Below are 115,343 nucleotides of genomic sequence, written 5' to 3'. Positions count from 1 at the left end.
GATGCACAGGCCATGGGGGCAGCGACCCATCCGCTATGGCGTGACTTGTTGACGTTGTGCAAATGGCGAGTGGTCATGGTGATGCTGGTATGCGCCCTGGTGGGGATGTTGCTGGCGATCCCTGGTGCGATATCGCCAGCTGCGCTTAACGCCATGGTGTGCGGGCTTATCGGGATTGCACTGGCCGCCGCCGGGGCGGCGGCGATCAACCACGTGGTGGATCGCAAGCTGGATGCGCGGATGCATCGCACCTCGCGGCGCCCGCTGGCGTCCGGTCGCTTGTCGACGCCACTGGCGCTGGCCTGGGCGCTGTCATTGTCCACCTCGGGGGTGGCGCTGCTGGCGCTGACCGTCAATCCGTTGACCGCTTGGCTTACGCTGTTGTCGCTGGTCGGTTATGCGTTGATCTACACGGTGTTTCTGAAACGGGCCACGCCGCAGAATATCGTCATCGGTGGAGTCGCCGGTGCCGCGCCGCCACTGTTGGGCTGGACCAGTGTGACCGGGACAGTGGGAGCCGAGCCGCTGCTGCTCATGTTGATCATCTTTGCCTGGACGCCGCCGCACTTCTGGGCGCTGGCGATCTACAAGCGCGATGAATACGCCGAGGCAGGGGTACCGATGCTGCCCGTGACCCATGGCCTCGCCTTTGCCAGACTGCAGGTCTGGCTATATGGCTGGTTGACGGTGGCCGCCACCTTGCTGCCGTTCACCATCGGCATGAGTGGCTGGCTCTATCTGGTCAGCGTCTGTGTGCTCAATCTACGCTTCATGCAGTGGAATCTCAGGGTCTGGCGTGGACACGACGAACAGGCGCCCTTGCAGGCCTTCTGGTTTTCCATTCGCTATCTGCTCGGCGTCTTTCTGGCCTTGTTGCTGGATCACTATCTGAGCATCGCCTTGAGTCCGTGAGGGCCGACTACCTTCGTTCAACGGTCCGGTGTCACGGGAGTGTCATCGGCAGGTGGCAACAATGCAGGCGGCAGTCACCGGTCTTTCTCGCGATGAATGGTTCAGCCTCTCTGGTAGATGTGTAGAATGCCCCCTTTGACCATCGCACAGGGGGCTGCATGTCCACGACGCTCGCTTATGCCTTGCTCGGGCTTGGCATTGTCATCATTGCCGCGTTGGCGTGGTACGCCTGGTCGTTGAAGAATGAGGTGCGGCGCCGAGAGGGAGTGATTCGGGACGAGGAACGTCGTGCCAGGGAAAATGGCCTGGAAAACCTCGGTCTGGTTGCGTCGGCGCTATTGCAGCGTCAGGTCGATGTGACCGAAGGCTGCTGGCGGTTGAAAGTATTGTTCGAGATCATCGATCCGGCACTGCTTGAGCGGCGCGAGTTCAGAGTCTTTGCCGAGGTCTACGAACAGACCCGTCATCTGCACACACATCAGGCTCGTCAAGAGCTTACGCCCAAGGAGCGGTTCGCTGAAGACAAGCAGCGACTGGCCGTGGAAGAAGCGAATCGCGACGATGTGCTGGCTGCGGCACAGGCTGCGCTGGATTTTCAAGCCCGTTACCCCGACTCTCTCAATTGAGCGATCTCGAACACTGTTCGATGAAGTGAATGACGGGCGGGTATCGCCTGTGCTAGTTTGATTGTACAGAAGCGATACGTCATGATATCGCCTGCAAGGGATTGGTCGTGCAGCAATTGTCTTGCACGATGGGCCGTTGGCAGAAGACGTTGAGATATTGGCGACTAATAGACTGGCTAGGCGCTGTATTTCATGCTTTTCTTGCCTATGAGGAAGTAGGGTACCTATCCTGTTTCTCGATCGGCACAACATTGGACCCGCTGAAGAACAGGGTTACCCGTATTCAGCATTGAGTGTCAGATAGAAGAAGGAGTCTTACATGAAAAAATCAACGACTGGCTTGCTGCTCGGTTCTGCACTGGTTGTCGGCCTCTCCGGCTGCGCCAGCTCCGCCTCTCAGTCCTCCTCCGGCATGAGCGCATCTGACGCCAAGCCGTGGTACCAGCACCCGATGGTGTGTGGTATCGCTGGTGGTCTGATCGGCGGTGGTATCGGCTACGGCACCACCAGCGATGACGACGAGGAAACCGGCGCTGCTGTCGGCGCGACCGTCGGCACCGTGGCTGGCGCTCTGCTGTGTGCCGAGCCGAACAAGGAGCCGATGAACGCTCCGAAGGATTCCGACGGTGACGGCGTCTACGACGCCAACGACCAGTGCCCGGGTACTCCGGCCGGCGTCGCCGTGGACGCAGTGGGTTGCCCGCTGGATTCCGACAACGATGGCGTGCCGGACTTCCAGGACCAGTGCCCGGGTACTCCGGCTGGCGTCGAGGTCAACTCCCTCGGTTGCGAGAAGGACCTGGTCCTGCGTGACGTGAACTTCGAGTTCGACTCCGCCGTCCTGACCGCTCAGGCTGAGCAGGTTCTGGCTGGTGTTGCCGAGCGTCTGCGCGCCAACCCGAACGTCGGCGTGCGCATCGAAGGTCACACCGACAGCGTCGGTTCCGACAGCTACAACAAGCAGCTGTCTCAGGAGCGTGCCGCTTCCGTTGCTCGCTTCCTGGCGAGCCAGGGTGTTCAGCCGAACCGCATGCGTGCCATCGGTTACGGTGAAGAGCAGCCCATCGCGACCAACGACACCGATGCAGGTCGTGCGGAAAACCGTCGTGTGGAACTGGGTGAGTGGCAGTAAGTCTGCCCTGACCGAGTCCGTCTCGATCGCCTGATCGAGCACGATGACATCAGCGAGGCGCCTTCGGGCGCCTCGCTGCGTTTCGGGTGGTGGTGGCCTGTCTTGCCATCCCGCTCGCTAAAGGTGTCGCGACGCCCTCCACAGGGGTAGAGCATGGCGCCGGCGGCGCCATTTCTGATATTCTATGTCGCTGTTTCACCCCTCGAATCCATTTTGGCGACACGTGATCCCTGGTATGGATCACCACTGCGCACAAGGACAGCTTGCATGCCCATCGTGACACTGCCTGACGGCAGTCAGAGAACCTTCGATTCCCCCCTTAGCGTCATGGAACTGGCCGAGAGCATCGGCCCGGGACTTGCCAAGGCCTGCGTGGCCGGCAAGATCGACGGCGTATTGGTGGACGCCGCGGACCTGATCGAGACGGACGCCGAGGTGGCGATCCTGACCGCACGTGACGAGGAAGGCCTGGAGATCATCCGGCATTCCTGTGCCCACCTGATCGGGCACGCGGTCAAGCAGCTCTATCCCGAGGCCAAGATGGCCATCGGCCCGGTGATCACCGACGGCTTCTATTACGACATCGATTTCGGCCAGTCGATCACCCCGGAAGACCTCGAGACCATCGAGAAGCGCATGAAGCAGCTGATCGATGAAGAGTACGACGTGGTCCGCGAGTACGTCGATCGCGATGCCGCGATGCTGGAATTCCTGCATCGCGATGAGCCCTACAAGCAGGAAATCGTGCGCGGGATTCCCGAAGGCGACACTATTCGCCTCTACCGCCACAAGGAATATACCGACATGTGTCGTGGGCCCCACGTGCCCAACACGCGTCACCTCAAGGCGTTCAAACTGACCAAACTGGCCGGTGCCTACTGGCGCGGCAATGCCGACAACGCCATGCTGACTCGCATCTACGGCACCGCCTGGGGCGACAAGAAGCAGCTCAAGGCCTACCTGCACCGCCTCGAGGAAGCCGAGAAGCGCGATCACCGCAAGCTGGCGCGTCGTCTCGATCTCTTCCACATGCAGGAAGAGGCGCCGGGCATGGTGTTCTGGCACCCCAACGGCTGGACCCTGTGGCAGCGCGTCGAGCAGTACATGCGCGGCGTCTACAAGGAGGGCGGCTATCAGGAGATTCGCTGTCCCCAGATCATGGACGTGTCGCTGTGGAAGAAGTCCGGCCATTGGGATAACTACGCCGACGGCATGTTCTTCACCGAGTCCGAGAAGCGTGAGTACGCGCTCAAGCCGATGAACTGCCCGGGCCACGTCCAGGTGTTCAACTCCGGCCTGCGCAGCTACCGTGAACTGCCGGTGCGCTTCGGCGAATTCGGCGGCTGTCACCGTAATGAGCCGTCCGGCGCGCTGCACGGCATCATGCGAGTGCGCGCCTTTACCCAAGACGACGGCCACATCTTCTGTACCGAAGAGCAGGTGCAGCCTGAGGTGACGAGCTTCCATCGTCAGGCGCTCAAGGTCTACAGCGACTTTGGCTTCGAGGATATCGCGATCAAGATCGCCCTGCGCCCGGAAAAGCGCATTGGCGACGACGACACCTGGGATCGTGCCGAGAACGCCCTGCGTGGCGCGCTGGAGGCCTGTGGGGTCGAGTGGCAGGAGCTGCCGGGCGAGGGCGCCTTCTATGGCCCCAAGATCGAGTATCACATGAAGGACTGCCTGGGCCGCGAGTGGCAGGTCGGCACCATGCAGGTCGACTTCATGATGCCCACGCGCCTGGGTGCCCAGTACGTGACCGAAGAGGGCGAGCGCAAGCCGCCGGTCATGCTGCACCGTGCCATCGTCGGTTCGATGGAGCGCTTCATCGGCATCCTGATCGAGCACTACGCCGGCGCCATGCCGCTGTGGCTCGCGCCGGAGCAGGCGGTGGTGATGATCATCACCGATGCCCAGAAGGAATACGCCGAAGCCTTGACCTCACGACTGCAAAAAATCGGTCTTCGCGTCAAGTCGGACTTGAGGAACGAGAAGATCGGCTTTAAAATTCGCGAGCATACGTTGCAGAAGGTACCCTATCTCCTGGTGGTCGGAGATAAGGAAGTAGAGGCCGACTCGGTGGCTGTGCGTACGCGCAGCGGCGAAAATCTGGGCACCATGACCGTGGACGCCTTTATTGAACGAGTTCAGGCCGAGCGGTACTAACGGGTAGGCGGCATGGGCCGCCCCCTCGTGTGAGGCTCTAGGCACGCACCTTCCCAGCTCTCGCACCTTCCAAAGCTACAGTGGAGACGGAACCATCAAGAGAAGCAACCCCAGAGGACGCCCCCAGGACAAGCGTCCGCCAATGAACGAGCGCATCACCGAAGATCAGGTCCGCCTGATCGCCAGCGACGGCGAACAGCTTGGCATCGTGGATACCCGCGACGCCCTTGAGCGTGCCGAAGCGGAAGGGATGGACCTCGTACAGATTTCCAATGCCGATCCGATCGTCTGCAAGATCATGGATTACGGCAAGTTCGTCTTCGAGCAGAAGAAGCAGAAAGCTGCTCAGAAGAAGAAGCAGAAGCAAATCCAGGTCAAGGAAGTCAAATTCCGTCCTGGCACCGACGAGGGTGACTATCAGGTCAAGATGAAGAACCTGATTCGATTCCTCGAAGGTGGCGACAAGGGCAAGGTCACCCTGCGTTTCCGCGGGCGTGAAATGGCGCACCAGGACATCGGCCGCAAGCTGATGGAACGGATCGCAGCGGATCTCGAGGAAATCGGGACCGTGGAATCCTTCCCCAAGATGGAAGGGCGCCAGATGATCATGATCATTGCCCCCAAGAAGAAGTGATCCGACGGCCGGTTCAACGATTGGTCAGCCTGTGAAGGCTGGCCATTGGCCCCGGATTTTCTAAAGAAACTCGAGCGGAGTTATTCTCATGCCGAAGATCAAGAGCAACAGCGGCGCTGCCAAGCGCTTCAAGAAGACTGCCAACGGCTTCAAGCACAAGCAGTCCTTCCGTAGTCACATTCTGACCAAGAAGTCCACCAAGCGTAAGCGTCAGCTGCGCGGCATGCAGCAGATCCACGACGCCGACAAGGCACTCGTGCGTCGCATGCTGCCGTACGTATAAACCCTTGGTGAACCCCCTTTAACGTCAGGAGAGTGCTATGACTCGTGTCAAGCGTGGTGTCGTCGCCCGTCGTCGTCACAAGAAGATCATGAAGCAGGCCAAGGGCTACTACGGTGCCCGTTCGCGCGTCTTTCGCGTTGCCAAGCAGGCCGTCATCAAGGCCGGCCAGTACGCGTACCGCGACCGTCGCCAGCGCAAGCGTCAGTTCCGTGCCCTGTGGATCCAGCGTATCAACGCCGGTGCCCGTCAGCACGGTCTGTCCTACAGCCGCTTCGTCGGTGGTCTGAAGAAGGCCGGTATCGAAATCGACCGCAAGGTCCTGGCTGACCTGGCCGTTCACGAGAAGGCAGCCTTTGCTGCCATCGTCGAGAAGGCCAAGGCTGCCCAGTAAGCGCGTTCGAATGATGAGCGAGCTCTCCCCATGGGGAGACGAGCGTTCATGATCGCCCCAGGGGAAGAGCAGCCGCTCTTCCCCTGTTTTTTTGGCGACCCCTTTTTCATCGCGATCTCTCTACTATTGCGCGACCACTCCACCACTGAACGATCAACGATATCGGAGCTCAACGTATGGACCACCTTCCCGACCTGGTTCAACAAGCTCGCGACGCCATCCAGTCAGCCGACTCCATGGCCGCACTCGACGAGATTCGCGTCAAGTACCTGGGCAAGAAGGGCGAACTGACCGCGCTGCTCAAGGGGCTCGGCAAGCTGCCCGCCGAGGAGCGCCCGGCGGCCGGTGAGCGCATCAACCAGGCCAAGCAGGAGCTGGCCAAGGAACTCGATACCCGGCGCGAGGCCCTGGCCAAGGCCGAACTCGACGCCAAGCTTGCCGCAGAACGCCTGGACGTGACCCTGCCGGGTCGTGGACAGCCCACCGGTGGCCTGCATCCGGTGACACGCACCCTGGAGCGTATCGAAGGCCTGTTCCGTCGCATCGGCTACGAGGTGGCGGTGGGGCCAGAGCTCGAAGACGACCACCATAACTTTGAAGCCCTGAACATCCCGGCCCACCATCCGGCGCGAGGCATGGCCGACACCTTCTATTTCGACGCCACCCGGCTGCTGCGCACCCACACCTCGCCGGTCCAGGTGCGCACCATGAAGGCCGAGGAGCCGCCGATCCGCATCGTCTGCCCGGGTCGGGTGTACCGCAGTGACTCGGATCTGACCCATACCCCGATGTTCCATCAGGTCGAGGGCCTGCTGATCGAGGAAGACGTCAGTTTCGCCGACCTCAAGGGCACCATCGAAGACTTTCTGCATGCCTTCTTCGAGCGCGATGACCTGTCGGTACGTTTCCGTCCGTCCTATTTCCCCTTCACCGAGCCTTCCGCCGAGGTCGATATCGCCTGCGTGATGTGCGCCGGTGAAGGTTGCCGTGTGTGCTCCCACACCGGCTGGCTCGAGGTGATGGGCTGCGGCATGGTCCACCCGGAAGTCTTCCGTCACGGCGGCATCGATCCCGAGCGCTATACCGGTTTCGCCTTCGGTATGGGTGCCGAGCGCCTGGCCATGCTGCGCTACGGCGTCAACGATCTGCGCCTGTTCTTTGAAAACGATCTGCGCTTTCTTCGTCAGTTTCACTGAGCGCTGCGGGCCAGAGGGCTCGATAAAGAACATCGAATGCAGGAACAGGACGTCAAGGAGTCCTCATGAAAGTATCCGAACAGTGGCTGCGTGAGTGGGTATCTCCGCAGCTTTCCACCCAGGGGCTTGCCGACCAGATCACCATGGCGGGGCTCGAGGTGGACGCCGTCGAACCCGTGGCGGCGGCCTTCAGCGATGTCGTGGTGGCCAAGGTGGTCGACAAGGCCCCGCACCCTGATGCCGACAAGCTCAACGTCTGTCAGGTCGACGACGGTAGCGGCGAGACCGTGCAGGTGGTGTGTGGCGCACCCAATGTGGCCGCCGGTCAGCACATCCCCTTTGCCCGCGTGGGCGCGGTGTTGCCGGGTGACTTCAAGATCAAGAAGGCCAAGCTCAGGGGCGTCGAGTCCCGCGGCATGATCTGCTCCGCCTCGGAGCTGGGCCTGGAGGAGGGCACCTCCGAGGGTATCCTGGTGTTGCCCGAGGACGCTCCGGTAGGCACCGCCCTGCGCGACTACCTGGGTCTGGATGACCACACCATCGAGGTCGATCTGACGCCGAACCGCGGCGACTGTCTGAGCGTCCAGGGCCTGGCCCGCGAGGTAGGCGTGCTCAACCGTCTTGGCCTGAACGCGCCGCAGATCTCCGAGGTTGCGGCCAGTCATGACGAAATCTTCCCGGTCCGGGTCGAGGACGCAGAGCGCTGCCCGCGCTATATCGGCCGTCTGATCAAGGGCGTCGATATCAGCCGTCCCACGCCGATGTGGATGGTGGAGCGTCTGCGCCGCAGCGGCGTGCGCGCCATCGATCCGGCGGTGGACGTGACCAACTACGTGATGCTGGAGCTGGGTCAGCCGCTGCATGCCTTCGATCGTGCCAACCTCGAGGGTGCCGTGATCGTGCGTCTGGCGCGCCAGGGCGAGGAACTTGTGCTGCTCGATGGCCAGACCGTCAGCCTCGACCCGAGCACCCTGATCATCGCCGACGAGAAGGGGCCGCTGGCCCTGGCCGGAGTGATGGGCGGCGAACACTCCGGTGTCAGCGAGGCCACCCGCGATATCTTCCTGGAAGGCGCCTTCTTCACCCCCTTGGCGGTGGCCGGGCAAGCGCGCTCCTACGGGCTTCACACCGATGCCTCGCATCGTTTCGAGCGCGGCGTCGATCCCGAGCTGACGCGCCGTGCCATCGAGCGGGCCACCGAGCTTCTGATCGCCATCTGCGGCGGCGAAGCCGGGCCGCTCAATGAGCAGGCATCCGACGCGCACCTGCCGGCTCAGCGTGAGGTGACCCTGCGCACCGAGCGGCTGGCCAAGGCGCTGTCCAAGCGCCTGGACGACGCCGAGGTCGGCGAGATCCTCGAGCGCCTGGGCATGGCAGTGGAAAGCATCGACGCTGGCTTCCGGGTCAAGGTGCCGAGCTGGCGTTTCGACGTCACCATCGAGGAAGACCTGATCGAGGAAGTGGCGCGGATTCACGGCTATAACCGTCTGCCGGTGCGTCGCCCCGCCGTGCGTCTGGCACTCAAGGCAGACCATGAGTCCAGGAGCCCGTTGTCGCGGCTGCGTCGTCAGATGACCGCACGTGGCTACCAGGAAGCGATCACCTACAGTTTCGTCGCCCCGGAGCTGCAGCGTGTGCTGCTGCCTGAAGCGGTGTCGCCGGTGCTGGCCAACCCGATTTCGACGGATCTGTCGGTGATGCGGGCGAGCCTGTTCCCGGGCCTGGTCAGGGCGCTTGAGCACAATCTCAATCGCCAGCAGACCCGCGTGCGCCTGTTCGAGAGCGGCCTCGTTTTCCGCGGTGAGCTCGATGAACTGGAGCAGGTGCCGATGCTCGGCGCCATCGTCTGCGGCTCGCGCCTTCCCGAAGGCTGGGCCGGCGGTCGCGACAAGGTCGACTTCTTCGATCTCAAGGGTGACCTCGAGAGTCTGTTCGAAGTGACCGGCAGCGCCGACGCCTGGCGCTTCGAGCCGGGCGAGCATCCGTCGCTGCATCCCGGGCAGTGCGCGCGCATCCTCCATCGCGGCGAGGAAGCCGGCTGGATCGGCACCCTGCACCCGGCGGTCAAGGCCAAGCTTGGTCTCAAGACCGACGCCGTGCTGTTCGAGGTGCGCCTCGACGCGCTCAGCCAGGGCAGCATCCCTGCCTTTGCGCCGCTGTCACGGTATCCCGAGGTGCGTCGCGACCTGGCCTTTGTGGTGGATGAGGACCAGCCGGTGCAGGCGCTGCTCGACCGGGTGCGTGCCGAAGCCGGTGAATGGCTCACCGAACTGGGGCTTTTCGACGTCTATCAGGGTAAAGGCGTAGCCGAAGGTCGTAAGAGTGTGGCCTTGGGCTTGACCTGGCAGCATCCTTCGCGCACGCTAAATGACGAAGAAATCAATCAGTTGGTCGATGCCATCGTGGCAACGGCTCGGCAGGGACTCGATGCCGAGCTGCGTGCCTGACGCTTTCCCCTGACGGGCGCGGACGGTTGGCGTGACCATCACCATGAGGATAAGAACATGGGAGCGTTGACCAAGGCAGAACTGGCCGAGCATCTGCATACCGAGCTCGGCCTGTCCAAGCGGGAGGCGAAGACCATGGTGGAAGCCTTCTTCGAGGAAATTCGCGCCTGTCTGCGGGAAAACGAGCAGGTCAAGCTGTCGGGGTTCGGCAATTTCGACCTGCGCGACAAGCGTGAAAGGCCTGGGCGAAACCCCAAGACGGGAGAAGAGATTCCGATCTCGGCTCGGCGTGTGGTGACCTTCCGGCCCGGGCAGAAATTGAAAAGCCAGGTGGGGCATCCCGAGGAAGCCTAGAGGTGTGAAGCCTTGGCTTTGCTGGCCTCGCCCGATCGCCAAGCGTTACTCCACGACGGTGTCGTCTTGCATCGTCTGTCTTGAAAGGTTCCGGCCCGTAAAGGCGTCACCCTGAAGAAGTGTCGTAACCGAAGCTCGTGACGGAAAGTGTCATCGTAAAAAGCGCCGCCCCAAGAGGGCGGCGCTTTTTCTGTGACGGGACTGGAGTGGAGCCTTGCAACAGAGCCTTTGCAGCCGTTGCTGATATCAAGGTCACCGGCGCACCGGGCCTCAGCCTTCCTCGGTGCTCTGGCGATCGAGATTCGTCTGTCGGGCTTCTTCCTCCCTTTCCTGAGCCTCCTGGGCCAGTGTCTTGCGCGGCAACAGCAGGTTCAACAGGAAGGCGCTGATCGCGGCGATCACGATGGGTGCGCCCGTGACCACGTCCTTGACCGTTTCCGGGAATTGTTCGATCGCGGCCGGCACCGAGGTGATGCCCAGGCTGAGGGCCAGCGACAGCCCGACGATGGTCATGTTGCGGGCGGTCATCTCGTCCTTGATCAACAGCTGGATGCCGGTCACCGTGATCATTCCGAACACGGTGATGGTGGCGCCACCGATGACCGGATAGGGGATGGTCGTCATCAGCGCGCCGAACTTGGGGCTGAGTCCGGCCAGCAGCACGATGACACCCGCCAGCATGAAGACGCTTCTACTGATGACCTTGGTGATCGCCACGATGCCGACGTTCTGGCTGTAGGTGGAGGTCGGCAGGGCGCCGAAGAAGGTGCTCAGGGTGGTCGTCAGGCCATTGCCGAGCAGGCCGCCGGTGAGTTCCTTTGTCGCCAGTTCCCGGTTCATCCCCGCCACGCTGGTCGCGGAGAGATCGCCAATCGTCTGGACCGAATTGATCACGCAGATCACCACCATGGAAATGATGGCCGCGGAGTGAAACTCCATCTCGAACGGCATCAACTCCGGCACCGCCAGCCATGGGGCGTTGTTCACCGGGGAAAAGTCGATCATGCCCAGGGGGATGGCGACCAGATAGCCCACCAGCATGCCGATGATGATGGCCGACAGCTTGACCACGCCGCGCCCGAACTGGGACGCCACCAGGACGGTGACCAGCGTCAGAACGCCCAGGCCCCAGTTGACGAGATCACCGAAGCCTTCGGCGTTGACGTTGCCACTGCCAGCCATGTAACGGATGGCGATGTCGTACAGCGACAGTCCGATCACCAGCACCACGGTGCCCGCCACCACCGGGGGAAAGAGGTGGCGGATGAACTGGATGAAGTAGCCCACCACCATCATGGTGATGCCACCGATCAATTGGGCGCCCAGGATGCCCTCGATGCCGTACTGGGCGCCGACGGCGATCAGCGTTGGCACATAGGCGAAGCCGACACCGAAGATGGCCGGCAGGCGGGCGCCGAACTTCCAGACGCCGTAGAGGTGGAAGAGGGTGCAGACGCCGGAGGCAAGCACCGCTACCTGAATCAGCTGGAGTTTTTCCGCCGGGGTGGCGCCGACCACGCCGGCGACGATAAGCGGCGGCGTGATGACACCGGCGATCATCGCCAGCACGTGTTGAAGCGAAATGGGCAGCGCCCGGGCTATGCCGGGCCGGCCGTGGAAGTCGAACAGCGTCGTGGGGGGTGTCTGCATGATCCTGGCCATTGTGGTTGTTGTCAGGGCGTCGGTAGTCGCTGAATACACTATGCAGCGCTAGTGTATCCAATGTAGGACGACAAACTGTATACAACAATGGTTCGATACCTGATATCGGCGGTACGAACAAAACGGCAGAATCGGTAAGACAACGACGCCATGGACAATGGCGATGTCGACCTGGAGGCTGAGGCTCTGGTGGAAGAGTCGACGAGAGCAAGTGTCGCCAGGAGCGGTGCTAGACCCCCTTGCCTTCCAGATACCAGGTAATGACGACCTTTGCCACGTAGCCCAGCATGCCGGCGCCAAGCACGATGAACAGCATCAGGGTGCCGAAGCGGCCAGCCTTGGACTGCTTCGCCAGGTCCCAGATGATAAAGCACATGAACAGGATCAGGCCGCCGATCATGATGGGGGTGATCCAGGCCTCGAAGGTCTCGCGCATGGGGCTCTCGCTTGTGTGGTGGCGGTGGGCGGGGGAGTGTGAACTGGCCTGCCATGGTATCCGGTCCAGACACGGCTTGCAGCGCCCGAGGGATGCGCAGGTGCCAGCCTACGTGCTAGAATCCGACCAAAATTCTCAGGTAATTCCATCACATGCCTACTCTCAAGATACTGGTTGGCACCATGTACGGTGGTGCTCTCGACGTAGCCGAACAGGTCAAGCCGTTATTCGAGGACGCGGGCTACGAGGTTTCGGTGCTCGAAAACCCGACCCTGGCCGACGTCACCGACGACGCACCCGATCTGGCGCTGTTCTGCGTGTCTACCACCGGCAGCGGTGACTTCCCGGGAAATTTCGTCAGCTTCGTGCGCGAGTTGGAGGACAAGAGTCCCGGCCTTGGGCAACTTCGCTATGGCCTGATCGCCCTGGGCGACAGCTCCTACGGAGAAACCTTCTGCGGCGCCGGGCGCCGACTGGACCAGCTGCTCGAGGAGCAGGGCGCAACACGCCTCGACGACCGGCTCGAGATCGACGCCATGGAGACCTTCATGGCCGATGACGAGGCGCTGCCCTGGGTCGAGGGCTGGATTGCCCGTCAGAACCTGAAGGTGGCCTGATGGCCAGGGCGATCGCGAGCCCTGCTCGCCTGAGCCTGATGGTCGGCCTGATGCTGGTGCTTGCGCTGACCCTGCCGCGCTACCAGATGGCCGGTCTCGATACCCGCGAGACGCTGGGCTATATCGTGCTCGGCGTACTGGCCCTGGCCAGCCTGTTTCAGTGGCGGTTGCTCGATGGCGCGGGACGCTCACGCTTTCTACGCATGCTGTTCACCCTGTTGGGCTGCATGGTCGTGGGCCTGGTGGTAATGGCGATCTACAGCACCCTGGTCGATGGCATGGCGCTTGGTCTGGCGGTGCTTTCCCAGGGGGCGACCGCAGGACTGTTGCTGCACGCCGTAGTGCTGGTGTTCTCGAAGCGGGATTGATTGAAGGTCTCAATGCACATCGCCCCGAGCCTTGCGGCTCGGGGCGATGTGTTTATGGTGCTGCGGATACGGATGAGGGCGATCAGGCGACAGCGCCGCCCAGGGTATAGCAGGGGACATAGTCACCCGCGAGTTTCATGCGACCCTGGGCGACGAAGGACGTCAGCAGGGCGTCGAGCTTCTCCATCAGGTCGGCCTCGGCGTGCAGGCGGAAGGGGCCGTGGGCCTCGATGGCGCGAATGCCCTGTTCCTTGACGTTGCCGGCGACGATGCCGGAAAAGGCGCGGCGCAGATTGGCGGCCAGTTCGTGCTTGGGCAGTTCACGGCTCAGCGCCAGCGACGCCATGGCTTCGTGGGTCGGCACGAAGGGCTCTTGGAAGTTACGCGCGATGGTCAGGCGCCAGTTGTAGTAGAAGGCATCCTGGCGGGCGCGCCGATACTCGGTGACCTTGTCGATGTTGGCGCGCATGGTGCGGGCCACCTCGGTCGGGTCATCGATGATGATCTGATAGAGCTCGCGCACCGATTCGCCGAGGGTGTAGACCAGAAATTCGTCGATTCGCTGGAAGTACTCGGCGGCGCTGGCGGGGCCGGTGAACACCACCGGGAACTCCATGTCGGCGTTGTCCGGGTGCAGCAGGATGCCGAGCAGGTAGAGGATTTCCTCGGCGGTGCCGACCCCGCCGGGGAAGACGATGATACCGTGGCCCAGGCGCACGAAGGCTTCCAGGCGCTTCTCGATATCCGGCATTACCACCAGTTCGTTGACGATGGGATTCGGCGCCTCGGCGGCGATGATGCCGGGCTCCGACACCCCCAGGTAACGGCCGGGGTAGCGGCGCTGCTTGGCGTGGGCGACGTTGGCGCCCTTCATCGGTCCCTTCATGGCGCCAGGGCCGCAGCCGGTGCAGATGTCGAGATCGCGAAGCCCCAGGTGGTAGCCCACGTCCTTGGTGTACTCGTACTCCTCGCGGGAGATCGAGTGGCCACCCCAGCACACCACCAGACTCGGATCCCGGCTAGGCTTGAGCGTACCGGCCTTGCGCAGGATGTGGAACACCGCGTTGGTGGTGCCCTCGCCGGTGGCCAGGTCGAAGCGCGACTGGTTCTGGATCTCGTTGTAGACGTAGACGATGTCGCGCAACACGCTGGAGATATGCTCGCGGATGCCGCGAATCATGCGGCCGTCGACGAAGGCCTCGGCGGGGGCATCGGTCAGCTTCAGACGTACCCCGCGGTCCTGCTGCAAAAGCTCGATATCGAAGTTGGGGTAGGTCTCGAGCAGGGCCAGGCCGTCATCCATGGGGTTGCCGGAATTGAGCACCGCCAGCGTACAGCGGCGCAGCATCTCGTGCAGGCCGGTCTGGGAGCTGTCGCGCAGACGATTGACCTCGTGCTGGGACAGAATCTCGAGGCTGCCCTCGGGGGAGATCGTGGTGGAAATGGTCTCGGGCATAAAAGGCTTCCTTGTCTGGGCGGGTGTCAGGGCGCAGGGGCCTTGGCACACGCCTGATTGAAGAGGGCGCGCACGGCGCTCTGATCCGCGTCGCTCATGCCGTCCTGGGCAAAGGCGCCGTCCAGCCATTCATGGAAGACGGCGTCGAAATCGTCACTGGTGACTTCGCTCGGGTCGTAGTCCAGCTGGTCCACCACCAGGGGGATCTGGGGAATCAGATAGCCCAGCGGAAACAGCTCCTCGGCGCTGGCGTCACGCTCCATGTCGATCAGGGCATCATGGATGGCGTCGGCACGGGCGGCGATGGGGTCATGCATGGTGGTGAACCCTTGGTCGGAGGTGGTGTGAAATGAACGCTCGATCATGGCTCGATGCTACCACGGCCGGGCGTCAGGGCGCACCGCTGCGGGCTTCGTGCTGAAGTGGTAGACTATGCCGACCCAAGGAAAGGGCCTCTTGCACTGCGTGGGCATTTCCTCAATTGGCCTTGGTTTGCAGCAGCCATGACCTGGCTTGTCGCTGGCCTGCAAACCGGACGGATCACCCTGGCGTCACTCCATGTTCAATGCCCTGTACTTCCGCACCTTCATCACCCTGGTAGAGACCGGCAGCTTCACCCGTACCGCCCAGCGTCTCGAGATGACCCAGCCGGGGGTGAGCCAGCACGTGCGCAAGCTCGAGCGTTATCTGGACAAGACCCTGCTGGAGCGCCAGGGGCGCCGCTTCCGGCTGACCGAGGCCGGCCGCCGAGCTTACGACTACGCGGTAAAGCTGTTTTCCGAGCATGAACAGTTTCGTCACTCTCTGGACGACGAGAGTCTCGACAGCGGCGAGTGTCGGCTGGCGTCACCCGGCAGCATCGGGCTGATGCTCTATCCGTTTATCCTGGGCCAGCAGCAGCGGCATCCAGGACTGACCGTATCCTATTGCTTCGCCTTTCATCAGGAGATCCTGGCCGATGTGCTGGCCGGTCGGCACGATCTCGGCATCGTCACCGAGGTCACCCGTCACCCGGATCTCGAGTGCGAGGCGTGGCACGACGAACCCTTGAGCCTGGTAGTGCCGGCGGACTTTACCGGCACCAGCCTCAATGACCTGCTGGGGCTCGGCTTCATCAGCTATACCGATGGTCTGGACAAGGCCGGTAGCCTGCTGCGAGCCAATTTTCCCGACGACTTCAGCTCCATGAGCCACTTCCCGCGACAGGGCTTCACCAACGAGGTGGGCATGGTGCTCGACGCCGTGGCCCGTGGCCTCGGCTTCAGCGTGGTCTCGCGCCTGGTGCTCGAGACCTCGCCCTGGCAACGTCAGGTGCGCGAGATGACCCTGACCCACCCCATGGACGAGACGCTCTACCTCGTCAGTCGACGCGGGGCGCGGGTCCCCAGTCGCTACCACCACCTGCTCGAGGCCTTTCGCGAGCAGCGCCATCTGGAGCGCTTCGGCCACCCCGAGGGTCGCCAGGCCGAGGGCTGAGGCGCCGTCTTTCCTCCTTGTATCAACCGCCAGTTTTCCGTCAGTGCCCTGTGACGCAAGCGCCGGGGCGCTGAGCGCCAAGCCTTTTCTCTTGTGACCTTTCAGGCTGGCAGTGCCGTGATCCGCGCCGGGCAAGTTGCCCGCCGACGCCCGACAGGCGTCTGACGTGCACTAGCTCGCCGCGTTCAGATCCGGATGCCGACAACAACAAGAGGAAATCACCATGGCTAGTCCCCCCATCACTGAACACCGCCCGAGCGAGGCGCAGGAAGACGCTGACCGCATGTCCCGCTCAAGCCTGATGATGGCCTGGTGGGCCGTGCTCAGCGCCATCTTCTATCTGGTCGTGGCGGCGGCCATGGCCAGAAGCTATGGCACCGCCAATGCGCTGATCGGGATCGTCATGAGCATCCTGGTCTACAGCGCCATCAACGCGGTACTGAGCCGTTTCGCCCAGCGCACCGGTCTCACCGTTGCCGAGTTTTCCCGTGCGCTTTTCGGTCGCCTGGGAGCCCTGGTGGCGACCCTGATCTTCTTTGCCACGGCGCTGTACTACGCCGTCTTCGAAGGCTACGTGATGGCCCTGGCGCTGAGCCACCAGAGTGGCTGGCCGATGGCGCTGACCACCCTGGTCGTGGTGATCGTCGGCATCGCCCTTATCGGCGCCGGCGTCCAGCGCTTCCTGGACCGTTTCAACGCCTGGCTGTTGCCGGTCTATCTGCTGGGCATGCTGGCGGCAGTGTGGCTGGCCATCGATGGATACGGCTATCCCGAGGGCTGGCTGACCCGGGTGCCTGAAGGTGGCGCCCCGGCCTTCGGCTGGTGGCACACCTTCACCTACTACATGGGTATCTGGGTGCTGATGATGTTCACCTTCGACTACGCCCGTTTCGGCAAGGACCGCGATCGTCGCTTCCACGCTCGCATCACCTTCGGCCTGCCGTTCTACGCGCTGGCCTTCGGCTTCAGCGCCGTGGTGGGCATCCTGCTGGACGCCACCCTGCCCACCGCAGGGCTCTCCGAGGCGGCCATCGTCATGGGCCTGCTGGAGCTGATGGGGCTGGCGGGTCTTGTGCTTGTGTGGGTGACCCAGAGCCGCATCAATACCGCCAACTACTTCCTCGCTACCTCCAATCTCGCCAGCCTGCTGGGACAGTGGCGCCCTGGAAAGGCGTGCTATGGACTGGCCATGGCACTGGTGGCGGCCCTGGCCTGGGCGCTGATGTCAGCCGATGTGTTCGGGTATCTGCTCACGGCCTTGGCCTATCAAGGCATCTTCGTGGTCGCCTGGGTCGGGGTCGCGCTGAGTCATATCCTGTCCCGCGCCGCTCGTGAAACTGCACCTGCCAGTGTCGAGGAAGACGAGCCGGTCTACCGGTTGGCGGGGCTCGGCGCCTGGGCTGGCGCCTGCCTGGTCGGGGTGGTGCTGATGCACCAGCCGACCCTCGCCAGCTTCTCGGCACCGGCCACCTTCCTGCTGGCCTTCACCCTGGCACGCCTGCTGCCAGGCGGTTCCATCAACGTCGCCGGATTGTTGCCGTCCCGGGATTGACCTGCACAAGGGCCCCCGGTGGCCAGGCGACGAGGGTCCGCGCCCGGAGTTCCTTTCCGCAGGCGCGGACCCTGTGCATTTGCCGCCAGCCCACCCTCCAGTGCACTCAGCGTCAACTCCTGCCTCCTTCAACGCCAATCCCTGCATGGCTGTCGGCGAGAAGATGACGGTGAGGAGCGGCGCACCGCTTCGACTCCAACAACCACAAGAGCGCGGAGTGACCATGACAACTGTGGATCCCATTACCCTGGCGGTCGTCCGGGGAGCGCTGGAGACGGCGCAGCGCGAGATGACCCTGACGCTGGAAAAGACCGGACGATCCAGCGTCTTCAATCTGGCCCATGACTATTCCAACGCCCTGTTCGATGCCGTGCCCGAAATGATCCTGCAGGGCCAGGACATCCCGATACATCTGGGTTCATTGATACCCGCGATGAAGGCGGTGGCCGGCTTCTACGGCGAGGACATCGCGCCCGGGGACGTCGTCTACCACAACGACCCGGCCTACAAGGGCAGTCATATCATCGACTGCTGCATGTACAAGCCGGTGTTCTTCGAGGGCGAGCTGGTGTTCTGGACGGTGTGCAAGGGCCACCTGACGGATATCGGCGGCCCGGTCCCTGCGGGCTACAACCCCGACGCCAAGGAAATCTATGCCGAGGGCCTGAGGATTCCCCCGGTCAAGCTGTGGGAGAAGGGGCGCCGTCGCGAAGACGTGATCAACCTGCTGTTGACCAACATGCGTGCCCGCGAGCATCAGGAAGGGGATCTCAATGCCCAATACGGTGCCTGCGGCGTCGGCGAGCGTCACCTGCTGCGTCTGCTCGAGCGCTACGGTGTGGACACCGTCAAGGCGGCGATCGCCGAACTCAAGGCGATGGCGGACCGCCAGATGCGCAGTTTGATCGCCGAGGTGGCCGACGGCGAGTACAGCGGCACCGCCGTGCTGGAGGATTCCGGCCATGGGCTTGGCGATCTCGAGATCACCGCCCACGTGAAAATTGAGGGCGACGAAGTGGCCATTCGTATCGACAGCCCCCCTCAGGTGCCTTACTTCATCAATTCCTACGAGGGCAACTCGATGTCCGGCGTGCTGCTGGGGCTGATGATGTTTGCCCAGCTGCCGCCACCCTACAACGAGGGGCTCTATCGTTGCCTGAGCGTCGATATGGGCCCGCCCGGCACCCTGTGCAACGCCAGCGAGCCGGCACCCCACGCCAACTGCACCACCACGCCCATGGAGACCTTGACCGATGCGGTACGCCTGGCCTTCGAGCAGGCGGCGCCCGAGCGGGTCAGCGCGTCCTGGGGACACGCCAGCGGCATCAATATCGCCGGTTTCGACCCACGTCATGGCAACGAGCAGTACGTGACCATGGTGCTGGCGTCGATCATCTCCGGCGCCGGTGCCACCCGGACCATGGACGGCTGGCACTCACGGGGTCCGCTGTGTTGCTTCGGTGCGCTGATGTCCGGTGACATCGAGCTGCTCGAGACCTCCTATCCGATCCTGATTCATCGCTATGGTCTGGTGACCGACAGTTGCGGCGCGGGAGAGCGGCGCGGCGGTTCCGGGACCTGGCTGGAAATCGAGCCGCTGGACCACGCCATGACGGCGGTGGCCTTCGGCGAGGGACGACAGTACGCCACTGCTGGCGCAGGCGGTGCGCGCAATGCCCTGGTCGAGCCCAAGCTCGGGCGGCTGGTGCATCGGCACGGAGACGGCAGCGAGACGGTCTATGACCGCAATGCGCTGTTGACCATCGAACCCGGCGAGCGGGTCATCAACGTCAATCCTGGTGGCGGTGGCTTCGGTGATCCCTGGACACGACCGCCGCAGGAGGTTGCCGGCGACGTCCGCGATGGTCTGGTGTCCCGTGAGGGCGCCCGTCAGGACTACGGGGTAGTGGTCGATGACCAGCTGCGCCTGGATGAGTCCGCCTCCCGTCAACTGCGCCAGACACGCTAGGAGATTCCCATGACCGCAATCTATCGACTCGGCATCGACGCCGGCGGCACCTTTACCGACTTCATCCTGGCAGAGCGGGGCAAGGGCGTCAGCCTGTTCAAGAGCCCCTCCACCCCTGAGGATGGCACCCAGGCGATCCGCGCAGGCCTTGCCCAGATCGCCGATGCGCTGGGGCGTCCCGCCAGTGAGGTGGTGGCCAATGCCGATCTCTGCATCAACGGCACCACGGTGGCGCTCAACGCCCTGATCGAGCGTCAGGGCGCCAAGGTTGGCCTGCTGTGCACCGAGGGCCATGAAGACAGCCTGGAGATCCGCCTCGGTCACAAGGAAGACGGCTATCGCTATGATCCTGAGTATCCCCCGGCGCATATGCTGGTGCCGCGCTATCTTCGCCGGCCGATCGGCGGTCGCATGCTGGCCGACGGCAGCGAGCGTCAGCCGCTGGACGAGGAGGCGATTCGTGACGCCGTGGCGCTGTTCAAGCGTGAAGGGGTGGACGCGGTGGCGATCTCGTTTCTGTGGTCGGTGGCCAACACCGACCACGAGCAGCGCGCCCTGGCCATCGTGCGAGAGCTGATGCCCGACACCTTCGTCTGCTGCGGCAGTGAGGTCTATCCCCAGGTGCGCGAATACACCCGCACCTCGACCACCGTGGTCAACGCCTATCTGAGCCCGGTGATGCAGCGCTATGTCTCGCGCATCGACGCCCTGTTCGAGGAACTGGGGGCTCGCCAGCCGGTACAGTATTTCCAGTCCAACGGCGGACTGGCGCTGGGCAAGGTGATGCGCGAGAAGGCCGTGGCGGCGATCAACTCGGGTCCGGCCTCGGCGCCCCAGGCCGGGCTTTACATGGCCGGGCCGCTGGGTGTCGACAACGTCATCACCGTGGACATGGGCGGCACCTCCTTCGACATCACCCTGACCCGGGGTGGCCAGACCAACTACAGCAAGGATGTGGACTTCCTGCGCCAGCGCATCGGGGTGCCGATGATCCAGGTCGAGACCCTGGGGGCCGGCGGTGGCTCCATCGCCCACCTCAACGAACAGGGCATGCTGCAGGTGGGGCCGCGCAGCGCCGGCGCCTCGCCGGGGCCGGTGTGCTACGGCAAGGGAGGACGCGAACCCACCGTCACCGACGCCAACCTGGTGCTTGGGTACCTCGATCCCGAAGCGGTGCTCGGCGGTACCGTGCGCCTCGACCGTGAAGCGGCGGTGGTGGCGATTCGCGAAAGGATCGCCGAGCCACTGGGCATCAGCGTCGAGCGTGCGGCCTTCGGCATCTGCACCCTGGTCAACCTGAATATGGTCAATGGCATTCGCCGGGTATCGGTGGAGCAGGGTTACGATCCCCGTGACTTCACCCTGATCGGCGCCGGTGGCGCGGCCGGCATGCATCTGGTGCGCCTGGCCGAGGAGATCGGCGTGCGCCAGGTGCTGGTGCCCAAGGTGGCCTCAGGGCTCTGCGCCTTCGGCCAGATCATTTCCAATGTCCAGCATGAGCGGCTGACCTCGCTGGTGCTGCCGCTGGATGATGACCCGGAGCACCGCGCGCGGGTCAACCGGCGCCTTGCCGAGTTGCGTGATGAAGGCGTCGCCGAGCTCAGGCGTGATGGCTTCGAGGATAATGGCATTGCCTGCCGCTATCGCTTCGAGATCCGCTATCGCGGCCAGATCCACGAGTGTACGGTCGAGAGCGAGCGCGGAGAATTCGATGAGGCCGGCTGGCGCGAGCTGCGCGACGCCTTCCACGCTCGCCATGAGGCGCTCTATTCCTACTGCGAGCCCGACAGCGAGGTGGAGCTGGTCAACCTGGAGTGCTCGGTGATCGGTGAGGTGGAGCCGCCGACCATGCCGACCCTGGAGGCCCGAGGGGGGGAGCTTGAGGCAGCGCTGCTGGGTCGCCGTGATATGCTGTTCGACGGTGAAGGCGAACCCGTGCCCACGCCGGTCTACGACGGCGAGGCACTGGACCCCCAGCACGAAGTGGTCGGACCAGCGGTCATCCAGGAGGCCACCACCAATATCGTGCTGCCGCCCGGCTGGAAGGCGACCCTGTCGAGCACTGCAAGCTATGTGCTCAGCCCGATCGACGGCTGAGGCGACGGTTTCCCGGGGTCGGCAGGATCGATCCCGGGTTCTGCGCCACGAGACAGCCACACCAGACCGCAACAACAATAACGAGAGGCACGAGTGCCGAGGAGGTTGGCATGAGTGACATGGTCACGACACAGGATACCAGGGCGCGCTGGTCGCGCTGGATCTCCGACACCTACTTTCCCCTGAGCCTGAGCTACCGCGACGAAAACGCGCCATTTCGTGGTGATCTCAAGGTGTGGAAGACCGACGACCAGGACTTCTCGCTGTCACGCCTGACTTCCGACGGGCTAGTGTATTCCCGCGACCAGTCGCAGATCGCCGCCGATCCCGAGAGTTCCTTCCTGGTGACCATCCCCCAACGTGCCGGCGTGTTCTTCGAGCAGGGCGGACGTTCGCTGCGTTGCGAGCCGGGGCAGTTCCTGGTCGAGCGAGGGGATCTTCCCTATCGCTTCGGCTACGAGCAGGCCAATGCCATGTGGGTGTTCAAGGTGCCGGATGCCTCGATGAAGCATCGGGTGCGCGGTGTCGAGCGCTACGCTCAGCACTGCTTCGAGGCGAACACTGGCATGGGGCGGGCCTTCGTCGAGTTTCTGGCGATCTGTGCCAGTCGCTTCGATGAGTGCTCCCGCGATGAGCGTCAGCGCCTGTTCGAGCAGGCGCTGTCGATGCTGTCGCTGGTGCTGGAGAAGGATGACCGGGTGTTGGTCAGCGACCAGTCCCAGTTGAAAAGCGCCCACCTGATGCGGATCGAGCGATTCATCTCGGCCCGCCTTGGCGACCCGGAACTGGGGCCGTCAATGGTGGCGGAGGGATGCGGCATTTCGCTGCGCTATCTGCACAAGTTGCTGTCCGAGATCGGCCACTCGGTCAACGACTGGATTCGCATGCAGCGGCTTGAGGCCGCGCGTCGGGACCTGTGCGATCTGGCAGAAGGGGTGAGCATCGGTGAGATCGCCTACCGCTGGGGGTTCAGCGACCAGGCGCAGTTCTGCCGTGCCTTTCGACGCCGATTCGACTGCTCGGCCAGCGAGATGCGACATCGTCATCGGGATGGCCAGGGGGCCGGCTGAAGCCCGCCTTCGACAAGCTCCGAAACAAGGAGAGACAGCAAACGCAACGACGCGGCCCTTGGGCCGCGTCGTTGTTTGTCACCGCAGGAGCGTTGTGGGCGCTCAGTCGCGGTATTCGTCGATGCTCGGGCAGGAGCAGATCAGCTGACGATCGCCCAGCACGTTGTCGACCCGGTTGACCGCCGGCCAGTACTTGGCGCCCTTGACCGCCTCGGAGGGGAAGGCGCCGATCTCGCGGGAGTAGCCCCGGTTCCAGTCCGCGTCCATCAGGTCGGCCATGGTGTGCGGGGCCTTCACCAGAGGGTTGTCCTCCAGGCTCCACTCGCCGCTCTCGACCCGGGCGATCTCCTCGCGGATGCCGATCATGGCGTCACAGAAGCGGTCCAGCTCATAGAGCGACTCCGACTCGGTGGGCTCGATCATCAGGGTGCCGGCCACCGGGAAGGACATGGTGGGGGCGTGGAAGCCGTAGTCCATCAGGCGCTTGGCGATGTCTTCCTCGCTGATGCCGGAAGCCGCCTTGAGCGGACGGATGTCGATGATGCACTCGTGGGCCACGGTGCCGTTCTGGCCCTTGTAGAGCACCGGATAGTGCGCTTCCAGGCGAGTGGCGATGTAGTTGGCGCCGAGGATGGCAAGCTCGGTGGCCTCGCGCAGGCCGCGTGCTCCCATCATCTTGATGTAGGCCCAGGAGATCGGCAGGATCGAGGCCGAGCCGAAGGCCGCCGCGGACACCGCGCCGGAGTCCTCTTCGACACCGTCGATCGGGGTCACGCTGTGGTTGGCCACGTGGGGCGCCAGGTGCGCCTTGACACCGATCGGGCCCATGCCGGGGCCACCACCGCCGTGGGGGATACAGAAGGTCTTGTGCAGGTTGAGGTGGCTGACGTCGCCGCCGAAGTCACCCGGACGTGCCACGCCGACCTGAGCATTCATGTTGGCGCCGTCGATATACACCTGGCCACCGTTGGCGTGGACGATGTCGCAGGCCTCGCGCACGCCTTCCTCGAACACCCCGTGGGTGGACGGGTAGGTGAGCATGATCGCGGACAGCGCCTGTGAGTGCTGCTCGGCCTTGGCCTTGAGGTCGGCCAGGTCGATGTTGCCATCCTCGTCGCACTCCACCACCACCACGCGCATGCTGCACATGGCAGCAGAGGCCGGGTTGGTACCGTGGGCGGAGCTGGGAATCAGGCAGACGTCACGGTGGCCCTCGCCCTGGGCCGCCTGGTAGCGACGGATCGCCAGCAGACCGGCGTATTCGCCCTGGGCGCCGGAGTTGGGCTGCATCGAGATGTGGTCGTAGCCGGTGATCTCCACCAGGAAGGCCGCCAGTTCGTCGATCATCTGGCGATAGCCGGCGACCTGATCCTTCGGCGCGAAGGGATGGATGCGGGCGAACTCCGGCCAGGTGATCGGCATCATCTCGGTGGTGGCGTTGAGCTTCATGGTGCAGGAGCCCAGCGGAATCATCGCGTGGGCCAGCGACAGGTCCTTGTTCTCCAGGCGCTTGAGGTAGCGCAGCATCTCGGTTTCGCTGCGATAGCGCTGGAAGGTCGGGTGCTCAAGGAAGTCGCTCTCGCGTCGGCAGGCGGCGGGAATGCCGCTGGCCTGGGACTCGAGGATGCCGTCGTCGAGTTCGCGCACGCCAAGGCCGTGCTCCTCGCCCAGCAGCACGTCGAACAGCGCGTCCAGATCGTGGGCGGTGGTGGTCTCGTCGAGGCTGACACCCACGTCGCCGTTGTCGAAGTAGCGCAGGTTGATCTCGTGGGTCATGGCTCGACCGTGGATCTTGCCGCGATCGACCCCGGTCAGACGCAGGGTGTCGAAGTAGCTGTCGTTGGCCAGGCTGACGCCTTTCTGGGCCAGGCCGGTGGCCAGGATGGTGGTCAGCCGATGGATGCGCCCGGCGATGGTGCGCAGGCCCTCGGCGCCGTGATACACCGCGTAGAAGCCGGCGATGTTGGCCAGCAGCGCCTGGGCGGTGCAGATGTTGGAGGTGGCCTTCTCGCGACGGATGTGCTGCTCGCGGGTCTGCATGGCCATGCGCAGGGCGGTGTTGCCGCGGGCATCCTTCGACACCCCGATGATACGGCCGGGGATCGAGCGCTTGAGCTTGTCGGTGGTGGCGAAGAAGGCAGCGTGGGGGCCACCGAAGCCCATCGGCACGCCGAAACGCTGGCTCGAGCCGACCACGATATCGGCGCCCATGGCGCCGGGCTCCTTGAGCAGTACCAGGGCCATCAGGTCGGTGGCAACGCAGGTCATCACGCCACGCTTCTTGGCCTCGGCGATCAGCGGTGCCAGGTCGTGGACGCGGCCGTCATTGCCGGGGTACTGCAGCAGTGCGCCGAAGACGTCATGGCTTGCGAGTTCTTCCGCCGGGGCGATGACGATCTCGTAGCCGAACCAGGAGGCGCGGGTCTTGAGTACGTCCAGGGTCTGGGGGAATACATCGTCGGCAACGAAGAAGGCATTGGTCTTGGCCTTCTTGTTGGAGCGTCGGCACAGCGCCATGGCCTCGGCGGCGGCGGTGGCTTCATCCAGCAGCGAGGCGTTGGCCAGCTCCATCCCGGTCAGGTCCATCACCATCTGCTGGAAGTTCAGCAGGCCTTCCAGACGGCCCTGGGAGATCTCGGGCTGATAGGGGGTGTAGGCGGTGTACCAGCCCGGGTTTTCCAGCACGTTGCGCTGAATGACCGCCGGCAGGTGGGTGTCGTAGTAGCCCTGACCAATGTAGCTGCGGGCGACCTTGTTCTGGCGGGCCAGACGATACAGGTAGTCCAGCGCCTCGGCTTCGGCCTTGGGGGGATCCAGATCGAGCTCACGGCCCAGGCGGATGTTGGCGGGCACCGTCTTGTCGATCAAGGACTCCACGCCTTCGACACCCAGGGCCGACAGCATCTTGGCCCTGTCGTCCCCATCGGGACCATTGTGACGACGGAGAAAGGCATCGTGATCGGCCAGTTCGGCCAGGCGACGTGTATCGAAAGCCATGGAACACCTTGAGTGTGACGGACCCCGAAGATCCGGATGAATAACGGGTTGCCTCGCGTGGTGGCGGGCGCGTTGGCCGGGGCCACATGGCCCCGGCGAGGGGAGGGAGTGGCTCCCCCTGGTGGCGCGGGTCACAAAGGCCCGGCTCAGCCTTCGGCGTCGACCACCGCCTGATAGGCGTCGGCGTCGAGCAGGTCGTCGAGGGCGCTCTGGTCGTCGAGGCGCACCTTCATGATCCAGCCATCCTCGTAAGGCGCTTCGTTGACGGTCTCCGGAGCGTCCTCGAGGGACTCGTTGACCTCGACGATCTCGCCGTCCACCGGCGCATAAAGGTCAGAGGCGGCCTTGACCGACTCGATAACGCCGAATTCGTCGCCCTTGGCGAGGCTGGTGCCGACCTCGGGCAGGTCGACGAAGACCACGTCACCCAGGGCTTCCTGAGCGTGATCGGTGATGCCGATGGTGACGGTTCCGTCGCCGTTGTCCTGAATCCATTCGTGGCTGTCGACATAGCGCAGGTTGGCGGGGATTGAGCTCATCTCGATTTCCTATACGAAAAAGGTTTTCCGGTTTCGCGCATGCTAACGCCATTCTCGGCGTTTGGCGAGTCCATGATGAGAGAAAAACGGGGTGGTCGCCGCACTCTCAAGACATAGGGTGGAACGACTCGCGGTTGGCGTCCAGTCCACGCCCGTGGCTGATGCCACGGTGAGGTGAAAGGGATGGGCGGATGGCACGTGATGGACGCGTTGGTGGCGAGACCCGGCATGATTCGACGTTGGCGACTATGCTACAGACGTCGAAGAGGCGCGGGGGCCTTCAGCGACCAAAGGGGGATTTGCCAAGACCAAACGCCTTGGCTAAGGTGGCAAAAGTTTCCAATAGGAAACACGGTTGACGTTCATGCAAACAACGGCTGGCGAAGCGGCGTTAGCGTGGACAAGCGTTGCTGGTGCCCTTGCGACAATATCCGCTATCGTAGGCGGGTCCGTGCTGTCGATTCGTCTGATATGCCTGTTATTCCGATAACAATTCACGGTAAACAGGCTTTCTGCTGGTCGACAGCGCATAACAACAAGTGCCGAGTCAAAAGGGAGACTTCCGTGGAAGCACTCAACAATATCTTCTCCGCCATCAATGGGGTGGTGTGGGGACCGATCATGCTGATCCTGTTGCTGGGGGTGGGTATCTACCTCCAGTTGGGTCTCAAGCTCATGCCCATCCGCAAGCTGGGGATGGGGTTCAAGCTGATGTGGGGCGGGCGTGACAGCAAGTCCGAAAGCAAGGATGAAGGCGAGATCTCGCCGTTCAACGCCTTGATGACGGCGCTGTCGGCGACCATCGGTACCGGTAACATCGCCGGTGTGGCCACGGCGATTGCCCTGGGTGGCCCCGGTGCGGTGTTCTGGATGTGGATCACCGCCCTGGTGGGCATGGCCACCAAGTTTGCCGAGGCAGTGCTGGCGGTGCGCTATCGCGAGACCGATGACACCGGTTTCCATATCGGTGGGCCGATGTACTACATCAAGAACGGACTCGGCCGCAAGTGGCTGTGGCTGGGCGGTGCCTTCGCCTTCTTCGGCGCCGTGGCCGCCTTCGGTATCGGTAACACCGTGCAGTCCAACTCGGTGGCCGACGCCCTCGAGTCGAGCTTCGGCATCGAGCCCTGGATTACCGGTGTGGTGATCATGGTGCTGGCCGGTGCGGTGATCCTCGGCGGCATCAAGCGCATCGCCAAGGTGGCCGGCAAGCTGGTGCCGATCATGGGTATCGCCTACATCATCGCCGGTGTCAGTGCCCTGGCGGTCAACGCCGACCAGATCGGTGGCGCCCTGAGCAACATCTTCTACTACGCCTTCAATCCCCACGCCGCCATGGGTGGTTTCGCCGGCGCAGCGGTGATGGCGGCCATCCGTTTCGGTGTCGCTCGGGGTATCTTCTCTAACGAGGCCGGCCTTGGCAGCGCGCCGATCGCCCACGCCGCGGCCCAGACCAAGAACCCGGTTCGCCAGGGGCTGATCGCCATGCTCGGTACCTTCATCGATACCATCATGGTGTGCACCATCACCGCCCTGGTGATCCTGACCGCGCCGATCTGGGAGACCGGTGAGGCCGGCGCCTCGCTGACCGCGCTGTCGTTCGACAATGCCCTGCCCAATGGCTGGGGTGAGGCCATCGTGTCGATCGCCCTGGCGATCTTCGCCTTCACCACCATCCTTGGCTGGTCCTTCTATGGCGAGAAGTGCTTCCAGTTCCTGTTCGGTACCCGCTCCATCATGATCTACCGGGTACTGTTCGTGCTGGCCATTCCGGTGGGTGCGCTGGCCCAGCTTGGCTTCATCTGGCTGATGGCCGACACCTTCAACGCCATGATGGCGATTCCCAACCTGATCGCCCTGGCGCTGCTGTCGCCGGTGGTGTTCAAGCTGACCAAGGACTACTTCGACGGCAAGGACATCCTGCCGGGCGAGGCCCTTGATCACGACAAGTCCTGAGCCTGAGCCGACCACGGGAGGTGCCCTCAGGGGCACCTCCTGTCGTTGCAAGGGTTCTTTCACGAACCACGAGACGAAACGCCATGAGTGAACTCAAGACGACACCGCTGAATGCCCTGCATCGAGAGCTGGGGGCCAAGATGGTCCCGTTCGCGGGCTATGACATGCCCGTTCAGTATCCGCTGGGGGTCAAGAAAGAGCACGAGCACACCCGCGCGGCCTGCGGCCTGTTCGACGTCTCGCACATGGCACAGATCCTGATTCGTGGCGAGAACGCGCTGGCCGCGCTGGAGACCCTGGTGCCGGCGGATCTGGTCGGCCTGCCCGAAGGCATGCAGCGCTATGGCCTGTTTACCAGCGAAGACGGCGGGATCCTCGATGACCTGATGACGGTCAACGCCGGTGACCACCTTTACCTGGTGGTCAACGCGGCCTGTCGTGATCAGGACATCGCCCATCTGCGTCGCGGGCTGCCCGACCACGAAGTCGAGGTAGTCGATCGCGGCCTGCTGGCGCTGCAGGGGCCGAAGACCGCCGATGTCATGGCGCGCCTGTGTCCGGCAGCCTGCGAGATGGTGTTCATGCAGCATGGTCGCTTCGACATCGACGGTATCCCGGTGTGGATCAGCCGCAGCGGCTATACCGGCGAGGATGGCTTCGAGATCTCGGTGCCGGCGGATCAGACCGACGCCCTGGCGCGCAAGCTGCTGGCCGAGGAAGAGGTCGAGGCCATCGGCCTGGGGGCGCGTGATTCCCTGCGCCTGGAGGCCGGGCTCTGTCTCTACGGCCACGATATCGATACCACCACCACGCCGGTGGAGGCGGGGCTGATCTGGGCCATTGGCAAGCCACGTCGTCGTGGCGGCGAGCGCGCCGGTGGCTTCCCGGGGGCTGATCTGGTGCTGCACCAGGTCGAAGTCAAGGACCACCAGCGCAAGCGCGTCGGCCTGCTGGGCGAGGGGCGTGCTCCGGTGCGCGAAGGTGCCGAGCTCTACAGCGAGGACGATCGTCTGCTCGGGCAGGTGACCTCCGGTGGCTTTGGCCCCAGCGTCGGCAAGCCGGTGGCCATGGGCTACGTCAGCCTCGATCACGCCGAGATCGGCACCACCGTGTACGCCGAGGTGCGTGGCAAGCGTCTGCCGATGACGGTGACGCGCATGCCGGTCATCACACCGGGTTACTATCGCGGGTGATGACGCGGCTGATATCTCGATAGACAACGCGTTATACCGTTATCTTGCGTGGCGGAAAGTGCCATCGGATGAACGATCAACGGCGCCCATAGGGCGCCGTTTTTATGTCCTGGAGAAAGAGACGGCTCGGGTCTGGCGCCGGCATTGCAGGTCAGACGACAAGCCGACGAAAGGTCAGGTTGATTCGCTCGCCCGGGATCTTGCGCGGCAGCAGGGCGTGTTCGAGCTGTTCCTGGCAGCCTGGCCCCATCCATAGCAGGCTGCCGCTTTCGAGCCAGACGTTGAAGGCCTCGGACGAGCGGTCCTTCCAGCGAAAGCGCATGGGACGGGTCGCTCCCAGGCTGATGGAGGCGATGGTAGGGCAGTCGCCAAGTTCCGCTTCGTTATCGCAGTGCCAGCCCATGCGGTCCTCGCCGTTGCGATAGCGGTTGATCAGTACGCTATTGAAGGCGCTGGTCGGTGTGCTCTTGTCGACGGCCGAAAACCGTTCGAGCAGGTCATTGAGACGATCACGCAGGGCCGCCACCGTCGGATGCCAGGGGCAGGGCGCGAAGTCCCTGCCGGAGTAGCGATAGGCGTGATCGCCCATCCATACCTGCTGGCGGGGAATGGGATGACTGCGCCCGTAAAGGGTCAGTTCGGGCTGCTGCCAGTCGAGTTCCTGGCGCAGCCTATCCTGCAGGTCGCTGGCGTCGGACTCGCTTATGAGCCCGGGCAGGTAGTAAAGCGGCGGGGTCTCGACCAAGGTTTGGGATGGCGCTTCGAGTTGTGCTTCGTGTAGCAATTCGAGCAGCGCTTTGGGGTCATGTGGAGGCATTCAAGCAGGATGCCAGTGAAGGCTGGCTGACGCCACCGATCAGGAGCGGTGGCGCTTGTTCTAGAGGTGCGGGCGAGATGCGGGCGAGCGGCAGTGATGCCCCCCGAGGCGGCGTCAGTGGGACGCCGCGATCAGCAGAGTGGTCGAGGAAAGCCCGAGGCTAGCCAGGGCCATGCCATAGCCGAGCGCCGCGCCGGCAAGGACGTCACTGTAGTAGTGCAGTCCCAGACCCACCCGCGAGATGGCGATCAGGCCCGCCAGGGGCAGCAGCCAGGGCAGCAGGGCGGGGCTGTGTACCGCGACCAGGGTGCAGAACATCACCGCGTGCATGGTGTGGCCGCTGGGGAAGCTGTAGCGGTCCCTGGCCGGTTCGTTGCACTGGATGCTGCCGCCAAAGGTGATGAAGGGCCGCTCTCGACACAGACGGGTCTTCAGCAGCTTGTACACCGCGATCGCCACCACGGCGGTGACGGTGTATTCGAGCATCAGGCGCAGACCGATATCGCGGCCGTGGATCGCCGGCAGCGCCAGGATCAGCGCCACCCAGATCGGCCAGTCGCCCAGCTTGCTGGAGATCTTCAAGGTGGATAGCCAGGGGCGGTGAATGCTGAGGCCGGCGGTGCGCTGGCACAGTTGCCACTCGAGCATATCCAGGCGGTCGAACATCTGCGGGATTTTAGTGGGCATGTCACATCTCCCTGGCGGTAAGTCGTCTTCTAGCGTCTTTTGTCGTCATGTGTCGTGCTAGGGCCCGCTGCCTGTGGCCTCCACGCCGCCGCTCGGGCCGGCGGCGGGGTGTTCAACGAGCGATCTAGGCCTTGGCGGGGTCCGACAGGCCGGTTCCCGACGTCAGGGCTTGGTGATGGGCGTCGAGGAAGGTCTGGGCGATGGACGGCCAGCGGTAGGCCAGGGCGCGTTCCCGGGCGGCGCGGCCCAGGCGGGCGTAGCGTGCCTGCTGCTGGCATAGCGCTGTCGCCTGTTGGCGGAATTCGGCGTTGTCACCGGCGGCGACGCTGACACCATCCTTGTCGGTGGTGATCAACTCGGCGCCGGCCGCGTGGCGGAAGGCTACCACCGCCAGGCCGCTGGCCATGGCTTCGAGAATGACGTTGCCCCAGGTCTCCGACAGCGAGGGAAAGACGAAGATGTCGGCGCTGGCGTAGTGGATCTGCATCTCGGCGGAATCGATGAAGCCGGTAAAGATGGCGTCCGGCAGGGCCTTTTCCAGCGATGCCCGCCCGGGGCCGTCGCCCACCACCACCAGGCGCATGTCGGGGCGCGCCTCGAGCATGTCGAGAAAGGTGTCGCGCAACAGCTCCAGGTTCTTCTCCGGCGCCAGTCGGCCCACGTAAAGCGCCACCGGCTGGTGCTGGCCGACACCCCAGCTGTCGCGTAGTTGCTGACTACGCTTGGCGGGGGTGAAACGATCGCCTTCGATGCCGCGTGCCATGACGCTGACGCGCTCGAAGCCTCTTTGCGCAAGCTCCCGGGCTTGCTGATGGGTCGGTACCAGGGTCGCCGCACAGCGATTGTGAAAATGCCGCAGGCGATTGCGTACCAGTGGCGCCAGCCACGGCAGACCATAGTCCTGGCAGTAGTGATCGAAGTTGGTGTGCCAGCCGCTGACCACGGGAATGTCCAGCTTTTCTGCCGCGCGCAGGGCTGACCAGCCCAAGGGGCCTTCGGTCGCTACATAGATGGCGTCGGGACGATTGTCGCGCCATAGCCTGCGCAAACGACTGGCGGAGGCCCAGCCGATACGCACTTCCTTGTAGCGCGGCATCGACATGCCGCGTACGCGAAGTTCGTGGGCCATCCCGATGGCGGGTTCGGTGGAGCCGTCGACGGGGGCCGGCCGGACCAGCTGCAGCGTCACGCCAAGAGCACGCAGTTCCTGGCTGATGCGCCCCAGCGTATGGGCGACCCCATTGATATCAGGAGACCAGGTTTCGCTGACCAGACAGATGCGCATGGAATTCCTCGTACCGGTCGGGCCCCGTATGGCCCGCTCCCGAGACAGAGTGATGCTCCAGCATGACATCTCTAGGTCAGCGATATGAACAGGCTGTTACGGTGTCGACGGGGCCGGGCGACGGACAAGCGGTCTGTGCTTGCGTCGACTCGGCCCGCAGCGCTCAGCGAAGGATGGTGTCCGGGTCGATGGGCTTGCCGCCATGGCGCATGTCGAACAGCAGATCGTGGCGGCCGGTCGAGGCATGCTTGCCGACCACGCACAGTGGGGTGCCGCGGCTGACCTGTTCTCCCTGCTTGACCAGCAGGTCGTCACATAGCGCGTAGACACTCTGCAGGTTGTCGGCGTGGTGCACGATCACCACCTGGCCCAGTTGGCGCATGCCGTCGGCAAACCGCACCTGGCCATCGGCAACGGCCTTGGCCCGGGCGCCCTCGTCGGTGGCCAGCAGCATCGGCTGCAGGCTGCCGCGGCTGTCCTTCCCGTAACGGCGCACCACCCGGTAGTCGTCCAGCGGCCAGGGCCAGCCACGAGCGTTTGAGGCGACCGGACCGGGATCCGGCAACGAAGCGGAGCGAGAGGGGCTGGACGTGCCTGAGCTGCTGGATGATGAGCGGCTGGCGACCGATCGGCTGGCCAGCGGCACCTGGATCACCTGGCCGACCTTGAGGTCGGTGGCGCGGACGCCAGGGTTGGCACTCTGGATGCGCTGAGCGGTGGTGCCGAAGCGCCTGGCAACGGCGCTATAGGTGTCGCCGGGGCGGATCTGATAGCGATAGGGGCCACCGGACGGCGCCCGCTCCTGATGAGAGGGCACCAGCAGGCGCTGACCCACGGCCAGGTGGCGGGCGTCGACACCCGGATTGAAGCGCTGCAGTCGCAATAGCGGTACGCCGGCGCGGCGGGCGATGGAGCCGAGGGTGTCGCCGCGCTGCACGCTGATCCAGTCGCCGGCAATGCTGCTGCCGGCGACGCTGGCGCTGCGTTGCGATGACGCCGGCGATGCCCCCTGACCGGCGCAGCCGGCCAGCAGCAGGGCGATCACCAGCGGTGCGAGTCGAGTGAGGCGTCCTTGTTCTGCCACAGGGCGTTGAGCCATGAGTGGAAGCGTTCCTTGTAGTGCGGGTCGTCGTGATAGCGCCCCTCCAGCATCCACGGCGCCACGTCGAGGCGGCGTGCATCAAGGCGAATGGCCTTCTCCTGGCCGCACAGAAAGCGCCAGAAGCTGGGTTGGCTCGACTGGTAGTCGATGGTGAGGTCGATGATGGCGTCGAGACGATCGCCGAGCAGGTTCAGTACCTGGGCGATGCCGCCGGCCTTGGGGCGCAACAGATGGCGAAAGGGGCTCTGCCTGGCCTCGCGCTTGGCCGGGGTGAAACGGGTCCCTTCGACAAAGTTGATGATGGCAATGGGGACGTCGCGGGCACGCTTGCACATGCGCTCGGTGGCCTTGCGATCGCGCTCGGCAAGGCGTGGGTTGGCGGCCAGGCGCTCCTTGCTGTAGCGGCGCATGAAGGGAAACTCCAGTGCCCACCAGGCCATGCCTACTACCGGGATCCAGATGAGTTGCTGCTTGAGAAAGAAGCGCGGCATCGGGATCTTGCGATGAAAGGCCATCATCAGCAGGAAGATGTCGGTCCAGCTCCGATGGTTGGACAGCACCAGGTACCAGGCGTCCGGGCTCAGCCCCTCGGGCACCGACATGCGAAGGTCGGGCTTGACCCAGTGACGCATCCACCACAGGTTGAAACCGATCCAGTTGAGGGCGATGGCGTTGAGTCCGGCCAGCACGCGCCGCTGCCAGCGTCGCCCGGGGGTGACCACCTTGAGCAGGGTCAGGATCACCAACGGGATGGTCCAGAATAGCGTGTTGCCAACCAGCAGCAGAACGCTGATCAGGCCCTTGAGGGTCGACATTCCTTGGATAACCTCGCAACAGCAGATAGAGCGGGTGTCGCCTGGCCGTGACAGTGGGCGAGGCAGGCCCGCCAATCCTAATGGATCCGGTGCCGGCTGCCCAGTGCGAGGGTCCACGGCCATGTCGGCGTCATGCTTCGGAGAGGGTCGGTGTCTCGATATTGTCGACCAGTACCTGGAGCATGGCGCGGGCGGCCACCGACAGCTCGTGGGGGTTCCAGGTGACCACCCCCACGGCGCGCTCGATGACGGGATCCTTGAGCGGGCGGCAGACCGCGCCGGCCTCCTGCATCTGACGCAGGCACAGCGAGGGCACGGCGCTGACGCCCAGGCCATTGGCCACCATGCGCCCGACGCTGGCGAGCTGATGGGTCTCGAAGGCTACCTTGAGGGCCCCGTGGCGGGCACCGAGCTGCTGCTCCAGCAGGCGGCGTACCATGGAAGGCCGCTGCAGCGCCACGAAGTCCCAGCTCATCAGGCTTTCCCAGTCGAGGCTCGAATGCTGTACCAGAGGCGAGCGTGGGGGCAGCACGGCCACGAAGCGGTCGTGAAACAGCGGAGTGAAGTGCAGGCTGCCGGTGGCCTCCGGCTCGAAGGCGATGCCCATCTCCACCTGGCGCTGGCGCACCATGTCGATCACCTGCTCGTTGACCACGTCATGTACGGTGACGTTGATACGCGGGTGCTGGCGGTGAAACACCCCCAGCGCCGGGGCCAGCAGATTGCCGGCAAAGGCCGGCATGGCGGCCAGGGAGAGCCGTCCAAGTTGCAGGGTGAAGCGTTGGCGCAGGGCGTCCTCGGTGTTGTCCCATTCCACCAGCAAGCGTTTGGCCAGTGGCACCAGGGACTCACCTTCGGGGGTCAGGCGGACGCTTCGGGTCGTGCGGATCAGCAGTCTACCGCCTAGGCTGTCCTCGAGACCCTTGATCGCCAGGCTCAGCGCCGGCTGGGAGAGGTGGAGCTGTTCACAGGCCTGGGTGAAGCTCAGGGTTCTGGCCACCGCCAGAAAGGCACGCAGTTGCTTGACGGTCACGACATGCTACCAAGGTCAAATTTATTTAAAGATATAAATAATCAATAAAGAAAACAAACTTAACAAATATATGGGGGCGAGCAACACTGCCTTCAGTGCTACCTTGAGGCAGGGCGGGGCACCGGAACGGTGCCGGTTCGCCACCTCTCCTTTCACTTTCATCGACAGACGAGGCGCCCCACATGGCCGGATTCGACAAGCGCGTGTATTCCTATGAAGAGGCGATGGACGGCATCGAGAGCGGTATGACGGTGCTGGCCGGAGGCTTCGGTCTCTGCGGCATTCCGGAGAACCTGATCGCCGAGATCAAGCGTCGCGGGGTCAAGGACCTCACGGTGGTCTCCAACAACTGTGGCGTCGATGGCTTTGGCCTCGGGGTGCTGCTGGAGGATCGTCAGATCAGCAAGATCCTGGCCTCCTACGTGGGCGAGAACGCCCTGTTCGAGCGTCAGATGCTCGACGGCGAGATCGATGTGCAGCTGACCCCGCAGGGGACCCTGGCCGAAAAGATGCGCGCCGGTGGTGCCGGTATTCCCGCCTTCTACACCGCGACCGGCTATGGCACCCCCATCGGTGAGGGCAAGGAAGTGCGCGAATTCAACGGTCGCCACTATATCCTCGAAGAGGCCATCGTCGGTGACTTCGCCATCGTCAAGGGCTGGAAGGCCGATCGCTACGGCAATGTGGTCTATCGCAAGACCGCCCAGAACTTCAATCCCATGGTCGCCACCGCCGGCAAGATCACGGTGGTCGAGGTCGAAGAGATCGTCGAGCCGGGCGAGCTGGATCCGGCCGAGATCCACACGCCCGGTATCTACGTCGACCGCCTGATCCAGGGCACCTTCGAGAAGCGTATCGAGAAGCGCACCGTACACCAGGGCTGATCAGGCGCATCGCCCTGACGCAACGACTTCTCCTAAGAACAGCAAAGAGGCATCAAGATGGCACTCACTCGTGAACAGATGGCGCAGCGTGTCGCGCGCGAACTCGAAGACGGCTTCTACGTGAACCTGGGCATCGGCATTCCGACCCTGGTGGCAAACTATATTCCGGAAGGCATGGACGTGATGCTGCAGTCCGAGAACGGTCTGCTCGGCATGGGGCGTTACCCCACCGAGGAAGAGGTCGATCCGGACATGATCAACGCAGGCAAGCAGACCGTCACAGCGCGTCCGGGGTCGGCGATCTTTTCCTCGGCGGAGTCCTTCGCGATGATTCGCGGCGGTCACGTCGACCTGACGGTGCTGGGCGCCTTCGAGGTTGACCAGAACGGCAACATCGCTTCCTGGATGATCCCGGGCAAGCTGATCAAGGGCATGGGCGGAGCCATGGACCTGGTGGCGGGTGCCGAAAACATCATCTGCACCATGACCCATGCCTCCAAGGACGGCACCTCCAAGCTGCTGGAGTCCTGCAGCCTGCCGCTGACCGGTGCCGGCTGCATCAATCGTGTGCTGACCGATCTGGCCTATCTGGAGATCGACAACGGCGCCTTTATCCTCAAGGAGCGGGCACCGGGCGTCAGTGTCGAGGAGATCAAGGAAAAGACCGCCGGCAAGCTGATCGTGCCGGATGACGTTCCGGAAATGGTCTTCGACTGACCAAAACGCCCTTTGACCAGCGTCACCCTTGCCGAGCCAGCATGTTCTGCTGGCTGATACCTTGAGCGAGAACAAGGTTTTGGCACCCTCGCAGCGGCCCGGCTTACGCCGGGCCGCTGGCGTTTGCGAGACCCTGTCGTGGTTGCCGAATTTATGACCATCTTGAGTCCGGTGCCGCAGTGATCGGGCTTTTGGACGGTTCAAACGCCTTGATGCACAGCTTTATCCACAGAATCTGTGGATGAACCTCGTGGGAGGGATGGAGACTCGAGCCCTGGCAGGTACAATGCGGCGCCCAGGTCACTGGTCGAGACGGGCTCTCGGCCGGCCATTCGCCATCGCCACGGAGGTCTGTGTTGCGCGCACTCCCTGCCACTCTCCCGGTTCTGTTCCTGTGTGAGATCAGCTTCCTGCTGGGTCACGGTCTGATCATGACCCTGCTCGGGGTCCGCATGTCGCTGGAGGGCTTCCCCTCCCAGATGGCGGGGCTTCTGATGTCGAGCTTCTCGCTGGGGTTCGTGGCCGGAAGCTACTGGCTCGAGAAGCGCATTCGCAGTGTCGGCCATATTCGCGTGTTCGCCGCCTGTGCGGCGTCGCTGGCGGTGACCGCCATGCTTCATGGACTGTGGATCAATCCCTGGGCCTGGCTGGTCTGGCGGCTGATCGGGGGTGGTGCCACGGCGGGCCTGTTGATGGTCATGGAGTCCTGGGTGTCGGGGGAGTCCAGCAACGATAATCGCGGTCGCGTGCTGGGCTGGTACATGGTGATTTCGACCACCTCGCTGGCCGGCGGCCAGTGGATGCTCAATCTGGCCGACCCGGGCGGCCCGGTACTGTTCTCGGTGGTGGGGATGCTGTTTGCGCTGTCGCTGGTCCCGTTGTCGATTCATCGCATCCACGGGCCCAGTCGTCACCACGACGTGACGCCGCGCAAGATTCGTCTGTCGACCCTGTATCGGCGGGCGCCGGTGGGCCTGGTCGGTGCCTTTACCGGCGGCCTGATGGTGCAGGCGTTCTTCGCCATGACTCCGTACTACGGTCAGGAAATCGGCCTGACCACCGCCCAGACCGCCAAGTTCATGGCGGTTACCACCCTGGTGGCGCTGGTCGCCCAGTGGGGGCTGGGACGGGTTTCGGATCGTCTCGACCGGCGTCGCGTCATTCTGTGGATGGCGATCGTGATGACCGTCACCGGTGCTCTGATCTCGGCGGCGGCCGGTGCCAGCTTCTGGCTGCTGCTGGCGATCGCCTGCGGCCACACTGCCATGCTGCACACCCTGTACTCGCTCAGTCTGGCCCATACCAATGACTGGCTCGAACCCGAGGAGGTGGTCGCTGCCAATGCCAAGCTGATGATCTGGTACGGCATCGGCTCGGTCATCGGGCCTTTCAGTGCCTCGCTGGTGATGCAGGCGGCGGGTCCCGACGGACTGTGGCTGTTTCTCGGCATGGCGGCGTTTGCCCTGGCCATGTTCGTGATGGTCAGGCTCCACGGTGAGCGGGGCAAGTCGGTCGAGCAGGAGCCCTTCGTCGCTCAGCCGGTGATGGAGACTCCGCACTTCGCCGAGATCGATCCCCGCTACGAGCCCCAGCAGCTTGAGCTGGACCTGGAGGGTGAAGAAGAGCACACAGCCGACGCCGTCGGCTGACGCCCGGCGTCAGGTGATTTCGCAGCGGCTGTGGGGTGGCAGCATCACGTCGGCGGTGCGTTGCTGGCCCGCACTGGCCTGTTTTTCCAAGAGCAGCAGGCCGCCGAGCTGCACCCGATGTTCATCTCCCAGGGCGAACGCCAGACGCCGAGAACAGGTCGGGTAGAAGCGGTGTTCGACCATCGCCGACAGGGGGAGCGCCAGATCCTCGTTCTGTCCGGCGTGCAGGCCATGTTGCTGGAGTGCCTGGTCCAGCTCGACCAGGCTTCTGTCGAGTCTGTGGCAATCGAAGGCGACGTGATGCACCCGGGGGCCCATGACCGCCAGCCAGCCGGCCAGTGGATGGGCGCGATGAAGCTGCTGGTAGCTGTCCCAGTCAGGCATCGACCAGGGGCGGTTGGCGCCAAGCAATGGGGTTCGTTCTGCGTTGCCGGTGGCGACCAGCTTCAGCAGAGTATCGCGAGGCTGTCGCGACAGACGGGTGGTCTGCAGCTCGACGATGTTCAGTCTCGGCCCTTCTTCACGGCCGGCGAACAGGCAGGCGAGCAGGCCTCGGTCGGGCAGGGCGTAGCGATATAGAGGGCGGTAGCCGTGCTGTTCAAGAGCCGGCAACAGGGAGGCCAGGCTCCAGGGGGACTGGCTCACGGTGACCAGCGTGAAGCACTCGACCGGCGCATCCACCGGCCACAGGCGCAGCGCACCGATGTCAGGGTGCTGATGGACGTAGTCCAGCCACAATTGCTGAACGAAGCGCTGCTGCTCTGTCATTGCCGATCCTTGCCTGCCAGGAAGCCTGTTCTGTGAGTATAGGCAGGAAGGAGGGACGATCTTTCAACGACGGGCGAACGTTCAACGGTTTCGGCGGCCAGACGGGTGAGGGCACGGTCTGTTGGCCAGGATGGGCAGGGCAGGTGGCATGACCAGGCGCACGTTTCGTGGGGTCTTCAGCAAAAAAACGGGAAGCCCGTGTGGGCTTCCCGTCTTGCTACCGGCTGTGCCGTCGGTTCAGGCAGGCATCAGCTCATTGTCGCGAACGTACTGGTCGAACTCGGTGAAGCCGCCCACGTGGGTCTGGTCGACGAAGATCTGCGGCACGGTGGTGACCGGCTTGCCGATGGTCTTTTCCATATCGGCCTTGGTGATGCCTTCTTCGTGGATGTCCACGTAGCGGTAGCCCTCGATGCGACCGGCGTCGCTCAGAGAGTTGGCGAGCTCCTTGGCGCGTACGCAGAAGGGGCAGCCGGGGCGACCGAAGATGACAACAATCATGAAAGCTCCTCGCATCGTTGATGCAGTGGGTAGTGTTGAATCAGCGACCTGTCCGACGCCATGCAGCGGGACGGCCAATGAGTAAGTGGATGGCGCGCATTGTGACGGATTGCGTCGCGGAAGGCCAATAGCGTTGCTGAATGCCGTTCGATCGAACACGGCTATCGGCATGGCGAAAAGTCGACGCTCAACCGATACCGATATCGCGCAATTCCCCTGCGTCGGCCTGGCGCAGCAGCTCTCCGAGTTCGTCGAAGATCGCCGGGGCGCTGACCAGCAGGTTCTCGCCGTAAAGGTCCTCGGGCAGGCCCTCCGGGCAGGGATACAGGTGCCCGGTGCGGGCGCCGGCCTCTCGGGCGATCAGCCAGCCTGCGGCGAAATCCCAGGGAGAGACGGTTTCGTAGTAGGCGTCCAGGCGACCACAGGCGACATCGCACAGATCCAGGGCGGCGGCGCCGTTGCGACGCACATCGCGACAGTGGTGAAGCACCGCGCCAAGGCGTCGCATCAGGGGCAGACGGCTATCACGCCGGTACGGAAAGCCGGTACCGACCAGGCTCTGCTCGAGGGACTCGCTCTGGCTTGCGCTGATCGACTGTCCATTGCGCCAGGCGCCCTTGTCGCGTATTGCGGTGAAGGTCTCGCCGAGGAAGGGGGCATGGACCACGCCCAATTGGGTGACGCCATCCTTGACGTAGGCGATGGACACCGCCACATGGAAAAGCCCGTGGGCGAAATTGACGGTACCATCGATGGGGTCGACCACCCACAGGGCGCCATCTTCTTCCACGGCATCCTTGTCGGGGGCCAGCTCCTCGCTGAGGCGGTCCTCGCCGGGGAAGGCCGACTCCAGGCGTTCGGTGATCATGGTGTCCACCGCCACGTCGGTATCGGTGACCAGCTCCTGGCCTTCCTTGAAGTGATGCTTGAGGTCGTCACCTTCGCGGGCATCGCGGATCATCTTGCCAGCCGCCGTGGCGATGTCGATGGTGGCTTCCAGACGTTCCTCGAGGGTCATGGGCGACTCCTTGCAGGGGGGGGATTTTGGCTGAAGTCTAACATTCCCGTTCGGCGCGTGCCTGTGGGTGTCGAGGACAGTATCGGGGAATCAAGGGTTCAACAGTGACAGGAAGGCGTGATGTCTGCGTTATCGATGGAGCAGTACCGGCGGCTGGAACGTCTTGCCAGGGAATTCAGTGATCGTCACCTGCGAGCGTTCAAGGCGCGTCCGGAGTTTCACCCCCGGCTTGCGGTGGATGCCTTGTGTTTTGCGCCCTGTCCTGGCCGGCCTGGATGGCTGGTTGGCGCCTGGCTGACGCCCTGCGACCTGTCGCTGGCGCTGGTGCGGGAATCCGCCGAGGCGTGCGATACGGGCACGGCAGGGCCTCAGGTGCTGGAGCTGCCAAGGGGGGAATTCGAGCTGGAGCCGGAAATCATGGCCGGGGACATACTGTGGCGCTGCCTGCTGTTGAACGACCTTGGCGATGTCGACGACATGGGCGAGGCCTGTCGCCTGGCACAGCGGCTGATGGACAAGGTGATGACGGCCCCCGAGTGAGCGATCGAGACCTTTGTCCGGCTGGCGCTGCAATGCAGCACTGGCATATGCTGGGATGCTGATGTAGGCATTGGCAGGCATCGTCATCAGCGACGCCACCCGTTCAACGGGTGATGTGTTCCAGACCCAGAGGAGAGCAATAGTGAGCGATCATTCCACTCCCAGAGTTGCCCTGGTGACCGGCACCAGCAGCGGCATCGGTGCGGCGGTCGTCGCCCATCTGCGTGCTCAGGGGCATCAAGTCCTGGCGGTCGACTTCAACCCGGCCGGACGGGAGGTGGCCGAGGCCGAGGGTGCGGTCTTCCACGAGGCCGATCTGACCCAGGCCGAGGCCTGTCGCGGCGCCGTCGATGAAGCCCTGAGGCGTTTCGGGCGGCTGGATATTCTGGTCAACAACGCCGGCATCCAGCACGTCGCTCCCATCGAGGAGTTTCCCCAGGAAAAATGGCGTCAGATCATCGATCTGATGCTGACCGCGCCCTTCCTGCTGACCCAGGCGGCCTGGCCGTCGATGCGCGAGAACGGTTGGGGGCGCATCGTCAATATCGCCTCGGTCCATGCCCAGGTGGCCTCGCCCGGCAAGGCCGCCTACATCAGCGCCAAGCATGGCATGATCGGACTGACCAAGACCGCTGCGCTGGAAGGCGGCGCCCAGGGCATCACCGCCAACGCCCTGTGTCCGGCCTACGTCAAGACGCCACTGGTGGACAATCAGATCGCCGACCAGGCCAGACTCCATGGGATGGAGGAGCAGGAGGTGATCGAGCAGATCATGCTCAAGAATGCTGCCGTGAAGCGCTTGATCGACCCCTCCGAGGTGGCGAGCCTGGTCGGGTATCTTGCCTCGGATGCGGCCGGTGCAGTCACAGGCGCCAGCTGGAATATCGACCTGGGCTGGACCGCCCAGTAAAGCACGCTGTTGCAGTGCCTTCTGTTGCAGAGCCTCTGCTGAAGACCCCCTGGCGCTTGGCCCTTCGTGGTGAGAGTCTGGGGGTAAAATGCACGGGCGCAAAGACCTCTGATCTAGAGGCGCCTGGCGCAGAGAAGGACGGTGGAGAGGGCTGGTAGAGAAAGGGCTGGTAGAGAGAGGGCCTGTATCGAGACACCCGGCGTCGGGCATGCACTAGCGTGCTGAGCTCAAACAAGAGACGCAGCCCTTGGGCTGCGTCTCTTTTGTATCGGGTGTCCGCTGTATCGGGGGGCCTACTGTAGCGGGTGTCTGACAATGGCAGCGTACGATGGTGTCATCAACGCCGGACTGGCCGCTTCTGCAGCTTGCGCTGCAGGGTGCGACGGTGCATGCCGAGCGCCCTGGCGGTGGCCGAGATATTGCCGTCGTGTTCCTGCAGCACCTTCTGGATATGCTCCCAGGTCAGGCGGTTGATCGACGGCGGGTTGTCTGCCACCTCGGTCTCGGGATTTCCCTCACGCTGTTCCAGGGCGCTGAGTACCTCGTCGGCGTCCACTGGCTTGCACAGGTAGTTGACCGCCCCGAGCTTGATCGCCTCCACCGCCGTGGCGATGCTGGAGTAGCCGGTCAGCACCACGATGCGGCAGTCGGGAACCACCTCCAGCAGTTCGGGCAACAGCTTCAACCCCGAGTCCTGGTCGAGCTTGAGGTCCAGGGTGGCGACCTCAGGCTGGTGGCGACGCGCCAGTTCCAGCGCCTGGGTGGCGTCATGGGCCACCTCGACCTCGTGGCCGCGGCGCTGCATGGCGCGTTCGAGTACGTGGCAAAAGACCTCATCGTCATCGATGATCAGTAGCCGGTGTGCGGTGTCTTGCATGATGTCCTCGTGAATGGAGACTCAGCCGACGCGGGGCAGGGTGACCTCGGTCAGGGTGCCGCCGTCGTGATGATTATACAGACTGACGCCCCCGCCGAAGCGATTGATGGTGGCATGGGTCAGGAACAGGCCGATTCCCAGTCCCTTGCTCTTGGTCGACACGAAGGTCTCGCCGAGCTGGTCGGCGATCGACATGGGGATGCCTGGCCCATGATCGCGGATATCGATGATCACCTTGTCGGCGGTCCAGTCGAGCTGGATCTCGATATCGTCCGGTTGGGCGTCGGCGGCGTTGTTCAGCAGGTTGGTCAGCGCCTGGTCCAGGGTGGTATCCACCGCGATCGATGGCTGGCCGCGTCGGCGCGCGACCTCAAGGCGATGGGTAACGTCCGGGCGCAGCACCAGCCAGCGGTCGATCACGCCGTCGAGCCAGCTCTGGGCGTCGCGGGTCTCCGGCTCGTCCTTGCGTCTGAGGTCGGCGCTTTCGACCAGGTTGCGCAGGCGCGCCTTGCAGGTGTCAACCTGCTGGCGCAACAGGTCGATATCTTCCACCAGCCTGGGGTCATCGTGGTGTTCGTTCTTGAGTTCGGACAGCACTACCGCCATGGTCGACAGCGGCGTGCCGAGTTCGTGGGCGGTGCCGGCGGCCTGGGTCGCCACCGCCAGCACCTGCTCCGAGCGTAGTGCCGCCTCGCGAGTCCGAGCCAGGGTCTGGTCGCGATGGCGCAGGGCGTGGGCCATCTTGTAGATGAAGAAGGTCACCAGGCCTGCCGACAGGAAGAAGTTGAGCCACATGCCCAGCACGTGAAGGTTGACGCTGGAGGCATAGTGGGAGCCCAGCTGTGGCACCGGATGGTAGACCACCATCAGGGCGCTGTAGGCGGCCATGGCGGTGAGTGCCAGGATCCAGGCGTGACGCCAGGGCAGGGTGGCAGCGGCGATGGTCACCGGCACCAGATAGTAGGTGATGAAGGGATTGGTCGCACCGCCGGTAAAGTAGAACAGCAGGGTCAGCCCGGCCACGTCCAGCAGCAGGTGGATCAGGTACTCGTGATGGCTGACATCCCTGGGCCGGCCCAGGCGCCACCAGGTGGCGATATTGATCAGGCCCATGGCGACGATCACCGCGATCACCGCAGGAACGTCGAGGGCGAAGTCCAGCAGCTCGATGCCGACGATGATGGCGACCAGAAAACCGGTCCAGGTGATGCCGCGTACAAAGGTCAGGCGGATCAGATTGCGGTTGGGCGTCGACAGCGGCAGTGGAAGGGCGGCAGGCATGATCTCTCCCTCGATGAGTGGCGGCATGATAGCGCATCGCAGGCCCGGCCGTCGTGGGGCGCGCGCTACAGGCACGGCGCCCGGATCGGTGGCTCCGCTCCCAGGGGCATGCGCACAAGGGACAAGGTCGTTGGCGGTGAGCGATTGCGTCTCGCCCGTGGCTGGGCAACAGTGGCAGGAGCCTGTGCAGCGAAGACGCCAGGTGGTGTCTTCGACGTGACTGTCGGCTTGAGCACACTACCAAGTGGCTTTATCGGCATGCGTTGACACAGCGCTTCATCGGCAAAGGGCGCGGTCTGAACAAGGGAATGGATGGAATGCTGAAGCGACTGCTACCGATCGTGGTTCTGGCGATCGGCGTGGGTGGGTTCTGGCTGTTGAAGGTGACGCGGCCGGCGCCGCCTCCGGTAACGGTGGAAGAGCGCGAGTGGCCGGTCGCCGCCATGACGCTGTCGCTGGGCCGCCACGCACCGACCCTGGCGCTCTACGGCGAGGTGCTGGCGCCGGATCGCCTGAGGCTGGTGGCGTCGCTGGATGGCCACGTCGGGCAGCGCCCGGTACGTGATGGTGACCGGGTCGAAGAGGGTGACCTGCTGGTAGCCCTGGCCGAGGAAGACGTGGTGCCGGTGGTGACGCGTGCCGAGGCGGAGGTGGCACGGCTGGAGGCCGAGATCGAGGCGGAAAAGATTCGCTTCGAAAGCGATCGACAGGCGCTGGCTCGGGAACAGTCGCTGCTCGACAACGCCCGCAGTCAGCTCGAGCGTATGCGCTCGCTGGTGCGGCGTAATCTGGCCTCCCGGGCCGAGCTTGACGCCGACGAGAACGAAATCGCCCGAGCCCAGGTGACGCTGGTCAGTCGCCAGGGCGAACTCGACGGACACCCGGCCAGGCTGACCAGTCTCGAGGCCCAGCGGCGCCAGGCCGAGGCGTCGCTGGCCGAAGCCCGTCGCGATGCGCGAAGGGCCCGGGCCGAAGCGCCTTTCGCCGGTATCGTCACCGCTGTTGAAGTCGCGCCGGGCGACCGGGTGCGCGAGGGTGACGCCCTGCTCGATCTGATCCCGCTCGATGGCCTCGAGGTGCGTGCCCGGGTGCCCAGGGGCGTGCAGTCCGAACTGGTGTCGAGCCTGGCCGATGGCGCTCGCCCTGAGGCCGTCGACGACGAGGGCGGGCGCTATCGGCTGAGAGTACTGTCGGGCCAGGGGGACCCCGCCGGCACCGAGGCCATCCTCGAGGTGGTGTCCTCGCCGGCCCGCCTGCGGCCTGGTTCGCTGGTATCGCTATCGCTTGCCCGTCCCGAGGTGGCCGACAGTGCGGCGATACCCTTCAGCGCCCTGTACGGTGCCGATCGGATCTACGTCATCGAACAGGGGCGCCTGCGGCCGATTGAGGTCAGGCGACACGGCGAGACCAGCGGTCCTGACGGGAGCTCCTGGGTGATCGTCAGCGGTGACGGTCTGGCCGACGGCCAGCGCCTGGCCATCACCCATCTGCCCAACGCCATCGAAGGACTGCGGGTGGTGGACCTGTCCCGGGGTAGCGGGCCCGCCGATATCAGCGCAACCCAGGCGCCGGCTGGCCAGAGGTCTGGTGAGCCCGTGAGCTCACCGTCCGCGGGCGACGATGTTCGGGCGGAGGCCGGCCCGTGAGCGAAGATACCCAACCGAATGCTCCCAGAGGCCCGATCGGCTTCTTTGTCCGCCACCGGGTCGCGGCCAACCTGGTGATGCTGGTGATGCTGATCGGCGGCGCCCTGGGCCTGTCGCGGATGAACATCCAGTTCTTCCCCGATTTTGCGCTGGACATCGTCTCGGTGCAGACCGTCTACAGCGGCGCCTCGGCGGAAGACGTGGAGCAGGGCATCACCATCCCGCTGGAGCAGCGCCTACGCAATCTCGATGGCCTGAAGCGGATGACCTCGACCTCGGCCCAGGGGGTGTCGAGCATTACCCTGGAGTTCTACGAGGGTACCGACCCGGTGCTGGCGCTGGACGATGTGCGCGAGCAGGTCGATGGCTTCACCAACCTGCCCGGGGACGCCGAGGAGCCGCGCGTTTCGCGGGCCCAGAACTTCGAGCCGGTGGCCCGCCTGATACTGTCCGGTGACGTCGATCGCGAGGCGCTGCGGAGGCTGGCCCGGCGTTTCGAGGACGAGCTGCTGTCGGCCGGGATCGATCGGGTCGAGCTGGTCGGGCTGCCGGAGCAGCAGATCAGCGTGGAGGTGCCGGTGGAGCGGCTTGGCGAGCTGGACCTGAGCCTGCCGGAGATCGCCGAGCGCATCGAGGGACTATCGCTGGACCTGCCCGCGGGGCTGCTTGGCAGTCAGGACGGCGAGCGCGAGCTGCGCGCGGTGGAACAGCGCCGCAGCGCCGAGGAGTTCGCCGATATCGCGGTGCGCGGAGGCCAGCGGGTGCGTCTGGCGCTCGGTGACATCGCGGTGATCCGCCAGGAGAACCGTCCGCGTCAGGTGGAGGTGCTCCACCACGGACAGCCGGCGGTGGAGTTGATGCTGCAGCGCTCGGAGAGCGGCAACTCACTGGCCGCCGCCGAAGTGCTCAATGGCTGGCTGGAGCAAACCCGCGCGGAACTGCCGGAGAGCATCACGCTGGAGGTCCACGACGAGACCTGGCAGCTGATCGCCGATCGCATCGGTCTGCTGATCAACAATGGCCTGGGCGGCCTGGTGCTGGTACTGGCGCTGTTGTATCTGTTCCTGCCGGCGCGGGTGGCCTTGTGGGTGGCCATCGGTATTCCCACCGCCTTTCTCGGCGCACTGGCGGTGTTCTGGGGCATCGGCGGCTCGGTCAACATGATCTCGCTGTTTGCCCTGATCATGGCGTTGGGGGTGATCGTCGACGACGCCATTGTCGTCGGCGAGGACGCCGATGCTCACTTTCGAGCAGGCGAGGCGGCACGCCTGGCCTCGGCGGGTGCGGCCCGCAGGATGCTGTGGCCGGTGGTGGCGTCGTCGCTGACCACCGTGGCCGCCTTCATGCCGCTGTTGATGGTGGGGGGAATCATCGGCAACATCCTGCGCGACATTCCGGTGGTGATGATCTGCGTGCTGGTGGCCTCCTTGCTTGAGTGCTTCGTGGTGCTGCCGGCCCACCTGCGCAACGCCTTCTCGCCTCGCGCCGGTGGCGAGCGCCGTCCGGGACCGCTGGGGCGTCTGCGAGGTTCCTTCGACGGAGGCTTCGATCGTTTTCGCCAGGGGCCCTTCCGACGCTTCTCCGCCAGCACCCTGCGCCATCGGGCGCTGACCTTGAGCGCGGCGCTGGCGCTGGTGCTTGTGACGGTGGGGCTCCTGGCGGGCGGACGTCTGGCGTTCAATTTCTTCCCCACGCCGGAGCCGAATATCCTCTACGCCAATCTGAGCTTCGTCACCGGCACCTCTCGAGATAGGGTCGAGGACTATCTGGCCACCATGCAAAAGGCCCTCGATGACACCGAAGAGGCCCTCGGCGGGGATCTGGTGCGCAGCGCCGTGGTGCGCGTGGGCGGTACCCTGTCCGCCGACGCCAGCGGACGGACCGGTGACAATGTCGGCTCGATCATGGTCGAGCTGGTGCCGTCAGACCGGCGCTCGGTGCGCAACCTGCCGTTTATCCGTGCCTGGCGAGAGCGTCTGTCCGAGGTCCCGGGACTCGACACCCTGTCCATCGTCGAGCGCAGCGGCGGGCCACCGGGGCGTGACGTCAACGTGCGCCTGGTCGGCGAGTCCGCCGAGTCGCTGAAGCGGGCGGCGGAATCACTGACCCGCAGCCTCGGACAGTTGCCCGGGGTGCTGGAGCCCGAGGACGACATGCCCTGGGGGCGCGAACAGCTGATCTACTCGGTTAACGCCTATGGTCAGGCGCTGGGCCTGACCACCCGGGAACTCGGACGCCAGCTGCGGGCAGCCTTCGATGGCGTGCTGGTGCAGACCTACCAGGACGGTGCCGACGAGATCGAGGTGCGGGTGCTGTTACCGAAGTACCAGCGTGAGCACCTGGCGACCCTGCCGCGGCTGATGGTGCGAGTGGACGATGGCCGCCTGGTGCCATTGGACCAGGTGATGGCACTGGATCACCGCCAGGGCTTCGAGGCGCTGCGTCACGCCGATGGCCGTCTGGCCGTCGAGGTCAGCGCCGACCTCGACACCGAGGTGACCAACACCGCCACGGTGGTCGAGGCGCTGCAAGCCGAGGTGCTGCCGGCGCTGACCGAGCGCTACCACCTGAGCTACACCTTCGAGGGCCAGGCGGCGGACCAGCGCGATACCTTCGCCGACATGCGTACCGGCCTGATCATCGGGCTGGGCCTGATGTATGTGGTGCTGGCCTGGGTATTTGCCTCCTGGAGCCTGCCGCTGATCGTGATGGCGACCATTCCGCTGGCGCTGGTGGGAGCCCTGCTGGGCCATTGGGTGATGGGGCTGGATCTCACCATCCTGTCGATGTTCGGGCTGTTCGGGCTGTCCGGGATCGTGGTCAACAATGCGATCATCCTGGTGACCTTCTATCGTCACGAGCGTGACGCCGGGCGGGATATCGACGCGGCTCTCAACGAGGCGGTGGTGCAGCGGGTCAGGGCCATGTTCCTGACATCCCTGACGACCATCGGCGGGTTGACCCCACTGCTGTTCGAGACCTCGCTGCAGGCTCAGTTCCTGATCCCGATGGCGGTGACCATCGCCTTCGGACTCGGTGTCTCGACCCTGCTGGTGCTGGCGGTGATCCCGGTGTTGCTGAGCTACCTGGAACACCTCAAGGCCGCGCTGGCCTCACGGACATCACGTCACACCACGTCTGAGGGCTAAGCCGCTATAGGGGGGCGCAGTCGGACCTGCGCATGGTGGGCCTGTCGTGCGCTCCATTGGGCCCGTGGCCTCAGGGGCAAAGGACAAGCGCCGCCTTGACGGCGGCGCTGTCGGGTCTTGGCAGCGACAGGCGGCATCGCCTGACTAGCTGGCCTGCTGGGGCGTCAATACCTGCTGATGCAGGCTGTTGCCCTCGGTGTCCTTGAGGGTGACGGTGAGCGCCAGGCTGTCGCCATCCAGGTCCACCTGGCCGAAGAACTGAAAGCCTTCGCTGGGCGGCAAGTTGGCTCGACCATCGGCGGGGGCCTTCTGGAACACCACCTCCGGGCCAAAGGTGGCGTCCAGGGTATTGGGGCCGAAGGTACCGGCGTGCAGCGGGCCGCTGACGAATTCCCAGAAGGGCGTGAACTGCTGGAAGCTGGCACGTTCCGGCGCATAGTGATGGGCGGCCGTGTAGTGGACATCGGCGGTCAGCCACACCACGTTGGCGATGGCGTTGTCGTGGATCGCCTTGAGCAGTCGGGCGATCTCGTGCTCGCGCCCGGAAGGGGCGCCACCCTCGCCATTGGCCACCGCTTCGAAGTGCTCGCCGTCGGCGACCACCAGGCCCACAGGCATGTCGGAGGCGATGATCTTCCAGGTGGCCGTCGAGGCCTTCAGCGCCGCGATCAAGTCGTCCACCTGGCGAGCCCCCATCAGGCTTGAGGCCGGGTCGTCGGCGCCCTGGGTATTGGTGCTGTTGGCCGCGCGATAGGTGCGCATGTCGAGCATGAACACCTCGAGTTCGGGACCGTAGGTGAAGCGACGGCGAATCATCTCCGGGGCCTCGGGGCGCTGACGGATCGGCATCGACTCGAGGAAGGCGCGGCGGGCACGCGCCGCCAGCAGCGAGACGTTCTTCTCGGTATAGCGCGGATCATCGAGGATCTCGCCGGGGTACCAATTGTTGACGGTCTCGTGGTCGTCCCACTGGGCGTACATCGGCACCTCGGCGTTGAAGCGCTTGAGGTTGTCGTCGAGCAGGTTGTAGAGATACTGGCCGCGATACTCGTCCAGGGTCTCGGCCACCTTGCTCTTGGCGTCGGTCATGCGGTTGCGCCAGACGCTGCCGTCCTCCAGGTTCACGCTTTCTTCGAGCGGGCCATCGGCGTAGATGGTGTCGCCGAAGTGCAGGAAGAAGTCCGGCGACTGCTTGAGCATGGTGTCGTAGATGCGCATGCCGCCGCGGGATTCGTCGATGCCCCAGCCCTGGCCGACGGTATCGCCCGACCACACGAAACGTACCGAACGGCGTGAGCGTCCCGGCATGACCAGTCTGCCGATAGCCGGCTCGCTGACGGCGCGGTCGTCGCCGAGGGCCGCGAAGCGCACGCGGTAGAACACCTCCGGCAGGTCGGCAAGGCCGGTGACGTCGAGCTTGGCGGTCAGCCCGCTGGCCGGCAGGGCGGTGGGTCCCTGCAGGGTACGGGCGTTGTTGAAGGCAGCGTTGTCGGCGATGTCCAGCAGCATCCGCGAGGGGCGGTCGGCACGCGACCAGATGATGGCGCGGTCGGTGCCGACGTCGCCGCTCATTACCCCGGAGGTGATCACGGGCCGACGGGATTCGGCCAGCACGATGCCGGGGGCGGCGGTGATCAGGCCGAGGCCGGCACCGGCCTTGAGGCCGAGTCCAAGAAACTGGCGTCGGGTGGGTTGCATGGGGCTCTCCTTGTCGTTGCGTCCGGTGGTCTTGGCGGGGTGGCGCGTCGCCCTTCACGGGGGGCGGTCGCGGCCAGTCGCCTAGCATTGCGGCCGTCGATGACAGCTTGATCGCGAATCTATTGCATTAATGCGAAGCGCTATGAACCGCAGAGCCGCAACGAAACGCGAGGGGCCTGGGTAGAGAGGATAATGGTGCCAGTATAGTCAGATGCAGCCAGGGCCCCTGTCGCGGTATCATGGCGCCCTTGCGCATGGGGCCTTGTCCCCGTGCCCCACTTTTTTACGAGCAAGCAGGCAACCGTCTCCATGTCCAACCCCAAGCAGGCCCAGGAAACCGGGCTTCGGCGCACCTTTGCCATCATCAGCCACCCGGACGCGGGCAAGACCACCATCACCGAAAAGATGCTGTTGTTCGGAAACGCCATCCAGCTGGCCGGTTCGGTAAAGAGCAAGCGTGATGATCGCCACGCCACCTCGGACTGGATGAAGATGGAGCAGGAGCGCGGTATCTCCGTGACCACCTCGGTGATGCAGTTCCCCTACGGCGGTCGCATGGTCAACCTGCTCGATACGCCGGGCCACGAGGACTTCTCCGAGGATACCTACCGCACCCTGACCGCGGTGGACTCTGCGCTGATGGTGATCGACGGCGCCAAGGGCGTCGAGGACCGCACCATCAAGCTGATGGAGGTCTGCCGCCTGCGCACCACGCCGATCCTCACCTTCGTCAACAAGATGGACCGCGACATCCGTGACCCCATCGAGGTGATGGATGAGGTCGAGACGGTGCTCAATATCCAGTGTGCGCCGATGACCTGGCCGATCGGCATGGGGCGTCAGTTCAAGGGGGTCTATCACCTCTACAATGACGTCATCCACCTGTACACCCAGGGGCAGGGCAACCGGATTCCGGAAGACAAGCGCATCGAAGGCCTCGATAGCCCCGAGGTGGACGAGGTGCTCGGCGAGGATCTGGCCGAGGAACTGCGCATGGAAGTCGAGCTGGTGCGCGGTGCCTCCCACAGCTTCGATCTTGAGGCCTATCGCCGTGGCGAGCTGACGCCGGTGTACTTCGGTACCGCCATGGGCAACTTCGGTGTGCGCGAGATGCTCGATGGCTTCGTCGAGTATGCGCCGCCGCCCCAGGCGCGGGAAACCGACGTGCGCGAGGTGCCGGCCGAGGACGAGCGCTTCACCGGCTTCGTGTTCAAGATCCAGGCCAACATGGATCCCAATCACCGTGACCGCATCGCCTTCCTGCGGGTGTGCTCGGGCAAGTACCAGAAGAACATGAAGATGCGCCATGTGCGCATCAACAAGGACGTCAAGATCGCCGACGCCCTGACCTTCATGGCCTCCGATCGTGCCCACGTGGAAGAAGCCTGGCCCGGTGACATCATCGGCCTGCACAACCATGGCACCATCCAGATCGGTGACACCTTCACCCAGGGCGAGGACATGCGGTTCACCGGGATTCCCCACTTCGCCCCGGAGCTGTTCAAGCGGGTCAGGCTCAAGGACCCGCTGAAGATGAAGGCCTTGCAGAAGGGCCTGCAGCAGCTTTCGGAGGAGGGCGCCACCCAGGTGTTCATGCCGCTGGACAACAACGACCTGATCCTTGGCGCCGTCGGTACCCTGCAGTTCGATGTGGTCGCCCATCGTCTCAAGGAAGAGTACAAGGTCGACTGCATGTATGAAGGGGTGAACGTCAACACCGCCCGCTGGATCTACTGCGACGATCCGAAGATGCTCGAGGAGTTCAAGCGCAAGGCCAGTACCAACCTGGCCATCGACGGCGGTGGCTACCTGACCTATATCGCCCCGACCCGGGTCAATCTGCAGATGACCCAAGAGCGCTGGCCGGATATAAGGTTCAGGGAGACCCGCGAGCACTAAAATGCTGATCGACGCTCACTGCCACCTCGACTTTGCCGACTTCGACGCCGATCGCGACGCGGTCCTGTCCAGGGCCAGGCGGGCGGGCGTCGAACAGCTGGTGGTCGCTGGTACCCACCGTGACGCCTGGCAGGGCACCCTGGGCCTGGCCGAGCAGACGGGGTTGCACGCCTGTCTCGGTCTGCATCCGGTGTTTCTGGAGCATCATCGGCTGGATGGCGAGGATGACGACATCAGCGCGCTGGGCCAGGCGCTGGAGGCCCACCCTCGCTGCGTCGCCCTGGGGGAGTGCGGGATCGATGCGCGTTTTGGCGACACCCTCGATCGCCAATGGCACTTGTTCGATGCCCAGCTCAGGCTGGCGCGGGATCTGCGCCTGCCGGTGGTGATCCACTGTGTGCGTGCCAACGACGACGTCGCCAAGCGTCTGGCCCAGTTCGGGCTTCCCGCAGGGGGCCTCATCCATGCCTTCGCCGGCTCTCCGGAGCAGGCGAGCCGCTTTGTCGATCTGGGGTTTACGCTGGGCCTCGGCGGGGCGGTGACCTATCCCCGGGCCAGGAGGGTGCGCCGGGCGGTGGCGTCGCTGCCCGATGACGCCTACGTGCTGGAGACGGATAGCCCTGACATGCCGTTGTCGGGCCACCAGGGCGAGCGCAATGAACCTGCCATGGTGGCCGAGGTGTGTCGCCACGTGGCCGAGATCAGAGGGCAGACACCGGAAACCGTGGCGCTGCACTCAAGTGACAATGCCCGCCGGCTGTTCGGCCTGCCGCCGTCCTGACAAGGGCGCCGGCAGGAATATCGCCCGGATCGAATTACCCAGGCGTCAGCGGTGTCAGACCAGACTCTCGGGGTCGAGGCGATCGATGGCGTAGGGCAGCTGCAGCAGCTTCAGACGTTGATCCTCGCAGCTGAGGGCGGCCTCATCGGCGCGGGTATTCAGCACCGCCAGTACCTCGGCCTGCCCATAGGCATCGAGGGCGCTTGCTACCACCTCGCCCTGGCGCTTGCCGCTTTCGTCGATCACCTCGCTGCCCAGCGGCGGCAGTCGAGTCCCCTCTAGCTGGGCGCGATACAGGCGCTTCTTGACCTGGCCGCGGAAGTGGGCGCGGGCCACCACTTCCTGCCCGGTGTAGCAGCCTTTCTTGAAACTGATGCCTGCCAGTGCCTCCCAGTTGAGCATCTGGGGCAGGTAGGCATCCTGCTGATCGGCGTCGATGAAACACAGCCCCGCCTGGATATCCGCCAGCCGCCATACCTGATTGCCCACCGGCTGACACTGCTCGATCAGACGCGAGAACAAGGCCGCTGCCTGGTCTTGCGGCAGCATGATCAGGTAGCGGGGGCGAGGGCCAGGCTGGCCGAGCACCAGGGTGTCGCCGTGGCTCGCCTGGCGCCAGGGATCGGGCGGTGTCAGGTCGCAGTCGACCTCGGTCAGGGCGGGTGCTTCCTGGCCGATCAGGCCGATCAGCGCCAGGTCATCGCGAGCCGTCAGCTCGGCCTTGTAGAAGGCGGCGAACTTGCCCAGGTGCTGGGCCAGCGGAGCCACCAGACTGCGATGCAGCACGATCCTGAAGCGTTCGTCGTCGACCTTCATCAGCTGGCCGTTGGCCAGCATGCGGCCCTTGGGGGTGCAGAAGCAGGTCAGCGGGGCGAAGTGGCCATTGGCGTGGGCGAGCTGGGCACTGGTCTGGCCCTGCAGAAAGCGCTCAGCGTCGGGGCCGACCACGTCCAGCGCGCCGAGATGGACCAGCGGGGTGGCCACGGTGCTGTCCAAGGCAAGGCGGGCCGCGCCGGGGGTGTCGAAGTCGACCTGGTCCGAGCCGGTCAAGCGGCCGCCGTGGGCGGTGATCCAATCCGTCATGAGCAATCCTGTTGCGCGTATCGAAAAAGGTGAAGTTTGCGCCTGTCAGCAATGTGAGGGTGAGACGCCCCTTTTGCAAGGTACGGGCAGAAGAACCCGCACGGGGTGTCGTGCTAAGCTTTTCCACCAGTTTCAAGCTTGCGTTACGATCTTCGGTCCTTCCGCTTCACCCGCCAAGGAGGCGCGCCTCATGTCCCAGCAATCCCTGACCTTCCAGGGCGTCGACAACGCCGACCAGGTCAATCAGATCACCACCGCCTTGATGATGCTCGACGGCGTCGACAGCGTGGAGGTCGGCCGCCATGGCGCCGAGGTGGAAGGGCGCGCGCGTCGCGAGGCCCTGATCGAGGCGATCAAGCGACTCAAGCTCGGCATCGAGGTGAAATGATGAGTATCGATATCACTACCGAGAAGGATGGCAAGCTGCGCCAGCGGGTCAGCATCGACAGCTTCGACGACCTGCTGGTCGATGTGCCCACCGCCTTCGGCGGCGATGGCCTGGCGCCGGACCCCCACGACTACTTCGATCTGTCGCTGGGGGCGTGCAAGGCGATCACCTCGCGCATGTACGCGCAGCGCAAGGAGTGGCCGCTGGAAGGCGTCAGCGTCAAGGTCACCAGAGACGAGCGCGACGAGCGCAAGGGCGTCTATCGGCTCGATGTGGCGATGACCTTCCACGGCATCGAGGATCCCGAGCGGCTGGCACGGCTGGAGGAGATCAGCCACAAGTGCCCGATCCACCGCTTGATGACCACTTCTACGGTGGAAATCACCACGCGAACGCTGGCGCCAACGGCCCAAACCTGACGTCGGCGAGCGTGCGCGAGACTTGAAGTCGGCGTCAGCCGCCCCGATCTGGGTGGTGTCCCCCAGCAGGAGTCATGATGAGCAAGTCCTTTCGTCTGTCGTCGAAGTTCCAGCCTGCCGGTGACCAGCCGAGCGCTATCGAAAACCTGGTAGGGGGGCTCGATTCGGGTCTGGCCCACCAGACCCTGCTCGGGGTGACCGGCTCGGGCAAGACCTTCACCATGGCCAACATCGTCGAGCGGCTGCAGCGGCCGACCATCGTCATGGCGCCGAACAAGACCCTGGCGGCCCAGTTGTACGGGGAGTTCAAGGCGTTCTTCCCGGACAACGCCGTGGAGTACTTCGTCTCCTACTACGACTACTACCAGCCCGAGGCCTATGTGCCCTCGTCGGACACCTTCATCGAGAAGGACGCCTCGATCAATGACCATATCGAGCAGATGCGACTGTCGGCGACCAAGGCCCTGCTTGAGCGTCGCGATGCGCTGATCGTGGTGTCGGTGTCGGCGATCTACGGTCTGGGTGATCCGGACCAGTATCTGAAGATGCGCCTGCACTTCACCCGCGGCGAGCTGATCGATCAGCGCGGCTTTCTGCGTCGTCTGGCGGAACTGCAGTACACCCGCAACGACATGGACTTCAAGCGCGGCACCTATCGGGTGCGTGGCGACGTCATCGACATCTTCCCTGCCGACGCCGAGGATGAGGCGGTCAGGGTGGAGCTGTTCGACGACGAGATCGACACCATCAGCCTGTTCGATCCGCTGACCGGCGAGGTGCGCGGCAAGGTGCCGCGCATGACCATCTATCCCAAGAGCCACTACGTGACCCCGCGGGAGACCATCCTGGCGGCGGTGGATCGGATCAAGGAGGAGCTGGTCGAGCGACTGACCTTCCTGCGCAAGGAAGACCGTCTGGTCGAGGCCCAGCGGCTGGAGCAGCGTACCCTCTACGATATCGAAATGATGCTGGAGCTGGGCTACTGCAACGGTATCGAGAACTACTCGCGCTACCTGTCCGGACGCAACCCCGGCGAGCCGCCCCCCACCTTCTTCGACTACCTGCCCACCGACGCGCTGCTGTTCATCGACGAGTCCCACGTCAGTGTGCCCCAGGTGGGCGGCATGTACCGCGGCGACCGCTCGCGCAAGGAGACCCTGGTCGAGTACGGTTTCCGCCTGCCGTCGGCCCTGGACAACCGTCCGATGAAGTTCGAGGAGTGGGAGCGGATCTCGCCCCAGACCATCTTCGTCTCGGCCACGCCGGGTCCCTACGAGGCCGAGCACGCCGGCCAGGTGGTGGAGCAGGTGGTACGTCCCACCGGCCTGCTGGATCCCGAGATCGAGGTGCGTCCGGCCTCGACCCAGGTGGATGACCTGCTGTCGGAGATCCGTTTGCGCACCGCCGTGGGCGAGCGGGTGCTGGTCACCACCCTGACCAAGCGGATGGCGGAAGACCTGACCGAGTATCTCGACGAACACGACGTCAAGGTGCGCTACCTGCACTCGGACATCGACACGGTGGAGCGGGTCGAGATCATCCGCGACCTGCGCCTGGGCAAGTTCGACGTGCTGGTCGGTATCAACCTGCTGCGCGAGGGGCTGGATATTCCCGAGGTGTCGCTGGTGGCGATCCTCGACGCCGACAAGGAAGGCTTCCTGCGCGCCGAACGTTCGCTGATCCAGACGGTGGGGCGGGCCGCGCGTAATGCCAACGGCAAGGCGATCCTCTACGGCGACCGCATCACCGACTCGATGCGCAAGACCATCGACGAGACCGAGCGGCGCCGCGCCAAGCAGACGGCACACAACGAAGAACACGGCATCACGCCGCAGACGGTGACCCGCTCGGTGGCGGATATCCTCGAAGCCGCCCAGGCACCGGGAAGCCGCAAGACTCGTGGACGCAAGGGCGAGCGCAAGGTGGCCGAACCGGAAGCGGTCTACGATCCCGCCAGCCTGTCCCCGGAGGAGCTGCGCAAGGAGATGACGCGGCTCGAGGACGCCATGAGCGAGGCTGCCGCCAATCTGGAGTTCGAAGAAGCGGCGCGTCTGCGCGATCGCCTGCAGGAGCTCAGAGAGCGTCAGCTGGCGCTCGGAGCGGTATAGAGGAGGCAGCGTAAGCGGGGCGGGCGAATCTGTCAGCCCGTCCTGCCGTGACCGCGCTCTTGGTGCCTTTATTCGAGCCTTATACCGTTATCTTGCCGATTGGCCTGATCTTCCGCCTGGCTGCCCTGGCTGGCGCATCTTGTTCAATTGGCGCAGCGCAGGCTCGTTCTCTAGAGTGAGGCGGGATCTCCGCCAGCCGGCAAGCAAACGCCGGGTCAACAGCGCGTTAAACGAACCGGCACAGACGGCTGCCGAGCCGTGGCGTAATGCGCTACACTACGGGCCCTCGCAAGCCCGCCATGTCGCCTACGGGACGCCAAGAGAGCGGGCGTATCGACCCAGCCAAGGAGTCTGCCATGACCGTGATCCGCCAGGACGACCTCATCACGAGTGTCGCCGATGCCCTGCAGTACATCTCCTACTACCACCCCAAGGACTTTATCGACGCCATGGCGGCCGCCTACGAGCGGGAGGAGAATCCGGCGGCGAAGGATGCCATCGCCCAGATCCTGATCAACTCGCGGATGTGTGCCACCGGCCATCGTCCGATCTGCCAGGATACCGGCATCGTCACGGTCTTCGTCCATGTGGGCATGAACGTGCGCTTCGAGGCCGACATGAGCCTCGATGACATGATCAACGAAGGGGTGCGCCGGGCCTATAACTTCCCGGACAACGTGCTGCGCGCCTCGGTGCTGGCCGACCCCGACGGCAAGCGTCAGAACACAAAGGACAACACTCCGGCGGTGATCCACCACAAGCTGGTGCCTGGCGATACCGTCGAGGTTCACGTGGCGGCCAAGGGCGGCGGCAGCGAGGCCAAGTCCAAGTTTGCCATGCTCAATCCCTCCGACTCCGTGGTCGACTGGGTCATGGAACAGCTGCCGAAGATGGGCGCAGGCTGGTGTCCGCCCGGCATGCTCGGCATCGGCATCGGCGGAACCGCCGAGAAGGCCATGGAGCTGGCCAAGGAAGCCCTGCTCGATCCGATCGACATCCAGGACCTCCAGGCCAGGGGCGCTGCCAACCGCGCCGAGGAGCTGCGCCTGGAGCTGTTCGACAAGGTCAACCGCAGCGGCATCGGTGCCCAGGGGCTGGGTGGCCTGACCACGGTGCTCGACATCAAGGTCAAGGATTACCCGACCCACGCCGCCAACAAGCCGGTGGCGATCATCCCCAACTGCGCGGCGACCCGGCATGCCCACTTTACCCTGGACGGCAGTGGCCCGGCGGCGCTCAAGGCGCCCAAGCTCGAGGATTGGCCGGAGATCACCCGTGAAGCCGGTGGCAACGTCAAGCGCGTCAATCTCGACGAGGTCACCCCGGAAGAGGTGAAGACCTGGCAGCCGGGCGATACCCTGTTGCTCAACGGCAAGCTGTTGACCGGGCGCGACGCGGCGCACAAGCGCATGGTCGACATGCTGGCCAAGGGCGAGTCGCTGCCGGTGGATCTGAAGGGGCGCTTCATCTACTACGTGGGGCCGGTCGATCCGGTCGGTGACGAAGTAGTGGGGCCGGCTGGACCGACCACCGCCACGCGCATGGACAAGTTCACCCGCACCATGCTCGAGCAGACAGGACTGTTGGGCATGGTCGGCAAGGCCGAGCGTGGTCAGATCGCGATCGAGGCCATCCGTGACAACCAGGCGGTGTACTTGATGGCGGTGGGTGGTGCGGCCTACCTGGTGTCCCAGGCGATCAAGGCCTCCAGGGTTGTCGGTTTCGAGGACCTGGGCATGGAAGCCATCTACGAGTTCGAGGTGGAGGACATGCCGGTGACCGTGGCGGTGGATAGCCAGGGGTCATCGGTGCACCAGACCGGTCCGGCCAAGTGGAAGGAAATCATCGCCGAGAGCGTCTGATCTCCCCATGCCATGTCTCGCCCCGGTGCACGGCGAGACACGATAGGCGGCCCCGTCATCTGGCGGGGCCGCCTGCGTTACGGGTATGCTGGAGTCCGCAATAACGCTAGCAAGTGCGCCCCGGCCGATGTGGTGCGGTGTCACACGGATGGAGACCTTCGATGACCTCATGGCTGCTTGGCCTGGCCATCTTTCTGATTCACCTGGGCGGGGCCATCTCCGCCGTGCTCGCGCTGATGTCGAGTCGAACCTCTCAGGGGGCGATCGCCTGGATCATTTCGCTGGTCGCCATGCCGTATCTGGCGTTGCCGGCCTACTGGGTCTTCGGACGACCACGCTTCTACGGTTATGTGTCGGCGCGCGGCCAGCGCGATACGCTGCTGCGGCGCGTGTTGTTGCGCTATCGAGATCGCTTCGATTCCTATCTGGTGGGGGCCACCGACGCCGACGTCAAGGCGGTCGAAAAGCTTGCCATGATGCCGCTGACCCGCGCCAACTCGACGGAGCTGCTGGTCGATGGCGATCAGACCTTCGACAGCCTGTTTGCCGGTATCGATGCGGCCCGCTCTTATATCCTCATTCAGTTCTTCATCGTGCGTAATGATGAACTTGGTCGTCGGCTGCAGGAACATCTGGTGCGGGCGGCACGGCGCCAGGTACGGGTCTACTTCCTGTACGACGAGATCGGTAGCCGGCAGCTTGGCGACGGCTATCTGGGCGAGCTGCGCGAGGCGGGCATCCACGTCAGCGCCTTTCACTCCTCGCGCGGATGGCGTCACCGTTTCCAGCTCAATTTCCGCAACCATCGCAAGATCCTGGTCGTGGACGGTCGCGAAGGCTGGCTCGGTGGTTTCAACGTGGGGGTGGAGTATCTGGGACAGGATCCTCGCCACGGTCCCTGGCGCGATACCCATCTGAAGCTGGTCGGGCCCAGTGTGCTGGGGCTGCAGGAAGCCTTCTGGGAGGACTGGCACTGGGCCACCGGCACCATGCTGAGTCTGTCCTGGGCGCCCCAGGTGGATCAGCCCACGCTCGATGAAGGCAACGGGCGCCATGTGGTGATCGTCCCTTCGGGCCCGGCGGATCCCCAGGAGACCGCGAGCCTGCTGGTCCAGCACCTGATCCACAGCGCCCATCGGCGTCTGTGGGTGACCAGTCCGTACTTCGTTCCCGATGAGGGCGTACAGGACGCACTGCGCCTGGCCGCCATGCGCGGGGTGGATGTGCGCATCATGATGCCGGAACGTCCCGACCATCTGCTGGTGTTCCTGTCGGCCTTCGCCTTCCTGCCGGACATGATCCGCGCCGGGGTCAAGGTCTATCGCTATCAGCCGGGATTTCTCCATCAGAAGGTCATGCTGATCGATGACAGCGCCGCCAGTGTCGGTACCGTCAATCTGGACAACCGCTCCTTCCGGTTGAACTTCGAGATCACCGCCCTGGTGCCACATCAGGCGTTCGCCCTGGAGGTGGAAGCCATGCTGGAACAGGACTTCGCCAACTGCCGCGAGGTCAGCCTCGACGAGCTGCGCTCGCGTCCGCTGTGGCGCAAGCTGGTGTCCCGGGCCGCCTACCTGCTGGCGCCTGTGCAGTAGCCTGTGCAGGCGCCGCCGCTGCCTTGCCATCCCCCGAGGCAAAAAGAGAACAAGGCTCTGCTGGAGGCTGGTCAATGCCCGGCACAGTGGCACGCAGCATGGCGGAGCAATAAAGCGTCAGTATTCCCTTGGGAAGGTGGGCGCTTTCCGGTACATTTAGCCGTTTTATCGGGCGGTCTGATGTGGCCCCTTCGGTCACGTTCAAGGCGATAGCGTCCCGTGTGGTTGGTGTCTTGACAAGGAGTGCTGGTGAATCTAGAAACGAAATGGCTCGAGGACTTCGTTGCGCTGTCCAACACCCGCAGCTTCTCGGCCTCCGCACGCCAGCGCCACGTCACCCAGCCGGCCTTCAGTCGCCGTATTCGCTCACTCGAGCAGGCGGTGGGCGTCACCCTGGTGGATCGCTCGACCACGCCCATCGACCTGACCCCTCAGGGGCAGCTGTTTCTGGTGACCGCTCGCAATATCGTCGAGCAGCTCAACGAGTCCCTCGGCCATCTGCGCGGCCTGGCCATGGCCAACGAGGCGCTGGACGTGGTGGCAGCCCATTCGCTGGCGCTGAGCTTCTTCCCTCAATGGATCTCGCGGCTGCAGAAGGGGCTCGGGGAGTTGCCGACGCGGCTGGTGGCGATGAACGTGGGGGAGGCCATCCATGTGCTGCGCGAAGGCAACTGCGACCTGATGCTGGCCTACTACGACCCCTACGCCAGTATGCAGCTGGACGGGGAAGTCTTTCCCTCCTTTTCCATCGGGCGGGTCAAGATGATACCGGTGAGCCTGCCGGATGAGCAGGGGGCGCCGCGCTTCCCTCTGGACGGTGACGACTCCCTGCCGTACCTGGCCTACACCCAGGGTGCCTTTCTCGGGCGTAGCGTGCGCATGCTGTTGAAGAATGACCCGTTGCGCATGCGCTTGCGTACCGTTTACGAGACCGCCATGGCCGAGGGGCTCAAGGCCATGGTCATGCAGGGCGTGGGCATGGCCTGGATACCCGATTTCTGCCTCAGGCAGGAGCTGAAGAGCGGGGCAGTGGTGCGCGCCGGTGGCGAGCAATGGGACGTCCCGCTGGAGATCCGCCTGTATCGCTGTTCACTGGTGCATAAGCCCGGTGTCGAAAAACTGTGGCGCCAGATGATGAAGCTGCCGCGAGACTTCCTCGAGGCCTGATGTAGGTGCGATCAGGCCAACCAGATCAGGCCAACCACTGTCGGCCACGCACTGCATCGCTGTTCACTACTCCTGGTTGCATTCAGTAAGCCCGGCGTCGAAAAACTGTGGCGTCAGATGATGAAACTGCCGCGAGACTTCCTCGAGGCCTGATCGCCTTTACCTCTGACAAGCGCCTGCGGACCTGTGCCCGTCAGGCGCTATCCCCTCCTTGTACGACGACAGACAGGCAAGCCGCTGCTGGGCCCGGCATGGAGGTCCCATGTCGCTCAGTGGTTGCGAAGACCCCCGTGTCTATTCCCATTTCCTGTCTTTGATCCCGCTTTGTTTTCCTGGTTGATCCCTACATTCGTGTCCTGACGTTTTCTCCAGGCATTCCTGACTGATCCTGGCTGTCGCGTACTGGTGTTTTCGCTCTAGATGGCTTGGAAATTCACGATGCTGGCTGGTCGCACTTGTCTCGATAAGCGAGGGTTTTGCATCCGATGGCATGCAGCTCGGTCATGCCTTTCTCGCGCTACCTGCTACGTGTATATCCGTACCACGCCAATGAAAAGGAGCATGAAAGGTGTAACAAAAGAGGGCCTTTCTCGCTCGAGGTGACACTCTGTGCATTATCGAAAGTTGTCGGTCGTGACTGTGATCAAGGTCAAGAAACTGGGCCAACCTTTGCGCTCTTCGGGTTTTCATATTGACCCATTGTCCAGCTCTCTGGATAGTTGATTACACGAAGTAACATAAGTTATACGCTCGCTTTCTCGACGTTTGTGCGCTGTTGCAATGTTGGGCGCCTGTCGGTGGCGGCCGGTAGGCAGGTGCGCAACCAGCAGGCAAGACGCGTCACTCTTGAAGGCTGAGGTAATTTCGGCAGGGGGCACAGGGATGGTCGATACAAAGTGTGGAGTGACAGGCCAGAGGGCCTCGTGCTTCGGAAAGCAATATGGAAAGACCTGGGTCGGCGTCGCAACGGCGCTGGTGCTATCCGGCTGCGCTGTCACCCCTCAACCGATGTCGCAACAGGCCAATGAACAACGCGCCGACGACCTGTTGGCGAGGGTCACGGCCAGTCAGGAACCCGTTATTGCCCCAATCGATCTCTATTCGGCAATGGCCCGCGCCATCAAGTACAACCTGGACTATCGGGTGGAAGTGATGGAGCAGGCCCTGCGCACCAAGGAGCTCGATCTGGCGCACTACGATTTGCTGCCCAAGGTGGTCGGCAACCTCAACTTTACCGGACGCGACAATGAACCGGGCAGTTCCAGCATTTCTCTGTTGAGTGGTCAGGAGTCGCTGGAACCTTCGTCATCCAGCGAACGCAACCAGTTGGCGACCGACCTTACCATGAGCTGGGACGTGCTCGATTTTGGCCTGTCCTATGTGCGGGCTCAGCAGAGGGCCGACAGCGTCATGCTGGCCGAGGAAAGCAAGCGCAAGGTCATCCAGCGCATCATCGAGGATGTACGCGCCGCCTACTGGCGAGCGGTCAGCGCAGAACGTCTGTTGGCCAAGACTCGAGAGCTCGAGGAGAGCACACGAAGGGCGCTGGATCAGGCCCACCGTCAGCAGCGCAGTGCTTTGACGGCGCCGCTTCCTGCGCTTAGCTATGAACGTGAACTGCTGACCATTCGCCGCGACCTCGAGTCACTGACGCGGGAGCTGCGGGTGTCCAAGCAGCAGTTGGCGGCGCTGATGAACCTTCCGCCCGAGCAACCCTACCAACTGGTGTTGCCGCCGCGTGACCTGGCCTGGAAAGGGATCGACCTTTCCTACGACACCATGTTGAAGCTGGCGGTGATGAATCGCCCGGAGCTGCGCGAAGTCGCCTACCAATTGCGCAACAACGAGCGCGAGGGCACCACAGCGATTCTGGAAACCTTGCCGAGTCTCAAGCTTTTCGTCGGAGCCAACTATAGCGACGACGACTTTCTCTACAACAGTGACTGGGTCAGCTATGGCGCTCGCGCCAGCTGGAACCTGCTGAAGGTGTTCAGTCTGCCGGCCCGTCAGGATCGTATCGACGCCCAGAGCGATCTGCTCGATGCACGGAGCCTGGCATTGACCATGGCGGTGGCGACTCAGGTATCGGTGACCCGAGCACGCTATGAACTGCGGCGCGGAGAACTCGGCACGGCCAAGCGATTCCTTGAGGTGCAGCGAGCGATCGAGCATCAGGTGGAAGCCGGCTATCGTGCCAGGCACGTCAGCGAACAGACCCTGATTCGCGAACAGATGAATACCCTGCTGGCCGAGGTGCGGATGGATCAGGCGCTGTCGGACCTCCAGGGGGCCTACGCCAATGTCTATACGGCCACAGGCATCGACGCAGTGGATGCCGGCATGAGCAGCAACGAAAGCGTCCTGGAGCTTGCCGATGATCTGCGTGCTCTGTGGGCGCAGCGTGGCGATGCCTTGGCCATTGACGTGGTGGCATCGCCATGAGGGCGCACGGGATGAACAGCAGAAGCCTGGGGGCGGGGCAGTGTGGCCAGCGGACTCGCACGCTCTGGCCGGGACTCGTGCTGGCAGTGCTGCTGTCGGGGGCTGCCCAGGCCAGCGACATGGGCGAGGCCAGAGGCATCCTGAGGGCCGAGCACGAGGCGATACTGTCGAGTCGTCTATCGGCCAGAGTGCTTGAGGTGCCGTTCAAGGAAGGCGACCACTTCGATGCCGATGAGGTACTGGTCGGCTTCGACTGCGCCGGACTCGACGCCGAGTTGCGTGCGACGGAGGCTAAGGCCGCAGCGGAATCCCGCAACGCCGCCATGCAGAACGAACTGTTGCAGATGGGCGCCACCGGACAGGCGGATGCCGACATTGCACGTTTCAAGGTGCGTGAGCAGCGGGCCCGGGTGGCCGCCATCCAGGAGCAACGCAAGGATTGTCAGATCAAGGCGCCTTTTGCCGGGCGAGTGGTTGAGCCCATGGTACGCCCCAACGAGACGCCGGAAGCCAACGCTCCCCTGATCCAGGTGGTGAGTGACGGCGCACTGGAATTGCATATGGTGGTGCCTTCCTGCTGGTTGAGTTGGATGACCCGGGGTAGCGCCTTCGGCTTCGAGGTCGACGAGACCGGCGACAGGCTTGACGCAGAAGTGTCGCGCATCTCGGCTGCCGTCGATCCCGTCAGCCAGACCGTCAAGGTGATCAGCCGAGTGGACAATGCACCGGCACGGGTTCTTCCCGGGATGAGCGGCACCGCGACCTGGCTCTCTAGCGGGGACGGTGAGGGCAGGCGCTGTGGAGTGACCTCCTCATGACGAGTGTGGCGATTGAGCGCCAGTCTACTACCGAGGCGCAACACCCGGTGGCGGAGGGTCAGGCCAGAGCGAGTGGCTCGGAGGTCGGGTCAGGTGGCGAGCGGCTGATTCGTATCGAAGGCGCCTTGCGCCACTGTGACAGCCTCGACCAGCTGTGGTGCCACCTGGCCAATGAGGGGCAGAGCCTGCTCCAGGCTCGCCAGTCACTGGTGTTTTGCCTGTCGGGCAGAAATCGCTGGCGAGTCAAGGCGGTGGGAGGACTCGCGCGGGTGCCTCATGACAGTGCTCAGGTGCTTGCCTACCAGCATCTGGTGGGCAGTGACTGGCGTGAACACCGGGACGAGACGCAACCGCGCTTGCTGGATCTTGCCAACGTCCTGGAAGACGAAAGCATCCCCGCCATGCGCCATGCGCCATGGGCTGTGGATACCGCTAAGCCATGGCGCCCGGCCCATCGGGGTCGGTTGGTTACTGACCCGCGAGCGTGCCTGGGAAACACCGCACCTTGCCCTGGCCAGTCGTCTTGCCCAGGCCTACGGTCACGGCGCCAGCGCGATCCGAGGTCGACGCCGTGTGCCTATTGGGCGAGCACGGGGGGCGCGCGGACTGGCGCTGGCTACGGTGCTGGGCCTGGGGGCAGCCTTGGCGCTGGTGCAGGTACCGCTGACGTCGAGGGCGCCCGCTGAGGTGGTCGCCAGTGATCCGTTTGTCGTGGCGGCACCGATGGCGGGCGTCGTCGACCGCATCCTGGTCGCTCCCGGCGCCCGGGTGGCGCTGGGTGATCCGCTGGTGCAGCTGGTGGACGTGGAGCTACGCAATGACTTCGAAGTTGCCCAGCGCAAGGTTCAGGTGGCCCAGTCCAAGGCGTTGAGGCTACAGCAGGCTGCCATCGCAAGCAGTGAGGCCAAGCGCGAGCTCGCCATCGCTCGCAGCGAGCTGAGAGTTGCCGAAGCCGAGCGAGATTATGCCCATGATCTGCTCGACAAGGCGGTAGTTCGCGCCGAGCGCAGCGGGGTCGCCCTCTATGGCGACCCTCAGGATTGGGTAGGGCGTCCCGTGCGGGTGGGTGAAGCCGTGATGCAGGTAGCGGACCCGGCGGATATTGCCTTCCGGCTAGAAGTGGCGGCCGCCGACGCCGTCACCCTCGAACGTGGGGCCTCGGTGGATGTGTTTCTTGATGCAGCACCCCTCGAACCGGTGTCGGCGGTCGTGGCACGGGCCGCCTACAAGGCCGAAAAGAACGCCAGCGGTATCGCTAATTTCAAGGTAATGGCGATACCGGAAGCGCCGAGCGAAGACGTGCCGCGACTGGGTCTCAGAGGCACGGCGCGAATTCATGGTGAGCCGGTATCACTGTTCTACTATCTGTTCCGGCGCCCGATCGTCACCTTCAGACAGTTGACAGGCGTCTAGGCCGTGGCCAGGGCAATGCAGGACACGTCCGATTCAGCAGAGCAGGAGCTGCTTGGGTCGCTTCGTCAGGAGCTCGAGCTGATCGAAGGTGGGGCAGAACCAGGCAAGGCCGCTCGCTGGAAGATTCATGACCCACTGGCCGGACGGTTTTTCGAGATTGATGCCAGGGTCGTCGATATTCTCGCCTGCTGGTCGGCGGGGACGGTGGAGGCTTTGAGACGACGTCTTGACGCCCGCGGACACGTCGACATCAGCGAAGATGATATTCGCCAGATCCAGCAATTTCTGGATCACAACGACCTGCTCGAGGCCAGCGAAGGCCGCAGCTTCGACAAGGCTCGGCGATATCGTGAGGCCAGCCGGCCATCCTGGTGGAAGTGGCTGCTTCATCACTACCTTTTCGTGCGTATCCCCCTGGTGTATCCAGGGCGAGGGTTGAAGCGCTGCCTACCGCTGGTCGCCATCTTCTTTCATCGAGGCTTTTGGCTCTTCACGGTGATCCTGGGTGTCATTGGCCTCTACCTTGTTTCTCGCCAGTGGGAGAGCTTCTTCACCACCTTGCCGGCGATGTTCAGCGTTTCCGGCGTGGTCGCGTTTTCCCTGAGTCTGGTGCTGGTGAAGACGCTGCATGAGCTTGGCCACGGCTTCTGTGCGACCCGCTTTGGGGTTCGTGTGTCGAGCATGGGGGTGGCGCTGATCGTGATGATGCCGGTGCTGTTTACCGACACCACCGATGCCTGGCGGCTGCCCCGGCGGCGCAAACGTGTGCTGATCGATCTGGCCGGGGTGGCGGTGGAACTGGTCATCGCTGTCTATGCCACTCTGGCCTGGGTTTTTCTACCGGATGGCGCACTGCGCTTCGTGGCCTTCGCGCTTGCCACCACCGGTTGGGTGCTGAGCCTGGCGGTGAACCTCAATCCCCTGATGCGCTTCGATGGCTACTACCTGTTCAGTGACCTGCTCGGCATTGTCAACCTGCAGGAGCGGGGCTTTGCCATGGGGCGCTGGTGGTTGAGGGAAGGGCTTTTCGGTTTTGGCGATACGCCGCCGGAAGCGCTGAGTCGTGCCAAGCGCCGGGTATTGATCGGCTATGCCCTGGCGGTATGGGTGTATCGCTTCTTTCTGTTTCTCGGGATTGCCCTGGTGGTCTACCACCTCTTTTTCAAGGTGCTGGGCGTCTTTCTCTTCAGCGTGGAAATTCTATGGTTCATTGTCATGCCGATACTGCGTGAGCTGATGGTCTGGTGGAAAAGACGCAGGGAGGCCGGCCGGCGCGTTCTGATGACCCTGGCGGTGGCCGCCGGCATCGCTGTCTTCGTTGCCTTGCCTCTGCCTCATCGAATCACGGTGCCGGTGGTGTTCGGTGCCAGTCAACAGGTTCCGGTGTTTGCCCATCGCGCCGCCAGGGTCGAGCAGGTGCTGGTCCGCGTCGGCGATGTCGTCGAGCGGGGGCAGGTACTGGTCAGGCTCGAAGTGCCAGCGTTGCAACAGCGGGAAAGAACGGTGCAGGAACATCTGAATCTGGTGGATAGACGCCTGGACCGACGAAGTGCCGACAACACGGACCTGTCCCAGAGTCTGGTGCTGGAGAGCGAACGGGACATGCAACGCCAGCAGCTCGCTGGACTCACCGATCAACGTCGTCGGCTCGACGTCATCGCCCCCATGGACGGCACGGTGGTTGAGCTTGCCGACTACCTGCATCCGGGCCGCTGGGTCGGCACAGACCTTCGTCTGGCGTTGGTAGCCAGTACGGATCGGCTATCCGCCCGTGGCTACGTCAGCAGCGATGATCTGGGATTGCTGGCGCTCGGTCAGCCTTGTTTTTTTGTCGATGACGAACGTCTCTGGCCGCAGACCCCCATGCACGTCGAGCGAATCGCCGCCGCCGCTTCCCGTTACGTCGATCAGTGGATGTTGGCGTCAGACCACGGCGGGCCCATCGCGGCACGGCCCGATGACCAACGCTCCGTACCGGAAGGTGCGCTATTCGAACTGATGGCGGTCTCTGACCAGGACCAATCGTCGCCGCTCACCGAGCTTCGCGGGGAGCTTCACCTGGAGGGGCAACCGTCGAGCCTGGCAGCCAGCATGGCACGCCGCGTGGCCCAGGTGCTGGTGCGTGAGTGGGGGTCATAGGCGTCGCAGTCATTTAAACCTGACACGTCCAGGTGACGGTCAGCCCGAATTCAAAGAGGGAGATCCGACATGATCAAGGACGACTTACTGATTCGCGAACTCGAAGCCCGGGTGTTGCTGGATGCTGCCAGTACCGCCACCGTCGATAACGTCAAGCAAGCGGCTGACGCCGCGGTCGCAACGACAGATGCGGGCTCCGCGGATCATGATGCAGGCCATGATGTATTGATGAGCGCCCTGCAGCACGTGGAAGCCCAGAAGGGCGGGCGCGAGCGTGCTGCCGGGGGCTCCGACATCGATGGAGATGGCGTCCTGGATGTCGACGATATCGATGATGACGGGGACGGTATTCTCGATTCAGTGGAAGGTGGGTCACAGAAAATAACCTGCAACGGCGTGACGAGCGGCGGGGCTTCTTCGAGTGATCTGGATCGCCTGGTAGACGGGAAAACAAACACTTACTTTATCTCGTCCACTGCAGAGCAAATCAGCGATTTTACGTTCAACTTTGATCCACCCATCGATCGTATCTATGGGATCGATCTGTGGAACAATGCGGGAAGTATACTTAATGATTCGCAATCTATTGGCTCGATAGGTGAGATCAGGTTTTATAATTCTTCCGGGGACTTGATCTATTCAAGCACTCGATATGCTGCCACTAACTCTATCCCCGAAGGGGCGGCGGGTTGGCCACTTCATATGGATATACCGAAAGATATTCACGGCGTGGCAAGTATTCAGTTTTTCAATATTAAAGAGCAGGCGGGAGGTGGATCAGGTATTGCGGTGACAGAAGTCGAATTCTTCGGCAGGATCGACAGTGACGGAGACGGAGCCGCTGATTCTGCTGACCTGGATAGCGACAACGATGGTATCACCGACAACATCGAGGCCCAGTCCAGCAAGGGGTATGTGGCGCCCAGCGGCATCGACAAGGACAAGGATGGCCTGGATGACGCCTACGATGCTGCCACCGCCAATACCTCCGCTACGGCCAGCAAGGGCCTGGCGCCGGTCGATACCGATGGCGACAGCACCACAGACTACCTCGACAGCGACTCCGACGACGACGGCAAGCAGGACATCGCCGAGCGCGACGCTGGGGCCTGGTCCATCACTAGTGAAACCGATACCGATGGCGACGGTCTGCTCGACATCTTCGAGGGAGCGGATGCCAATGATGGCTTTGATGCCAATGACGAGCTGATCAAGAATGGGAACTTTACCCTTTTCGATAGTGACAACGACGTCAGCGCGGATGGGTCGGACGCGGTGCCGAGCGTAGCTGACTTTGACTATCGTGATAGTGCTCGTCTCGACCCGGATGGCGATGGCATCGATAACAGCGTCGATATCGATGATGATAATGATGGGATTATCGACGATAACGAGTATGACTTTAGTCGACCAAACCTGGTTGAGAATGGCGGATTTTCCGGTGGGGATTCCTCCGGTTGGTATTTCAGCGGCTCAGACCTTGTTGATAACAATACTTCAAAGCCTGTTTGGGTTGATAGTACAGGGAACTCATCGCTGACGGGGGGGCTTTTTGATGAGATCAGTCCTGGTGAAAATGGTGGGAATCATAGCCTGGCAAATGCAGCGGATGGCAGCGAGTCACTTGTCTACAAGTTCGGCAAGGAGTTGGCGGCAGGTGACTATCGATACAGCTTCGATCTCACAAAAAGGTATTCACGTGGTTCGGATGGCTATAATATATTTATCTGGGATTTTGATGCCGGGAAGCGCGTCAAGACGCTGGCGTACGGTCTTATCGGCGATCTTCCTGGAGGCGGTAGTTTCAAGACGTTTAGCGGTGTGTTTGATCTGAGCAAGGCCGGCAACTATGGCATCGTGATGGTGGTCGATCAGGACGGGGGCGGAGGAAACGGTGACTACGCCATGGATCGGGTGGCATTTCAATATATTTCAAAGGATACCGATGGTGATGGTATCTGCGATGACAAGGATATCGACAGCGACAACGATGGCATCACCGATAACGTCGAGGCGCAGACGACCCAGGATTATATAAAGCCTTCTGGCACCGATGTCGACAAGGACGGACTCGATGACGCCTACGACAAGGACACCAGCAATACCTCCGCTACGGCCAGCAAGGGGCTGACGCCGGTCGATACCGATGGCGACAGCACAACAGACTATCTCGATCGCGACTCCGACAACGATGGCATGCCGGATATTGCCGAACGCGATGATGGCGCCTGGGCCATCACGGATGCTACCGACACCGATCATGATGGCCTGCTGGATATCTTCGAGGGATCGAATGCCAACGATGGCTATGATGCCAATGATGAGAACCTTGTTGACGGCAACTTCACCCTCGTCGACAGCGACAACGACGTCGCGGCCGACGGCAGCGACGCTTCGCCCCCCGGTTCCGACCTGGATTATCGTGATAGTCAGATTGATACTGATGGTGACGGAATCGCAGATAGCTTGGACATCGATGATGACAATGATGGAATCCTTGATATCAACGAGTGGGGCGAGGGTGTCTCGGGAAATTGGATAGGAACAGACTACTGGGACAACACATCCATCAAGGTGGATGGCGGCGACGTTGTTGTGGGTGAAGCTGGAAATATGTTCGATGGTGATGAATCGAGTGGAAGCTCGGTATATATCGATACAGGAGGTAGAGTAGGGGAGCTCAATCCGCCAATAGTGATATCTGTCTCTGTAGCAGATTCCTTGTCAGATGCTGGTTTGACGGTCGATCAATTTTATATTGCCAATGATCGCGGTATTGTTGGTGATGGGATAAGATCAGCTACTATCAGGGTGTATGGGAAGGATGGGCTGCTGGGCGAGGAAGTTTTAGCGAATATTGGTGGTGATAATACGAGTACGCACGATATTTATAACTTTAGTCATGTGTATCGCGGCGTTCTCCGGTTTGAAGTTGTTATCACGAGTACCTATGAAACTGGCCCCTCAATAAAAGGATATAAGCTTCAGCTAAGGGAATTGGGGCTTGCCAGTTCCGGCAACCATGCGGCCTACAGGGACAGTGATAAAGACGGCGTCTTTGATCACCTGGATATCGACAGTGACAATGATGGCATCACCGACAATGTCGAGGCGCAGACGACCCAGGATTATATAAAACCTTCTGGCACCGATGCCGACAAGGACGGGCTCGATGACGCCTACGACAAGGACACCAGCAATACCACCGCTACTGCCAGCAAAGGGCTGACGCCGGTCGATACCGATGGCGACAGCACGGCAGACTACCTCGATCGCGACTCCGACAACGACGGCAAGCTGGATATCGCCGAGCGCGACGATGGCGCAACGTCGCTCAGTGACAGCACCGATACCGACGGCGACGGGCTCCTCGACATCTTCGAGGGATCGGACGCCAACGATGGCTTTGATGCCAATGATGAGAACCTTGTTGACGGCAACTTTGGGCTCTCTGACGACGACAACGATATCGCAGCAGACGGTAGCGACGCCTCGCCACCCGGTTTCGACCTGGACTACCGTGACAGCATCGATCCGCCGACGGCGGTGGAAGACGCCGGGAAGACCAATGAGGATGTGGCGCTGGTGGTCACCAAGGATAAGGGCTTGTTATCCAACGATACCCTGGCGGGGGCCACCGAAATCGCCTCGGCGGCCATCGACACCGACGGTGACGGCGTGGCCGATACCGCCCTGGTACTGGGGCAGGCCAATACCGTCAAGGACAGTGACGGCAATGTCATCGGCAAGCTGACGCTGGCCAAGGATGGCTCCTACCGGTTCGATCCGGTGGCGAACTTTTTCGGTGCACTGCCGATCATCAGCTACACCCTGAAGGGATCCGGAGGCTACGCCAGTTCGACGCTTACGATTACGGTGAACGCCGTCAATGATGCCCCTGTGGTCACCAACGACAGGGGCGATGCCAAGGAAGACGAGACGCTGAGTGTCGACAAGAGCGAAGGACTTCTGGCCAATGACAGCGATGTGGACGGGGATAGTCTGGCCATCTCCGGTTTCAGCGTGGCCGGAGTCACCGGCAGCTTCGCTGCGGGTGAGACCGCCAGCATCCCCGGCAAGGGGACGCTAACGCTCAACGCAGATGGCTCCTACAGCTTTACCCCGGCGCCCAACTACCACGGCAGTGTCCCGGAGATCACCTACACCGTCAGCGACGGCAAGGGCGGGACCTCCAGCGGTTCCCTGACCATTACGGTTGCCTCGGTGGAAGACAGCGTGTCACTTGGCGGCCTCGGGGATGGCAGCGACGGCAGCGATGGCAGCGTCAACGAATCGGCCTTGACCGGGGGCTCTGCCGCCGGCGGCAGTGGTAGTGTGCACACGGGCTCCTTTACCCTGGGGCCTGCCTCGAGCCTCGACAGCCTGACCATCGGTGTCACGATGATAACCCGGGCACAGCTGGAGGCCAGTGGCACCACCGCGATCACCATCACGGGTAGCTACGGTGAGCTGTCGATTAACGGCTATGACAGCGATACCGGGGTCGTGTCCTACCGCTACGTCCTGTCGTCCGTCGCCGATCATGGGTCGGATCCGGTCCTGGACAGCTTTACCATCGGCACCACCGACAGCGATGGCGACGAGACCTACAACGCAGGCACGCTGGCCATCCTGGTGGTCGATGACGTATCGACCGCCAAGGCAGACCAGGGCAGCGTCGACGAGGACGCCAGCGGCGGCAGTTCGCTGACGGGCAATGTCGTTTCCAATGACACCCTGGGGGCCGATGGGGCCGCCGACAGCGGTGCACTCAGCGCGGTCGGCAAGGGCGAGGCTGCGCCTTCGGGGGGTGTGGGCAGCAGCATTGCCGGTGACTACGGTAGCCTGGTGATGGACGCCAGTGGCAAGTACCTCTACACCCTGGACAACGCCAACGCTACGGTCAACGGCCTGCAGAAGGGGCAAACCCTCACCGAGACCTTTACCTATCAGATCACCGACGCTGACGGCGATACCAGCACGGCGACCCTGACCATCACCATCAAGGGCGCCAACGACGCCCCGACAGCGGAGGATATCACCGCCAAGTGTGCAGAGGACGGCGAGACCACGGGCACCATCGTCGGCGAGGACCCTGATGGTGACTCCTTGAGCTTTACCCTTGATGCTCAGCCCGAGGGGGGAACCGTCACCCTCGACGAGGACACCGGCGCCTTCACCTTCGTGCCGGACGCCAACGTCAACGGCGACATCACCTTCAGCGTCACGGTGGATGACGGCCACGGCGGCAAGACCCAGGTAGAGGTGACGGTCAAGGTTAGTGCGGTCAATGATGTGCCGGTCGCGTCAGACGACAGCGCCAGCACAGCGGAGGACACCCCCTTGATCGTTGGCAAGGACGAGGGCGTGCTGAGTAATGACAGTGATATCGATGGCGATGCCTTGTCGGTGGCAAGCTTCAGCGTCGAGGGGCTGACGGGCACTTTCACGGCAGGGGAAACCGCTACCATTGCCGGGGTGGGGACCCTGACCTTGAACGCCGATGGTTCCTACCGCTTCGATCCCGCGCTCAACTACCATGGCAGCGTACCCAAGGTGACCTATGTGCTCAGCGACGGGCACGTCAGCGACACCGCCACCCTCAGCATCACGGTCGATTCGGTCGACGATAGCGTGTCGGTGGGCGGGCTCGGTGATGGCGGGGACGGCGTCGACGGAGAGGTCAAGGAGTCAGGGTTGGTCGATGCCGAGGGCACAGGACTGACCCACGACGGCACCTTTACGCTGGGTCCGGCGGACAGCCTGGCGAGCTTTACCCTGGGTGGTTCAACCATAACGCTGGCCCAGCTCGAGGCCAGTGCCACGACGCCGATCAAGGTAAGCGGCAGCCACGGGACCCTGACGATCAAGGGCTATGATCGCCAGACCGGGACGCTGAGCTATCGCTACACCCTGACTTCCGCCGCCGACCACTCAAGTGGTGCGGTGAAGGACAGCTTTACCATCGATGTGACCGATGTCGAGGGAGATATCACCAGGGGTATCGGTACCCTGTCGATCCGCATCACCGATGATGCGCCGTCGGCCACCGCCGATACCGGTTCGGTGACCGAGGACGGCGCCGCCTCCACAGGCAACGTTCTGAGCAACGACCGGCAGGGCGCTGATGGCAGCAAGGTGTCAAAGGTGGGTGTTGCCGAATCCACCGATGGGGGAAGCGTCGGCAGCGCCCTTGTGGGCAGCTTCGGCACCCTGACGCTCAACGCCGATGGCAGCTATGTCTATGCGCTGGACAACACCAACGCCATGGTCAATGCACTGCAGCAGGGCGAGACCCTGACCGAAACCTACAGCTACCAGATCATCGACGCCGACGGCGATACCAGCACCGTCACCCTGACCATTACCATCAAGGGGGCCAACGATGCACCGACCGCCTCGGTCGACGCCTTGACCACATCGGAAGATACGCCGGTGGACGGCAGCATCGTGGCCGAGGACGTGGATGGCGATAACCTGTCCTTTGATCTGGTCGCCCAGCCGGAAGGCGGTACCGTCAGCCTGAGTGAGGATGGCAGTTTCACCTTCACTCCCGACGCCAACGTCAATGGTGACATTACCTTCAGCGTAACCGTCTCCGACGGCAACGGAGGCACCGTCACCGTCGAGGTCAGCGTCACGGTGACGCCGGTCAATGACGCCCCGACGGTGGTGGATGACAAGGCCGAGACCAACGAAGACACGACACTCGAGGTCGCCAAGGACAAGGGGGTACTGGCCAACGATGCTGATGTGGAAGGCGATAGCCTGAGCGTCAGCGGCTTCAGTGTCGAGGGCGTGACGGGCAGCTTCAAGGCGGGCGAAACCGCCACCATTGCCGGGGTGGGGACCCTGACCCTGAACGCCGACGGTTCCTATACCTTCGTGCCGGCGACCAACTACAACGGCAGCGTGCCGAAGGTCACCTACAGCGTCAGTGATGGAAACGGCGGGACCACCAGCGGTGCGCTGGCTATCACAGTCAAGCCGGTGGATGACGAGGTCAGCCTGGGCGGGCTTGGCGATGGCAACGATGGCAGTGACGGCAACGCCATGACCGACGGCTCTGTCAAGGAGTCGGGCCTGACCGGTGGCTCGGATGTGGCGGGCGGCGGGATATCCCACAGCGGCAGCTTCACGCTGGGGCCCGCCGATAGTCTGGCAAGCCTGTCCATTGGCACTACATCGATTACTCGGGCGCAGCTGGAGGCCAGCGCCACCACCCCGATCAAGATCAACGGCACCCATGGTCGGCTGACCATCACCGGCTACGACCAGAAGACCGGTATCGTCAGCTACACCTTCACACTGACCACCAATGCCAGCCATGGCGATGGTGCGATCCACGAAAGTTTCGTCATTGGGGTGACCGACGTCGAGGGAGATGTCACCGCCAATGCGGGCACTCTGACCATCGCCATCATCGACGATGCACCGGTGGCCAAGGCCGATACCGGCCAGGCCGTGGAGGACGGTGGCAACATCAGCGGCTCGGTCATCGGCAACGATCTGGCTGGAGCCGATGGTGCCCCCAGCAAGGGGCTGGTCAATGCGGTGGGCAGCGGCAAGGAATCGCCGAGCGGCGGTGTCGGCAGCAGCGTCGCCGGTAGTTACGGTAGCCTTATCCTCGATGCCAACGGCAACTACCTCTACAAACTCGATAGCACGAACACTGAGGTGAACGCGCTGGCGGTGGGGGCGCACCTGACCGAGGTCTTTACCTATCAGATCATCGATGCCGATGGTGATACCAGTACAGCGACCCTGACCATCACCATCATGGGCGCGAACGATGCCCCTGTGGCCAGCGTGGATGCGATATCCACGCCTGAAGACACGCCGGTCTCCGGCAAGATCACCGCCAGCGACGTGGATGGCGATTCGCTGTCCTTCGATCTGGTGGCCCAGCCGGACGGGGGCACGGTCTCACTGAATGAAGACGGCAGCTTCACCTTTACCCCCGACGCCAACGTCAACGGTGATGTCAGCTTCAGCGTCACGGTAGACGACGGTCACGGCGGTACCACCACGGTGGAGGTCACGGTTGCGGTGGATGCGGTCAACGATATCCCTGTCGCCAAACCGGACACCAACAGCACGAGTGAAGACACCCCCCTTGTGGTGAACAAGGACAATGGGGTACTGGCCAACGACAGCGATGTGGATGGTGACAGTCTCAGCGTCAGCGGCTTTTCCATCGAGGGCGTGACGGGAACCTTCGAGCCGGGCGAGACGGTCGCCATCGAGGGCGTCGGCAAATTCACCTTGAACGCCGATGGCTCCTACCGCTTCGAGCCGGAGCTGAACTACCACGGTGACGTGCCAAAGATCAGCTACAGCGTCAGCGATGGTGCCGGCGGAACTACCACCGGAACGCTCCAGCTCACCGTCGAGGCGGTCGACGACAAGGTCACCGTCGGTGGTCTGGGCGATGGTAGTGATGACGGTGATGGTGCCAACGATGGACAGGTCAGCGAGTCCGGCCTGGCGGGGGGGACCGGTACCCTGGGTAGTGGCGTCTCCCATACCGGCAGCTTCACCCTGGGACCGGCGGACAGCCTCGCCAGTATCAGCCTTGGCGGAACCACCTTGACGCTTGACCAGCTGGTCAACAGTGCCGGTACGCCGATCAGGATCCAGGGTGGCCACGGCGAGCTGGTGATCAATGGCTACGACAGGGCCAGTGGCACGGTCAGCTATATCTATACCCTCACGGCACACGCCGACCATAGCCAGGGGCCTGTCAGTGACGATTTTGCGATCGCCGTCACCGACGTCGAGGGTGACGTCACTGCGGATGCCGGTACCCTGTCGATCGCCATACTCGATGATGCACCGAAGGCCGTGAACGACGTCGACGACGCGATCAACAAGCCGAATCAACCCAGCAGCATCGCCGATGGAAACGTCTTGACCGGAGACGGAGGCGACGATCCCGATGCCATGGACGGTGACGCCGATCTCCTGGGCGGTGACGGTGGCACGGTCAGTGCAGTGGGGGCAGGATCAGATGGGCCGTCGGCGTCCCATATCGGACAGGGGCTTCAGGGCGAATACGGCACCCTTGTCCTGAACGCCGACGGCAGCTACCGCTATGTACCCGATTTCGACTCGGACACGGTCAAGGGGCTGCCTGCCGGGCGACACGTTTCAGACACCTTTACCTACCAGATCACCGATCCTGACGGAGATACGGCCACCGCTACCCTGACCATTCGCATCTACGGCACGACGGCGGTCGTTGGCACGGAAGGGGGCGAGGTAGACGAAGCTCAACTCAACACGGATGGCGCCACCGGCACAGACCCTGGAGACTCGGGTGAGGTGATCTACGAGGGATCATTCTCGGTGGTGGACCGAGTGGAGCAGCAGCTCGAGACCCTGACCATCGGCGACACGAGTTTCACCCCGAGCGAGTTGGCAGCGTTGTCCGCCGACAATCCGTCGGTACGCATCGAGACCGATCACGGCTATTTCGAGATTATCGGCTACCAGCTAGGCGACGGCACCGACGTGCGGGAAAACACCGTGACGTTTCGTTTCGTGCTGACCGAGCAGGCCGATCACTCCGGAGGCGCGGTGTTCGACCACGTCGAGGTGTCGATGACCGATACCTTCGGCAACGACACCAAGGGTTACGGCAAGGACCTCAAGGTCGAGATTCTCGATGACGCGCCGATCGCCGCCAAGGACAGCGTCAGCGTCGCCGAGGACGGCGATGCCGGCGCCGGTAGTGTGTTGACCAATGACCGCGAGGGTGCCGATGGAGACGTCACGGTGACGGCGTCGGGCCCGGGCTCCAGCGTCAGCTCAGACGGTGTCGGTAGCGAGGTTGTCGGCAAATACGGCAGTCTGACCCTGGCCGCTGACGGCAGCTATATCTACACCCTGGACAACACCAATACGGAGGTCGATAGCCTCAAATCGGGTGGTTCGCTGACCGAGATCTTCAGCTATCAGATCACCGACGCCGACGGCAGCACGTCCACCGTGACTCTGACCATCACCATCGAGGGGGCCAACGACGCGCCGACGGCCAGCGTCGATGCATTGACGACCCAGGAGGATACCCCGGTCAGCGGTACCATCGAGGCCAGTGACGTTGAAGGAGATGACCTCAGCTTCGATCTGGTCGCGCAGCCCGACGGGGGCAAGGTCACGCTCAACGACGATGGCACTTTTACCTTCACCCCCGACGACAACGTCAATGGCGATATCACCTTCAAGGTCACGGTTTCCGATGGCAATGGCGGTACCACCACTGTCGAGGTCACGGTCAAGGTGGAGGCGGTCAATGATCTACCGAAGGTGACCGGCGAGACCGCCAGTACCCCCGAGGACACGCCGCTTGACTCGTCGAGCGACGACAGTCTGCCTGGTCTGCTCGACAACGACAGTGACATCGAGACCGATCACGACAGCCTGGTGGTCGTGGACGTTCGCGTCGACGGCATGAGCGAGAGCATCGATGTCGGTGAGACCGTCACCATCGATGGTGTCGGCAAGCTGACGGTGGAGGCCGATGGTGTCTGGCGATTCGAACCGGCACTCAACTACCACGGCAAGGTACCAACGATCACCTACACCGTCAGCGATGGCGAGGGTGGGACCAGCACCGCCACCCTGGACATCACGGTCACGCCGGTGGATGACCAGGTCAACCTGGGCGGCCTGGGCGACGGTAACGATGGCAGCGAGGGAGGCAACATCAGTGACGGCTCCGTCAGCGAGGCCGGCCTGGCCGGGGGCAGCGATGAAGGTAACGGGCTGATCCATAGTGGCAGCTTTACCCTGGGGCCGGCGGACAGCCTGGCGAGCTTTACCCTGGGCAGTCGCAGCATCAGCCTTGCCGAGCTCGAGGCCAGCGCGTCGTCACCCATCGCGATCGAGGGCCGCTACGGCACCTTGACCATCGAAGGCTACGATCGCGCCACCGGTTCGGTCAGCTACCGCTATCTGCTGACCTCAAACGCAGATCACTCCAACGAGCCGGTCAGCGACGACTTCATGATCAGCGTGACCGACGTGGAGGGTGAGGTCACCGCCGACGCCGGGACGCTGGTGATCGACATCGACGATGATAGTCCGAGTGCGACCAATGACAGCGGCGTAGTCGTCGAGGACGGTGCTGCCGGCGCAGGCAGCGTCTGGGCCAATGATCGCCCGGGTGCCGATGGTGCGGATGCCAATGGGGCGGTGGTCGGGGTAGGTGTGGAAGGCGGAAGTCTCGATGGGGCCACCGGCGTCTCGCTAGAGGGGAGCTACGGCAGCCTGATCCTCAACGCCGATGGCAGCTATAGCTATACGTTGGACAACACCAATGGCGAGGTGGACGGGCTCCAGGTCGGTGACACGCGGACCGACACGTTCAGCTATCAGATTCGCGACGCCGACGGCGATCTCGCCACCGCCACCTTGACGATCACCATTCGTGGAGCCAACGACGCGCCGGAGGCTTCTGCGGAAAAGGTGACCGCCAGCGAGGATACTCCGGTGGATGGCAAGATCATCGCCACCGACGTCGATGACGATGAGCTCACCTTCAGTCTGGATGCGCAGCCTGAGGGTGGCACCGTTAGCCTCGATGAGGAAGGTAACTTTACCTTTACCCCGGATGCCAACTTCAACGGCGACACCAGCTTCACCGTCACCGTGACCGACCCTTCCGGTGCCACCGTCACGGTGGAGGTCGATGTCTCGGTGACACCGGTCAATGACGCGCCGTCCGCCAAGAACGACCAGGCCACGATCGCCGAGGACACGCCTCTGACGGTCGCCGCCGAAGACGGCCTGCTGGCCAACGATAGCGATATCGAGGGCGATAGCCTCAGTGTTACGGGCTTCACGATGGTATCGAGGGAACCTTCCTGGCAGGGCAGACCGCCGTCATCGAAGGCGTCGGCGAGCTGACCATCAGCGCCAATGGCAGCTACCGTTTCGTGCCGGCGCTGAACTACAACGGCGAAGTGCCACTGGTCACCTACACCGTCAGTGACGATGGGGGCGCGACCTCCGACGCGAGCCTGAGCATTTCGGTCACGGCGGTGGACGACAAGGTGACTGTCGGTGGGCTGGGGGATGGAGGCGGTGAGCCAGGAGGGGGCGATTCAGCAGGCGACGCCACCACCGATGGGTCGGTTGACGAGGCCGGTCTGACAGGAGGCAGCCACGAGGGCTTGGGCCTGAGCCACAGTGGCACCTTTACCCTTGGACCAGCCGACAGTCTGTCCAGCCTGACCCAGGGGGGAAGCACCATCAGCCTGGATCAGCTCAAGGACTGTGGTAGCCATCCCATCGAGGTGACCGGCGATCACGGCACCCTGGTGCTGCGCTACTACGACCCCGCCACCGGAGAGGTGAGCTATACCTACTATCTGGCCTCGAGGGCCGATCACTCCGGCGGCGCGGTCAACGACAGCTTCGCCATCGGCGTCACCGACGTGGAGGGCGAGACCACCGCCAACATTGGTACCCTGGCCATCGCCATCATCGATGATGGTCCTGGCACCGGCAATGACCGTGGTGAGGTGAGCGAGGAAGGCTCAGAGCCGGGAAGCGACTGCAGCGGTAACGTCCTCCTCAATGACCACTATGGTGTCGATGACGTTGCGGTGGATGGCGGGGTCACGGCGGTCGGGTCAGGTCAGTCATCGCCCGAAGGTGGCGTTGGCGAGCCGGTGGAGGGCCGTTACGGTAGCCTGGTGCTGAACGCGGACGGCAGCTATTCCTATACGCTGGACAACAGCAACCCGGTGGTGGACGCGCTCAAACCGGGGCAGACGCTCACCGAGACCTTCAGCTACACCATCACCGACAGCGATGGCAGTGTTTCGACCGCGACGCTGACGATCAGCGTTCTCGGCGCCAACGACGCCCCTGTCGCCAGCGTAGATCCCATCGTCACCACCGAGGATACCCCGGTCGAGGGGCGTGTCGTCGCCACCGACGTGGACAATGACGACCTGACCTTCCGTCTCGACCATCAACCGGGCGGCGGCAGCGTCACGCTCAATGAGGATGGCACCTTCACCTTTGTGCCCGATCCCGACGTCAGTGGCGATATCAGCTTCAGCGTGACCGTGACCGACGCCAGCGGTGCCACCACTACCGTGGTAGTCACCGTCTCGGTTGAGCCGGTCAATGACGCCCCTGTGGCCAGTGCCGATCCTATCGTCACCGGTAGCGGTGAAGCCGCCGCTGGTCAGGTGGTGGCATCGGACGTTGAAGGGGATGATCTCACCTTCGCGCTGGATGACGGTCCTCGACACGGTCAGCTTACCCTGAACCCGGATGGATCCTTCGTCTATGTGCCGGAAGCAGGCTTCTCCGGCAGCGACAGCTTTGTCGTCGCGGTGTCGGACGGGCAGGGCGGTGTAACCTACGTGACCGTCTCGGTGACGGTGGAGCCCCTCAATAGCTTGTATATCGGTGACCGTGCGCCCGAAGTCCCGTCGCAGGATGTCGAGTCGGATGCTGAAGGGCCCTTGATGCATGCCGATGGCATGGTCGATGAGGTGGTCAATCAGTACGGAGGCCTTGGTGGCCTTGCCGACCTGTCTGCGGATGGGGCAGTAAGAGCGGCGGTACACGGCATCTCGGCGCTGACCGACGCTGAAATGGAGGTGGTAAACAAGGATCAGCCGAGAGAATCCAGCGCCTGGAACTCCTCGATGCTGCAGGAAGCCAGGTCGCTGGCTCATCCCGGTGAGGTGCGAGCGACGTCGTGGGCAAGCAGCGATGGCCGAGCGACGCTGGAGGCTCTGGTCGAGAACGAGCGGGCGTGGCTCAAGCTGCCGGAAGGGCAACGCGACATCAAGGTGTCATTACCCGGGGGACGAGCCTTGCCGGACTGGATTCAGCGTCCCTCGATCGGTCAGTTGCTGATCGAACGCTCGGCGGCGCTGGAAAAGGTGACGCTGGATATCGATAGCCGAGGCAGTGAAGGGGAAGCACATCACTATCGCCTGGTGCTGGACCTGGACAAGGTGCGGCTGGAGGTGAGTGAAGGTGAGCCATCGTTCCCTGTGGCCGCGCCAGGCTTCAGCGAGCAGCTCAGTCGGGCCCATCACCGGTCGAATGACCTGGACCCGAATCTGCTTGAGGCATTGTCGCTGCTGACCGAGCACGATTGACGGTTAGCCAGGCCGTCACAAGCAGGAAACTTGGCGGACAGGGGGCCTCCCTTGTCCGCCATGTCGTTACCGCCGTTGGATCTTGCCGCGTGCCTCAGGAGCGTCGATCGGCAGGCAGCCCGAGAAAGTTCTGGATGATGAAGAAGTGATCCTCGAACAGGCTTTCCGGCTCGAGTTCCGCCAGGGGCACCCAGCGCGCATGGTCGCCCCCCTTGACGGGCTTCAGCCTCGGCAGGTTCTGATCCGGTCTCAGGGCAAAGTAGAAGGCTTCTGCCAGGGTTCGTCCACGCCAGCTTCGGTGCGGCTCGTCGAATAGCCGTTGACCGCGTAGCGATCCCTTGAGCACCGGCTCCGGCACCTTCAGCCGAATGCGTTCGCGCAGCTCTCGCAGACAGGCGTCCATCAGTCGTTCCTGGGCGCTGATAAAGCCCCCGGGCAGGGCATAGAGTCCCTTGCCGGGTGCCGAGGTGCGCCGCACCAGCAGCACATGGCCCGACTGCACCACAACCGCACAGACGGTGACGAAGATCGGCGGGTAGGGCGCCTGGGCCCAGGCCGAACGGTACTGGTCGAGCAATTGCTGTTCTTCACCGAGCTGGCGGTAGGGCTTGCCGCTCATGAAGCGCCGGATATGCTCCACCACTCCCGGTGGAAGATCGTGGCTTGCGTTGGTGGAGAGATACTCTACCGCCGAGCCCTCGGAGCGAAATAGCCGTTCTCGAATTTGGCTGGCGGAGATCGCTTCGACCAGCGGTACGCTCACCGACTCCCACTGGGGGAACAGTGACAGGTAGTAGCTCGACTGACCGCGGCTGGCGCCGATCAGCCCGATACGTGGTAACCGTGCGCTCTCGGGATGGGCTAGATCGCGCACCTTGCGCTGGACGTCGTGCACCCAGACATCGTCGTTGTACAGCGCATCCAGCAGCGGCACGATCTCGAGGCGAGCGTTGTCGTCTTCGTCGAAGGCGCTGCGCAGCATCTGGCGGCGTTCGTCGAAACGCCAGGGGTTGCGCAGTGAGCGCGCCTGCCACGCGGAGCCTACCAGCACGATGACCTGTCTGGCCTGCTTGAGGGCCGCCCGAATCACCGCCAGATGGCCGAGGTGCGGGGGCTGAAAGCGTCCGATGAACACCAGGCAGTCGAACTCGGTCTGCGGCGGAGAGGTGGCCAGATCGGTGGGCATGGAGGGCTCCTGGAAAACGTCGCCGCCATTATGGTGGCGCTGACTGGCAGGCGCAAACAGACAGGCTCCAGGGATAGGTGAATGAGGCTAGATGAAGGAGGCTTGATAAACCCGTCACGATGATCCGGTCGTGATGAACTGGCAGCGCTTGGGCGTCGCGTTGGCGCATGTTTCTGCGTATACCGTCGGTGTTAGGTATGCTGAGGGCAACGATAATGACGAGGGAACGCCATGATCATTCAGTTTTTCGCCTTCTGGTGGGGGGTGCTGCGTCGCTCGGTGGCGTTGTGGCTGGAGCGCAACGCCTTCAGCTACGCCGGCTCGCTGGCGTTCTATACCCTGTTTTCGCTGGCGCCGACGGTAATCATCGCGGTAACGGTGATCGGTGTGGTGCTGGGCGAGGAGGCGGCACAGGGGCAAATCTTCGCCCAGTTGCAGGGCACCATGGGCCCCGAGGCGGCCACCGCCATCGAGCATGCCGTCGCCCAGTCGCGCATCCAGGAGTCCGGCCTGTTGCCGACGCTGCTGGGTTTTGCCGCCCTGGCGGTTGGTGCCACTACGGTGTTCGGCCAGATGCAGTTCTCGCTGAACACCATCTGGGGTGTCGCGGCACGCCCCAGCAGCAACAGTCTGTGGATCTTCGTCAAGAATCGCATGCTGTCACTGACGATCGTGCTGGCGATCGGCTTCATCCTGCTGGTGTCGGTGGGGCTCGGGGTGTTCGTCAGGGCGGCACTGAAGGCCGCCGACGATGTGCTGCCCTACGTCAGCCTGCTGACACGAGGGGTGGAGCTGCTGGTGTCGATCGGCGTGATCGCCGCGCTCTTTGCCACTATCTTCAAGGTGTTGCCCGACGTGGTGCTGCGCTGGCGCGACGTCATCGTCGGTGCGGTTGTCACGGCCTTGCTGTTCTCGATAGGGCGCACCGGTATCGCGCTCTATCTGGCCTACAACGCGACTGCCTCGACCTACGGCGCGGCGGGGTCGGTGGTGGTGGTACTACTGTGGGTCTACTACTCCTCGCTGATCCTGCTGTTTGGCGCCGCCTTTACCAAGGTCCATCTACTCGCCCGGCACAAGCCCATCATCCCGCGCAACAGCGCCGTGCTGGTCAAGCAGGAACTGCTCGATCAGCAGAGCGTGCGTGCCCAGTTGAGCGCCGAAGAAGAACGGGAATTCGAGCAGGAGGCTCGCGAGCGTCAGCATGAGGCGGAGCTGGAGGCAGGGGGAGCGGAGACTGCTGGCACGGTGGAGAGTCGTCAGGCCAACGAAGATGACGAGGTCAGCGTCGATGATACCGTTCAAGATGCCGATGTCGCCAGAGAGGAACCAATGGACGAGCAGCAGGAGGCAGCCACGATGTCCGATGACACCCTATGCCTGGAGGCCCTGGTGGAAGGGCGAGTACAGGGCGTGAGCTATCGCTTTGCCACCAGGCAGCAAGCCGAGACAGAGGGGCTTGCGGGGTATGCGCGCAACCTGCCGGACGGCAGTGTCGAGGTGTTGCTGTGTGGACCTCGTGACGCGGTGGAACGGGTCGCCGACTGGCTTGAATATGGGCCCGAGCAGGCCGAAGTGACCCAGGTCACGACCCGTGAGGTGACGCTGGATAAGCCGCCGAGGGATTTCACTACCGGCTAGGGCCTGTGCGAATAGTGCCCGGGGTCGTCGACCCCGGCTGCTTGACGTGAAAGATTCAGAGGGAAAGGAGCCCCGGGCGGGCACGACGGATAATGTCGAGGGACAGTGTCGTGCCCGCCCGGGGCTTTTGCTGGCTTGAGTCGTTCAGGCCAGGGTGTCGGCGATCCAGTCGCTGACGGCCTTGCCGTCTACCTTCATGCAGACGTCGACCACGGGGGTCTGTGACCAGCGGTCGGCGATAAAGCCTCTGCCTTCCGGCGCCAGGATGGTCTGACCCTCGGCCGGCCCTTCGGTGACGACACCCAGGTGGCCTCGGGTGGTCTCGAACAGGTCCGGGCGCAGTAGCCAGGCCAGGGCCACACTGTCATGGGGACAGCAACCGTCGATACCAAGCGCTTCACGATAGAAGGCGCGATAGAAGTCGTAGCTGCCGGCCAGAATCTTGCCCAGCTCGCCCTGGCCAGCCTCGATGCGTGCCATGTGGTCCGGCGTCAGGATGCAGCGATGGGTCACGTCGAGCCCCACCAGGGTCAGTGGCCAGTCGGCGGTCAGCACTCGTTGGGCTGCGTGGGCGTCGTTGAAGATGTTGGCCTCGGCCACCGGGGTAACGTTGCCGCCTTCACGAATGGAACCGCCCATGATGACCACCTGCTTGACCAGGCTTGTGATCTCGGGGTCCAGCTGCAGCGCTGCGGCGAGGTTGCCCAACGGACCGACCGCCACCAGGCTGACCTCGCCGGGACGCTGGCGCACGGTGTCGACGATGAACTGGGCGGCGCTGCGAGCATCGGCCTGTCCCTTGACCTCGGGCAGGGTGATATTGCCCAGTCCGTTGTCGCCATGGATATGCTTGGGCGCCGGATGACGAGGCTTGACCATGGGGCAGGCCGAACCCTGGGCCACCGGCACCGGCTGGCCAGCGATCTCGCCGAGCAGCAGGGCATTGTGGGTCGCCGTCTCGATGTCGACGTTGCCGAAGGTGGTGGTCATGCCGAGCAGCTCAATGTCCGGATGGCGCAGGGCGATGGCGATGGCCTGGGCGTCGTCGACGCCCGGGTCGGTATCGAAGATGATCGGGGTACTCACGGAAACTCCTGTTGTTGACCTGAAGGCCTCAGCGGATGGCGTGCTGGCCGGTCGCCAGCGCTGAGTCGACCTCGCCGCGGGAGGGAATACTGGCAGCGGCGCCCTGGCGCTGGACGCCCAGGGCAGCGGCGGTAGAGGCAAGCGCCAGGCAGTCTGCGACCGTTTTGTTTTCCTGCATTGCGGCCAGATAGTAGCCGATGAAGGTGTCCCCGGCGGCGGTGGTGTCTACCGCCTCGACCCGACTCGCCGCCTGGAACTGGCGTTTTCCGCCGTGCTGATGCCAGGCGCCTTCGGCACCGAGGGTCAGCACCAGTTGGGTGCTGGGCAGACGCTCGGAGAGGGCGGTGAGCAAGGCGTCGGCATCGGTATCCTCGGCAACACCGGCCAGCCAGGCGGCCTCGCCACGATTGACGAAAAGGAGATCGCACTGCTCGAGCGGCAGGTCCAGCACGGCGTCGCTCATCGGCGCCGGGTTGAAGGCGATGTTCAGACCCTTGTCATGTCCGAGCCGGATGGCGTCGGCCAGGGCGCTGCATTCGTTCTGCAGCAACAGCCAGTCGCCGGCCTGGGTTCCCTCCATCAGCCTGGAAAGGTCGTCGGCCGAGTGGTGATGGTTGGCTCCGGGAAACAGCAGGATGGCGTTCTCTGCGCCGTCGTCGACTTGGATGATGGCGTGACCGGAGGGGGCGGCCACCTCGGCGATACCATTGACGTCGACCCCGGCGTCGGCAAGCTGCTGGCGTGCCCAGCCATCCTGGGCGTTGAGGCTGCCCCAATGCGCCACCTGGCCACCGGCCTTGGCCAGCGCCAGTGACTGGTTGGCCCCCTTGCCGCCAAGACCGACTCGATGCTCGTGACTTGCCAGGGTTTCACCCGGGCGAACGAGATGGGGAACGCGATAGACATGGTCGAGATTGATCGACCCGTAGTTGTACAGCATGGGGTGTCCGGTGAGGGGGTGGGCTCAGCGCGAAGTATCGGAGTGATGCCGGGCGGACGCAAGGGTGGAACCGCCATCGGTAACGAGGCTGTTCCCTTGTTTCGAAAAGTTATACCGTAATCTGGTAGGCGACAATCCAACGTGCCAATTGCATCGAGCGTTAGTCATAGGCGATGAGCACAAGCCATTGGGAAGCTTTGCATTCGCTAAACTCGCCCGAACATGCCGATCAGGGGCGCGATAACGTTGTATCAGCGTGGCGAAAATCTGGAGTGAGCTCAGCAAGGGGCAGGGTGCCAACAGTGGCCTGGTGTCAGGCGGGCACGGTCTGCTGTGCCCGCCGTGGACCGTATTAACCCTGAGAAGCGAAATTTTGCAGGTTGTCGACGGTCAGCTTGACGATGTTCTGTCGCGCTTCAGGGGTGATCCAGGCGCTGTGAGGGGTCACCAGCAGGTTCATACGCGGCGACTCGTTGACTGCGTCGATCAAGGCGTGGCCATCACGAGGCGGCTCCGCGGGCAGGACATCGACGGCAAGGCCGCCCAATTGCCCTTGGCGCAGGGCCGCCAGCGCGGCTTCCTCATCGATCACTCCACCTCTGGCGCAATTTACCAGCAGGGCACCTTTCTTGATGGTCTTGAGGTTGTCGGCGTTGAGCAGATGACGACTGTGTTCGGTCAACGGGCAATGCAGGCTGACCACGTCGGCCTCGGGCAGCAGCTCGGACAGGGCCGGGCGGCGGTCGTTGGCCTCGTTGCCTGGTCGCGCGCTGAAACTCACCCGCATGCCAAATGCCTCGGCCAGGGCGGCCACCTTGGAGCCCAGTTCACCCTGTCCCACCAGCACCAGATGCTTGCCTTCGAGTTGCAGGGTCGGGTGGTCCATCAGACAGAAGAACGGGCTCTCTCCCCAACGGCCCTCGGCCACGTCGCGCTGGTACTGCGGCAGGCGAGTGGCCAGGGCAAGGATCAGCATCAGGGTATGCTGGGCGACACTGGCGGTCCCGTAGGCGTTGACGTTGTCGACGCGGATACCACGCTCTTTCGCCACCTCCATGTCGATATTGTTGGTACCTGTGGCCAGTACGCAGATATGCCGCAAGGAGGGCAGGGCGTTCAGGGTGTCGGCGTCGAGCACCACCTTGTTGACGATGGCGACGTCGGCGCCGGCCAGCCGTTCCCGCGCTTCGGCAGGGGTGCTGGTGGGGTGAACCTCGAGGCTCTCGAGCTGCTCGCGCAGCGGTGCAAGGTCGATATCGGTGCCCAGGCTGTCGGCGTCCAGTAATACAGCTTTCATCGCTTCTCCTGTTGTGTTTGGTGGGTGTGGTGAGTCCGGTGGCGAAGATCGGTGCACAGGGCTGGGCCTTGAGGTGCTCAGCACGCTATAATGCGCCCCTTTGATTTGGGCTTGGAATTGCTGTTGGCCGGCCCTATATCGCATGTCGGGATCGGAAGCGGCGTGATCGAGGGTGTGTCAGGCAGATCAGACGCCGGCTTCCCGCCCCGCAGGAACAATGCGAACGGAGACCTAGAACCATGCCCATCTACGAATATCAGTGCAAGGCCTGTGGCCATCGGCTGGAGAAGCTGCAGCGCATGAGCGCCGCTCCCTTGACCGACTGCCCGGCCTGTGAAGCTCCCGAACTGAACCGCCTGGTCTCAGCGGCTGGCTTCCGTCTTGCGGGTGGCGGCTGGTACGAGACCGACTTCAAGACCGGTGGCACCAAGAAGAATCTGGCGGGTGACAGTGGCGGAGGCGGTGCCTCCTCCGGTGGTGGCTCCGCTTCCGGTGACGGCGCCGCTGCCTGATCCAACGAATTGCCTTTACCTTCACGCAACATGACAGGAACCAACATGCGCAGCCATTATTGCGGCCAGCTCAACGAAACCCTGGTGGACCAGACGGTCAGCCTGTGCGGCTGGGTACACCGCCGCCGTGACCACGGTGGGGTGATCTTCCTCGACCTTCGCGATCGTGACGGTATCGCCCAGGTCGTGGTCGACCCCGATACCGCCGAGGCCTTCGCCAATGCCGACCGCGCCCGCAGCGAGTACGTGCTGCGCATCCAGGGCCGAGTGCGCATGCGTCCCGAGGGAACCCAGAACCCGAACATGCCGACCGGCCTGATCGAGGTGCTGGCCAAGGAAGTGGAGGTGCTCAACACCGCCGCCACGCCGCCGTTCCAGCTCGACGAGCACGGCAAGGTGGGCGAGGAAATTCGCCTCAAGCACCGCTACATCGACCTGCGTCGCCCGGAGATGATCGAGAAGTTGCGTCTGCGCTCTCGCATCTCCCATAGGGTGCGGGCCTTCCTCGAGGGCGAGGGCTTCCTCGACATCGAGACGCCGGTGCTGACCCGGGCGACCCCGGAAGGTGCACGTGACTATCTGGTGCCGAGCCGGACCCACGCCGGCAGCTTCTTTGCGCTGCCGCAGTCGCCTCAGCTGTTCAAGCAGCTGCTGATGGTGGCGGGCTTCGATCGCTACTACCAGATCGCCAAGTGCTTCCGTGACGAGGACCTGCGTGCCGACCGTCAGCCGGAATTTACCCAGATCGACCTCGAGGCCTCCTTCGTCGAAGAGGCCGACATCATGCGCATCACCGAGTCCATGGTGCAGGGCCTGTTCAAGGACGTGCTCGACGTGGATCTGGGCGAGTTCCCGCGCATGACCTGGCATGAGGCGATGCATCGTTTCGGCTCCGACAAGCCGGACCTGCGCATCCCGCTGGAGCTGACCGACGTCGATGACCTGATGAAGGAGGTGGACTTCAAGGTCTTCTCCGGTCCGGCCAACGCCGATGACGGCCGTGTCGCCGCGCTCAAGGTCAGCGGTGGCGCCAAGCTGTCGCGCAAGGAAATCGACGAGTACACCAAGTTCGTCGGTATCTACGGCGCGCGGGGTCTTGCCTGGATCAAGGTCAACGAGCGTGCCAAGGGCATCGAGGGTCTGCAGTCGCCGATCGTCAAGTTCATGGAAGGCGTGATCGAGACCCTGCTGGATCGTGTGGGTGCCGAAGACGGTGACATCATCTTCTTTGGTGCCGACAAGGCGCGCATCGTCAACGAGGCGCTGGGGGCTCTGCGGGTCAAGCTGGGTGAGGATCTCGATCTCTACACCCAGCCCTGGGCGCCGCTGTGGGTCGTCGACTTCCCGATGTTCGAGGCCGACGACAACGGTCGCCTGAGCCCGCTGCATCACCCCTTCACCTCGCCGGCGTGCAGTCCCGAGGAGCTCAAGGCCAACCCGGCCGAGGCCCTGTCGCGTGCCTATGACATGGTGCTCAACGGGACGGAGCTGGGTGGCGGCTCGATCCGTATCCACGATCAGGCCATGCAGAGCGTGGTATTCGAGATCCTGGGTATCGGTGAAGAAGAAGCCCGCGAGAAGTTCGGCTTCCTGCTGGATGCGCTGCACTACGGTGCACCGCCCCACGGTGGTCTGGCCTTCGGTCTCGATCGCCTGGTCATGCTGATGACCGGCGCTCGTACCATCCGCGAGGTCATCGCCTTCCCCAAGACCCAGAGCGCCGCCTGTCTGATGACCGACGCCCCTGGCGAGGTCAGCAACGACCAGCTCAAGGATCTGAGTATCCGCCTGCGTCAGAAGGCCAAGCCCGAAGCCGGCGAGTAACGCTAGGCTATCGCGCTGTACAGACAAACCCCGCCAATCGGCGGGGTTTGTCGTTGATGGGAAATCAGCCCAGCAGCCTCAATGGAGACGGCAAGGAAGACGCCGCGCGACGGGCCAGCGACGGAAGGGTGGTGAGAGGCGATAGAGACGATAGAGGAGTGAGCGGTGAGCCACCATGAGGCTCGGTCAGGTGCTGTCCGATCATTCTACGCGCCGGTGCCAGTCGGTCACCCAGGCGCAGTCCCAGGTGACGGACCATTCGTGCCGGCACTCGGTCATCGGTGTAGAGGCCAACGATGGCCTGGGTCGCCTGATACAGCGGCCAGGTGGCCAGCCGGTGCTCGCGTTCATAGCCTTTCAACAGCCGCGGGTCGGCGATGTCCTGTCCGAGCTGGTGGGCGCGGATCAGCCGGCGAGCCAGGCGGTGCTGACTCTGGGCGCCAAAGTTGAAGCCGTGCGCCGTTACCGGATGCATGCCCACGGCGGCGTCGCCGACCAGGGCAAAGCGTTCGGCCACGAAGCGCTCGGCGTAGGCACTTACCAAGGGATAGACGTGAGTCTCTCCCTCCAGGGTCATGGCGCCCAGCCTGTGCCCGTAGCGATGGGTCAACGCCTGCGACAGTGCCTCGGGTGTCAACGCGGTAAGCTCCGACATCTGCTGGCTGGGCAGGGTCACCACCGCCGACGAAAGGTGTTCGTGTAGCGGCAACAGGGCCAGGGTCTGGCCATGGTCGAACCACTCCCAGGCGGACTGATCATGGGCGCGTTCGTGGCGAACCCGACACACCAGCATGCTGCGGCCATTGTCGCGCATGCGTGCAGCGATGCCCATCTGGCGACGGGACTCCGAGAAGCGACTGTCGGCAGCCACCGCCAGACGTGCCGACAGCCGAGTACCGTCCTCCAGCACCAGACGCGCCGCACCGGGGTCGCTGGTGATGCTTTCAAGCGCCGAGAAGTGCCAGTCGATGCCGTCCATGCGTTCGGCTTCCTCGAAGGCGGCACGGCGTATCAGATGGTTCGGCACCATGAAGCCCAGCGGTCGATCGTCGCCGGTATCGAAACCCATGGCAAAGGACGACTGGCCATTGAAGACTTTGGCATGGGCCAACGGCGCCACCTCGTCCTGGGGGATCCGCTGCCACACGCCAATGTCGGCGAGCAGGTCGCAGGACGCCTGGGTCATTGCGATTTCGCGCCCATCGGGCCTGGGGTCGGCCAGTCGCGGGCGATCGATCCGGTCGATCAGCGCCACGCTCATGCCGACACCGGCTAGTGCACGCGCCAGACACAGGCCCACGGGACCTGCACCGATGATGGCCACATCCTTCATCCGTCACTCCTGAGCTGGATTCGCTGGTGAGCTTCACGCGCGGTAGAATGCGCGATAAATCAAGCGCTCGACGCTAGCACAACGGGTGATCAGGTGGCGGGCTTTGTGGCGCGCATTTGATCCAGCGCCGGGTTCAGGTGCCTTTGGCAGGCTCCTTCAGGGCCTTGTGTTCCGATATCGCCCGACAAGGTGTGAAACGTCGGCTTCCAGCAACCAACGGGATGCACCATGGCAGGACATAGCAAGTGGTCGAACATCAAGCATCGCAAGGCCGCTCAGGACGCCAAGCGCGGCAAGATATTCTCCAAGCTGATCCGTGAGCTGGGCGTGGCCGCTCGTCAGGGCGGGCCCGAACCCGCTGACAATCCGCGGCTGCGGGCCGCCATCGACAAGGCCCTGTCCAATAACATGACCAAGGACACGATCCAGCGGGCGGTGGATCGCGGGGCAGGGCAGAACGATGGCGATGATATGGAGGAGATCACCTATGAGGGCTATGGCCCGGAAGGCGTCGCCATCCTGGTCCAGTGCATGAGCGACAATCGCAATCGAACTGTCTCAGATGTGCGACATGCGTTTTCCAAGCATGGCGGTAACCTGGGCACCAGTGGATCGGTCGCCTTCATGTTCCACCACCAGGGACGACTGACCCTGGCACCGGGGACCTCCGAGGAGGCGGCCATGGCGGCCACCCTGGAGGCAGAGCCAGAGGATATCCTGACCCACGAAGACGGCAGCCTGGAGGTGGTGACATCGCCAGAGCGCTTTGGTGCGATCAAGGATGCCCTGCTGGCCGCCGAGCTTGCGCCCGTCTACAGCGACGTCGGGCTCTTTGCCGAAACCACTACGCCCATCGAGGATGCCGATCTCGCGCGCCGTGTGCTCGCCCTGATCGATCACCTCGAAGACCTCGATGACGTGCAAAATGTTTTCACCAATGCGGACTTCAATGATGCCATTCTTGCCGAACTGGAGCGCTGACCTGCCGGAGATCCCGGCATGATCGTGCTGGGGATCGATCCTGGCTCGCGTATCACCGGCTACGGGGTGCTCGATGCCAGCGAGCGGCAGCCGCGCTACATCGCCAGCGGCTGCATCCGGCTCAAGGATGAGTCCCTGGCCCAGCGTCTGGCGCAGGTCTATGCCGGAATCAGCGAGTTGATCGGTATCCACCGTCCCGCGGCGCTCGCCATCGAGCAGGTGTTCATGTCGAAAAATGCCGACTCTGCGCTGAAACTGGGCCAGGCTCGGGGCGCCGCCATTGTCTGCGCCGCCAATCACGGCCTGGAGGTGCACGAGTACGGGCCGCGCCAGATCAAGCAGGCCGTTACCGGCAGCGGTGGTGCCGACAAGACCCAGGTGCAGCATATGATCACGGCGACGCTGGGGCTGTCCGGCACGCCTCAGGCAGACGCCGCCGATGCTCTGGGGATCGCCCTGACGCACTTCTACGCGTCACGTGGCTTGATCACCCAGGGCTCTTTCGGTGGGCGGCCCAGCGGCTCCAGGGGGGGCGGCAAGGGGACGTCCTGGCGTCAGTATCGTCCCTAGGGCTTGTCTGAAAAGTGCCTGCGCTCGGTAATACGGCGTTAAAAATCGGATCAAAATGCTCATTTACACCCCGTAAACTGCGCTTTCTCACCGATTTTTGCCTTGTCTAACCTTCGCTCGTCGACTTTTTGGACAGCGCCTAGGTTTTTTCACGCCGATGCGCCGAGTTGTTGTCGCTGCGTCGGCTGTGTTTCAGGTTGTCGCCAAGCTGCGACAGATGCATTATCGAACAGCGTTTGTTTGTGCTGGCGGGGCCCCGGCTGCCACCGTATAGTGGGATGCAAGGTACGCTTGCAGGGTAGCCGCTCCCGCGATTCGTGACCGCCGTCTCAGGTACACTGGCGATCACTTTTACCGCCGAGATCAAGGAAGTATTCGCGCCATGATTGGACGCATCACGGGCACACTGCTCGAAACCCAACCACCCTGGCTGGTGGTCGACGTCAATGGCGTCGGCTACGAGATGGAAGCCTCTATGACCACTCTGGTCGCCCTGCCGGGCACCGGGGAACGGGTGTCGCTGTACACCCATCTGACCGTGCGCGACGATGCCCATCTGCTGTATGCCTTTGCCCGCGAGCAGGAGCGCGCGCTGTTTCGTGCATTGATCAAGGTCAACGGGATCGGCCCCAAGCTGGCTCTGGCGATTCTTTCCGGCATGGACGAGGACGCCTTCATTCGCTGCGTGATGGAAGACGACGTCAAGGCGCTGACACGTCTGCCCGGCGTCGGCAAGAAGACCGCCGAACGTCTGGTGATCGAGATGCGCGATCGCTTTCCCCACTGGCAGCATCCCGACAGCCTGCCGCTTGAAGGCAGCGCTCAGCCGTCCACGCCGGCGTCTGGCAAGACGGCATTGGCTGACGCCGAGGCAGCCCTGGTCAGCCTGGGCTACAAGCCCACCGAGGCCAGCCGCATGCTGTCCGGCCTCGAGGATGAGGCCAGCACCGAAGCCATGATCAAGGCGGCGTTGGCGCGCCGCATGGCGGGCTGACCATGATCGATACCGACCGACTGATCGCCGCCGATCCGCAGGAAGGAGAAGGGCGGGTGGACCATGCTATCCGCCCCAGGCGCCTGGCGGACTATATCGGCCAGCCCCGGGTCAGGGAGCAGCTCGAGATCTTCATCCACGCCGCTCGGGCCCGTGACGAGAGTCTCGATCATACCCTGGTGTTCGGTCCGCCCGGACTCGGCAAGACCACCCTGGCCAACATCATCGCCACCGAGATGGGCGTGGGCCTGACCTCGACCTCTGGGCCAGTGCTCGAGCGTGCCGGCGACCTGGCCGCCATGCTCACCAATCTCAAGGCTGGCGATGTCCTGTTCATCGACGAGATCCATCGACTGTCGCCGGTGGTGGAGGAGATCCTCTATCCCGCGATGGAAGACTTCCAGCTGGACATCGTCATCGGTGAGGGCCCGGCGGCACGCTCGATCAAGCTCGATCTGCCACCCTTCACCCTGGTCGGGGCGACCACCCGAGCCGGGCGTCTGACGTCACCGCTGCGCGACCGTTTCGGGATCGTTCAGCGTCTCGAGTTCTACGCCATCGACGAGCTGACCGAGATCGTGGCACGCTCGGCGCGCCTGCTCGAGGTGCACACCGACACGGACGGCGCCCGTGAGGTTGCCCGGCGCTCCCGTGGCACGCCACGTATCGCCAACCGGCTGCTGCGGCGGGTTCGTGACTTTGCCGAGGTCAAGGCGGCAGGGCACATCACCGCCGAGGTGGCCGATCAGGCGCTCAACATGCTGCACGTCGACCACCATGGCCTCGACCATATGGACCGTCGCCTGCTGCTGGCGATGCTCGAGAAGTTCGACGGTGGCCCGGTGGGCGTGGATTCGCTGTCGGCGGCCATCGGCGAGGAGCGCGACACCATCGAGGACGTGATCGAACCCTATCTGATTCAGCAAGGTCTGATGATGCGCACCGCACGAGGCCGGGTGGTGACGCGCCAGGCCTGGACCCATTTCGGCATGGCCCCTGACGACCAGGCCTTCGACGCTTCCAACGACTGACCCGAGACGAGGATTTCCGTGAACGACTCCATGTCCATTCCCCATCTGATCATGAACGCCAGCGGCGTGGTGCAATTTGTCATGCTGCTGTTGCTGATCGGTTCCGTGCTTTCCTGGATCGTGGTGTTCCAGCGCAGCTTCGTGATGCGCCGTGCACGCAAGGCCCATCGCGCCTTCGAGGACCGTTTCTGGTCCGGCGTCGACCTCAACGAGCTGTACCGTGACGCACCGGCCGAGGGCGAGACCCAGGGCGCCGAGCACATCTTTCGTGCCGGCTTTCGCGAGTTCAATCGATTGATGCCGAAGACCCGTAGCCCCCAGGCGATCCTCGACGGCGTGCAACGCAGCATGCGGGTGGCCTGGTCGCGTGAAGAAGAGCGTCTGAACCTGCACCTGGTGTTCCTCGCCACGGTGGCCTCGGCGAGCCCCTATATCGGCCTGTTCGGCACCGTCTGGGGCATCATGGGCTCCTTCCAGTCGCTGTCGATGGCCCAGCAGGCGACCCTTGCCACGGTGGCGCCGTGGATCGCGGAAGCGCTTGTGGCGACCGCCATGGGGCTTTTCGCAGCGATCCCCGCGGTGATCTTCTACAACCGTCTGTCGGCCGAATCGTCGCGCCTGCTGGGCAAGTACGAAGACTTCGCCGAGGAGTTCCACTCCATCCTGCACCGCAACCTGCAGGGCCGGCCCGACGCCGGCGCCGCCTGATCGAGGAGACGCCGCATGCTTGGACCCTTCAATCGCCGTGGGCGCAGCAAGCCCATGGGGGAAATCAATGTGGTCCCCTTTATCGACGTCATGCTGGTGCTGCTGGTGATCTTCATGATCACCGCGCCGATGCTGACCCAGGGGGTCAATGTCGACCTGCCTCAGGTGACCTCGGAGCCGATCGAGGATACCGAGGACACCGACCCGATCATCGTCTCGGTGGACAAGGAAGGGCAATACTTCATCAGCCTCGGCGGCGACGAGACCCAGGTCAGCCTGGACGAATTGAGTGACCGCGTGGTCATTCTGCTCGAGCGCAAGCCCGGTACCCCGGTCATGGTGCGGGGTGATCGCAATGTCTCCTACGGCCAGGTGGTGACCTTGATGAGCACGCTGCAGGTGGCCGGCGTCGCCAACGTCGGGTTGATCTCCGAACCCCCGCCCCAGGACGGTTAGGAGCGCTCATGGCGAAACCACAGCGGCGAAAGACACTCAAGCGTTCCGCCGGGCGAGTTGGCTATGGTCTGCCGACGGTGCTGGCCGTTGCGCTGCACCTGGGCATTCTGGTCATCAGTGTGATCAAGTGGCCGAGCAGTGAACCCGAGGCGCCCAACAACGCCATCGTGCAGGCTACCCTGATCAGCACCGAGACACGTACCGATCAGGCCCAGCAGGCGGCCGAGGCACGCACGCGCGCGGCCGAACGTCAGGCTCAGGAAGAAGCCGAGCGCCAGGCCCAGGAGGAGGCCGAACGTCAGGCCCGCGAGGCCGCAGAGCAGCAGGCCGCCGAAGAGGCCGAGCGTCAGGCGGCAGAACAACAGGCTCAGCAGGAAGCCGAGCAGCAGGCAAGGGAAGAAGCTGCCGAACAGGCCCAGGCGGAAGCCGAGCGCCGCGCCGCTGAGGCCGAAGCCGCCGCCCAGCGCAAGGCCGAAGAGGAAGCCGAGCGTGAAGCCGCTCGCCAGCAGGCCGAGCAGGAGCGCCAGGCCGAAGCCGAGCGACGTCGTCAGGAAGAGGCGGCGCGACAGCAGGAGGCCGAACGACAGGCCCGCGAGGAAGCCGAGCAGCAGGTAAGAGAGGAGGCTGAGCGCAAGGCACAGGAAGAAGCCGAACGCCAGGCTCGCGAAGAGGCTGAGCGCAAGGCACAGGAAGAAGCCGAACGTCAGGCCCGCGAGGAAGCTGAGCGCAAGGCACAGGAAGAGGCCGAACGTCAGGCCCGCGAGGAAGCCGAACGCAAGGCACAGGAAGAGGCCGAACGTCAGGCCCGCGAGGAAGCCGAGCAAAAGGCACGAGAAGAAGCCGAACGTCAGGCCCGTGAGGAAGCGGAACGCAAGGCCCAGGAAGAAGCCGAGCGCCAGGCCCGTGAGGCCGCCGAACAGAAGGCCAGAGAAGAGGCCGAGCGGCAGCTTCAGCGGATCATCGAGGGTGATTCCAGTGCCGTCTCCAACGCCGAACAGGGGAACGAGGCTGCCAATGGCTTTATCCAGCTGGTACGACGCGCGGTGGAGCAGGCCTGGGTCATCCCGCCCAATGTGGGCGACGGCACCACCGCCGAGGTACAGGTCAGGTTGGGGCCCTCGGGTGAAGTATTTGCTGCAACGGTCACACGTTCGAGCGGAAACGCCGCCTTCGACAACTCCGCCATCCAGGCGGTGGAGTCTGCAGCTCCGTTCACCGAACTGCGGGACCTTCCCAGCGGCGTGCAACGCGACTATCGTCAATTCAATCTGCGATTCAGACCGGGAGACATTCGCTGATGAGAGCCTTGAATGCGAGTTGGTGGACCAGGAGGGTCAGCATGACCGTCGCTCAAACGAGCCTTGCCAAGCGCCTGCTTGCTGTCGTGGCAGGCATGCTGGTATGGCTGGCGGGGCCAGCGGCCCAGGCCGATCTGACCATCGATATCACCCGTGGCAACGAAAGGGCCACACCGATCGCGGTGGTGCCCTTCGCCGACCGGGCGGGTGGGCTACCCGAGGATATCGCCCAGGTCGTCTCCGATGACCTGGAGCGCAGCGGCTACTTCGAACCGTTGCCGCGCTCAGAGATGTTCAACCAACCCTCGAGCAGCGAAGAGGTCACCTACGGTGACTGGCGCAGTCTCGACTCGCGCTACCTGGTGGTCGGCAGCACCAGTCAGGAGGGTGGCCAGGTCAAGGTGCGCTTCGAGCTTCTCGACGTCAGTGGCGAGACCCGGCTGCTGGGCGAGACGGTCACGGCATCGAGTTCCGATCTGCGCGGCGCGGCGCACTATATCAGTGACCAGATCTTCGAGGAGATCACCGGCATTCGCGGCGCCTTCTCGACCCGCATCGCCTATGTCACCTCGCAGGGGGTGGGCGACAACACCCAGTACGGGCTCTATGTGGCCGACGCCGATGGGCGCAACAGCCAGCAGGTCCTGACGTCCGATGAACCGATCATGTCACCGGCCTGGTCGCCGGATGGCGGCAAGCTGGCCTATGTGTCCTTCGAGACCGAACGGCCGGCCATCTACGTGCAGAATCTGGCCACCGGTCAGCGCGTCAAGCTGACCGACTTCGAGGGGCTCAACAGCGCACCGAGCTGGTCGCCGGATGGCCGTCGCCTGGCGATGGCGCTGTCCCGGGATGGCCAGCCCGAGATCTACGTGATGGATATCGGCTCGCGCAACGTTCAGCGTGTCACCAACTCCTCGAGCATCGAAACCGAGCCGGCCTGGACGCCTGACGGCCGCTCCCTGATCTTCACGTCGGACCGCTCGGGCGGACCCCAGATCTATCGCCAGAGCGTGTCCGGCGGTGAGGCCGAGCGCCTGACCTACACCGGCAACTACAATGCGCGTGGCCGCCTGTCACCGGATGGCGAAACGCTGTTCTTGATCCACCGCGGCAACAATGGCTATCAGGTGGCCAAGCAGGACCTCGAGAGCGGTCGTCTGGTGGAAATCAGTGACGCTCAGCAGGCCGAATCTCCCAGTATCGCGCCCAATGGCACCATGGTAATCTTCGCCACCCAGCAGGGTAGCACCGGGGTGCTGGGAGCGGTCACCGCCGATGGACGCGCGCAGTTCCGTCTGCCCGCCGCCCAGGGCGACGTCCGCGAGCCGGCCTGGTCCCCGTTTCTGAACTGATTCGACGGCCACACGCCGATGAATCGACTTTGATGCATCACGCAAGGAGAGTGACACGATGTTTCTCAAGCCCTACGCCCGTTCGCTGGCCATCGCCGCTTCCCTGGCCGTTCTGGCTGGCTGTTCCAGCACCGGCGGCACCCAGGACGGCAGCGCCGCAGGCACCGGTACCGGCGGTACCATGGGTGGCACCGGCGTCGGTACCGGCACCGCCGGCAGCGGCCAGGTCAGCGGCTCCGGCTATGGCACCGACGGTGCCGGCCAGATGGCCGACGGCCGTATCCCGGAAGTGCGCACCATCTACTTCAACTACGACAGCGACGCCATCCGTCCCGAGTTCGAATCGGTGGTCAACGCCCACGCCCAGTACCTGAGCAGCAACCCCAACGCCTCCGTCGTGCTGCAGGGCCACACCGATGAGCGCGGTACCCGCGAGTACAACCTCGCGCTTGGCGAGCGTCGTGCCGGGTCCGTCGAGCGCTACCTGCGCCTGCAGGGCGTCAATCCCTCGCAGATGGAAGTGGTGAGCTACGGCGAAGAGCGCCCCGCAGCTCGCGGCAGCAACGAGGATGCCTTTGCACAGAACCGCCGTGTGGTCTTTGCTTACTGAAAGCCACTGACGTCGGACGTGGGAGAAGTCAATGAGACACAGTCTTAAGGGACTGTGCGGCGCGGGAGCCCTGGTGCTCCCGTTGTCCGTCATGGTACCCGCCATCCTGTCACCTGCACTGGCTCAGCAGCCGGTCGTCAGAGACCTCAGCGGTGGCAACAGCTTTTACGATCAGACGGCCACCCAGGCCCAGGCCAGCGGCAATCTCGCACTGTTCAACCAGGTCGAGCAGCACCAGCGCGAGCTGCGAGAATTGCGCGGACAGATCGAAGAACTGCGCTACCAGCTTGATCAGCTCAAGCAGCAGAGTCGCCAGCAGTACATGGACCTCGATCAGCGCATGTCCGAGTTGCCTGCTCAGGCAGCGCCGTCAAGCGCCCCGAGTGAGCCCTCGGCGCCGCCGAGCGAATCTGCAGACAGCAGCGGCAGCGACAGTGGAGGATCATCATCGTCCTCTGGCCAGGCCAGCGATGATGCCAGGGAGGCCTATCAGTCGGCGTTCTCCAAGGTGCAGTCGCGAGACTTCGATCAGGCGATCAGCGACTTCGATACCTTCGTCGATCGTTATCCCGACTCCAGCCTGACCGCCAACGCCTACTACTGGCTCGGTGAATTGCATTCGGCACAGTCGTCCTTTGGCGATGCAGCCGTTGCCTTCGAGACCGTACTGGACCGTTTTCCCGACAGCAGCAAGGTTCCCGACGCCATGTACAAGCTGGGCCTGCTGAAAGCGCGGCAGGGAGATACCGAAGGCGGCCACGCACTTCTGGAATCCGTCCAGCAGGACTATCCTGACAGCAATGCGGCGTCTCTTGCCGATGACTATTTGCGTCAGGCCGGGGCCTGATCAAGGAAGCGCCATGACCGAGTGCAAGATTGATTACCAGGCACCTCAAGACCTGCTAAAGGATCGCATTCTGCTGGTGACCGGTGCCGGAGACGGCATCGGGCGCACCGCGGCGATCGAATACGCACGTCGCGGGGCCACCGTGATTCTGCTGGGCCGTACTACCGCCAAGCTCGAGAAGGTGTATGACGAGATCGAGGCCGCCGGAGGTCCGCAACCGGCGATCTTCCCGTTGAACTTCGAAGGGGCGACGCTCAAGGATTACCACGATATGGCCGAGGCGCTGGACAAGGAGTTCGGCCGGCTCGACGGTATCCTGCACAACGCCGGGCAGCTAGGCCGGATCACGCCGTTCGAGCAGTACAATCCGGAACTGTGGGATCAGGTCATGCAGGTCAACATCAACGGGCCCATCTGGATGACCCAGGCGCTGTTGCCACTGCTGACCAAGTCTGCCGACGCCTCGGTGATCTTTACCTCGTCGAGCGTTGGCCGCAAGGGGCGGGCCTACTGGGGCGCCTATTCGGTCTCCAAGTTCGCCACCGAAGGGTTTACCCAGGTACTGGCCGAGGAGATCGAACATCTGGGGACCCTGAGGATCAACACCCTCAACCCCGGGGCGACCCGCACCGCCATGCGCAAGAGCGCCTACCCGGGCGAGGACCCCATGAGCCTGCGGACCGCAGAGGACATCATGCCGACCTATCTGTGGCTGATGGGCCCTGACAGCAAGGGCCGCAACGGGGAAGCCTTCGACGCCCAGCCGCCGAGAAGCTGACGTCACAGGCGAGCGAAGCGAGCAACGAGCGTTGCAAAAGGAACGGCGAGCCGATCGGCCCGCCGTTCCTTGCGTCTCACCGCCGAAACTGCCGATCCCGACCCCAGCGCCAGCGAACCGACGCTCAGGTCGCTCAGCTCGCGCCTTGAGTCGTCGTGCAGGGCTTCGGCCGCCGCCCTGGCCTCGTCGACCTCTGGCTTTCAGTAACGTCTCAGTGGCCTCTCAGCGCCTCGAGAACCGCCTCCGCGGTATCGAACCAGCGGTCGGCCGGCCAGTCCCGGTAATCTTCTTCCTCGGCAATGTAACCATAGCCCACGGCGATAGCCGGCATGCCCGCGGCTTTTGCCGCCTGCATGTCGCGCACGTGGTCGCCTAGATACCAGCACGCCTCGGGCGCGACGTCGAGGCGCCTGGCCGCCTCCAGCAGTGGCTCTGGATGTGGCTTCTTCACCGGCAGGTCATCCGCGCAGAGCATGACGCCTGGCGCGAGTCCCAGCGCCTCGACCAGGGGCTCGGCATACAGACGTGGCTTGTTGGTGACGATCCCCCAGGGCCGGTCGAGGCCATCCCAGTGGAGCAGCAGACGATCGAGCGGCGGGAACACCTGGCTGTGTTCGGCCACCGCTTCGGCGTAGAGATCGAGCAGCTGCTGACGTGCTGCCGCGTGGTCGGGATGCTCGTTTTCGAGCCCCAGCGCGAGGGTGACCAGGGCGCTGCCACCATTGGACACCTGGGCGCGAATGGCAGGGTAGGGCAGCTCGTCCAGACCATGCAGCCGGCGCAATCGATTGGTGGCCTGGGCCAGGTCAGGGGCGGTATCCACCAGGGTGCCATCAAGGTCGAACAGCAGGGCGTGAGGTAGCGAATCGTTCACGCGGTCTCCTTGCGACAGATCATCAGGTAGTTGACCGAGACGTCGTTGGCAGACAGCGAGAAGCGACGAGTGATCGGGTGGTAGACCAGACCGCTTTGCTCCTCGATCTCGAGTCCTGCATCGCGACACCAGCGGGCCAGTTCGGCTGGGCGGATGAAACGGGCGTAGTCATGGGTACCACGAGGTACCATGCCGAGCACGTATTCCGCGCCGAGAATAGCCAGGGCGTAGGACTTGGGATTTCGATTGATGGTCGACAGCGCGAGCTGTCCGCCGGGCTTGAGCAGGCGAGCGCAGGCACGCACGATGGCTTCGGGATCGGGCACGTGCTCGAGCATTTCCAGGCAGGTCACCACTTCGAAGCGCTCCGGCGCTTCCTCGGCCATGTCTTCGACGCTGATGTAGCGGTATTCGAGAGCGACCCCCTGCTCATCGGCGTGTTGACGCGCAACCGCGAGCGACGCCTCGGCCAGATCGATACCGGTCACCCGAGCGCCGCGGCGTGCCATGGCCTCGGAGAGGATGCCTCCGCCGCAACCGACGTCCAGCACTTCGCGTCCGGCCAGTCCTACTCTGGCGTCGATGAAATCGAGCCTCAGCGGGTTGATGGCATGCAGCGGTTTAAATTCGCCTTCGGGATCCCACCAGCGTTCGGCCAGCGCGGAGAACTTGTCGATCTCGTTGTGGTCCACGTTGGCGGAAGGGGTATCGGATATGCTCATCTGTATCTCCAGGGCGTTCCATGCCGCCGATGCCAGCGGACCGAGTTCGTCTGGTACGCTATTCTACGCATTCCCTGTTCCGAGTCCCATGGCCCAGATCGCCATGGACGACAGCCGAACCCAATTTCGAGAAGAAGGAAGTCTCATGATCCGCAAGGCCGTTCTCCCCGTCGCAGGTTTTGGCACACGGTGTCTGCCGGCGTCCAAGGCCATCCCCAAGGAAATGATCACCATCGTCGATCGCCCGGTGATCCAGTACGTGGTACAGGAGGCCGTTGCGGCGGGCATTCGTGACATCGTGCTGGTGACCCACGGCACCAAGAGCGCCATCGAGAACCACTTCGACAAGCATTTTGAACTGGAGGCCGGGCTCGAGGCCAAGGGCAAGACCGAGCTGCTCGAGGAGCTGCGTGCCATCGTTCCTGCCGACGTCAACATCATCAGCGTGCGTCAGCCTGAACCTCTGGGCCTCGGCCACGCGGTGCTGTGCGCCCGTCCAGTGATCGGTGACGACGAGCCCTTTGCCGTGCTGTTGCCCGACGTACTGGTCGATGATGATGGCCTTGAGCGCAATGACCTTGCCGGCATGATCGACGCCTTCGAGCGCACCGGACGCTCCCAGCTGATGGTGGAAGAGGTTCCACGCGAGCTGGTCTACAAGTACGGCATCGTTGCGCCCAAGGGCGAGTCCCCCGAGCCCGGTGAGTCCTGTGAGCTGTCCGGCCTGGTCGAGAAACCCAAGGTCGAGGAAGCGCCCTCCAACCTGTCGGTGATCGGACGCTACATGTTGCCGGGTCGTATCTTCCCGCTGCTGGCCAAGACCCCGCCCGGCGCCGGCAACGAGATCCAGCTTACCGATGCCATCGAGGAGCTGCGCGTCGCCGAAGGCGTGGACGCCTACCGCATGCAGGGCACCACCTACGACTGCGGCCACCAGCTCGGCTACCTGGAGGCGATCCTGGCCTATGGTCGGCGCCACTCCCGCTATGGCAAGGGCTTCACCGAGCTGCTGAAACGCTACGCTGCCGAGGACTGAAGCCATGAAGGTCGTGATACATGGAAGTGAGCTTTCGGCAGCCACCGCTGCCGCCGCGCTCTCCTGGGTTGGACATGATGTCTGCTGGCAACCGCTGGATCGCCGCTGGATCGAGCTCAAGGATAGTGACTGGCTGATCCGTGAGCCTTCGGTACTGCAACGCCTGACGGAGGCCATGGAGGCCGGGCACCTGACCCTGGAGCGGAACAGCGAGGTCGACGGCCCGGATATCGACGTGCTGTGGCTGGCCTTGTCACCGACCCAGCGCGACGATGCCAGCCGTCTGGTGGCAGAAAACGCCTCGCGTCTTGCCGACGGTGCCATCATCGTCAACAACGCGACCTTTCCGGTAGGGGACACCGAGCGGCTCGAGTCTGTGCTCGAGGGCCAGAACGTGACCTCGGTGGCGCTGCCTGACACCCTCGAGGAAGGGCGCGCCTGGGAAACCTTTACCCGCGCCCGCAGCTGGCTGCTGGGCTGCGACGATGACCACGCCGAGCGCCAGGTGCGAGAATTGATGCGTGCCTTCAATCGGCGTCACGAGGTGTTCAAGCGGATGCCTCGACGCGCCGCGGAGCTGACCAAGCTGGCCATCAATGGCATGCTGGCGACCCGTATCAGCTACATGAACGAGATGGCCGGGCTAGCCGACACCCTGGGCGTGGACGTGGAGTACGTGCGTCAGGGCATGGGGGCAGATCAGCGCATCGGCTATGAATACCTGTACCCCGGTTGTGGCTTCGGTGGCCCCAATTTCAGCCGGGATCTGGTGGGCCTGGTGGATGTCCAGTCGGCCAGCGGCCGCCACTCCGAGTTGCTCGACCAGGTGCTCGAGATCAACGAGCACAAGAAGGAGACGCTGTTCCGCAAGCTGTGGGCTCACTATCAGGGGCGTCTGGAAGGCCGTACCGTGGCCATCTGGGGGGCTGCCTTCAAGCCCGGCACCGCACGCATCGATCATGCGCCCGTGCTGACCCTGCTGCGCGCCCTGTGGGCCCAGGGTGTGCACGTCAGATTGCATGACCCCGCTGCGCTCCCTGCCGTACGTGCGGTGGTCGGTGACCACCCGCTGTTGAGCCTGCATCAGGACGACCCACTCGACGCCTGCCGTGGCGCCGATGCGCTGATGCTGGTCACCGAGTGGAAGGCCTACTGGAATCCTGACTGGATGGCGCTGAAACGACAGCTGGAGGGCGCCCTGATCCTCGATGGTCGCAATATCTATGACCCCCAGTACGTCGCCGCCCAGGGCTTTCACTATCGCGGCATCGGCCGACGCGCCGATCCGTTAACCTGATATATCGATCAGGGCCTGACAGCCGAACCATCGGCCCGGCACCGGGTCTGTCCCGTAAAGAGCGCAGTATTTACTGCGCTCTTTGCTTTGGCGTCTTGTTCTGTCTTGGCCAGACCAGGCCTGGCCCGAACTGAGCTGCTCGAGGTGTCATCGGTCAATGACAGTCGCCGAGATTCTGGGCGACAAAGTCCCAGTGAATCAGCGGCCAGAGTTGCTCCACCGGAGATTTTCCACAGCCAAGATCCATGACCAGCAGCGGCCTGCCCGATGCGGCATCAAGCCGCTGGCCACGCGCACTGATCGTCAGGCTCATGCCACGGTTGGAGTGCAGCAGCCACAGCCAGCCTGGCTGCCGGCTCCCTTGCTCCAGTTCGTCCTCGACCCGCCCGTGCATCGCCTCTCTCAATCCTGTAAAGGAACCGAACGTCTGTGTCAGTTCCTCGTTCAGTCGACCCTCCGGTGCTGTCGGGCGCGGTAACAGGCAGTGCCAGAACAGGGTAAGGTTCCAGGCTTCGACAGCGTGTTCGAGCACCTCACCATGGGCCTTTGACATTACGTCCTCGAGGGACCTCGTAGCCGTGCCTGACCCGCTCGCCCAATGATTGAGCGCTGTCAGATGACGTTGATGGTCCCCCTGGTAGCGATCCTCGACCCAGGCCTTCGAGAGGTAGGGTTCCAGTTGGTGGCTATCGAAGGGCAGCGCGGGCAATTCAAGGATCATGGGGACTCCGGGGTCGTGAACGTCATGGTGAAGCGAGGTATGGCAGGTGCCCCACAGCAAGGCGTTGATAGGGATAGCGCTAACGCGTTATCCGTCTGCCGTGTGTAAATATGGTAAAAAACCTTACACTATCAGCCAACTTTGGCCGCCAAGGCCCGTGGCACGTGATCGGCCCTGAGCCAGCGATGCCATCCGGTGCCACAGTGCCACACGCTGAACCGCAAGGAGAGTTTCATGGGGCATCCACCGGAAGACGGCCGTCCGGGCGCTATCGTACCCGATCCAGGAGAGAGTGTATCCGCCGCTCGCTATCGCCGGCCCCCGGCGCCTAGACTTTGGCCGTTATGGCTACTGGTGCTGTTGATTATCTGTGCAGTGGGGGCCGCTGGCTGGCTGGCCTGGCAGGAACGTCAGCGGCTCGAGGGTGAGCTGACCCGCTTGAGGGGGGAGTTGTCCAACATTCATGCGCGGTTCGATGCCGAGCAGGGAGAAGGGGACCTGGTGGCGGACATCCAGCGTCGAGTGGCCGAACTCGAACAGCGGGACGATGCCCTGGCCCAGCGACTCGAGTCGACCGCCGAGGATATAAGAAACACTGTTTCCGAACAGGCACAGACAACGCTGGACCAACACAGCAACAACGCCGACACTCTGCAGGACGTCGAAGAGCGTATCGCCTCCATCGCCGATACGCTGGCGGCGACACGCACATCGCTGGGTGCCGTTGAACGAGCCGGCGACAATGCCCGAGGCGCCCTGGAGGCTCGCATGGACCGCTTCGATGATGCCCGCGAGTCCTTTGCCGGCCGGTTGGGGTCGCTGACCACCAGGGTCGATGAGGTGGTAACGCGCCTGGATACCCGGCTGGGGCAGCTGTTGCCGCGGTTCGACACCCTGGAGCAGCGGCTTGCCTCCCTGGACGAGGACGTTGAAGGCCTGCGCCAATCGCGCCAAGATGGTGCGGAGGAACGTCGCGCAATGGAAGCCAGGCTCGAGCAGCGCCTGGATGCGCTGGATAACAGCGCCCAGTCGCTTGGCGCCGATCTTCGCGAACTGCGTCAGTCCCAGCTCGCGTTCAGCGCCCAACTGGAGGCGCTGCGTTGATCCAGCACCCACGTCAGGAAAGCCAGTCTATTATGGAAAATCGCGTTCCCGCTCGTTCGGGTCTGGGTCCGTTCGTCCGTCGATCAGGGGCAGCCCTTTGCCTGGTCTCGGTGTCGGTGCCGGTCCTGGGCATGGATGCCGAGATCGTCGGTATCGAAGGGGATATGGCCAACAATGTCGAGGTCTACCTGCAGGGGCTCGACGGCAGCCAGTATCGTGTGGAGCGGCTGCGCAACGAGGTGGTTCGACTGACCCAGGAGGCGATGCGGGTCTACGGCTACTATGAACCGCAGATCGAGATGCGTTTCGACCGCGATGACGAGCCCCAGGAGGTCTTCCTCACCATCGACAAGGGGGAGCCGGTCAAGCTGGAAGTGATCGACTTCACCCTGGAGGGCGACGCCCGGGATGACGCCCCCTTTCAGTTGGCGATCGACGCCTATCCGCAAGAGGAAGGTGACATCCTCGAACACGCCCCCTACGAGAGTCTAAAGGGCAGGCTGCAGGGCCTGACCGTGGAGCGAGGCTACTTCGATTGGCAGTTCACCGATGAGCGCATGGAAATTCGCCCCTGGGCCAACAGCGCCCGGCTGTACCTGGGCATGGACAGCGGGCCGCGCTATCGCTTCGGCAGGGTCAATTTCAAGGGCCATCACATCGTCGAGGAACGCCTGCGCAATCTGGTGCCCTTCGACTACGGCGATCCTTACCTGGCAAGCGACGTCGCCGAACTCAACAACCAGTTGAGCGAGACCGAATGGTTCGGCTCGCTGACGGTACGCCCCCGCCTGGAACGCCAGAAGGGCTCCCTGGCGCTGCCCGAGAACGACAATTGGTGGTACTCGGTGGACGTCGCGGAGATCCCGACGCCGTACCAGGGGCCGCGGATCAGCCGCGACGCTCTGGCGGTGGCACTTGGACTGTATCCGCCGGAATTCCCGACCATGCCGATCGACGTCAGCGTGACGCCGGCGGATCGTCACCAGTTCGAGGCGGGTATCGGCTTCGCCACCGATGTGGGGCCGCGCCTGCAGTTCTCCTGGGAGCAGCCCTGGGTCAACCGCTACGGCCATAGCTGGACCAATCAGCTATACCTGTCGGCACCGGATCAGCAGTTCAGCGGCACCTACAAGATCCCGCTGGAGGATCCGCTCAACGATAGCTACCGATTGCAGTACGGGCTGCGCCAGCAGGACATCGAGGACACCGAAAGCTTCGAGAGTACCGTCGATTTTGGTCGGCACTGGGTGTTCGAGAATGACTGGGAGCAGACGATCTATCTACGCGCCACCTACGAGGACTTTACCCAGGGGGAGCAGTCCGATCAGGTGCTGCTGCTTTATCCCGGGGTAAGCTGGTCGCGTACCCGTACGCGCAACCCTCAGTTTCCTACCTGGGGCGATCGCCAGAATCTCGAACTGCAGTACTCCAGCGACGCCTGGGGCTCTGACGCCGAGTTCTTCCGCATGACCGGCGATACCGCCTGGATTCGCAAGTTGGGTGACGACAACCGCTTTATCGGCCGACTGGGTGTCGGCGCGATCAATACCGACGATTTCGAGAAGATTCCCCCTTCGCTTCGCTTCTTTACCGGTGGTGACTCCAGCGTGCGTGGCTACAGCTACGAGTCGCTGTCGCCGGAAGACGAGAACGGCGACCTGGAAGGCGGTCAGCACGAGTTTACCGCCAGCGTCGAGGCCCAGCGCCGGATCACCGGCAAATGGTGGGGCGCGGCCTTCTTCGATGTCGGTGACGCCTTCTCCGAGTGGTGGCCTGGCGACCTGAACAAGGGCGCGGGTCTGGGCGTGCGCTGGATATCTCCGGTCGGCCCGATCCGCTTCGATGTCGCCCATCCCTTCGATGACGAAGACGACAATTTCCGGCTGCACTTCGCCATCGGGCCCGAGTTTTGAACCCGATGCCGCTGGCCCCTGACACGAGGCTTCAATGAGAAAAGGACGCGCCCTGTGGGCCCTGACACGTCTGCTGATCTGGCTGCCGTTGACCCTGGTTGGCCTGGTGCTGCTGATTGGCGGCCTGGTGCTGAGTCCCTGGGGCACCCGAATGGCGCTGGATCAGGGCCAGCGCATGGGCTTTCTCGAGTACGAGGCGGTCGAAGGCGCGCTGCTCGACACCTTTGCGCTGGATGGCTTTCGCATGGAGATGGGCAGCCTGCGGCTGTCGGTGGACGCGTTGTCGCTGTCCTGGGCAGAGGACTGCGTTCTTGATGGCCGGCTGTGTCTTGATTACCTGAGGGTGTCGGGTACCGACGTCCGCCTGGGCGAGAGCGAAGCCGCGGAGGAGCCTCCCGTAGAACCCGAGCCGACCAGCGCCGAGCCGGGGCCCCTGGCGCTGCCGTTTCCCGTCGAGATCCGTGAACTGGCGGTCGAGGACGTCGCCGTGCAACTAGCCGACGGCACTCGACTGGCCTGGGACAGCTTCACCACCGCGGCGGTGGCCGAGGGCGATACCCTTAGCGTTCGACCTACGCGCCTGGCGGGTCTTCATCTGACCCTGCCGTTGACGCCCGGCGCCATGCTGGCCCTGAGCGACGCCGAACACGAAGGGCCCATCGTCAGCGCCGAGGCCATCGACGCCGCCATCGCGGTGCGCTCGCCGTTGCCGAGCGAGGCCGCCGCCGAGATGGAAGGGGCCGCAGCCAAGGCCGATGACATCCCGCTGGATGAGCGTGAGCGTCTGGTGCTGCCCGAGGTCACCTTGCCACTGGCCATTGAAGTACCCGAACTGGTGGTCGAGGACACCACCGTCGACGGTGCCTTCGACTACCACGTCGAGCGTCTGGACCTGAGTCTCGATGCCCGCGGTCAGACCGTTACCATCGAGCCCCTGGCGGTGGCCTCCGCCGATGCCGACGCCGAGCTCCAGGCCCGCGCCACGTTGAGCGGCGACTACCCGCTGGAGCTCAATTTTGCCGCCGATCTGTACCTGCCGGAAATCTTCCCGGCGCTGTCCGGCGAGCGGGTCGAGCTGAGTGCAGCCGGCAGTCTGGCCGACCTGGAAATCGACCTGAAGACCTCGGGCCCGGTGGACACCCACCTGGTCGCCCGACTCGACGCCCTCGACCCCACGTTGCCCTTCAGCGCCACCTTCCAGAGCCCCAGACTGCAATGGCCGCTGCCTGGCATGGACAGCCCCCTGCCTGAAGGCATCGAAGAGACTGGCGAGGTGAGCGATGCCGAGACAAGCGCACCAGACAATGCTGAAGCTGGCAATGCCACCGCTGCCACGGCCGAGGTGGAGCCGTGGATCGCCCGCGATCTGGATCTCGCCATCGAGGGTTCCCTGACCGGCTATACGCTGCAACTGGCCATGGCCGCCGAGGGACCGGATGTACCGCCAACCACCCTGGCCCTTCAGGGCCAGGGGGATCTTTCACAGTTTGCCTGGGCGCCGCTTGAGGTCGCACCGGAGGGCGCCGGCGCTCTCAGCTCCGAGGGACGTGTCGACTGGTCTGACGGCGTCTCGGTGGAGGCGGCAGCGACCCTCACGGGCCTTAATCCGGAACCCTTCGTCGAAGGGCTCGCGGGGGATATCGACGGCACCCTGCAGGTGGCGTTCACCCAGACCGATGAGGGTTGGCGGGTGGAGGTGCCGGCACTGGATATCGAGGGTACCCTCGATGGCCGACCGCTGTCGCTGGAGGCCCAGCTCGCCGGCAACAGCAATATGCAGTGGGACATCGACAGCCTCGATTTCCGCCAGGGCGACAATCGCATCCAGGCCGTCGGCCAGGTCAGCGAGTCCAACCTCGACGTCGACGCCGAGATATCACTGCCGGACATGGCGAGCCTGTATCCGGGGCTTGCCGGCCAGCTATCCGGTGACATCACCGCCAGCGGCAGCCTCCAGGCGCCTCAGCTTGACCTTGCCTTGAATGGCAGCGGGGTGGCGTTTGAGGAAAATCGTGTCGGCGAACTGTCGCTGTCCGGTCGTGTGGCCGGTATCGACGACCCCGAGCTCGATATCGGTCTTGAGGCAAGACAGGTCGAAGCGGGTGGTCAGCGATTCTCCGATATCGCCCTGGATCTCGATGGGCGGCTGTCGGATCACCGCCTGGAGCTCACCGTGGAGGGCAGCGAAGACGGGCCACTCAACCGTCTGGTGCTGGCCCTTGACGGGGCCATGAACGAGGCCCGCGACCGCTATCAGGGCACTTTGTCGCCGCTGGAGGTCACGCTGCCCCAGGGCGATATCGCCCTCGATGATCCGCTGAGCTTCGAGGCCGACCTGGCCGCGGGGTCGGTACAGGCCGAGCCCTTCTGCCTGGCACGTCGCCAGGGTGGCGCCGTGTGCATCAGTGAGCCGCTGAGCGCCTCGGCGGACGCCGGCTCGCTGACCCTCGAGATCAATGAGCTGCCCATGGACCTGGTCAACGAGGCCTTGCCTCAGGGCTGGGCCATCGACGGCGACACCGGCGCTCGTGTCGTCGCTGGCTGGTCGGCCGGCGGCAGTCGCTGGCAGGCCGACGTCCAGGTCGACAGCGAGGTCAGCGTGACCGGCGAGGACGCCTATGGCCAGCCTTGGTCGGTGCCTGCCACCAGCATGTCGCTCAGTGCAGACGCCAGCGAGGCCCGCATCGACATGGACCTGGCGCTGTCACTGGCCCAGAGCGGCGATATCGACCTGGCCCTGGCCATCGACGATCCCATGGGACGCGGTGGCCTGGACGGAACCCTGACCATTACCGACGTGCGCCTGGCACCGTATCAGCCATTGGCGGCCGGCCTCGATGAGCTCGAGGGCAGTCTTGGCGGCACCATCCGTATCGCCGGCAGCCGCGAGGCACCCGACCTCAGTGGCGACATCAGTCTGACCGGGCTCAGGGTCCACGGTGGTGATATCCCCCTGGCGGTCACCGACGGACGGCTGGATATCGCGCTGTCCGGCGACAGCGCGCGGATTTCCGGCCATGTGGACGCCGAGGAAGGGCGCCTGAATATCACCGGTGACGCCGCCTGGCCTGACGGTAGCTGGGAGGCCAACATGGCGCTGTCCGCGGTGCAGGATCCACTGCTCGCCGCCATGCCGGCCTTCGGCAAGCTGAAGCTGGCCCCGGACCTGACCATCACCGCCAACCCCTCGCGACTGCGGGTACGTGGCGAGGTGCGGATCCCCTGGGCCAGGCTCAAGGTCGGTGACGTTCCGGCGTCCGCGGTCACCCCGAGCGGTGACGAGATCATCATCACCCGCGAGATGGACGAGGAGGCCAAGGAGGCCGAACGGCGTGCCCAGGAAGACCCGGTAGGAGAATCCACCGCCGAGGCCATGGCCGAGGCGGGCATGGCCATCGACATCCGCGTACGGCTGCTGCTGGGACCCGACATGCGCCTGAGCGCCTACGGTCTGCAGACCGAGCTGGAAGGGGATCTGGAGGTGCGCCAGAACAACGGGCCACTGCAGTTGTTCGGCGACGTCAGCCTGGTCGATGGCCGCTTCCGCGCCTACGGCCAGGATCTGCAGATTCGCCAGGGCAAGCTGATCTTCGCCGGCCCGCCGAGTCTGCCGACGCTGGACTTCGAAGCCATCCGTAACCCGGCCAGCACCGAAGACGGCGTGATCGCCGGTCTCAAGGTCACCGGTACCGCCAGCCAGCCCGATCTGGAGATCTTCTCCGAGCCGTCGATGGACGAGTCTCGGGCGCTGTCCTACGTGCTGCGCGGCCGGGCGCCGGATGACAGCGGCGACTCCAGCGGCGCCCTGACCTCGGCGCTGATCGGCCTGACCCTGGGCAAGACCGGGGGGGCGGTAGGCGCCATGGGTGAGGCCTTCGGCATCCAGGACCTGTCACTGGATACCTCCGGCAGTGGCGAGAGCAGTCAGGTGGTGGTCAGCGGCCGTCTCACCGACCGTCTGGAGGTGGGCTACGGCGTCGGCATCTTCTCGCCCATCGCCGAGCTGACCCTGACCTACCAGCTATGGAGGAGCCTCTACCTGGAAGCCGTCTCCGGCGCCGCCCAGGCGGTGGACCTGATCTACACCTGGAGCCTGCCGGGAGATCCTCCGGAACTGCAGTGACCAAGCGCGCAGCACTCCACGCAACACACGGCGTAAAGCACAAGAGCCCCGGCCATGGCCGGGGCTCTTGTGTGTACAGGATACATAGGGAGACTGACGTTGGCTTTGAAACAGTGGCACTGGCCAGTCACTTATCGTTGTATCCTGTAACGTGTCGCGCTACGGTTACCTGATGATCATCAGCTTTCAGCACAAGGGACTTGAGGCATTCTATCGAACCGGCACCACCCGAGGCATCCAGGCCACCCACGCGTCCAAGCTTCGACGCATCCTGGCGCTGCTCGATGTCGCCTGTCGGCCGGAGGATCTCAACCTGCCCTCATTCAAGTTGCATCAGCTCAAGGGGGCGCTTAAAGGCTGCTGGTCTATCCGTGTCAACGGTAACTGGCGCGTGACGTTTCGCTTCGCGGACGCAAATGTGGAGTTGGTCAATTATCTCGATTACCACTAGGCGCTGTCCGAAAAGCGCCCGTGACTATCGACGTCTCGGATACTTCCCCGCTTGGGGAACGCCAAGTCTTCAGTTTCTTCAAGATAAGGAGTCAAGAACATGATGAATGAACCTCCGCATCCCGGAGAGCTGTTGCGCGAGGATGTCATCGAGGAGCTTGGCCTATCGGTAAAGGAAACGGCCGAGCGACTAGGGATGTCACGCGTCGCCTTGTCACGGGTCTTGAATGGAAGATCGGCAATCAGTCCTGAGCTCGCGTTGCGCCTGGAAACCGCAGGTGTCAGCACCGCTTACGCCTGGCTCGCCATGCAGACAAACTATGATTTGGCACAGGCCCGCAAGAAGCCGCAGCCGACGGTTCAGATGTTGCAAGCAGAGACGGATTGAAGTGGTCCAATTGGAGCGGACACCCCGATAAGCCTCATAATGGAGGCAATGGAGGTGTTCATGACCAAGAAGACTCGACGTCGGTATTCCGATGAATTCAAGGCGGATGCGGTGAG

89 protein-coding genes and 1 pseudogene (2 of these 90 only partly in view) are annotated in these 115,343 nt (G+C 63.7%); 63 read left to right on the top strand and 27 right to left on the bottom strand.

Translation table 11 applies throughout. The features are described 5' to 3' along the window. A protein-coding gene (locus KUW00_RS10835) for a COX15/CtaA family protein (protein ID WP_045991501.1) crosses the window boundary here: on the top strand, window positions 1-2 show a 2-nt sliver of it. It extends 1,039 nt beyond the left edge of the window; just 2 of its 1,041 coding nucleotides fall inside the window; the start codon falls outside the window, past its left edge; the stop codon is cut by the window's left edge — 2 of its three bases fall inside, at window positions 1-2. Further along, a protein-coding gene (cyoE, locus tag KUW00_RS10830; RefSeq protein ID WP_213229050.1) for a heme o synthase crosses the window boundary here: on the top strand, window positions 1-912 show its 3' portion. Its footprint begins 6 nt before the window's first position; only the last 912 of its 918 coding nucleotides appear in the window; its start codon lies beyond the left edge, outside the window; its stop codon occupies window positions 910-912. The genes KUW00_RS10835 and cyoE overlap by 8 nt, the downstream gene beginning before the upstream one ends. Before the next feature lie 158 nt (window positions 913-1,070). Continuing rightward, the gene (locus KUW00_RS10825) at window positions 1,071-1,538 is read left to right on the top strand and encodes a DUF2489 domain-containing protein (RefSeq protein ID WP_045991499.1); all 468 of its coding nucleotides are present in this window, start codon (window positions 1,071-1,073) and stop codon (window positions 1,536-1,538) included. 319 nt (window positions 1,539-1,857) lie between these two features. Continuing rightward, a complete protein-coding gene (locus KUW00_RS10820; RefSeq protein ID WP_045991498.1) occupies window positions 1,858-2,670 on the top strand; it encodes an OmpA family protein in 813 nt (270 codons plus the stop codon). A gap of 267 nt (window positions 2,671-2,937) precedes the next feature. Further along, window positions 2,938-4,836: a threonine--tRNA ligase gene (gene thrS, locus KUW00_RS10815; protein WP_045991497.1), complete on the top strand. Its 1,899-nt coding sequence runs from the start codon at window positions 2,938-2,940 to the stop codon at window positions 4,834-4,836. Window positions 4,837-4,930: 94 nt separating this feature from the next. Then, window positions 4,931-5,470: a translation initiation factor IF-3 gene (gene infC, locus KUW00_RS10810; protein ID WP_083970214.1), complete on the top strand. Its 540-nt coding sequence runs from the start codon at window positions 4,931-4,933 to the stop codon at window positions 5,468-5,470. A gap of 88 nt (window positions 5,471-5,558) precedes the next feature. Next, window positions 5,559-5,753 carry a 50S ribosomal protein L35 gene (gene rpmI, locus KUW00_RS10805; protein WP_045991495.1) on the top strand — a complete coding sequence of 65 codons (195 nt, stop codon included), beginning with the start codon at window positions 5,559-5,561 and terminating at the stop codon, window positions 5,751-5,753. 37 nt (window positions 5,754-5,790) lie between these two features. After that, window positions 5,791-6,144 (top strand): 50S ribosomal protein L20, encoded by a 354-nt coding sequence (gene rplT / locus KUW00_RS10800; protein ID WP_045991494.1) that lies wholly within the window; start codon window positions 5,791-5,793, stop codon window positions 6,142-6,144. Between the two features lie 176 nt (window positions 6,145-6,320). Continuing rightward, entirely contained in the window at window positions 6,321-7,340 is a 1,020-nt protein-coding gene (gene pheS, locus KUW00_RS10795) for a phenylalanine--tRNA ligase subunit alpha (protein WP_045991493.1), read from the top strand. A 65-nt stretch (window positions 7,341-7,405) separates the two neighbouring features. After that, on the top strand, window positions 7,406-9,787 hold the full coding sequence (gene pheT / locus KUW00_RS10790; RefSeq protein WP_222569053.1) for a phenylalanine--tRNA ligase subunit beta: 2,382 nt from the start codon (window positions 7,406-7,408) through the stop codon (window positions 9,785-9,787). 57 nt (window positions 9,788-9,844) lie between these two features. Further along, entirely contained in the window at window positions 9,845-10,141 is a 297-nt protein-coding gene (ihfA, locus tag KUW00_RS10785) for an integration host factor subunit alpha (RefSeq protein WP_045991491.1), read from the top strand. A gap of 270 nt (window positions 10,142-10,411) precedes the next feature. Here ihfA and KUW00_RS10780 read toward each other — a convergent pair whose 3' ends face one another. Together KUW00_RS10780 and KUW00_RS10775 are read right to left on the bottom strand one after the other, a co-directional pair. Next, a complete protein-coding gene (locus KUW00_RS10780; protein ID WP_222569052.1) occupies window positions 10,412-11,791 on the bottom strand; it encodes a uracil-xanthine permease family protein in 1,380 nt (459 codons plus the stop codon). 241 nt (window positions 11,792-12,032) lie between these two features. Beyond that, a complete protein-coding gene (locus KUW00_RS10775; RefSeq protein WP_045991489.1) occupies window positions 12,033-12,239 on the bottom strand; it encodes a DUF2788 domain-containing protein in 207 nt (68 codons plus the stop codon). A 152-nt stretch (window positions 12,240-12,391) separates the two neighbouring features. Here KUW00_RS10775 and KUW00_RS10770 point away from each other — a divergent pair, with 152 nt between their 5' ends. Next, window positions 12,392-12,856: a flavodoxin domain-containing protein gene (locus tag KUW00_RS10770; protein WP_222569051.1), complete on the top strand. Its 465-nt coding sequence runs from the start codon at window positions 12,392-12,394 to the stop codon at window positions 12,854-12,856. Next, window positions 12,856-13,224, top strand: a complete 369-nt coding sequence (locus KUW00_RS10765) for a hypothetical protein (protein WP_045991487.1) — start codon at window positions 12,856-12,858, stop codon at window positions 13,222-13,224. Before KUW00_RS10770 ends, KUW00_RS10765 begins: the two co-directional genes overlap by 1 nt. Before the next feature lie 82 nt (window positions 13,225-13,306). On the opposite strand, the gene ppnN is transcribed toward KUW00_RS10765, so the two are convergent. Both ppnN and KUW00_RS10755 read right to left on the bottom strand, forming a co-directional pair. Further along, complete coding sequence (ppnN, locus tag KUW00_RS10760) at window positions 13,307-14,680, bottom strand: nucleotide 5'-monophosphate nucleosidase PpnN (RefSeq protein WP_108133572.1); 1,374 nt, start codon at window positions 14,678-14,680, stop codon at window positions 13,307-13,309. Between the two features lie 26 nt (window positions 14,681-14,706). Continuing rightward, on the bottom strand, window positions 14,707-15,045 hold the full coding sequence (locus KUW00_RS10755; RefSeq protein WP_222569050.1) for a hypothetical protein: 339 nt from the start codon (window positions 15,043-15,045) through the stop codon (window positions 14,707-14,709). Between the two features lie 193 nt (window positions 15,046-15,238). On the opposite strand from KUW00_RS10755, the gene KUW00_RS10750 reads away from it, so the two are divergent. The 5 genes from KUW00_RS10750 (at window position 15,239) to KUW00_RS10730 (ending at window position 22,844) form a co-directional block, all read left to right on the top strand. Then, on the top strand, window positions 15,239-16,156 hold the full coding sequence (locus KUW00_RS10750; RefSeq protein ID WP_045991484.1) for a LysR family transcriptional regulator: 918 nt from the start codon (window positions 15,239-15,241) through the stop codon (window positions 16,154-16,156). A gap of 223 nt (window positions 16,157-16,379) precedes the next feature. Next, window positions 16,380-17,708 (top strand): purine-cytosine permease family protein, encoded by a 1,329-nt coding sequence (locus KUW00_RS10745; protein ID WP_222569049.1) that lies wholly within the window; start codon window positions 16,380-16,382, stop codon window positions 17,706-17,708. Between the two features lie 223 nt (window positions 17,709-17,931). Next, complete coding sequence (locus KUW00_RS10740; RefSeq protein WP_222569048.1) at window positions 17,932-19,677, top strand: hydantoinase B/oxoprolinase family protein; 1,746 nt, start codon at window positions 17,932-17,934, stop codon at window positions 19,675-19,677. Window positions 19,678-19,686: 9 nt separating this feature from the next. After that, a complete protein-coding gene (locus KUW00_RS10735; RefSeq protein WP_222569047.1) occupies window positions 19,687-21,774 on the top strand; it encodes a hydantoinase/oxoprolinase family protein in 2,088 nt (695 codons plus the stop codon). Window positions 21,775-21,884: 110 nt separating this feature from the next. Further along, window positions 21,885-22,844, top strand: coding sequence for a helix-turn-helix domain-containing protein (locus KUW00_RS10730; RefSeq protein ID WP_222569046.1), 960 nt, complete (start codon window positions 21,885-21,887; stop codon window positions 22,842-22,844). A gap of 102 nt (window positions 22,845-22,946) precedes the next feature. Here the strand turns inward: KUW00_RS10730 and gcvP are convergent, their stop codons facing one another. Both gcvP and gcvH read right to left on the bottom strand, forming a co-directional pair. Beyond that, window positions 22,947-25,841, bottom strand: a complete 2,895-nt coding sequence (gene gcvP, locus KUW00_RS10725) for an aminomethyl-transferring glycine dehydrogenase (protein ID WP_045991480.1) — start codon at window positions 25,839-25,841, stop codon at window positions 22,947-22,949. A gap of 146 nt (window positions 25,842-25,987) precedes the next feature. Next, the gene (gene gcvH / locus KUW00_RS10720; RefSeq protein ID WP_045991479.1) at window positions 25,988-26,380 is read right to left on the bottom strand and encodes a glycine cleavage system protein GcvH; all 393 of its coding nucleotides are present in this window, start codon (window positions 26,378-26,380) and stop codon (window positions 25,988-25,990) included. Between the two features lie 564 nt (window positions 26,381-26,944). Here gcvH and KUW00_RS10715 point away from each other — a divergent pair. Then, complete coding sequence (locus tag KUW00_RS10715; protein ID WP_045991478.1) at window positions 26,945-28,336, top strand: alanine/glycine:cation symporter family protein; 1,392 nt, start codon at window positions 26,945-26,947, stop codon at window positions 28,334-28,336. 83 nt (window positions 28,337-28,419) lie between these two features. Beyond that, window positions 28,420-29,529, top strand: a complete 1,110-nt coding sequence (gene gcvT, locus KUW00_RS10710; RefSeq protein ID WP_045991477.1) for a glycine cleavage system aminomethyltransferase GcvT — start codon at window positions 28,420-28,422, stop codon at window positions 29,527-29,529. Window positions 29,530-29,680: 151 nt separating this feature from the next. Here the strand turns inward: gcvT and KUW00_RS10705 are convergent, their stop codons facing one another. The 6 genes from KUW00_RS10705 to KUW00_RS10680 form a co-directional block, all read right to left on the bottom strand. Next, window positions 29,681-30,274: an alpha-ketoglutarate-dependent dioxygenase AlkB family protein gene (locus tag KUW00_RS10705; protein WP_261392102.1), complete on the bottom strand. Its 594-nt coding sequence runs from the start codon at window positions 30,272-30,274 to the stop codon at window positions 29,681-29,683. Between the two features lie 186 nt (window positions 30,275-30,460). After that, complete coding sequence (locus KUW00_RS10700; RefSeq protein ID WP_181248681.1) at window positions 30,461-31,033, bottom strand: phosphatase PAP2 family protein; 573 nt, start codon at window positions 31,031-31,033, stop codon at window positions 30,461-30,463. A 124-nt stretch (window positions 31,034-31,157) separates the two neighbouring features. Further along, the gene (locus tag KUW00_RS10695; protein WP_222569044.1) at window positions 31,158-32,318 is read right to left on the bottom strand and encodes a glycosyltransferase family 4 protein; all 1,161 of its coding nucleotides are present in this window, start codon (window positions 32,316-32,318) and stop codon (window positions 31,158-31,160) included. Between the two features lie 163 nt (window positions 32,319-32,481). After that, complete coding sequence (locus tag KUW00_RS10690; RefSeq protein WP_108133577.1) at window positions 32,482-33,417, bottom strand: LysM peptidoglycan-binding domain-containing protein; 936 nt, start codon at window positions 33,415-33,417, stop codon at window positions 32,482-32,484. Next, on the bottom strand, window positions 33,360-34,235 hold the full coding sequence (locus tag KUW00_RS10685) for an acyltransferase (protein WP_222569043.1): 876 nt from the start codon (window positions 34,233-34,235) through the stop codon (window positions 33,360-33,362). Before KUW00_RS10685 ends, KUW00_RS10690 begins: the two co-directional genes overlap by 58 nt. Window positions 34,236-34,365: 130 nt before the next feature. Continuing rightward, window positions 34,366-35,268, bottom strand: a complete 903-nt coding sequence (locus tag KUW00_RS10680) for a LysR family transcriptional regulator (RefSeq protein WP_045991473.1) — start codon at window positions 35,266-35,268, stop codon at window positions 34,366-34,368. A 182-nt stretch (window positions 35,269-35,450) separates the two neighbouring features. Between KUW00_RS10680 and KUW00_RS10675 the strand changes: the two genes are divergently transcribed. The 3 genes from KUW00_RS10675 (at window position 35,451) to KUW00_RS10665 (ending at window position 38,518) form a co-directional block, all read left to right on the top strand. Then, window positions 35,451-36,152 (top strand): CoA transferase subunit A, encoded by a 702-nt coding sequence (locus KUW00_RS10675; RefSeq protein WP_045991472.1) that lies wholly within the window; start codon window positions 35,451-35,453, stop codon window positions 36,150-36,152. A 57-nt stretch (window positions 36,153-36,209) separates the two neighbouring features. After that, window positions 36,210-36,869: a CoA transferase subunit B gene (locus KUW00_RS10670; RefSeq protein ID WP_045991471.1), complete on the top strand. Its 660-nt coding sequence runs from the start codon at window positions 36,210-36,212 to the stop codon at window positions 36,867-36,869. A gap of 356 nt (window positions 36,870-37,225) precedes the next feature. Next, complete coding sequence (locus KUW00_RS10665) at window positions 37,226-38,518, top strand: MFS transporter (protein ID WP_222516841.1); 1,293 nt, start codon at window positions 37,226-37,228, stop codon at window positions 38,516-38,518. A gap of 9 nt (window positions 38,519-38,527) precedes the next feature. Here KUW00_RS10665 and KUW00_RS10660 read toward each other — a convergent pair whose 3' ends face one another. The 3 genes from KUW00_RS10660 to KUW00_RS10650 all read right to left on the bottom strand — a co-directional run bounded on the left by KUW00_RS10660 (window position 38,528) and on the right by KUW00_RS10650 (window position 40,805). Then, window positions 38,528-39,286 (bottom strand): DUF1338 family protein, encoded by a 759-nt coding sequence (locus KUW00_RS10660; RefSeq protein WP_222516840.1) that lies wholly within the window; start codon window positions 39,284-39,286, stop codon window positions 38,528-38,530. 237 nt (window positions 39,287-39,523) lie between these two features. Then, window positions 39,524-39,787, bottom strand: coding sequence for a GrxA family glutaredoxin (locus KUW00_RS10655; protein WP_045991468.1), 264 nt, complete (start codon window positions 39,785-39,787; stop codon window positions 39,524-39,526). A 187-nt stretch (window positions 39,788-39,974) separates the two neighbouring features. Then, on the bottom strand, window positions 39,975-40,805 hold the full coding sequence (locus tag KUW00_RS10650) for an inositol monophosphatase family protein (RefSeq protein ID WP_045991467.1): 831 nt from the start codon (window positions 40,803-40,805) through the stop codon (window positions 39,975-39,977). Between the two features lie 120 nt (window positions 40,806-40,925). Between KUW00_RS10650 and hybE the strand changes: the two genes are divergently transcribed. Together hybE and KUW00_RS10640 are read left to right on the top strand one after the other, a co-directional pair. Beyond that, window positions 40,926-41,345, top strand: a complete 420-nt coding sequence (gene hybE / locus KUW00_RS10645; protein ID WP_108133582.1) for a [NiFe]-hydrogenase assembly chaperone HybE — start codon at window positions 40,926-40,928, stop codon at window positions 41,343-41,345. A gap of 142 nt (window positions 41,346-41,487) precedes the next feature. Further along, on the top strand, window positions 41,488-42,255 hold the full coding sequence (locus tag KUW00_RS10640; protein WP_375038409.1) for a 3-hydroxybutyrate dehydrogenase: 768 nt from the start codon (window positions 41,488-41,490) through the stop codon (window positions 42,253-42,255). A 337-nt stretch (window positions 42,256-42,592) separates the two neighbouring features. Here KUW00_RS10640 and KUW00_RS10635 read toward each other — a convergent pair whose 3' ends face one another. Both KUW00_RS10635 and KUW00_RS10630 read right to left on the bottom strand, forming a co-directional pair. Beyond that, a complete protein-coding gene (locus tag KUW00_RS10635) occupies window positions 42,593-43,132 on the bottom strand; it encodes a response regulator transcription factor (RefSeq protein WP_045991464.1) in 540 nt (179 codons plus the stop codon). Between the two features lie 21 nt (window positions 43,133-43,153). Continuing rightward, a complete protein-coding gene (locus KUW00_RS10630; RefSeq protein ID WP_045991463.1) occupies window positions 43,154-44,413 on the bottom strand; it encodes an ATP-binding protein in 1,260 nt (419 codons plus the stop codon). A 317-nt stretch (window positions 44,414-44,730) separates the two neighbouring features. Between KUW00_RS10630 and KUW00_RS10625 the strand changes: the two genes are divergently transcribed. Together KUW00_RS10625 and KUW00_RS10620 are read left to right on the top strand one after the other, a co-directional pair. Then, complete coding sequence (locus KUW00_RS10625; protein ID WP_222569042.1) at window positions 44,731-46,059, top strand: efflux RND transporter periplasmic adaptor subunit; 1,329 nt, start codon at window positions 44,731-44,733, stop codon at window positions 46,057-46,059. Continuing rightward, a complete protein-coding gene (locus tag KUW00_RS10620) occupies window positions 46,056-49,208 on the top strand; it encodes an efflux RND transporter permease subunit (RefSeq protein ID WP_315901125.1) in 3,153 nt (1,050 codons plus the stop codon). The genes KUW00_RS10625 and KUW00_RS10620 overlap by 4 nt, the downstream gene beginning before the upstream one ends. Window positions 49,209-49,352: 144 nt before the next feature. Here the strand turns inward: KUW00_RS10620 and KUW00_RS10615 are convergent, their stop codons facing one another. Further along, window positions 49,353-50,906, bottom strand: coding sequence for an alkaline phosphatase D family protein (locus KUW00_RS10615; protein WP_222569041.1), 1,554 nt, complete (start codon window positions 50,904-50,906; stop codon window positions 49,353-49,355). 309 nt (window positions 50,907-51,215) lie between these two features. Here KUW00_RS10615 and KUW00_RS10610 point away from each other — a divergent pair, with 309 nt between their 5' ends. Together KUW00_RS10610 and KUW00_RS10605 are read left to right on the top strand one after the other, a co-directional pair. Then, on the top strand, window positions 51,216-52,805 hold the full coding sequence (locus tag KUW00_RS10610; protein WP_108133585.1) for a peptide chain release factor 3: 1,590 nt from the start codon (window positions 51,216-51,218) through the stop codon (window positions 52,803-52,805). Window position 52,806: 1 nt separating this feature from the next. Next, on the top strand, window positions 52,807-53,586 hold the full coding sequence (locus KUW00_RS10605) for a TatD family hydrolase (RefSeq protein ID WP_222569040.1): 780 nt from the start codon (window positions 52,807-52,809) through the stop codon (window positions 53,584-53,586). A 54-nt stretch (window positions 53,587-53,640) separates the two neighbouring features. Here KUW00_RS10605 and KUW00_RS10600 read toward each other — a convergent pair whose 3' ends face one another. Then, entirely contained in the window at window positions 53,641-54,669 is a 1,029-nt protein-coding gene (locus KUW00_RS10600; protein ID WP_222569039.1) for a YgfZ/GcvT domain-containing protein, read from the bottom strand. A 190-nt stretch (window positions 54,670-54,859) separates the two neighbouring features. On the opposite strand from KUW00_RS10600, the gene KUW00_RS10595 reads away from it, so the two are divergent. From KUW00_RS10595 to KUW00_RS10540, 12 genes are all read left to right on the top strand, one after another. Further along, window positions 54,860-55,057, top strand: a complete 198-nt coding sequence (locus KUW00_RS10595) for a hypothetical protein (protein WP_045991458.1) — start codon at window positions 54,860-54,862, stop codon at window positions 55,055-55,057. After that, window positions 55,057-55,476 (top strand): OsmC family protein, encoded by a 420-nt coding sequence (locus KUW00_RS10590; RefSeq protein ID WP_222569038.1) that lies wholly within the window; start codon window positions 55,057-55,059, stop codon window positions 55,474-55,476. Before KUW00_RS10595 ends, KUW00_RS10590 begins: the two co-directional genes overlap by 1 nt. Before the next feature lie 77 nt (window positions 55,477-55,553). Beyond that, window positions 55,554-57,584, top strand: a complete 2,031-nt coding sequence (gene uvrB / locus KUW00_RS10585; protein ID WP_222569037.1) for an excinuclease ABC subunit UvrB — start codon at window positions 55,554-55,556, stop codon at window positions 57,582-57,584. 356 nt (window positions 57,585-57,940) lie between these two features. Further along, window positions 57,941-59,446 (top strand): fumarate hydratase, encoded by a 1,506-nt coding sequence (locus tag KUW00_RS10580; protein ID WP_045991456.1) that lies wholly within the window; start codon window positions 57,941-57,943, stop codon window positions 59,444-59,446. Window positions 59,447-59,607: 161 nt separating this feature from the next. Next, entirely contained in the window at window positions 59,608-61,041 is a 1,434-nt protein-coding gene (gene cls / locus KUW00_RS10575) for a cardiolipin synthase (protein WP_222569036.1), read from the top strand. 249 nt (window positions 61,042-61,290) lie between these two features. Continuing rightward, window positions 61,291-62,208, top strand: a complete 918-nt coding sequence (locus KUW00_RS10570; protein ID WP_108133590.1) for a LysR substrate-binding domain-containing protein — start codon at window positions 61,291-61,293, stop codon at window positions 62,206-62,208. 1,107 nt (window positions 62,209-63,315) lie between these two features. Further along, complete coding sequence (locus KUW00_RS10565; protein WP_222516831.1) at window positions 63,316-64,650, top strand: TolC family protein; 1,335 nt, start codon at window positions 63,316-63,318, stop codon at window positions 64,648-64,650. An 11-nt stretch (window positions 64,651-64,661) separates the two neighbouring features. Further along, window positions 64,662-65,468, top strand: a complete 807-nt coding sequence (locus KUW00_RS10560; protein ID WP_222569035.1) for an efflux RND transporter periplasmic adaptor subunit — start codon at window positions 64,662-64,664, stop codon at window positions 65,466-65,468. Window positions 65,469-65,876: 408 nt separating this feature from the next. Continuing rightward, the gene (locus tag KUW00_RS10555) at window positions 65,877-66,881 is read left to right on the top strand and encodes an efflux RND transporter periplasmic adaptor subunit (RefSeq protein WP_222569034.1); all 1,005 of its coding nucleotides are present in this window, start codon (window positions 65,877-65,879) and stop codon (window positions 66,879-66,881) included. Between the two features lie 15 nt (window positions 66,882-66,896). Then, a complete protein-coding gene (locus KUW00_RS10550) occupies window positions 66,897-69,020 on the top strand; it encodes a site-2 protease family protein (RefSeq protein ID WP_222569033.1) in 2,124 nt (707 codons plus the stop codon). 789 nt (window positions 69,021-69,809) lie between these two features. Then, window positions 69,810-80,930 carry an Ig-like domain-containing protein gene (locus tag KUW00_RS10545; RefSeq protein WP_222569032.1) on the top strand — a complete coding sequence of 3,707 codons (11,121 nt, stop codon included), beginning with the start codon at window positions 69,810-69,812 and terminating at the stop codon, window positions 80,928-80,930. Beyond that, window positions 80,873-83,152, top strand: coding sequence for an Ig-like domain-containing protein (locus KUW00_RS10540; protein WP_315901129.1), 2,280 nt, complete (start codon window positions 80,873-80,875; stop codon window positions 83,150-83,152). Before KUW00_RS10545 ends, KUW00_RS10540 begins: the two co-directional genes overlap by 58 nt. Before the next feature lie 94 nt (window positions 83,153-83,246). On the opposite strand, the gene KUW00_RS10535 is transcribed toward KUW00_RS10540, so the two are convergent. Continuing rightward, a complete protein-coding gene (locus tag KUW00_RS10535) occupies window positions 83,247-84,338 on the bottom strand; it encodes a bifunctional nicotinamide-nucleotide adenylyltransferase/Nudix hydroxylase (RefSeq protein WP_045994963.1) in 1,092 nt (363 codons plus the stop codon). Between the two features lie 231 nt (window positions 84,339-84,569). Between KUW00_RS10535 and KUW00_RS10530 the strand changes: the two are divergent. Continuing rightward, window positions 84,570-85,466: pseudogene (locus KUW00_RS10530) on the top strand (YihY/virulence factor BrkB family protein); the annotation flags it as partial. Between the two features lie 204 nt (window positions 85,467-85,670). Further along, window positions 85,671-85,979 carry an acylphosphatase gene (yccX, locus tag KUW00_RS10525; RefSeq protein WP_315901128.1) on the top strand — a complete coding sequence of 103 codons (309 nt, stop codon included), beginning with the start codon at window positions 85,671-85,673 and terminating at the stop codon, window positions 85,977-85,979. 144 nt (window positions 85,980-86,123) lie between these two features. Here the strand turns inward: yccX and KUW00_RS10520 are convergent, their stop codons facing one another. From KUW00_RS10520 to KUW00_RS10510, 3 genes are all read right to left on the bottom strand, one after another. Beyond that, window positions 86,124-87,065, bottom strand: a complete 942-nt coding sequence (locus KUW00_RS10520) for a nucleoside hydrolase (RefSeq protein ID WP_222569030.1) — start codon at window positions 87,063-87,065, stop codon at window positions 86,124-86,126. A 28-nt stretch (window positions 87,066-87,093) separates the two neighbouring features. Continuing rightward, window positions 87,094-88,005: a ribokinase gene (locus KUW00_RS10515; protein WP_222569029.1), complete on the bottom strand. Its 912-nt coding sequence runs from the start codon at window positions 88,003-88,005 to the stop codon at window positions 87,094-87,096. Window positions 88,006-88,357: 352 nt separating this feature from the next. Next, window positions 88,358-89,302, bottom strand: coding sequence for a D-2-hydroxyacid dehydrogenase (locus tag KUW00_RS10510; protein ID WP_222569028.1), 945 nt, complete (start codon window positions 89,300-89,302; stop codon window positions 88,358-88,360). A 239-nt stretch (window positions 89,303-89,541) separates the two neighbouring features. Between KUW00_RS10510 and KUW00_RS10505 the strand changes: the two genes are divergently transcribed. Further along, window positions 89,542-89,814: an FmdB family zinc ribbon protein gene (locus KUW00_RS10505; protein ID WP_045994967.1), complete on the top strand. Its 273-nt coding sequence runs from the start codon at window positions 89,542-89,544 to the stop codon at window positions 89,812-89,814. 45 nt (window positions 89,815-89,859) lie between these two features. Beyond that, the gene (gene aspS / locus KUW00_RS10500) at window positions 89,860-91,638 is read left to right on the top strand and encodes an aspartate--tRNA ligase (RefSeq protein WP_222569027.1); all 1,779 of its coding nucleotides are present in this window, start codon (window positions 89,860-89,862) and stop codon (window positions 91,636-91,638) included. A 64-nt stretch (window positions 91,639-91,702) separates the two neighbouring features. On the opposite strand, the gene ubiM is transcribed toward aspS, so the two are convergent. Then, window positions 91,703-92,971, bottom strand: coding sequence for a 5-demethoxyubiquinol-8 5-hydroxylase UbiM (gene ubiM / locus KUW00_RS10495; RefSeq protein WP_222569026.1), 1,269 nt, complete (start codon window positions 92,969-92,971; stop codon window positions 91,703-91,705). A 228-nt stretch (window positions 92,972-93,199) separates the two neighbouring features. Here ubiM and KUW00_RS10490 point away from each other — a divergent pair, with 228 nt between their 5' ends. The 11 genes from KUW00_RS10490 to KUW00_RS10440 all read left to right on the top strand — a co-directional run bounded on the left by KUW00_RS10490 (window position 93,200) and on the right by KUW00_RS10440 (window position 102,599). Then, window positions 93,200-93,952 (top strand): YebC/PmpR family DNA-binding transcriptional regulator, encoded by a 753-nt coding sequence (locus KUW00_RS10490; RefSeq protein WP_222569025.1) that lies wholly within the window; start codon window positions 93,200-93,202, stop codon window positions 93,950-93,952. 18 nt (window positions 93,953-93,970) lie between these two features. Next, complete coding sequence (gene ruvC / locus KUW00_RS10485) at window positions 93,971-94,522, top strand: crossover junction endodeoxyribonuclease RuvC (RefSeq protein ID WP_222569024.1); 552 nt, start codon at window positions 93,971-93,973, stop codon at window positions 94,520-94,522. A gap of 382 nt (window positions 94,523-94,904) precedes the next feature. Continuing rightward, entirely contained in the window at window positions 94,905-95,516 is a 612-nt protein-coding gene (ruvA, locus tag KUW00_RS10480) for a Holliday junction branch migration protein RuvA (RefSeq protein ID WP_222569023.1), read from the top strand. Between the two features lie 2 nt (window positions 95,517-95,518). Beyond that, on the top strand, window positions 95,519-96,547 hold the full coding sequence (gene ruvB / locus KUW00_RS10475) for a Holliday junction branch migration DNA helicase RuvB (RefSeq protein ID WP_222569022.1): 1,029 nt from the start codon (window positions 95,519-95,521) through the stop codon (window positions 96,545-96,547). A 30-nt stretch (window positions 96,548-96,577) separates the two neighbouring features. Beyond that, complete coding sequence (gene tolQ / locus KUW00_RS10470) at window positions 96,578-97,255, top strand: protein TolQ (protein ID WP_222569096.1); 678 nt, start codon at window positions 96,578-96,580, stop codon at window positions 97,253-97,255. 15 nt (window positions 97,256-97,270) lie between these two features. After that, a complete protein-coding gene (tolR, locus tag KUW00_RS10465) occupies window positions 97,271-97,711 on the top strand; it encodes a protein TolR (RefSeq protein ID WP_222569021.1) in 441 nt (146 codons plus the stop codon). Window positions 97,712-97,719: 8 nt separating this feature from the next. After that, window positions 97,720-99,009 carry a cell envelope integrity protein TolA gene (tolA, locus tag KUW00_RS10460; protein ID WP_222569020.1) on the top strand — a complete coding sequence of 430 codons (1,290 nt, stop codon included), beginning with the start codon at window positions 97,720-97,722 and terminating at the stop codon, window positions 99,007-99,009. A 95-nt stretch (window positions 99,010-99,104) separates the two neighbouring features. After that, window positions 99,105-100,364, top strand: a complete 1,260-nt coding sequence (gene tolB, locus KUW00_RS10455) for a Tol-Pal system beta propeller repeat protein TolB (RefSeq protein ID WP_222569095.1) — start codon at window positions 99,105-99,107, stop codon at window positions 100,362-100,364. Window positions 100,365-100,422: 58 nt separating this feature from the next. After that, window positions 100,423-100,974, top strand: a complete 552-nt coding sequence (gene pal, locus KUW00_RS10450) for a peptidoglycan-associated lipoprotein Pal (RefSeq protein WP_045992086.1) — start codon at window positions 100,423-100,425, stop codon at window positions 100,972-100,974. A 31-nt stretch (window positions 100,975-101,005) separates the two neighbouring features. Beyond that, on the top strand, window positions 101,006-101,821 hold the full coding sequence (gene ybgF, locus KUW00_RS10445; protein WP_222569019.1) for a tol-pal system protein YbgF: 816 nt from the start codon (window positions 101,006-101,008) through the stop codon (window positions 101,819-101,821). Window positions 101,822-101,834: 13 nt separating this feature from the next. Continuing rightward, window positions 101,835-102,599, top strand: coding sequence for a YciK family oxidoreductase (locus tag KUW00_RS10440; protein ID WP_222569018.1), 765 nt, complete (start codon window positions 101,835-101,837; stop codon window positions 102,597-102,599). 211 nt (window positions 102,600-102,810) lie between these two features. Here the strand turns inward: KUW00_RS10440 and KUW00_RS10435 are convergent, their stop codons facing one another. Both KUW00_RS10435 and ubiG read right to left on the bottom strand, forming a co-directional pair. Then, window positions 102,811-103,473 (bottom strand): HAD family hydrolase, encoded by a 663-nt coding sequence (locus KUW00_RS10435; protein WP_222569017.1) that lies wholly within the window; start codon window positions 103,471-103,473, stop codon window positions 102,811-102,813. After that, window positions 103,470-104,195, bottom strand: a complete 726-nt coding sequence (gene ubiG / locus KUW00_RS10430; protein ID WP_108133608.1) for a bifunctional 2-polyprenyl-6-hydroxyphenol methylase/3-demethylubiquinol 3-O-methyltransferase UbiG — start codon at window positions 104,193-104,195, stop codon at window positions 103,470-103,472. Before ubiG ends, KUW00_RS10435 begins: the two co-directional genes overlap by 4 nt. A gap of 145 nt (window positions 104,196-104,340) precedes the next feature. On the opposite strand from ubiG, the gene galU reads away from it, so the two are divergent. Together galU and KUW00_RS10420 are read left to right on the top strand one after the other, a co-directional pair. Continuing rightward, window positions 104,341-105,231, top strand: a complete 891-nt coding sequence (gene galU, locus KUW00_RS10425) for a UTP--glucose-1-phosphate uridylyltransferase GalU (protein ID WP_045992053.1) — start codon at window positions 104,341-104,343, stop codon at window positions 105,229-105,231. Between the two features lie 4 nt (window positions 105,232-105,235). After that, the gene (locus tag KUW00_RS10420; RefSeq protein WP_222569016.1) at window positions 105,236-106,528 is read left to right on the top strand and encodes a nucleotide sugar dehydrogenase; all 1,293 of its coding nucleotides are present in this window, start codon (window positions 105,236-105,238) and stop codon (window positions 106,526-106,528) included. A gap of 154 nt (window positions 106,529-106,682) precedes the next feature. On the opposite strand, the gene KUW00_RS10415 is transcribed toward KUW00_RS10420, so the two are convergent. Next, window positions 106,683-107,249: a Fe-Mn family superoxide dismutase gene (locus KUW00_RS10415; protein ID WP_222569015.1), complete on the bottom strand. Its 567-nt coding sequence runs from the start codon at window positions 107,247-107,249 to the stop codon at window positions 106,683-106,685. 234 nt (window positions 107,250-107,483) lie between these two features. Between KUW00_RS10415 and KUW00_RS10410 the strand changes: the two genes are divergently transcribed. The 5 genes from KUW00_RS10410 (at window position 107,484) to KUW00_RS10390 (ending at window position 115,227) form a co-directional block, all read left to right on the top strand. Continuing rightward, entirely contained in the window at window positions 107,484-108,353 is an 870-nt protein-coding gene (locus tag KUW00_RS10410; RefSeq protein WP_222569014.1) for a hypothetical protein, read from the top strand. Window positions 108,354-108,484: 131 nt separating this feature from the next. Next, on the top strand, window positions 108,485-110,266 hold the full coding sequence (locus KUW00_RS10405) for an autotransporter assembly complex protein TamA (RefSeq protein WP_261392100.1): 1,782 nt from the start codon (window positions 108,485-108,487) through the stop codon (window positions 110,264-110,266). A gap of 34 nt (window positions 110,267-110,300) precedes the next feature. Continuing rightward, entirely contained in the window at window positions 110,301-114,389 is a 4,089-nt protein-coding gene (locus KUW00_RS10400) for a translocation/assembly module TamB domain-containing protein (protein WP_222569012.1), read from the top strand. Between the two features lie 172 nt (window positions 114,390-114,561). Continuing rightward, on the top strand, window positions 114,562-114,840 hold the full coding sequence (locus KUW00_RS10395; RefSeq protein WP_045992057.1) for a type II toxin-antitoxin system RelE/ParE family toxin: 279 nt from the start codon (window positions 114,562-114,564) through the stop codon (window positions 114,838-114,840). Window positions 114,841-114,939: 99 nt separating this feature from the next. Continuing rightward, on the top strand, window positions 114,940-115,227 hold the full coding sequence (locus KUW00_RS10390; RefSeq protein ID WP_315901124.1) for a HigA family addiction module antitoxin: 288 nt from the start codon (window positions 114,940-114,942) through the stop codon (window positions 115,225-115,227). Window positions 115,228-115,343: the final 116 nt, after the last annotated feature.

The organism is Halomonas sp. DP5N14-9, assembly GCF_019802175.1.
Taxonomy (GTDB): domain Bacteria; phylum Pseudomonadota; class Gammaproteobacteria; order Pseudomonadales; family Halomonadaceae; genus Halomonas; species Halomonas litopenaei.
The sequence above is the reverse complement of the archived record's forward strand: the minus strand, read 5'-3'. Positions and strand labels throughout refer to the sequence as shown.

Coding starts and splice junctions, on each gene's coding strand:
- ihfA (WP_045991491.1), top strand. CDS start 9,845: ATGGGAGCGTTGACCAAGGCAGAACTGGCCGAGCATCTGCATACCGAG.
- KUW00_RS10405 (WP_261392100.1), top strand. CDS start 108,485: ATGGATGCCGAGATCGTCGGTATCGAAGGGGATATGGCCAACAATGTC.
- KUW00_RS10615 (WP_222569041.1), bottom strand. CDS start 50,906: ATGCAACCCACCCGACGCCAGTTTCTTGGACTCGGCCTCAAGGCCGGT.
- pheS (WP_045991493.1), top strand. CDS start 6,321: ATGGACCACCTTCCCGACCTGGTTCAACAAGCTCGCGACGCCATCCAG.
- KUW00_RS10700 (WP_181248681.1), bottom strand. CDS start 31,033: ATGCCCACTAAAATCCCGCAGATGTTCGACCGCCTGGATATGCTCGAG.
- ybgF (WP_222569019.1), top strand. CDS start 101,006: ATGAGACACAGTCTTAAGGGACTGTGCGGCGCGGGAGCCCTGGTGCTC.
- KUW00_RS10780 (WP_222569052.1), bottom strand. CDS start 11,791: ATGCAGACACCCCCCACGACGCTGTTCGACTTCCACGGCCGGCCCGGC.
- KUW00_RS10605 (WP_222569040.1), top strand. CDS start 52,807: ATGCTGATCGACGCTCACTGCCACCTCGACTTTGCCGACTTCGACGCC.
- ubiM (WP_222569026.1), bottom strand. CDS start 92,971: ATGAAGGATGTGGCCATCATCGGTGCAGGTCCCGTGGGCCTGTGTCTG.
- KUW00_RS10740 (WP_222569048.1), top strand. CDS start 17,932: ATGACAACTGTGGATCCCATTACCCTGGCGGTCGTCCGGGGAGCGCTG.
- KUW00_RS10535 (WP_045994963.1), bottom strand. CDS start 84,338: ATGCCCACCGATCTGGCCACCTCTCCGCCGCAGACCGAGTTCGACTGC.
- rplT (WP_045991494.1), top strand. CDS start 5,791: ATGACTCGTGTCAAGCGTGGTGTCGTCGCCCGTCGTCGTCACAAGAAG.
- tolR (WP_222569021.1), top strand. CDS start 97,271: ATGCTTGGACCCTTCAATCGCCGTGGGCGCAGCAAGCCCATGGGGGAA.
- KUW00_RS10820 (WP_045991498.1), top strand. CDS start 1,858: ATGAAAAAATCAACGACTGGCTTGCTGCTCGGTTCTGCACTGGTTGTC.
- KUW00_RS10490 (WP_222569025.1), top strand. CDS start 93,200: ATGGCAGGACATAGCAAGTGGTCGAACATCAAGCATCGCAAGGCCGCT.
- KUW00_RS10560 (WP_222569035.1), top strand. CDS start 64,662: ATGAACAGCAGAAGCCTGGGGGCGGGGCAGTGTGGCCAGCGGACTCGC.
- rpmI (WP_045991495.1), top strand. CDS start 5,559: ATGCCGAAGATCAAGAGCAACAGCGGCGCTGCCAAGCGCTTCAAGAAG.
- gcvT (WP_045991477.1), top strand. CDS start 28,420: ATGAGTGAACTCAAGACGACACCGCTGAATGCCCTGCATCGAGAGCTG.
- KUW00_RS10610 (WP_108133585.1), top strand. CDS start 51,216: ATGTCCAACCCCAAGCAGGCCCAGGAAACCGGGCTTCGGCGCACCTTT.
- hybE (WP_108133582.1), top strand. CDS start 40,926: ATGTCTGCGTTATCGATGGAGCAGTACCGGCGGCTGGAACGTCTTGCC.
- KUW00_RS10655 (WP_045991468.1), bottom strand. CDS start 39,787: ATGATTGTTGTCATCTTCGGTCGCCCCGGCTGCCCCTTCTGCGTACGC.
- KUW00_RS10685 (WP_222569043.1), bottom strand. CDS start 34,235: ATGTCGACCCTCAAGGGCCTGATCAGCGTTCTGCTGCTGGTTGGCAAC.
- KUW00_RS10420 (WP_222569016.1), top strand. CDS start 105,236: ATGAAGGTCGTGATACATGGAAGTGAGCTTTCGGCAGCCACCGCTGCC.
- ruvA (WP_222569023.1), top strand. CDS start 94,905: ATGATTGGACGCATCACGGGCACACTGCTCGAAACCCAACCACCCTGG.
- KUW00_RS10730 (WP_222569046.1), top strand. CDS start 21,885: ATGAGTGACATGGTCACGACACAGGATACCAGGGCGCGCTGGTCGCGC.
- KUW00_RS10565 (WP_222516831.1), top strand. CDS start 63,316: ATGGCCCGCGCCATCAAGTACAACCTGGACTATCGGGTGGAAGTGATG.
- tolA (WP_222569020.1), top strand. CDS start 97,720: ATGGCGAAACCACAGCGGCGAAAGACACTCAAGCGTTCCGCCGGGCGA.
- KUW00_RS10630 (WP_045991463.1), bottom strand. CDS start 44,413: ATGCCTGCCGCCCTTCCACTGCCGCTGTCGACGCCCAACCGCAATCTG.
- KUW00_RS10510 (WP_222569028.1), bottom strand. CDS start 89,302: ATGAAAGCTGTATTACTGGACGCCGACAGCCTGGGCACCGATATCGAC.
- aspS (WP_222569027.1), top strand. CDS start 89,860: ATGCGCAGCCATTATTGCGGCCAGCTCAACGAAACCCTGGTGGACCAG.
- yccX (WP_315901128.1), top strand. CDS start 85,671: ATGGACGAGCAGCAGGAGGCAGCCACGATGTCCGATGACACCCTATGC.
- KUW00_RS10505 (WP_045994967.1), top strand. CDS start 89,542: ATGCCCATCTACGAATATCAGTGCAAGGCCTGTGGCCATCGGCTGGAG.
- ppnN (WP_108133572.1), bottom strand. CDS start 14,680: ATGCCCGAGACCATTTCCACCACGATCTCCCCCGAGGGCAGCCTCGAG.
- KUW00_RS10750 (WP_045991484.1), top strand. CDS start 15,239: ATGTTCAATGCCCTGTACTTCCGCACCTTCATCACCCTGGTAGAGACC.
- KUW00_RS10400 (WP_222569012.1), top strand. CDS start 110,301: ATGAGAAAAGGACGCGCCCTGTGGGCCCTGACACGTCTGCTGATCTGG.
- KUW00_RS10650 (WP_045991467.1), bottom strand. CDS start 40,805: ATGACCCTCGAGGAACGTCTGGAAGCCACCATCGACATCGCCACGGCG.
- KUW00_RS10390 (WP_315901124.1), top strand. CDS start 114,940: ATGATGAATGAACCTCCGCATCCCGGAGAGCTGTTGCGCGAGGATGTC.
- KUW00_RS10775 (WP_045991489.1), bottom strand. CDS start 12,239: ATGCGCGAGACCTTCGAGGCCTGGATCACCCCCATCATGATCGGCGGC.
- galU (WP_045992053.1), top strand. CDS start 104,341: ATGATCCGCAAGGCCGTTCTCCCCGTCGCAGGTTTTGGCACACGGTGT.
- KUW00_RS10825 (WP_045991499.1), top strand. CDS start 1,071: ATGTCCACGACGCTCGCTTATGCCTTGCTCGGGCTTGGCATTGTCATC.
- KUW00_RS10660 (WP_222516840.1), bottom strand. CDS start 39,286: ATGACAGAGCAGCAGCGCTTCGTTCAGCAATTGTGGCTGGACTACGTC.
- gcvH (WP_045991479.1), bottom strand. CDS start 26,380: ATGAGCTCAATCCCCGCCAACCTGCGCTATGTCGACAGCCACGAATGG.
- KUW00_RS10555 (WP_222569034.1), top strand. CDS start 65,877: ATGCGCCATGGGCTGTGGATACCGCTAAGCCATGGCGCCCGGCCCATC.
- ubiG (WP_108133608.1), bottom strand. CDS start 104,195: ATGAGCATATCCGATACCCCTTCCGCCAACGTGGACCACAACGAGATC.
- pal (WP_045992086.1), top strand. CDS start 100,423: ATGTTTCTCAAGCCCTACGCCCGTTCGCTGGCCATCGCCGCTTCCCTG.
- KUW00_RS10595 (WP_045991458.1), top strand. CDS start 54,860: ATGTCCCAGCAATCCCTGACCTTCCAGGGCGTCGACAACGCCGACCAG.
- KUW00_RS10580 (WP_045991456.1), top strand. CDS start 57,941: ATGACCGTGATCCGCCAGGACGACCTCATCACGAGTGTCGCCGATGCC.
- KUW00_RS10635 (WP_045991464.1), bottom strand. CDS start 43,132: ATGCAAGACACCGCACACCGGCTACTGATCATCGATGACGATGAGGTC.
- tolQ (WP_222569096.1), top strand. CDS start 96,578: ATGTCCATTCCCCATCTGATCATGAACGCCAGCGGCGTGGTGCAATTT.
- KUW00_RS10410 (WP_222569014.1), top strand. CDS start 107,484: ATGGGGCATCCACCGGAAGACGGCCGTCCGGGCGCTATCGTACCCGAT.
- KUW00_RS10600 (WP_222569039.1), bottom strand. CDS start 54,669: ATGACGGATTGGATCACCGCCCACGGCGGCCGCTTGACCGGCTCGGAC.
- KUW00_RS10770 (WP_222569051.1), top strand. CDS start 12,392: ATGCCTACTCTCAAGATACTGGTTGGCACCATGTACGGTGGTGCTCTC.
- thrS (WP_045991497.1), top strand. CDS start 2,938: ATGCCCATCGTGACACTGCCTGACGGCAGTCAGAGAACCTTCGATTCC.
- KUW00_RS10590 (WP_222569038.1), top strand. CDS start 55,057: ATGAGTATCGATATCACTACCGAGAAGGATGGCAAGCTGCGCCAGCGG.
- cls (WP_222569036.1), top strand. CDS start 59,608: ATGACCTCATGGCTGCTTGGCCTGGCCATCTTTCTGATTCACCTGGGC.
- KUW00_RS10625 (WP_222569042.1), top strand. CDS start 44,731: ATGCTGAAGCGACTGCTACCGATCGTGGTTCTGGCGATCGGCGTGGGT.
- ruvC (WP_222569024.1), top strand. CDS start 93,971: ATGATCGTGCTGGGGATCGATCCTGGCTCGCGTATCACCGGCTACGGG.
- KUW00_RS10765 (WP_045991487.1), top strand. CDS start 12,856: ATGGCCAGGGCGATCGCGAGCCCTGCTCGCCTGAGCCTGATGGTCGGC.
- KUW00_RS10670 (WP_045991471.1), top strand. CDS start 36,210: ATGGCACTCACTCGTGAACAGATGGCGCAGCGTGTCGCGCGCGAACTC.
- KUW00_RS10415 (WP_222569015.1), bottom strand. CDS start 107,249: ATGATCCTTGAATTGCCCGCGCTGCCCTTCGATAGCCACCAACTGGAA.
- KUW00_RS10745 (WP_222569049.1), top strand. CDS start 16,380: ATGGCTAGTCCCCCCATCACTGAACACCGCCCGAGCGAGGCGCAGGAA.
- KUW00_RS10735 (WP_222569047.1), top strand. CDS start 19,687: ATGACCGCAATCTATCGACTCGGCATCGACGCCGGCGGCACCTTTACC.
- KUW00_RS10690 (WP_108133577.1), bottom strand. CDS start 33,417: ATGGCTCAACGCCCTGTGGCAGAACAAGGACGCCTCACTCGACTCGCA.
- pheT (WP_222569053.1), top strand. CDS start 7,406: ATGAAAGTATCCGAACAGTGGCTGCGTGAGTGGGTATCTCCGCAGCTT.
- ruvB (WP_222569022.1), top strand. CDS start 95,519: ATGATCGATACCGACCGACTGATCGCCGCCGATCCGCAGGAAGGAGAA.
- tolB (WP_222569095.1), top strand. CDS start 99,105: ATGCTGGTATGGCTGGCGGGGCCAGCGGCCCAGGCCGATCTGACCATC.
- KUW00_RS10515 (WP_222569029.1), bottom strand. CDS start 88,005: ATGCTGTACAACTACGGGTCGATCAATCTCGACCATGTCTATCGCGTT.
- KUW00_RS10755 (WP_222569050.1), bottom strand. CDS start 15,045: ATGATCGAGCGTTCATTTCACACCACCTCCGACCAAGGGTTCACCACC.
- KUW00_RS10395 (WP_045992057.1), top strand. CDS start 114,562: ATGATCATCAGCTTTCAGCACAAGGGACTTGAGGCATTCTATCGAACC.
- KUW00_RS10550 (WP_222569033.1), top strand. CDS start 66,897: ATGCAGGACACGTCCGATTCAGCAGAGCAGGAGCTGCTTGGGTCGCTT.
- KUW00_RS10675 (WP_045991472.1), top strand. CDS start 35,451: ATGGCCGGATTCGACAAGCGCGTGTATTCCTATGAAGAGGCGATGGAC.
- gcvP (WP_045991480.1), bottom strand. CDS start 25,841: ATGGCTTTCGATACACGTCGCCTGGCCGAACTGGCCGATCACGATGCC.
- KUW00_RS10695 (WP_222569044.1), bottom strand. CDS start 32,318: ATGCGCATCTGTCTGGTCAGCGAAACCTGGTCTCCTGATATCAATGGG.
- uvrB (WP_222569037.1), top strand. CDS start 55,554: ATGAGCAAGTCCTTTCGTCTGTCGTCGAAGTTCCAGCCTGCCGGTGAC.
- KUW00_RS10440 (WP_222569018.1), top strand. CDS start 101,835: ATGACCGAGTGCAAGATTGATTACCAGGCACCTCAAGACCTGCTAAAG.